Here is a 111,409-nt window from a genome sequence, read left to right as displayed (position 1 = left end):
TACATATATGTAGATTTTCCTTAGTTAGGAGGGATGAATTGTGAAAAACTTGCGTTACATACTTTTTCCTTTTTTATTAGCAGTAGCAGGCAGTGCTATTACATTCGTAATTTGGATAATGTGGCTTATGGAAAGGCTTCCAAACTCAATAAATATACTCATAGCTCTCTCTGTTAGAATTGCTCCAACAATTGGAGGAATAATAAGTTTCTACAGGCTTTGCAAAGAAAGTTGCAAACAAAATTCCCAAGAAAAGTAAGTTTTTTGAATTACTAAGAAAATCTGGTGGGCCCGCGGGGATTTGAACCCCGGACCTCCACCTTGTCAGGGTGGCGTCATAACCAGTCTAGACCACGGGCCCGCCCAAAATTTGTGGTGGACCGGCCGGGATTTGAACCCGGGGCCTCCGCCTTGCCAAGGCGGCGCTCATACCAGGCTGAGCTACCGGCCCACCTTAAGACCATTTACGTATCCTCAAATGAGCTTTAAAAACTTTACGCTCAACTTTTTAAATGACTTCAGAAGTTAAATATGAGGAATACGAAAGAAAAAGTTGGCTCAACGAGTAGCGAAGAGGAAGTATGGGATCGGGGAAGACCTTATTGATTATTATGCTCTTGTTGACACTAACTTAACCTTTGAAGAGAACATTAAGAATATTGCTAAAATCATTGGGAAGGCTGAAAAGGTGAGGAAGGCTAAAGATCAGCTCATAAAGGCGATAATGGAGTTTAAGGAGTATTGGGAAACCTACGGTAAGCGGGATTATGCGGTTGATAAGGCGAAGAAGGCGAGGAAGGTTTTTGACCTTGAGAAGGCAACACTCAAGCAGTTGGAGTTATGGTTGAGACATCCTGAACGCTACGACATTAAGCAAATTGACTACCCAGGTCAAAAGAGAAAGCGGAAGAAAAATTAATAATCATGCACTCTAAACTTTTTAAGGTGTGAAGGATGGCCGTAAAAACAAAGTCAAAGGATGTGTTTGAGGTAAAAATCCCGGTCCCCGAGGGGATGAGCATAAGAGAGTTTAAACGCCTTGCGAGGGAAGCGATAATAGAGTACCTCATTAAGGAAGAGGGACTTAGTGAGGAGGATGTTAAAAAGCTGAAGATAACTATCGAGGTTGAGGAGGAATGAAGGCTGTTATTAGGGTTGAGAACTTTAAGAGTAGGAAGACTAAGAAGGCGAAAGAGTATATTGAGAAGTGGATCCTCGCTAAGGATTTAATCAATCTGGTAAAATCTGGAGAGGTTGATGTGAATGAAATCGAGAAAAAGCCACTCAAGCTCCGTAAATACGAAAAGTTTGATTATTGACACGAGCGCTTTAATCACTTGGGTCAAAAAGGGACAGGTTGAAAAAGCTTGTTAAGTATTCTGGAGCTAAAATCTCGGTGGTTACCCTTTTTGAATTCTTGAGGGGTGTTAAGTCGGAAAGAGGGTTTAAGCGAGCAATGAAGGACTTAACGACTCTCTTTAAAGTTGTCCCGGTTGATGAGTTTACGGCTATCCTCGCTTCCGACTTATACCGTAGGCTGGAGAAAGAAGGAACACCACCAGGGATGACGGGGATATTCTCATAGCCTCAACGGCCATTCATAAGGGATACTACCTCCTCACCTATGACAAAGGCTTTCAGAAGTTCACCAAGTTTGGGTTAAAACTCTATAAAGAGAAAAGAAGTTAGTTGAGAAAGGCGAACATGCCTTTTTCCATTAATTTTCTATATTCTTTTACCGCTCCTTCTAATGCTTGCCTAATGTTTACATAGTTTTGCCATGCTCCCTTCTCATCGTTTCTCGACTGAATGAAGTTAATCATTGTCTTATCGCCTTTCAGCTTGTAGAGTGCTTTATTAAAGAATCAATCTCTGATATTTGAAGCTCTAGTGTTTTTTGTGAGGCTTTCTTTAGAAACTTCATGTTTGAAGTTCTAGATGGCATATCCTTAAATAAGTCTTTGTTTGCCATGCCCTCCTTTTTATCCTCAAGGGACTGAATAAAGTTTGCCATAGTCCTGATTGAAGAACTAGCCTCTAACGTTGCTCACTTTAACGTTTTTGCATAATGACGGGGTTAAAGATACAGGTCATCGAATTGAAAACATTGTAGCTCTTGAACTCCTAAGAAGGAAGTACTATCAAGAACCAAGACTTGAAATCAGATACTGGATGGATTCTAAAGGAGAAGTAGATTTTGTCGTCTTAACTGGATTTGAAGTAAAAGAACTGATCCAGGTAAGCTATAGTATCGATGACATCGAGACAAAGCAGCGAGAAGTAGGGGCACTTTTAAGGGCTTCTAGACTATTAAAGTGTAACAATTTAACGGTTGTAACATGGGATTATGAAGGAACTGAGGTTTACAAAGGAAAAAGAGTTAGATTTGTCCCCTTATGGAAGTGGCTCTTAGGATAACTTAGTAGGACAAAGTAAAAGTATTTTCATTACATTTGAATTTGACTTCTGTTATTTAATTTTAGATAACATATAATAACAACAAAAAATTTAAATATTATGTAATCTCATGATTTTAGAGATGGAATAATTATGAAAAATTAATTAAAAAATTATCAATACTAATGCTTTGTATATTTGTTTTTGGATATTCAGGAAATACAACTGCTATGGAAAGTAGGGAAATCCCTCCGCAGCTAGCTTCGCAGATTGCTCAAACATATGTAAATTGGATTGCTACTAATATTCCCGAGTTTAAAAACTGGAAGAATGCCACTATTGGAGAACCCACTAGGGTGCACATGCCGTAACTGGGGTTGGGTATGTATACTCCCGAAAAACTGGAACTGTGCTCTATATTAAAGTCCATGACGGGAATGATGTGAAATATATAGCCAATGGAAATTGGCAAGATGCAGATCTCATGAAGATAAGAACAACATGAACTTGGTGATGTCAAATGAGAAAAATAATTATTCCTCTTCTACTTATTATTTTGGCAATATTTGGATATGCATACAAAATCCATACATCCCAAATCAACCTTAACATAAGCTTATCTCCACACTGCAATTATTCAAACGGTTCTGAAGCCCTAAGAGTGTTTCTTGAGGGGGCGAGATACCTATACAAAGTGGAAGAGGCACCACTCAACATTGTTTCACCTCATAACTATTTGAAAAAATTCACTGGAAAGGCCAATGAAACTGAGTTCGGACTTTACACTTACTATTCATCCGATTCATGCGAGAAAGAGAAAAACAGAATAACCAATGAACTAGAGCAGAGGGGATTTAGCATATACAAAAATAATGTATTGGTAAAAGATAAGAATGGATATTATATTAGTTGCAAATTCATGGGAGATGCATATATACTTGTTGTTGCTCGAGGAGAGCGTGAGGATGTAATAGATTTTGCAAAGACCGTGACTCCTTTGTACTATGGGCCTTCACCAGAAAAAGTCATCTTTTACACATTGCTTGAGAAAAATATATCAACTATGTTAGAGAAAAATATTCCAATCATGGAAGAAAACTGGACAGCTGAAGTAGGGGTAAAGATAGAGGGCTACATGGCCAAATTTGAAGGAAGCGTGAAGCCAAACCTGAATGTGGCAGTTTATGTTTACCCCAAAGGTTGCGGGAGGGAAGTGTACCTTGAGATTACTAAAGCATTAGCAAAGAGCTGGAAAGACATCACCCCAGTAAATGCGACTGGGAAGATGTTTAAGAAGGATAACACCCGCTTTTATGTTGAGTATTCCCAGGTGATGGGGTTTGATAGGGTAGTAATATTGATATATAACTCTTCAAGAACATGAAATCAACTCCTATCCCATCTTGGATTTGTGCGTTAAAAATTATTTTTATGACAAGGTATTTAAGCTCTAGTTTGGATGGTCTTCAAGAATAACTTTTATTGACCAATATCTTTAGACACTGTCACCATAAATATTACCAAAAATTACAAATATTTTTGGAGGTATAGCTGATAGTGCAAATATTTGTGGTGGTGGTGTTGGGTTTGAGGTGGGTTATTGTTTTGTTACTTGGTTTTGTGGTTTTGGGTTCTTTTGGGAGTGCGGGTAATGATAAGGCCTGTCAGCCAGTAAAATATTGGGTTTTTGAGAATGGCCAGTGGGTTGAGAAGAGTGAGCCTAGAATCTGGTGGTATTGTCAAGAACCCGAGAAAATTAAGAATTTTGAAGGATTCGCATTTAAAGAAAAACCCTACGGATTACTCAAGAAACCAGAATCAATAATATTACATCAGGCTGCAAGAGAGTTAAGCCAACTAGTGGGGATTGACGAGCTTAATGGAGAATCCTCTAGAAACCTCTCATCTTACGGAGGAATGTTCATTGATGAAAAAAGAGGACTAATATTCATTTACATAAAAAACGAAGAAGATAAGCAAAAAATCAAACAAAAACTAGAAAAATACAAAAGAAAAATAAATATAATATTCCTAAAAGGAAAATACAATTTCGCAGATCTAGTGAGATGGAAGCATATGATAGAAAGGCTTAATGTAAGTGTCATTAAGCAACTTGGAATTGTAACGATAGATGCCGATGAAGCTCACAATACGTTGACAATTGGGTTAGCAAACGTAACTCTAGAAACTCTAAAAATACTTGAAAAGGAATTAGAGAAACTGGGAATCCCCAAAGAGGCAGTAAGAGTGGAAGAGGAAGGATACATAAAGCTAACCACAAATAGTGATTTTATTAGACCTCTTATTGGTGGGATTAAACAAAATAGAGAATTGAGAGGCACTGGAACTCTCGGATATGTAGGGTATTACAAAAATATAAAGGGATCAGTTTATTGTTCATATAGAAATTCAGCTGCAGAGCTTTATGGAATAAACTGGGGAAAACCTTCTTCAGGCTCAATTTATAGTCCAATAGACGGAATTGAAAAAGATCTGGGGATTAGTCTTACAGTAACTTATAACTAGCGGAGGGAATAAAAATTGAAGAAAAAAGAAGATCTTCTTGCCATCACCCTTGCTATTATTTTACTGCTTTCCATAATCTACATCCCTATTCTAGGAGTGTATATACTAAATGTAATCGAAGATAGAAGGTATGAGCAGATACCTTGGACGCAGGAATGCTCAAAATTTGTAGAGTATCCCCTTCCACAGGATCCTTCATCCACTGGGAAAAATGCTACTGAAATACTCCTCCTTAGACTTGAGGGAAAATGGATCTTTAACCTCACTGGATGTGCTTATGAAGATGGAGTACTCTTTCTAAAGTTTACTTCTAAGAGAGTGTCTCAGTATAGTGAATCTTCTGGAGTAATTCAGACTCCTCTTGCTTATATTTCCGACCTTCGAGTTGTGTCAAAAGTTAATGCAGAGAAAGTGATAGTATACATCAGGGGAGATACAAACAAGAAAATTACGGTAAGCCCTTAAGACTTTAATTCCAATCATCTGACTATTAAAGGAAGTGGCAAGGAAGACAGATTCAGAGACAAAAGCATGAATTTCAAAGCACCAACATACTATCAGGTGGGCTAATGATGAAACCAATAATCCGCGAGGCTAAACCTCAGGATAAACCATTTATCGAGGAAATAGCCCATCTCACCTGGGACGGTGAGGACTACCTTGCGCGCGTATTCGACGAATGGATTAAGGATGGGAACTTCTATGTTCTCGAGCTTAATGGGAAGGTCATTGGCACTGTTAAGTTGACTCTTCTTCCCAATAGAGTTAGTTGGATGGAAGGACTTAGGGTACATCCCAACTACCACGGTAGGGGATTTGGTAAAATGTTACACAACTTTATTGTAGAGAAGGGAAGAATGATGGCAAGTGAAGGTATAATAGATGCCCTTGAGTTCTCCCCCTACTTCCTTAACAAAAAGATAATAGCCATGGCAGAAAAGAATGGATTCTGGGTTAAAGCGCGGTTCTTCGTTGCCAGCGTAAGGGTTGGCGATTTTAAACCTGAGGAACCAATTAGAATAGAGCCAAAGCTTGAGGACTTAACTTTAGGGATTATTCCAGTTGGATGGAGATTCATAAAAAGGAGTGAGGAAGCATTAGAATGGATAAGAAAAAATGCTGAAGTCTATGAGTACAACGGCCTTAAGTTTATAGGGCCAAAAAAGGAAACAATATTTACACCTCTCGAACCTGGTCCCGCTGTCCTGAAGGCACTTTTACCAGCAATGGCTTGGGTAGCAAGAGAAAAGGATAAAGAAGAATTTAACCTTATGTTGTCCAGCTCAATAAAACCAGTTCTTTCAGTTTTTAGGAGGATAGGAGTCTACATATGGGACGATGCTAAAGAACCGAATGTTCTTGTTTTTAGAAAGAAATTAAAAGATAAAAAGGGTTTAATACCTTTTGTGAATAAGTGGAATTATAACAAAGAATACTAATCCTGCTGGGCCACAAATACCCTTTTTTTCACTTTCTGTAGGTTTTGGTGTCTTTTCTTCTGGAATTTGAGCGGTGGAGGTGATGTGGGGGGAGGTTATTATTGTGATTTTTGGAGAAGTCTGGGTAGGGCTTGTGGTGGTTTTTGAGTAAGTAGGGCTGGAAGGGTTGGTTGTTGTAGTCTTCTTAGTTTGCCCTAAGCTTGGACTTGCCTGAAGGTCACCAGAACAAGCTTCACTAACGATTAGGTGAAGATCCCTTGTTGATGATTTCACATCAAACTCTTCTATTAGAGGAGTATCCATCTGTGGAGGTTTTATAAATTTTAAAGAGATTTCAAGATTTTCAATTTCAAGCTTTGGTCTGTCTGCGTCACAAGGAGGGGTTGATCCATCTTTTCCAAGGGCTAGTGAAACAATGTCCTTCTTCATAAACACATTTCTAAAGTAAAAGAGATACAAATAATCGCCAACCGCTATCCCTCCAAGCTTGTTGTATCCCATTGTATCTCCTAGGAGAACATGCCATCTAAGCTTTCCATTTTTGTCAAAGTTAAGAATCCAAGCGTGCCTTTTATAGTCTTTACCTTCCTGAAATGAAGATCCCGCGTATCCGAGAACGTATATGGAATCTCTGGCTGGTATCAGTTGTATGAATGTCTCACCTGAATTGGGAAACTTCTTAGACCAAAGTAAGCTTCCCTCCCCAGAGAGCTTTATCAAAAAGGGCTCATATAGATCTGGTTTTATTGCTCCAGCCAGATAAATCTCATTTCCATCGATGGCAAGATCTTTGAGATTATAACCGTACGTTGGGACTTTCACGAGTAGCCCCCTTGTTATATTCCCGTTTTCATCTATCCAATAGAGGGTTGGTTCTTTCCAGGCCACAAGTACAAGAACTTTTCTGTCTTCTATAATCTCTATTCCTACTGGTCTCATTGGGGGCTCATAGGCCCCATAGACTTTCGCCCATTCAAGCTTTCCTTCTGGAGATAATTTCATAACTACAAACGCTTCCATCATCGATGAAAACCAACCTATGGTCTCGGCAAGAAGGTATATTCCGTTTTCAGTAATAAGTCCCAACGTACGGTTATAATCTCAAAGAACTAGCGTCAATTGGGATAAGTTCTTTTGTATAGTTTTTGTCCAGTCTATCATTATATTGCCACATCCTATAATATCTTGCCCACAGAATGTTTCCCTCTGGAGTCATCTTAAAGACCACTGTTCCAGAGAATATCGGAGCATCTGGACGTTTCACTCTGAAGAATCCAATAATGTTCCCATCTGGACTTTTCCTAAGAAACACCCTAGGATTGTCTAATTCAAATTGAGGGCCCAATTCAGTTCCATTGAAAGTGAACCTTACTTCCTTTACCCACTTAATTTCTCCTTCTCCGGTTAGGGAATCTAGTGACATTATGTAGAAGAATTGTGAGGAAAAGTCAAACTTGATAAATCCCAGGTAAGTAAATTGTCTTCTCCATTATCAATGGACTTTCAGGGTACATGATATCAGAGTTCTCTATTTTGTAAGTCTTTGCCCATCCTTCAGCTACTGCCATTGGGATAGTTATGAGGAGAATGGCCAAGGGGAGAATAAGCTTCCTTGCCTCCTTCACCTTGATCCCCCTTCAATATGTTTATACTTTGGTCTTTTAATAGATTAAGGTGTCAGAGGATGGGCATGTGGGAATCGAAGTTTCATTTCTGTCAGGCCTGTGACAAAGTGCTGGAGGAGTTATTTTATTTTTCTCTGTTCTTCTAGGTATGATCATGAGTGGGATTAGAGAGAAACTTAAAAAAGAAAATAAGGAAAATAAAACTTTTAAAATCTGGATTTAGTAGTAACCCAACCCATTATTAATCCGGCAGGGAGGAGAACAGCTGTAGCTTCAATAAATACTCTAGAGTATTGAGAATATCCAAGTGTACGTGTTATAAAAGCCAATAGTAATTCTATGCCAGCAACTGTAAATAACACAACATAGAGAGGAATCCTACCTATTAAAATTGCACTTATAGCAAAGGGGATTATCACTAAGCCAAAACCCATAAAAAGACCTTTTACAGTGTTTCTTAGTGGATCATTCCAGAATTCCCCAGTTGTTATTCCTGCATAAGATGTAAAAATCATGAGAAAAACGACAAAGACCATCCCAAGTGCAAGCCCTTTTCTTTTCATGGACATTCACCTTCAAGCTCCATGATATTCACACCCACTTCCCCACTCAAGACAACTTTTTTCGATACAGTCATAACAATTTGCAATTACACAAACAGTACATGCTATACACCCTATTGGGTTTACCAAGCATACAGTTGCTCCTACTCCACATACCGCTCCACACCGCCCAGCGGCAAGGCAACAGTCAATCGCATAATCCCTGTCATAGGAACAACAATATTTAGTACAAAACTCCCTGGGATATGAACAGTCTGAGTTGCTTTTACATTCGTGTCTACAGTTACTTAATGCCGTAAGTTTACCCCCATTTACACTTATTAATCTAGGGACTAGTTTCCCTTGAGAAAGTTCGATTAAGTACCCTCTCACTTTCACCCCCTGAACGGGCTTTGAAAACTCATAAAGTGCTACTACATGTTTCTTGTCTTTTAGGGGAATTCCTATAGCGATCATTGTTATATTTTCCCCATTATATTCAAGGACGTGTTTTACGACTTTAACATTAGAGTAATCTACGTTCCATGGTTTTGCTAACTTCCAGAAGTCTCTACTTGTTACTAGCTTAAAAAATATGTGGACTCTAGACCAATTCTCTTGAACACTGTTAAGATGTTTTACAACCTCAAATGGGTTTACACAGTCTTTTACTTCTGGATATTGTGGATAACCAACTGCATATAATCCATATGTTCCAACTAAGAGAAAAACTATGCCCGTAGCCAATAAGGTACGTCTTTGCATTTGTCCCCCCCATATACTTTGTATAATATTTAACAATTTTATTATATATAACATTTTCGCTTAAAAGAAACACGAATATATCTGTTTATTTTTATTATAACTAAATGAAGTATAATAACTTTTTACATGTTTTATTGGGTTTCCTATGGCACCTGAATGAAATTCTCAAGAAAGCCAAGGGAGCTATTCCGAAGAAAAGGTAAAGTATTCCTCTAAAATTTTTCAATCTTCTCTATCTTCTCCTTGAAATCTGGGAGTCTAATTTATTATTTCACCTCCCCCGAAATAAGAAATGCCTGCGACCATGAGGAATTATAGTATCTTATTTACAGTATCTTTATTCCTAATAGTTTGGGCCACCTTTTCAGATTGTTACTGTAGATAAAACCATTGCTACATAATCTAAATAATAGAGAACCCTGTCTAGTGCTTTACTATCTCAGTAAAGTACATTAGTCTGTTCTCTTTGGTTAGCAACTAGAAATTTTGAGTCTTCCTGAACGTTCCAGCCCATTAAGAATTTTTGCTAGCTCTTTGGCCTTTTCTTAATTATCAAACATAGACTTTTGAGAATTAAGATTAGAATATACCTATTACTCTCACCAAAAATCATTTAAAGTTTTTCATGCAAGTCAAGCCTCGATAGTGGTCTTTATGCGCTGGAGTGAGATCCCCAGGGAAGCCAAGGCTTACATGCTATACCACACCTTTATAGCTCCTGGGCTCATAGTATGGATACTCTTCCCTCTTTACCTCATGAAAACTGGTTATTCAGTACTAGAAGTTGGAGCATTCTTCACGGCAATTAACATAGCATCAATACCCCTCACGTATCTATTTGGTAGGCTATTCAACAACTGGGATATTAAGAAAGGGCTAATAACAATTGATATACTTGATGGCATAGCTTACGTTATGTATGGCCTTGCAAAAGGTGCGATAGCTCCTCTGATGCTCTTTATAGGTAGAATTATAGAGAAGTTATCCTCTCTCTTGTATCCTCTCTATCAAGCCTATGAACAGATAATTTATCCCGAGGATAAGTATGAGGAGATTTTTGCCTGGCATCTTCGCCTTCCAGAAATAGCAACCCTTGTGAGCTTTCCCATAATGGGCTATCTCCTTGGGTATGTGTACAACAAGCCGGAGCACTACCGCTTAACCTTTCTCTTCTTTGGCCTTTTCTCAGTTGTAACTGTCACGTATCTCTGGCTTTTCCTACCTCCAGTAGGCAAGGAAGAGAGGATAAGCTCCGAAGGCTTCAAATTCAAGATCGGTGAGTTCAAGCACCTCATCGCGTTTGAAACTCTCTTAACCCTAGCTTGGGGACTTGCACCAGAATTTATTCTCATAAATTATGTTGTTTTTGTGTTGAAAAAGGATACTGTTAGGATAACTGGGGCATCACCTCCTGAAGCCATTCAGTAACATCACCAGGCGGATCACCAAAACTAGAATGAATTCTGACAAAATTATACCAGAAGGCAAACAGAAAAACAAACCTATGAACCCTCCTCCAGTCTTTACCCCTGAAATTATTCCAGAAACGCTTCGTCCTCTCCTTCAACGTCCTAAACCAGCGCTCAACACTGTTCCTCGGCCCGAAAGTCACATGCAGATAACCCAACCTCAAACTCTTAAAAGCAGACTTATACCAGCTCGCCCTGTCAACCAGAAAGACAGGCTGCCCTTCACACGACTTTAAAACAACTAGAATGAAGTCCCTGGCAATCCACCAGTTTCTAACAGTCGTAATCCAGACTGCTAAAACTTCCTTGCTCTCAACGTCAATTGCAGCCCAGAGGTATCTTTTCTTCCCGTTGATTTTTATTACTGTTTCGTCAACTGCGATGAAGTTTCGCTGTTTTTTGACTGCGAGGATTTTTGGCTTGTAAACTGCTTCTGCGAGTTTTTGGACTGCCTCCCAGACTGTTACGTGACTGATTTTGAGTATTCTGGCGGTTTGCCGGTAACTGAGGCCTCGCAGGTATAATTCTACTCCCCTGATTTTCTTTTCTGGTGGGATTTTGTTGCGACGAAAGGGTTTTAAGGCTGAAACCACCCAGTAAATAATGGTTTCAGACTTCATGTTCCCCCTTCTTTTTCTAAAGTACTGCCAGTAACTTAAACCTGACACCCCACAGCTTATCCTAACAGTATCTGAAAAAGACAATTTTCGAGATAACGCTGATAGTGGTTGCGTGTAGCATAATGAGAATAGCTGGCACCTACGCCAGCGAGCGCGTTCCAAAGAATAAGGGTTTCCACGCGATAGCTTTGGGGATGTTCCTAAACGCCCTCTACGCCTTCGTGATGGCTTTGGCTCCGCCATTCTGGCTTGCCTTGGCTGTTTACGCTATTGGAGACTTTGGGAACGCGTTATGGTTTCCCTTCTATCGCTCTTGGCTTTTCAAGCTCATTCCAAGGGAGAGAACAACTGAATTCCATGCAGCCCTTTCGAGTTATCAGAGAGTTCTTGGACTTATAACCCCAATAACGGCCGGAGCTCTGGCCAGTATACATCCGACACTACCTTATTCGGGAAGTTTAATGGCATTTATATTAGCTGGAGTCTTTCTCTTGTGGATTGCAAAGAAGTAGCTAGCTTACTCTTTTTAACTTTATTTTTAGCTTTTCCACATACCATTTGAAGCCTTCCTCATCAACTATGTGAAACTCAAACGGATGATAGTCCGGCAAACCTGCGAGTTCCTCTATCTTAGCCTCAACTTCAGCCTTCGCCCGTAAGCTTTTTGGAGGGTTAGGAACTTTTATCAGCAGATCAACGTCACTTCCTGCCGTGAACTTCCCCGTCAATACACTTCCAAATACATAGACTTCACAGTTACCAAAAATTTTCTCACAAGCTTTCTTTATTGATGGTAGGTAGAGATGATAGTTTTTTATCATGAGATACTGCTTTCTCCCTCTTTCAATAAGTTCTTTGATCAACTTTTCTCTCGAATTCATCTTCAAGCTCCTCCACAAAGGTCATTACCTGCTTAACAAAGTAGATAATGTCTTCAGCATCCTTCCGAGAATATAGCTTTGGCTCGTATCTGGCGTCAATATATGCATCTTCAAGCTCCCGAAGCATTATTCTATTGGACTTAATGAATTCTGCAACTCTCTCTTCCATCTCAAATACTTTTCCAACACTCATAAGGAGCTCCCTTAGTGAGTGAGTCTTCAACCTTAGATCGGCATATTTAATGAGTATGGCCTTTAGGTATATCTGAAGCCCTTGTTCTGCAAGAAAAATTGCCACCTCATACTTTCCTTACTTGGAAAGCAGTGTCTGCGAGGGAGATATAATCTCTCGAGCGCTGAAAGAGGATTTCGACTTCTTCATAGTGCATTATCCCACCATTTTCATTCTATCCAACAGAGTCTTAACTCTTTCGATATAAAACAGAAAGAAGAGAGAAGTTAATGTCTCAAGATAGCACCAGTGTTGGCAGAGGTGACAAGAGTTGAGTATCTCTTAAGATATCCTGTAAGCTCTTTGACCTTTGGCTTCCACTCTTCTCTTCTTTTTCTTAGCTCCTCCTCATCGACAAGTAAATCAATCCTCTTATTTTTCAAATCAATTCTGATAATGTCTCCATCCTTTACTAGTGCTATTGGCCCTCCTTCAGCAGCTTCAGGAGAGACATGACCAACTGAAAGTCCCCTTGTTGCTCCGGAAAATCTCCCATCCGTCACCAATGCAACATCCTTGTCAAGCCCCATTCCCGCTATTGCAGAAGTTGGAGTCAGCATTTCTCTCATTCCTGGACCTCCTTTGGGCCCTTCGTATCTTATAACAACAACATCTCCCCTCTCAATCTTTCCGGATAGAATTGCTGCTGTTGCTTCCTCTTCGCTATCAAAGACCTTTGCTGGCCCTTCAAACACTTCAACTCCTTCCACGGCGGAAACCTTTATCACAGCACCGTTGGGAGCTAAAGTTCCTCTAAGAATCATTATTCCTCCCCTTGGATGATAGGGATTTGTCACCGGCCTTATTACATCATCTCTTGAGACAAAAGCGCTCTTCAACAATTCTCCCACTGTTTTTAACGATACTGTTAACCTGTCTTCGTGAATAAGCCCCAGTTCACTCAACCTCTTCATAACTCCGAGTATTCCTCCTGCCTCGTAAAGATCAACTACAAAGTGCTTTCCTGCGGGACTCAGCTTTGCCAACGTTGGGGTCTTCTCGCTAATCCTGTCAAAGTCTTCCAAAGATAAATCAACCTTAGCTTCATTTGCAATGGCCATTAGGTGGAGGACCGTGTTTGTTGATCCTCCCAGGGCCATATCCACAGCTATTGCATCTTCGAAGGCTTCCCTAGTAAGGATGTCTCTAGCTTTGACATCTTTCTCCACTAACTTAACTATCTGCATTCCAGTTTCCTTAGCTATCCTTATCCTGTGGGCATAGGGAGCAGGAGCTGTTCCGTTCCAGGGCAGAGAAATTCCCAAAGCCTCTGTGAGGGCATTCATGGTATTGGCTGTAAACATTCCGGCACAGCTTCCACACCCTGGGCATGCAAAGTTCTCTAGAAGCTTTAGCTCCTCATAACTCATTTTTCCAGCCTTTACAGCACCCACTGCCTCGAAGACAGTTTTTACATCCACATATTCTCCCTTAAATCTGCCGGGAAGCATTGGACCACCGGAGACGAATATGGCTGGAATGTTCAACCTTGCTATGGCCATTAGCATTCCTGGAATTATTTTGTCACAAGATGCTATGACCACTATGCCATCAAAGTGGTAGACTCTAGCAACTAGTTCGACGCTGTCCGCTATTAGCTCTCTTGAGGGTAGTGAATATTTCATTCCCAGGTGGTTCATTGCTATTCCATCGCATATTCCTATTGTGTTAAACTCTAGAGGAGTGCCACCTGCCATCCTTATTCCAGCTTTTACCGCCTCAGCAATCTTTCTTAGATGGATATGCCCAGGGATCAGCTCGTTAAATGAATTGGCAACTCCAATTAATGGTCTTTCTAGTTCCTCATCTGTGAAGCCCATGGCCTTAAATAGAGAACGATGGGGAGCTCTTTCAATTCCCTTCTTGATTACATCACTTCTCATTTGTTCTCCCTCCCCTTCATGAGCCAGTACTCCATACTGTCAATTATTGCGTTTAAGCTCGCCTCGATGATGTTTGTTGACACTCCCACAGTGCCCCATGTCCTCCTTCCATCGCTGGTTTGGATGAGGACTCTAACCTTTGCAGCTGTTCCCTTTTCACTTCCAAGAACCCTAACCTTGTAGTCCACCAAACTAATCTTTTTGAGCTCTGGATAGAACTCTGAGAGGGCTTTTCTAAGGGCCAAATCCAGGGCATTTACCGGCCCATTTCCCTCTGCCGCCGTGTGAACCTTTTTATCACCTACTTTAACGACAACGGTTGCCTCTGATATTGGAGAGTGATCTGGGAGAATCTCACTAACGACCATTGCCCTCTCCAGCTCAAAAGTTGGGGTATACTCTCCCTTCACCTTCTTTATTAGAAGCTCCAGTGAAGCTTCAGCGGCTTCAAAGTGATAGCCCAGGAATTCAAGCTCTTTTATCTTCTTAACAACCTCTTGAAGCTTTGGATCATTTTCGTTGATATCTATGCCAAGCTCTTTAGCCTTGTATATCAGATTGCTCCTTCCAGAGAGCTCGGATACTACAACCTTTCTTCTGTTCCCAACTGCCTCTGGGGGAATATGCTCGTACGTTCTTGGATCCTTGAGAACTGCCGAAACGTGAACTCCTCCTTTGTGGGCAAAGGCACTGTCACCAACGTATGGTTGGTTCCTGGGAATTTCCATGTTAGCTAGTTCCGCAACAAAGTGGGCCAACTCCTTCAACTTTTTAAGCCTCTCCCTCCCAACGACTTCAACTCCATACTTTAACTCCAAAGCTGGGATTATCGAGATTAAGTTAGCATTTCCGCATCTCTCTCCATATCCGTTTATAGTACCCTGGATTTGGATTACTCCGGCCTCAAATGCCATTAAGGAATTTGCCACTGCCAACTCAGAATCATTGTGGGCGTGAATTCCTAGGGGAGTCTTTATTTCTTCCTTTACTTTCTCCACTACGCTTTTAACAAAGGAGGGAAGAGATCCTCCGTTTGTGTCAGCCAAGACTATTCTCTCGGCCCCAGCTTCTTCCGCTACCTTTATGGTGGTTATTGCATATTCAGGATTTGCTCTATAACCATCGAAGAAGTGCTCTGCATCGTAGAAAACCCTCATTCCGTGCTCTCTTAAGTATTCTATTGACTCCGCAATCATCTGGAGGTTGTTCTCAAGAGTTGTCTTTAGAGCTCTAGTTACGTGGAGGTCCCAGCTCTTGCCAAAGATTGTGGCTATTGGGGCCTCAGAGTCAACCAAGGCATTTAAGTTTGCATCCTCCTCTGCCCTCACCCTAGGCCTCCTTGTACTTCCAAAAGCCGCTATTTCCGCATTTTCTAAGGGCAAATCTTTCACAGCTCTAAAGTATTCAATGTCCTTTGGATTGGAACCCGGCCATCCTCCTTCTATGTAGTGAATTCCAAATTCATCGAGCTTTTCAGTTATCTTTAGCTTATCCTCAAGGGAAAAGCTTATCCCCTCCATTTGGGAGCCATCTCTAAGTGTTGTATCATATAGCTCAACTCTCCTCTCCCTCATCCCATAACACCTCTAAATTTTTCACAACTTCATTACCAACTTCGCTAGTCTTCAACTCTCCTCCCAAGTCTGGTGTTACTTTGTTTTCTTCTATTGTCTTCGCAACGGCCTTTTCCACAAGTGAGGCTTCCCTGTCCAATCCCAGGTGCTCAAGCATTAGAGCTGCTGTTAAAATCGCAGCTAGTGGATTTGCAATGCCCTTTCCTGCAATGTCTGGGGCAGAACCGTGGACTGGCTCAAACATGGAAACTCCCCTTGGATTGATATTTCCAGAAGCTGCTAATCCTAATCCTCCCACAATCTCTGCTCCCAAGTCAGTGAGAATGTCTCCAAACATGTTTGGAGTTACAACTACTTCGAAGATCTCTGGAGAACGGATCATTTTCATTGCCATAGCATCAACATAGTAGTGGTCAGTCTCTATTTCCTGGTATTCCGAAGCAACTTCCTTAAACACTCTCTGCCAGAGATCGTGAGCATAGGTAAGAACGTTGGCCTTATCTACTAGAGTTACCTTTTTTCTCCCCTTAGTCTTTGCATATTCAAAGGCAAACCTAATGGTTCTCTCGACTCCAAACCTAGTATTTATCATTTCTTGAATAGCGACCTCATGAGGGGTCCCCTTCCTAAGAAAACCACCCGCTCCTGCATATAGGCCCTCAGTGTTTTCCCTTATGAACACCATGTCAATCTTTTCCTTTCCCTTTAGCGGAGTTAGTTTTGGGTGGTATAACTTTACAGGTCTTAAGTTTACGTAAAGGTCTAGGGAAAATCTGAGCTTAAGTAGAATTCCGTGTTCTAGAATTCCCGGCTTTACCCTTGGATCCCCAATTGCTCCAAAGTAAATTGCATCAAAGTGTCTAAACTCCTCAAGAGCCCAGTCTGGAAGGGTTTCTCCAGTTTTCAAGTAATGTTCTGCTCCGAATGGATACTCTTGAAAGTCGAACTTAACGTTGCTCAGCTCCTCTATTTTGCGAAGAACCTTTAGCCCCTCAGCCACTACCTCCTTTCCTATCCCATCACCTGGGATCACAGCTATCTTTATCATTTTGCCAACCTCCTCTTAGCCCATTCAACAAGCCCTCCAGCCTTGATGATTTCCATTATAAATTCGGGAAATGGGTTGGCGTGATATACTTCCCCCTTTGTCAGATTTCTGATTTCTCCAGTTGAGAAGTCTATTTCGATCTCATCTCCAGTCTCTATCCTTTCAACAGCCTCAGGAGCCTCCAAAATTGGTAGCCCAATGTTTATTGCATTCCTATAGAATATCCTAGCGAAAGACTTCGCTATAACTGCAGACACTCCCGCCGCTTTAATTGCCAATGGAGCATGTTCTCTTGAGCTCCCACATCCGAAGTTTTCTCCAGCCACTATTATATCTCCAGGCTTCATCTTGTACCTAAACTCAGGGTCTAGGTCTTCAAGAACATGCTGGGCCAGCTCTTTTGGATCTGATGTGTTCAAGTACCTTGCTGGAATTATAACGTCGGTGTCTATATTGTCCCCATACTTCCAGGCCCTCCCTCTAGCCTTCATTTTACCACCTCCTCTGGAGAGGCAATTCTACCAAGAATAGCCGAAGCTGCAGCTACATAGGGACTTGCCAAGTAAACTTCGCTCTTTGGGTGACCCATTCTTCCAACAAAGTTCCTGTTTGTTGTAGATACAGCTCTCTCACCACTCGCCAGAATACCCATGTGACCTCCTAGGCACGGTCCACAAGTTGGAGGCCCTATAACAGCTCCTGCCTCCAGGAAAATCTCCAAGAGGCCCTCCTTCATTGCCTTGAAATACACAGTCGGTGAACATGGAAGAATGATAAGCCTTACCCAGGGGGCCACTTTCTGGCCTTCTAAAACTTCAGCGGCCATTCTAAGGTCTTCCAACCTACCATTCGTACATGAGCCAATGACAACTTGGTCTATCTTTATGTTCATCTTTGCGGCCTTGCTGATGGGAACCGTGTTTTCGGGTAAGTGTGGAAAGGCAACTTGAGGTTCAATTTTACTAACGTCATACTCAATAACCTTGTAGTACTTTGCATCTTCATCGCTCTTGTAGATCTTGTACTCTCTCTTGGCCCTCCCCTTTACGTACTCTATAGTCTTCTTATCCGGCTCTATTATCCCAGTCTTTGCTCCGGCCTCTATGGCCATATTAGTCATCGTCATCCTCTGTTCCACGGAAAGCTTCTCTATAACTTCTCCCGAAAATTCCATGACTTTGTAGAGGGCTCCATTAACCCCTATGTCTCCGATTGTGTAAAGTATGAGATCCTTACTAGTTACCCAGGGTTGAAGGTCTCCTTCATAAACGAATTTTATCGTTTCGGGAACCCTGAACCACGCCTCTCCTGTTGCCATTGCAACTGCTAAGTCAGTACTACCAACTCCAGTTGCAAAGGCACCCAGGGCTCCATAAGTGCAAGTGTGGGAATCTGCTCCAATAATTAGCTCTCCTGGGAGAACTAATCCTAACTCAGGGAGTAAACAATGCTCGACACCAACGTTTCCTCCCTCAAAGAACCACTTGATTCCCTGTTCTCTGGCAAATTCTCGTGAGAATTTACATTGCTCCGCAGCTTTGATATCTTTATTTGGAGTGAAGTGATCTAAAACTATTGCTATTCTTTCTGGGTCAAAAACCTTCTCCACTCCAATCTTTCTAAACGTTTTTATGGCTAAGGGGGTTGTTACATCATTCCCAAACATGAAGTCCACTTTTGCCAAAACTATCTCTCCAGGTTTTACCTCTTCCTTTCCGGCATGAGTTGCCAAAATTTTTTCAGCTATTGTCATTCCGCCCATAATTTCACCTCCTAATTCTATTTAGAGCAGAAAGATACGCCTGAGCACTTGCCTCAATAATGTCGGTGCTCAAACCTCTTCCAACGTAAATCTCTCCGTTATATTCAACTCTAACTAAAACTTCTCCCAAGGCATCTCTTCCAGAGGTAACAGAAGAAACTCTGTACTCCTTTAATTTGCAATCAATTCCAAGGGCTCTATTTATAGCAGCAAAGAGTGCATCTATGGGGCCATTGCTCGACCAAGCACTCTCAATTTTATCAATACCATCCCCTTGAACCCTCACCGTGGCTGTGGAAATCTTCCCAGAAATTACGTGGAGAACCTCAACGCTATACTTGCCTTTCCCTTTCCCTAGCTCTTCCTGGACTATTGCTTCAATATCGAGCTCAGTTAAGCCCTTCTTCCTGTCGGCTATCTCCTTGAATTTTGCAAACAACCTATTTATCTCCTCTTCACTAAGTCTATATCCCATCTCCTCGAGCTTTTTCCTAAATGCGTGCCTTCCAGAGTGTTTACCTAAAACTATTTTACTTCCCGAGAACCCCAGCTTCCTGGGGTCTATTATCTCATAAGTCGTTCTTTCCTTTAGAACCCCATCCTGATGAATTCCAGATTCATGGGCAAAGGCATTTGCTCCTACCACTGCTTTATTTGGTGGAACTTCAATTCCAGTTAGCCTCGCCACTAGCTTGCTTGTCCTGGCTATCTCCCCTAGATTTATGCCCGTCTCAACATTGTAGAAGTCTTTCCTCACGTCTAATGCCACGACAACTTCTTCTAATGCAGCATTTCCAGCTCTCTCTCCAATTCCATTAACGGTGACTTCAACCTGATCAGCTCCAGCCCTCACTGCTGAGAGGGAGTTTGCAACCGCTAAGCCTAGATCGTTGTGACAGTGAACGCTTATCGTTACGCCATTTAGATTAGTTATGTTGCGCTTGAGATACCTAATCAACTCATAAAATTCTTCAGGAGTTGTATAACCAACGGTATCGGGAACGTTAATTGTTGTTGCTCCCGCATCTATGACTGCCTCGTAGACCTCAACCAAAAAGTTCCAGTCACTTCTCGTGGCATCTTCTGCAGAAAATTCAATGTCATCCGTGTACTTAGTGGCATACTCCACGGCCTCTACGGCCATCTTTTTAACTTCTTCTGGAGTTTTCCTCAGCTTATACTTCATGTGAATTAGTGAGGTTGCTATGAATGTATGTATTCTCTTGCTTTCTGCATCCTTTAGGGCTTCTCCTGCGGCATCTATATCCTTCTTTACGGCCCTAGCTAAAGCCGCAATTGTTGGGCCTCTAACCTCCCTAGCTATTCTCTTTACAGCCTCAAATTCCCCAGGAGAAGATATTGGGAATCCTGCCTCAATGACATCTACATTAAGCCTTGCCAGTTGCTTTGCTATCTCTATCTTTTCTTCTACTGTTAAGCTAACTCCTGGGGTCTGCTCTCCATCCCTTAGTGTAGTGTCGAAAATCTTTATCTTCCTCGCCATCACTTTCCCTCCAAAAAAGTGGAAAGGGGAGAAATCACTTTTCAAGGCCTGACATTCTCCTAATGAACCTTCCAACTTTTTCGATCTCGTGCTCCTCGATCTCTTTCATTAGCTCTTTGAGAACTTCATCAGCCTTATCTGCCTTTGATATCCACTCTTTCGCAAATTCTCCACTCCTCACTCTTTCGGCATATTTCCTCATGTTTTCCTTAACGTGCTCGTCAATGACCTTAGGCCCTACGGTTAGCCCCCCGTACTTTGCCGTATCTGACACTGCCTTTAGCATTCCTGTAAATCCTCTTTCATAGATCAAGTCCATTATCAGCTTTGCCTCATTACATGCTTCAAAGTAGGCTAGCTCTGGAGGATACCCCAGCTCAACTAAAACTTCAAAGCCCTTCTTGATTAATTCTATAAGGCCCCCAACTAAGACAAGCTGCTCTCCTATTAGATCACTCTCAGTTTCGTCCTTGAATGTCGTCTCAATTACCCCAGCTCTTGTTGCCCCTATTGCCTTAGCCATGGCCAAGGCAAGTTCCTTTGCATGCCCAGTGTAGTCTTGATAAACTGCTATAAGGGCTGGAACGCCAAAGCCCTCAAGGAAAACCTCTCTAACTCTCCTCCCTGGGCTTTTTGGAGCAACCATTATCACATCAACGTACTCTGGAGGAACAATCTGCTTATAGTGGATGTTGAAGCCATGGGAGAACCCAAGAGCCTGTCCTTCTCTTAGGTAAGGCGCTATCTTCTCCTTGTAGACCTTCGGCTGAACAAGGTCTGGAATGAGTATGTGGACTATATCAGCCCTCTTAGTTGCCTCCTCTATAGTATAGACCTCAAACCCATCCTTCTGAGCCCTCTTCCAGGAGTTCCCTTCTGGCCTTAGGCCAAGTATAACGTGGACTCCGGAATCCCTCATGTTCTTTGCCTGTGCTTCACCCTGGCTTCCATACCCTATAACAGCCACGGTCTTGTCCTTGAGTATATCCATACTTACCTCGTTGTCATACCAAACCTTTACCACTCTAACCACCTCAATACCTTGTCACAACGTTTGAGATGTGTTGCCCAGGAGGAACCATTGGGAGAACATCATCCTCCGGATGGATTGGGACGTCTATAACCGTGGGAACATCAGAGTTCATTCCTTCCTTCACCGCTTTGAGCAACTCATCCATAGTCTCAGCCTTGTATCCATTGGCTCCATAAGCCTCAGCCAGCTTGACAAAATCAGGATTCTTTTTGAAATAAGTAGCTATGTATCTTCTATTGTAGAACATTCTCTGCCATTGGGCGACCATTCCCAGGGAGGAGTTGTTGAGAATTATCACTATTACTGGAAGATTTTCGTTGACTGCTGTGGCCAATTCTCTTTCGGACATCATAAAGCTCCCATCACCCGCAATATCCACAACTACCTTCTCTGGCTTTGCTACCTTTGCCCCTATGGCCGCTGGGAAGCCAAAGCCCATTGTCCCCAATCCACCCGAAGTCAAGAAAGTCCTAGGCTTTAGTATTGGGAAGAACAACGCTACCCACATTTGATTTTGTCCAACTTCAGTTGCAACTATGGCATCTGGAGGGAGGAGCTTCCTCAACTCCTTCAAAATCTCAGGGGGTCTGAGATAGTCCCCATCAATTGGGACTAGCTCTTCTTTATATTTCTCTTTGAATTCCCTAACTTTCTCTAACCATGGCCAGCTCTCTCTTTTCTTTGCCCTTCTAACAATTTCGTTGTAGATAGCCCTGAGTACTCTCTTGGCATCCCCTATAATCCCTAGGTCCACTTTTACGTTCTTCCCAACTTCCTTCGGGTCAATGTCAATGTGTATTATCTTAGCCTCTGGAGCAAAGTTCTCAAATTCGCTAACTGTCCTATCGCTCCACCTCATTCCTACAGCTATTATCAAATCAGTCTGAGGAAGGAGTTTGTTTGCAGCAATTTTTCCGTGCATTCCAAGATTTCCCACGTAGAGTGGATGATTTTCTGGGACGGCTCCTTTCCCCATGAAGGTGGCCATTATTGGGATTAGCAAGTACTCAGCTATAGCCAAAACTTCATCAGTTGCTCCTGACCAAACAACTCCTCCACCAACAATGATCACAGGTCTCTCAGCTGAGAGAATCATGTCAACAGCTTTCTTTACCTCTTCAGGGCAAGCATCAAGCTTAGGTGGTCTCCAGGGCGTTACCTTTTGGGAAATATCAACGTCAAAATCTACATCTTCAACATCTGTTTGAGCATCCTTAGGAAGGTCAATTAGTGTAGGGCCAGGTCTTCCTAGTGTGGCGATTGTGAATGCCATTTTTACAGCTTCGGGGATCTCCCTCGGTCTTTTCACCTGGTAATTCCACTTTGTTATTGGCTTAGTTATGTTTATGATATCCGTTTCTTGAAACGCCATCTTTCCTACCATGTATGTTGGAACCTGCCCTGTCAATGCTACTATAGGTGATGAGTCCATATATGCCGTAGCTATTCCAGTAACTAGATTTGTGGCCCCTGGGCCTGAGGTAGTTATTGCCACCCCAGGCCTTCCACTTACTCTTGCGTATCCATCTGCAGCATGGGCTGCTCCCTGCTCGTGTCTAGTGGTTATGTGTCTTATGTTGCTATCTAGTAGTTCATCAAACACTGGCATTATACTTCCACCAATTATCCCAAACGTGTGTTGCACGCCTTCTTTTTCGAGGGCCCGGACGAGGGCTTTTGCACCGGACATTTCCATGGAGTTGCACCCCCAAAATTTTTATACAAGCTTAGAAGGGGCCAGAAGTTGCCCCTTTCCCTTCAGAGAAGAATAATAAGCCCAATAATAGCTAGAATAAGGGCATCAAGAAGTAGGAAGTACTTGGATAGTTGGAGTGTTACTATGACCTTCATCATCACCTAAGGGTTCGTTACATATATAAAAAGTTTTCTAAAATTTTGTTGAATTTTTGACATATTAGATAAAAACCTCCGAACTAAAAAAGTTCTAACAGAAAATATTTCGAAACAAAAGAAGGGGAAATTTATAGCAAGATGTCAAACTTTTCAGTACCTATTCATCATATTTCTCAATATGTTGTCATATAGGAAGTCATCACTTACTAGATCAACTATTGTGTAAAACTCCCTCTTCCCTTCACTCTCCTTTTTACCTTCCACTCTTACTACTTTATCTTCCCTTGAATTGACCCACTTTATCATCACTGTCTTACTCTTTCCATCCTTATCTGCCTCTACAACTGCCACACCATATCTTGCTGGAGACCACCAATTGGCTTTGAATTTCACATTCCAACCGCTGGCCTTTAGGAATCTTTCAAACTTATCTACCATCTCCTGGGGGGACTCTCTAGTCTTCACTGTCACTGCTACCCATTGGGCTCCGTTCTCCATCGCCTCTACAACCACCTTCTTCATGGCTTCGAACTCCATACCACCCACCTCCAGCATTTTTGTCGTAGAGACAAAACCACCCCAAAAGATTAGGGGTGCGCGCAATACCAACTTGTCACTTCATAGAAGAAGAATAATAATCAGTATGACAAGTAACTTAACAGTGTAATATTTCATAGTCATTAAATTCTTCCTTATCTTTGTTTTGTTCATATACATCATCGGAAATATTGAAGATACTTGCCCATATAAAAACTTTTCGTTTATGTTCGTTTAGGTTCATATGCACACATCTGTGCCCTAACTTATACATTCAGGTATATAGAATATATAGACGGTAGGTTTTTAGGTAGCGAGGAGACTAGAATTACGAGAAAAATGGAGGAGCTACAGTACTTTCCCTACGAGAGGTTAAGGCCAAATCAGCGAGAATTTATAGAAATTGTGAAAGAAGCTGTAAAAAGAGGGGAAAACCTTATTGTTGAAGCTCCCACTGGATTTGGAAAAACTATAAGCGTTTTAGCTGGAGTCCTTCCCTATGCAATCTCTTTAGGCTATAAAGTTGTGTACCTGGCTAGAACTCATAAGCAGATGGATAGAGTAATAGAGGAGCTCAAAAAAATTAGGGAAAGGAATGAAGTTAGCGGAATTGAATTCAGGAGTAGAAGGGACTTATGTCTTCACTCCTACATCCAAACATTTGTCCAAGATGCCTACACTAGTATGATAGTCTGTAAAACCCTAAGAAAATTGGGAAAGTGCCCATTCTTTGAAAATATAAAAGAGAAAAGAGACAGAGTGGAGGAGATAGTGAGATTTTTCCTGAACTCTCCTCCTTTTCCCCATGAGGTTCTCGAATACAGCGAATTACTTGAGCTCTGCCCCTACGAAATTACGAAGAAAATTGGAGAGAAAGCTAATGTTATTGTAGCGAGCTACCTGTATATGATAAGCCCTCCAATAAGGCAGGCTTTCTTAGAAAACTTAGGTGTGGATTACTCAGATTTGATAGTTATATTTGACGAGGCTCACAACTTACCTGACCAAGCAATTTCTGCACTTAGTGATAGGCTAAGCATAAGGAGCATAGAGAGGGCCATTAAGGAGGCCGAAGAGTACGGAGAAAAGGACATTGAGAATTTCCTCTCAATACTCCTAAGGGGATTGGAGATTCTATACAAAGAAAAGCTGGAAAATTATGAAAGTGAAGAAGTCCCGATAAGGCCAGAAGAAGTGTTTCTTCACGTAGCTTCCGTTTTGGGATGGAGTGGAAGGGAAATCGGCATGATGTTGGAAGATATGATTGAAGTTGGAGATGCAATTAGGGAGGATAGAATAGAGAGAAACCTCCCCCCTAGAAGCTATGTTGGAAGGGTGGGAGAGTTTCTGTGGAATTGGCTTGCCCTTCGAGAGAGGGAAGATTACCTTCACCTCTTTACAAAAGAGAGAGGACTTGCGTTGGAGTTAGTAGCATTAGATCCCTCAGTAGCCCTCGAATTCCTTGAAGAGGTTCACTCTGCAATATTCATGTCCGGAACTCTTAGCCCTTTGGAGGCATTTAGAGATATAATAGGAGTTAAAGCAGAGTTAAAGAAGTTTCCCAGGATGATAAAGAGAGAAAATGCAATAGTTCTTGTGGCGAGAGACGTGTCTACAAGGGGGATAGAGAGAAGCCCATCCCTTTATAGAAGAATTTCGGAATACATATTTGAGGCAGTAAGAAATACCCCAAAAAATGTTGGAGTTTTCACAGCTTCCTATGAAGTTCTTGAAGGAATTCTAAGCACCAATGTCCACATAAAAATTGAAGAAGAGATAGGGAAAAAGGTCTTTATAGAGAAGAGAGATGCACCGTCAAGAGAGAATGACGAAATGATAAGAGCATTCAAAGAAGAATCCAAAGGGAAGGGAGCAGTATTATTTGGCGTTATGGGGGGAAGGAACAGTGAAGGGCAAGACTACTCCGGAGATGAAATGAACGGTGTTGTCTTAGTTGGGATACCCTATGCAAGGCCCACACCTAGAGTCCAGGCCCAAATTAGATACTTTGAGAAGAAATTCCCAGGGAAGGGGAGGTATTATGGGTACGTTTTGCCAGCCCACAGAAAGCTCACCCAAGCTGCGGGGAGAGTTCATAGGTCTGAAGAGGAGAAGGGAAGCATAGTCATTTTAGACTATAGAGTTTTATGGAAAAGTGTTAAGAAAGATCTTCCTGACTGGATGGTTGAGACAATGATTCCTGTAACCCTCCCCACTATGAGAATAAAACTTAGGAGATTTTGGAGGGACAGGTTAAATGAAATGGGACAAAAAATGGAATGATGGGATAATATTGGCATTGGAAACAGCTTTTATCTCATGGTTTACCTACGCTTTCCTCTACCAAAACTATCTTCTCTACAAGTGGCACAGAGGATCGCCCTTACCTTCAAAAATTCCCTTTGTCCTTGCAGGAATTTTCGTAGGCCTGGCATTCTTGGCATGGAAAGGGAGGAATTTACTTAAACCTTTGAGGGAAAATAATGGGGGTGCTTTGGATGAACGAAGTTGAAAGAACATTGGTAATCATAAAGCCCGACGCAGTAGTTAGGGGTCTAATAGGTGAAATTATAAGCAGGTTTGAGAAGAAAGGCCTCAAGATTGTTGGAATGAAGATGATCTGGATAGACAGGGAGTTGGCTGAGAAGCACTATGAGGAGCACAAAGGAAAGCCCTTCTTTGAGGCTCTCATAGATTACATAACGAAAGCTCCAGTAGTTGTTATGGTGGTTGAGGGAAGGTATGCAGTAGAAGTAGTTAGAAAGATGGCTGGAGCTACTGATCCAAAGGACGCAGCACCTGGGACAATTAGGGGAGATTATGGACTTGACATAGGAGATGCAATCTACAACGTGATTCATGCCAGTGATTCAAAGGAAAGTGCGGAGAGGGAAATAAGCCTGTACTTTAAACCTGAAGAAATTTATGAATACTGCAAAGCTGCAGATTGGTTTTACAGGGAAAAGAAGCAGGCTAAATGCTGAACTCTATTATTTTTGCCCTTCCATTATTCTTTAACCACTCAAGGAGCTCCCTCGCAAATTTAAGTTTTTTCATTTTGCTCTCCCATGCGGGGGTGTGATCCCTTAACCACGGCTTGCTCCACTTCCCCACAATCCCAGAGAAATCAAAGCCAACTAGTACTATCTCCTTCGCCCCCATCTCCTCAGCAAGAAACGCTGCCCTATCTCCGTCAGTAAACCCCCCGAAGTTGTAGACTATGTCTAAAGGTTCAGTTTGGCAAGTTCCCAGGACGAGGGGAAATTCCACAACTAACGGTAGCTTATCCATATTGTCCCCGTGAGCATGAACAACCATCACAGCTTTTCTTGAAGCTTCTAGGAGATCTCTTATTCTCCCATCCAAGTCTGTAACTACAACATCTGGAGTTATTCCGTACTCAAGAAGTGCGGAGGTAGCGCCGTCGGCAGCTATCTTGGTGCCGTCCTTAAAATCTCCCTTCTTTAAAGCTTCCTCTAAGTTGGGCCCAGCTCCAAACACATACACTTTTTGCATAATTATGGAATTAAGTTCTTCTTTAATTATGTAATTATCGTTTTCCATAAGTATGTCCCTCAATAGCTCAGCCGCTCTTCTGTCTTCTTCAATGGAGTATCCCATCTCTTTGACTATCCTTTCATAGAATGGCTTCCACTCCTCCCACTTCATACGATAACTGTTAAAACCTTCAATAAAGAAAAATGTTTGGGCCGATGAAGAGCGAGCCCGGCCCTGAGGAGATGATGAAAGCTACCACTTCTGAGGTCATCAACCAAAGAAAGCACCCATTCCTTCCATTTCTTCCTCACTGTAAGATTTTGCCTTGAACTCAGGCATCCTGTCTTTTAACTCATCGTACTCTTCTTTCGTTATTTCTTTCACTTCTTCTGCCTTTACGTGGAAATAAACGCCTGATTTTTCTGAAACATAGGCAATGAGGAATTCATTACTCTCTATTGAGTCAAAGTCAAGAAGTATCAAGTTTCCTCCAGTGAAGTCCCTCTTACACTTAAATGGAACGCTAGCGGCATTTAACATGGCATCCCCAAGGGCTAAGTTGGCCTTTGCTCCATTTATTTCAGTCCAGAATTTTTCCCCTTCAAAGTCTCCTTCAACAATCACAAGCTTTTTCATGCCATCAAATTCAACAACTGGAGCTCCTTTTTTCTTTAGAATTGCAAATAAGTCATCTATTGTCTCAGCATTTCTTAAACTGGCAACAAATCCCTCCACTTTCATTCCTTTTCCACCCTCTTAACCTCGCTAGAGACATTTAAATGCTTTTAGGTTTCCTAGCTAATCTCCTTCTTCATTTCTCCATAGGCAAAAGCACTTCTTTTTGAGATTCTTTTCCAGGTGTGTGGATCGTAAGCTACAAGCCCAAATTTTGGCTCAAAGCCCTTATCCCATTCGTAGTTGTCTATGAATGACCAGTAGAAGTATCCTCTCACATCAAAGCCTCACTCAATAGTTCTTCCTAAGCGAAAGCTTAAAATATTTAATGTATTATAGTAAAATAGAAGATTTACACGATGAAGTAAGCTAGTGAAATACTTGGTGTCCACCCAAAAACAATCCAGAAATGGGACAAGGGAGGAAAAATCAAAACCATTAGAACACCCGGTGGACGAGGAGAATTCCAGAAAGTGAAATAAAAAGACTCCTCGGAATAAGCGAGGAAAAGGTCGGAAGCAGATGGAGGCTCATCGGCTACGGCTTCATAAGGGAGTGACTTTTCTTTCCCGATTTCAATTTTGAAGTCTTGGTGGTTTTTATGAGCGAAAGCCGAAGGCGAGAATGGCTGGTCATTCCGGACACGAACTTTCTCCTCGTCCCAGGCCAGTTCGGCGTTGACATAATCGACGAGCTCCACAGGATTCTCGACGTTAAGTTTAAGGTAGTGGTTCCAAACGTCGTTTTGGACGAGCTGAACATCATAGAAAGGAAGTCGTGGAGAAGGGATCTGATGGCCGTCAAGATGGCGAAGAAGCTGGCAGAACGGTTCGAGACCGTTAAGATCGGCCGCTTCGGTGAGAGGCCAATAGACGACCATATATTAGATTTCGCGGTGAAAAACGAGCGCGTAATCGTCTGCACGAATGACAAGGGGCTTAAGAAGAGGCTCCGCGAGAGGGGCATTCCAGTTGTTCATCTCCGCTCGAAGAAGATTCTGGAACTTGAGGGGATGGTTGAGTAGTTGGGGCTTTTATCGGCTCAATGTTGTGGTGCTTTATCTCGAGCATTGTTCATTTAGTTTCAGCTCCTCCGCAACTTTAAGGTGAAGCTCTAAAGTCTTTTTAATGTTCCTTTTTTTTAGCCCCCCGGACTCACGCATCCCGGCAGGTTGGAACGTAAGCAATATAGCTGCTCCCCGACTAGTTCAGGGATAACCCAAAATTTCATCATTGTCTCCCAGTACTCAACTTGTGGATTATAAATTTAAGCCGATTCCATAATTGTGCATAAACTATAATCCCTTTCCAAGGTAACCACCGGGTCTTAATTATAAATTTAAACTTATTGTTTGGAACCTATTGTTTAAAAAAAAGTTAAATTATAATTAAATTCAAAGTCTGAGTAGAAAAATCTATGGAGGTGGTATCATGGAATATATACCACCTGTAGGAGGAGACATTGGGATTCCAGCAGATACGTTTTTTGGAGTTAATGATGTGTTTGGAGTTAACTGGGGGGCTATATTAAATGCCGTTGGATACGCGTATTTTGCGGCAGTCTGGGTAGCAGTGGCCGCTATATTAGTGGCCATCAAGGTAGCTAAGGAAATCTTTGAGCTTTATGATCCCCGAAAGCTCGGTGTGAAGGGGGTTTAAAGCCTATGGAAACATTACCTCACCTTAATGATCTTTACGTGGCCAGTGAAGGATTACTTCAGATAATTCTAAAAAAAAATTTAAAAGAGCCTCTTAGGGCTGCTCAACTTCCAGGTTTCCTTGAAAAATGGGACAAGTATGTAAAAGCAAGAAGAGCACTTAAATCTTGGCTTGATGGGATAAAAGGTCCCGTATTCGCTGCAATCGACATAACATACAAGTGCAATCTTAAATGTCCATACTGCTATGTATCTGCTCCTTTGAGAAAATCTGCTCCAGAACTGCCAACCGAAATTGTCCTGAGAGCGATTGATGAACTTGCAAAATTGGAAACTCTCGGAATATGTTTGTGCGGTGGAGAACCTGTCCTACACAGAATTCTTTAGAATCATAGAATATGCAAATGATGCAGGCATTCCAGTTAATTTTGTGACTAATGGTACCTTAATCACTGAAGAATTCGTCAAAAAGCTCTCTGAGTTAAATATTGGAAGTGTGCAGGTTTCGTTGGATGGATCAAAACCTGAAATCATGGACAGACTAAGAGGAAATGGAATATTTCACAGAGCAATTAATTCAATAAAAAGACTCATAGACTATGGGATAAATACATCCGTTGCATTTTGTGCAACTCGTATTAACATCCGAGACTTTCCCAATGTAGTTGAGTTGGCATCAAAATTGGGAGTGTTTGAAGTTAGATCTATGTACTTTGTTCCTGAGACTGAGGCACATATTAAATTAGCTCCTTCAGAAAGCCAATACAAAGAGTTATTGCAGTGGATTTACGATAACATAGAGAACTTCACAATAAAAGTTAACTTCGGAGATCCAACAGAGCATATAGTCCTTGGGCCATATCTTAATTCTGTCGTCATAACAATAAGCGCTGAAGGATACATTCTCCCTACCCCCTACCTTAACTTTGCATATGGGCATGTAACTGATGGGATTGAAGCTCTCTGGCCCGAACTTAGGGAGATTTGGAAACAGAATCCAGTCCTATTAACAGTATCCTCATATTTAAAGACGGAGAAAGACTTCGTGAAATTGAATAATGTTGGATTGACTAGAAAAAATGGGAGGAAGTATATAGATTTGAGTAGAATTTCCACGGATCAACAATTAGAACTTTCCAGAAAAATAAGGAGCGTGTTAATATGAAAGAGGAAGAGATCCATGTAGATCCTCAAATTGTGAAAAATATAACAGAGATACTAAAAAACATCAAAAAAATGAAAGTAAAACAAGACAAAAGAGTGAAGTGGAGGAGAGAAAATGACGGACGGATTATAACATTCAATCCAATTACTGGGAAAATATGTGTAATGAATCCAACTCTTGCCGAAATATACGTTATGACCAAAAATCCCAAGGGGTGTACCTTCGAGACTTTAATAAGAACCCTCAAGCAGAGATTCCCCTCTATCGATGAAAAACAGCTGGAGAGTGATATCCTAAGGGCAATGACCTGGCTTTTTATAAATGGATTCGTTTACCTTGAAGATACCAGCAAGAAGAGCAAGAAGATAAATATAGTAGACGTTATTATGGAGATCTCTAATCAAAAGAGGGGGCCGCGCCAATGAAGGCTTCAAGTCTCGTGATGATGATAGTTATAGGTACCTGTCTTTTCTTCGTTGTTGGAGTTCTGATAGTCTTGGATGGGGGCCTTTCGGCTTTGGATCTTCCGCTTTTTGTAGCATTAATAGTACTAGTGCTCTGGATGTTAAAAGTTGTTGTTTCGTGTCCCCTATCTGTTAATGTCCTAGACGAGCATAATATTATAATTAAGACCTTGCTCGGAAACAAGAAGGTAAGGGCCTCTAAAATGGACATTGTCGATGTAAACGCATTCCTCATCGGAAGGACATACGGAGTTGGTATAGACACTAAAAACATCAAAGTTGGAACTTTCAGGACAGTAAGGGGAGATAACGTTTGGGCATGTTGTGTTGGTACAAAAGGAGTACTTATTGAAACAAACAACGGCAAAAAGATACTGGTGGGACTTGGTGAGGTGAGAGGTACAATAAGCCTTCGGGGGCATGTGTATGACAAAGATTAAAACAGTAATATTAAAAGAGTTCTGGACGTATTTTGGAAGCAGAGAGACCCTCTACTCCATTATTCTTCCCGCGGTTTCAATGGTATTTGTGCTGAGCTTTGTAATTGTTACTAGCTCACAGTACATCACGCCTCAATCAAGGGCCCTTGCATACAAACAGATAACTTCCAATCCCCAGCTGTTTGGAATAACAGAAAGCCTGCTTCAAGTTCTGGGGGACGACGCTATAACAATTGCCACCCTCATAGTCCAAATACCAATGGTTATCCAGATATTTTCGTTTATTTCAACATATAACGCTATAGTAGCATCCTTTGCTTTCGAAAGGATAAATAAGACAATGGAAGTGCTTTTTGCTTCTCCCTTAAGTGAGAGTGAGATAATCCTAGGAAAGATCATTGCAAGTATCATCGCTGGAACCCTCACAATGCTATCAGGGATTTTAATTAATGTCGCCTCAATCCAGTATGTTTTCATACAGCATGTGGGAAGACTATGGACGCCTACACTGGGCTATATGTTTTTGACGGTCGCTATGTCAATATCAATGCTTCTTTTTGCTATACCTATTGGCCTCACCCTTAGTGTAAGGGCTAAAGACGCAACTCAGATTAAGCTGGGAGGATTAGTCGGTATTATGCCATTATTGCTCTTTTTATTGGCAAGTAAGGTTCCACCGCAGAAGTTTTTTTCCATTGTGCAGATAATCGGGCTAACCAGCTTGGTAGTTTCAATAATCCTGGTGTGCCTGTCTAGAAGGCTCATAAATCGCTATTCATTCATAATAAACTAAAGGTGGTTCCTATGCTTGAAGTTGAAAATATCTCTGCAGGATATGGGAAGAACAATGTAATAAATGACATAAGCTTTACTGTAAAAAAAGGAGAACTCTATGTGCTACTTGGACCTAATGGTTCAGGAAAAACCACCACTTTTAGAGCTGTCTCAGGTGTCATCCCACTTTCCAAAGGGAGAGTCATTATAGAGGGCATTGACCTGAACAGGGAGCCAGAACTGGCAAAAAGAAAGCTGGGTTATTTGCCAGAGGGTGAGAGGGTATATCCCAATATTAGTGTGTATAAAAACCTCTTATTCTTTGCGAAGATCTACGATGTGGACAGGGGGAAGATTGATGTGGTCTTAAAAGAATTTGGACTTGAAAAATACAAAAATAGTCCAGCGGGTTATCTAAGTAGAGGAATGAGAAAAAAACTTGCGCTTGCCAGGGCACTTCTCCATGACCCAGAAGTTATCATTTTTGATGAGCCCTTCAGCAACTTGGACATGTCCACAGTCTTGAGATTGAGGGACGAAATAAAGAAAATGATTGAGAACGATAAAATTATCCTTTTTTCTACCCATATCTTAAGTGAACTTCAGTATTTCGAGGACGTAAACTGTAAGGTTGCGTTTATCAACGAAGGAAGGATTATATTGGAAAGAGAACTTGAAGAACTCGCTGGAAGCGTCAATAACATCCTAGTGGTGTTTAGAGTAACTGACAAGACGAGAGCAATGGAAGTGCTCACCAATCTGGGGTATGATGTCAGCATTGAACAGTCTGGGGTAGTAGTTAGAGTTTCCAACTACCACAAAGAGGTTCCTGCAATCCTAAAGATTCTACTTACGCATGATATTACCGTGTACGAGGCAAGGCCAAAGGAGTCACCCGTAGAAAGGTTCTATAGAGATTTTGTTGATATTAGCCCTCCAAATATTTAAAACCCCTCTCTTCTCCACCCGGTGGGGGGTTGGAATGTACGCAGAGGAAGAACTGATGGGTGAGATTAGGGAACTCCTCGGTGGCGAGCTCTTTGAGATGTACGAGAGAGCCTTTAGGGAGTACCACTACTACTTCGACACAACTAACTATATCGTCCTCAACGTCTACAACTTCAACGACCACGGATCTATCCACGTTCTTCTGACGACGAGGAGGGCCCTTGAGCTCCTCAGGATACTCAAGAAGTTCGGCATCCAGACGACCGCTGAAAAGCTCGGAAAGCCCTTCCGCTGGAGTAAGTTTATCGTCGCCTTTGGCGCGCTCTTCCACGACATCGGCAACATGATACACAGAAGCCCGCACTACCAGTTCAGCGTCTTCCTGGCCGAGCCGATAATAGAAAAGCTTGTTTCGGAGTTCGAAAAGGAAGACTCACTCCTCCTCAAGGCCCTCACACTGAGCGCCATCTACACCCACGACGAGGCCGTCCCCTGCACGACCATCGAGGGATCGCTGGTAACCATGGCGGATGGATGCGACATGGAGGAGGGAAGGAGTAGGCTCGTCCACAAGAAGGATAAAGTAGACATCCACGCCGGTTTCGGCCCTCGCCATATGAAGAAATTAAAATGTCTGAAGATTCTCAACTTCCTCAGCCATTCTCCCATCTGGAAACTTTATGGAGGGCATGCTTTTGACAATTCTAACTTTATGCATACCACCTAGCATTTTATAGGCAATTGAGTAGGCGTTTATTAGATTCTTTTCGACTTGGAAAGCCTTTTTGGGATCGCATATGAATGTCCGTTTGAGATTACTTTTCTCATCCACTACCCACCGCATCTTCCTGGACTACGGAGTTTATATTTTTTGTTCATTTAATATTAAATCTTCATAAAGTGCGGAAAGAGAAGCGTGTAGCTTAAATCTCTCTACAATTTCTCTCTGGAACTTTTTCAGTGACGCATTGTCAATTTGGAACTCGACATTCTCATACTTAATATCCCAAAGCAATAACCCTTCGGGAGGTGCAGGCGGAACCTTTCTGCTTTTTTCAAACTTTCCATTGAGCATTTCTACAATTCTTTCTTCTGCCAATACCCCCTGGGAACAAAGAACTAGGGCTGAAACTATTCTCCTAACCATCTCCCACAGAAAGCTCTTACCCTCAATCTCCACTACAACAACATTGCATTTCTCCCAGATTTCAATCCTATCTATGCTCCTAATTGTGTCTCTCCCATCCACCCTTGAGAATGCGGAGAAGTCATGAGTTCCCAGGAAGAGAAGGGAGCATTCTTTCATCTTCTTAATATTCATGCCCAGGGAGGGGAGATAGTATCTATAAACTTTGGTATTGGCCCAAAATCTGGGATGGAAGTCCTCAGGAACCTCAGCTATTCCCCAGATCCACACATCAGACATTCTAGAATTTAAAACCATAGGATTCTTTATCCTGTCATCTTCCGTTGATAAGGCAATAACGTTTCCTCTTGCACTAACTCCCCTGTCAGTCCTTGATGCACTTTTGAAATTTTCAAATTCAATGCCAGCATCCTTCAAAGCCCTTAAAATTTCCCCCTCTATGGTCCTTACATTTGGCTGCCTCTGAAAGCCATGAAACTTAGTTCCATCGTAGGCTATTTTAAGGGCAACCCTCATATTTAAAAATGAGTGTGCTCCCTTTATAACTTCACGGGATGAGGAGAGATGAGGGGTAGCGTGAGTAGGATAGTGAGGTTTGATAATGAGGAAGAGTTTATTGACGAGATGCAGGCAGTGTTTGATGTCTTCAGCGAGCTCTCAAGCAGGTATGGAGGAGGAGACGTCATAGAGGGGATAATTCTATGGGACACCATTGGAATTCAAGATGACGAGGGAATTAAGATCTTCAGAGTTGGAGAGTTCCAGATGGTAAGGGGAAGTCTAAACCTTCCAGTTGAGAAGATATTTACCCTGGAGAGATTTTTCGACGAGATGGAGAGCAAGTGGGACGAGTTGAGTGTGGAGGATATTAAGTACTTTGTTGACCTCATGAATGAAAGCCTTGGAGAGGAGAGAGTTTACTACGACGCCTATGATCTAGGCTTAGAAAGGGGAGAAGCGTACATTGTTATAAATCTAAGATCCCTCCAATACCTTGACCATGTAGTTGATGTGGAAGATAGAGAGGCTTTTGAGTGGGCATTGAGCACTTTAATGAAGTACATTTAGGTGATGAAAGTGGACGTGAGAAAAGCTTTGATAGAGCAGTACGGCTACGCTCCAGAAGATATAGTCTTTGAAGTTAGGGGGAAGAGGATATACGCATACAAAAGTTGTGGACTTAAAGAGAAGGGTCATGAAGGAGTATATTTTGGAAAGATAGAGAGCGATGGAATCCGGCTCACCATTGAGGGAGCATTCATAATCGGGCCAAAAGCAACGAAGAACGTTATTGAAGTTGACGATGAAAGGGCGAGAAGGTGGATGAAGGGGGAGGATATAGAAGTTCCTGAGGAGGGAAATAGATGGGTGATACTTAAGTGGAGGAACTTCTGGCTTGGTGGAGGGAAACTGATAAATGGTGTAGTTAAGAATTATGTTCCAAAGGAGAGGAGGCTCAACATCTAGTTAGAAACCTTAGGTTTCGAATAGGCATATAAATTCCCCCTAACGTTTATCTTTCTGATGAAGAAAGAAGCGAAGTATCTCCTCCTAATTGTCCTCATATCCTTTGGATTGAGCTCTCTAATCCTTAGCATCCTGGGATTAGTTAGCTTTATACCTCAGTTCTTCACCTTGGCGATTGTAGATTCGATAAACCCATGCACATTCGTTGTTTACACGATTTTCTTGATAGCCCTCTCCGTTAAGAACATATCAAAGAGGGCAGTATATGTTATTGGGTTATCCTTTATCTTTGCTGTTTACATCGCCTATTACACTCTTGGGGTTGGATTAATGGTGATAACTGGAAAAATCCCAGTGGCCTGGGCGGGATACCTTGCTATAGCCTTTGGAGTGTATGAGATAGTAACTGGAATCTTAGAAAAGTCTAGGACAGTTGGAAAGGGAAAACTTAGAAAGTTGGCATTTTCCACCGAAGCTACAGTAATTGGAGGGATAATTCTTGGACTTACAGTTTCCACAACCCTTCTCCCGTGCTCAATGGGACCCTACATTGTTTACGCAACTATAATATCGAAGATGAAAGCGTTGGCATACGTTTTACTAGGCTTGTATAATCTAGTCTTTGTGTTTCCCCTCTTCGTGATCCTATTTGCAATGGGGAGCTTAAAGGAGAGCAAGGAGTTCTCTCAGGCCATGGTAAGGCACTCAAGGGAGCTTTCGATAGTTGCGGGAATATTGCTTATAGGAATTGGACTTTGGGTATTGGTTTAGTTTCAAGGCTCTCTTTTTGAAAATTGAACACTATCACCACGTTCAAAACCAAAGGTTAATAACACATTTTTTAAAAAATTGTTAAAAATCGTGTTACTATTTGAAAAATTGGTGTGAAAACATGAGTAAACTCAACGAACTTATCAAAAGTAACGATCTCGAGGGGATTCTAGAATATGCAAGAGAATTTCATGGCCACATATGCCCATATTTGGCTCTAGGAATTAGAGCAATGGAGGAGCTCGGCGTTGGAAGATTGGACTTCTCTGGAAGTGTAGATGAGAGGATTTTAGCCATAGTGGAAACCAACAGTTGCTTTACTGATGGCGTCCAGATCACTACTGGGTGCACTCTAGGAAATAACTCCCTTGTATATCTCGATACCGGAAAGACAGCACTTACCTTAGTAAAGAGGGGAAGTTGGGAGGGAGTGAGAGTTTATATTGATGCAGAAAAATTGAGAAGCTATTACCCACCTAATGCGGTAGAACTCTTTAACAAGGTTGTCAAGGAAAGAAAGGGAACTGAGGAGGAAAACAAGAGCTTGCAAAAATATGGGAGGAAACCGGGAGAAAATTCCTTTACTTACCAAAAGAGCTATTTGAAATAAAGAGAGTAAGAGTAAAACCAATTGAACAGGCTCCAATTTTTGATAGCATCAGGTGTTCGAGTTGCAATGAATTAGTCATGGCCCCAAAGGTCATATATATCAATGAAAGGCCCTATTGTAAGACTTGTGCAGAAAAGGAAGTGCCAGCTGTTATTGGTAGGGGAATAGTGTACGTGGGGAGGTTGATATTATGAAAAAATCTCTAATTGCCCTTCTAATAATCTTTATAACGCTGGGCTGTATTAACTCACCATCAACTACTCAAGAAAGCAAAGTAAAGGTTGTTGATGCCCTAGGAAGAGAAGTATTTGTACCTTCCGAAGTCAATAAGATAGTTGCGGCCGGCCCAGGATGCCTAAGATTGATAGTCTACCTGAACGCTACCGAAATGGTCATTGGGATTGAAGACTTCGAGAAGAAGCACTCCTACGGAAGGCCCTATATAATAGCCCATCCAGAACTGAAAGATTTGCCCTCAATAGGCCCAGGTGGCCCTGGAAAGCTTCCAAACCTAGAGGAATTAGTAAAGCTGAAGCCAGATGTGATATTCATAACCTACGTTGATGCAAAGACTGCAGATGATATCCAGACAAAGACTGGAATACCGGTGGTTGTGCTTAGCTATGGAGATCTAAAGAATTTTACTGATGAAAAACTGTTCTACTCCCTTGAATTGGCAGGAAAGATTGTAGGGAAAGAAGAGAGGGCAAGAAAAGTTATTGAATTTATCAAAAGACTCGAAGAGGACTTAAGGGAAAGAACAAAAGATGTAACTCCCAAGAGAGTTTACGTTGGTGGGATTGGATACAGGGGCGCCCACGGAATAGAAAGCACGGATGCAACTTATCCAGCCTTTAACGTTCTTAACGTCATAAATGTTGCCTCTTCCCTAGGAGAGGGCCACAAGTTCATTGACAAGGAAAAGTTATTGGAATGGCAACCAGAGTATATATTTATTGATGAAGGTGGTCTAAGCCTCGTGCTCGAAGACTACAATAAGAACCCAGAATTCTATGAATCCCTTGAAGCCGTTAAAAGCGGAAACGTTTATGGAGTTCTACCTTTCAACTTCTACTCAACTAACATCGGAACTGCAATTGCAGATGCATACTTCATTGGAAAAGTCCTCTATCCAGAGAAGTTTGAAGACGTGGATCCAGTTAAAAAGGCAAATGAAATTTACGAATTCTTGGTAGGAAAACCAGTCTACGAAGAATTGGCCAAACAATTTGGAGGATTTGGTAAATTGAACCTAGAAAATGGGACAGTTCAATAACAAATTCCTACAAACCCATGAGGGGAGAAAAATGTACGAAGAGTACACGAGAAAAAGAATACTTTCAATTTTTCTCCTTACTCTCTTAGTGTTTCTTCTTATGATTGTCTCCCTAATGGTTGGCTCTTACTCCCTCTCCCCTGGAGAAGTTGTGTTAGCTTTAATAGGCAAAGGGCGTGAAGAGGCGATCTTCACTATATGGAACATAAGATTACCAAGAATCGTTGCAGCTGTCTTTGTGGGAGCATCTTTAGCCGTTAGCGGGGCGGTTTTGCAAGGGATATTAAGAAATCCCTTAGCTTCGCCTTTCACAATGGGAGTCTCTCACGGAGCAATGTTTGGGGCTTCTTTGGCAATAGCTCTAGGAGCGGGTTACTCAGAAAGCACGGGAAGAGTGGCTATAATCAACCCCTATGCAGTCGTCATTGCAGCATTTCTAGGAGCTATCGTATCAACTCTTGTGATAGTTCTCCTGGCAAAAATTAGAGGACTTAGCCCACAGGCAATGGTCTTGGCTGGAATAGCAATGAGCTCCCTCTTTACAGCTTTAACAACTCTTATACAATACTTTGCTAACGAAATACAGCTTGCAGCTATGGTTTACTGGAGCTTTGGAGATTTAGGAAGGCCATACTGGAAAGAAAATATTATCTTAATTGCCACTTTTTTCCCGATATTTATGTACTTCCTTCTCAAGAGATGGGACTTAAATGCCTCTTCTGTAGGGGATGAAATTGCAATGTCCGTGGGAGTTGAGATCGAAAAAGTGCGTCTCCTCTCAGCGTTTCTCTCCGCCCTACTGACAGCCGTGACAGTTGCCTTTGTGGGAATAATAGGATTCGTTGGTCTAATTACTCCCCATATCGTGAGGTTAATTTTTGGAGGAGATTATAGATATCTAATCCCACTTTCAACTCTCCTGGGAAGTATAGTCCTACTTTCGGCAGACACCCTAGCGAGAATCATAATTTCCCCCTCCATACTGCCCGTTGGAGTTGTTACTTCCTTTTTGGGAGCTCCACTCTTCTTGTATCTGCTCCTCAAGATGGAGGGAGGAAGATGATAAGGGTGAGAAACCTGTCATTTTCCTACAATGGGAGGGCGATATTAAGAGACATAGCATTTGAGGTTAAAGAAGGAGAGTTTCTCGCAATACTTGGCCCAAACGGAGCCGGAAAATCGACTTTGCTAAGGTGCTTGGCAAAGATACTAAAGTGTGAGGGTGAGATAGAAATATGTGGAAGAAACCTTCACGAATACTCAAGGAGAGAGTTGTCAAAGACAATAGCTTATGTCCCTCAAAGGGTTGAGCCCAACTTTCTGAGAGTATTTGATATGGTTCTCCTGGGTAGAAAGCCTTACATGGGAATTATACCAAGTGAAGAAGACATAAAAGCTGTTGAAAGGGCTCTCAAAACTCTTAAAATTGAACACTTAGCGGGAAGGTTAACAAAAACATTGAGTGGGGGAGAGCTCCAAAAGGTTGCCATAGCTAGAGCTCTAGCCCAAGAATCGTCAATAATATTGCTAGATGAGCCAACAAACAATCTAGATCCAAGGAGTCAAGTTGACCTAATGAACTTGCTGAGGAAGTTGTCCCAGGCGGGGAAAACAATAGTGACAGTTATGCATGACATTAATCTAGCCTTGAGATTTGCAGAAAAGCTTATGTTTATGAAAAATGGGGAAGTTGTTGGAATAGTTGAAACTAAAAAGATAAGTCCAGAAATAATTGAGGAAACGTTCAACGTAAAGGCTGAGATCTTTGAAACCCCTTCAGGTGTCAAGTTCTGCCAATTTTACTAAATCTCTATACCATACACCTTTTTTGGGTTCTCAACATGAATCTTGTAAACATCTTCCTCAGTAAATATCCCCCTTTGGAGGAACTCCTTTGTTCTCTTAGGGACAGTTTTTGGCCCCAAGACAGCCCCAGGCCTTCTTTTATCATCTATGTAGTCAGTCTCCATGAGGAACCTATTTCCCTGCTTTATTGCCTCCTCTATGTTCTTCTTACTAGCTATTATACTTGGGAAAACCCCAACTTCTTTAGCAACATTCACAAGGGGCGGGGAGAAGTGTTTAACTACTTTGTAAGGCTTTATTCCGACTTCTCTAATATATTCTCCAAGTTCTCTAAACTTCTCCTCGTTAAAGCTCTCCGTATGAAGCTGAACTGCACAATCTGCATCTTTGGCTAACTCCATGGCATATTTCATAATCTCTATGCTTACCTCCCATATCTGTTGAGGAACTTCATAGTGAGGCCTTCCAACCTCACCTATTCCCACTGCTTTCCCCTCTAAGCACAACTTCTGGGCATATTCAAGTGCTTTCATTACCTCATTTCTTGCAAATTCAAGCCCTTTATTCCTCGCCAAGTAGTCGAACTCAGCAGGATGAACCCCCACCACAGCATAAGCCTTCACCTGGGTCTCCCTGTTTATCTTCTCCACTAGCTCTATGTGGAAGTCCATGGCCTTCATGAAGTCTTCCGCTTTAAGCCCAGGAAAGCCGTAATCGTGGGCAGTCTTATACACCACAATCAGGTGAGTTCCTCCAGCCCTTTGAAACTGCTTAACTGCCTCCAAAAATAGTCCATGATTTGGGTCAACGTGGAAGTGATTGTCTAGGATTATCATCTCCATCACCTAAGTTTGGTATATCTCAAGTACATCCCCCTTCTTGACCTTTCCAATTTTCCCCTCTATGCTTATCCCAATTCTATCCCCCGCTATTGCAAACTCAACTTTCTCTCTGTTCCTCTCAATTCTAACTATTCCTCCAATTCCAGAGGGGCCCTTAACCTTAAAGCCAACCCCTATCATTCCACTTTCAACAGTTCCAATAATAACGTCCTTCCCCATAATGTTGACCACTTCCTCAACCACCACCTTTCCTGCGGGCTTCTTTGATAATATCTCAATTTTTTCTTCTTCCTTAACCTCTTTTCTCTTTAGAAAGTCAAACAAACCCATAGCTAACCACCTTAAATAAGCTTGCTTAATATTAATGCTCCCACTAATATAATTGCTCCAGAAACTAAATATCCTTTGGGGACCGAGAGAAGGAAAAGTGGTATTGCAACGATTATAAAGGGGATCATGGAGAGAATAAGCATTACTATTCCATCATAAAACTTGAGTACTGGAAGCTCAATTCTCTCATTTCCCATCTTATGCTTAACGTAGAGGATCCCGATGGAAGATGTTAAGAACGGAGATGCCAAGAAGGGAATTAATAAAAGAGCCTCAGTTCCGTTAAATGCACAGCTCAACAAAACTAATATCGCTGAGAATGTCAGGGGGCTTAGAGAAACTGTGAGCATTTTTCCCAGGAGGTATTCTCTCCTCTTAATAGGTAAAGAAGACAGGAAGGGAAAGACTTCTCTGTCCATGGCAAATGCTGGGTCAAGCATGACTAGGCCAAGCACTGAAATCCCCATTATTGAAAAGAGCGTCATCATTACGGGGAATCCCTCTTTAGCTAAATTGTATATAAAGTATATACTCATTAAAAGCGGGGAGAGAAACGTTCCTAAGTATGGATTTTTTCTGAAAATAATTCTGTAGTCTTTCCTAAACATTGCTGTCACTGGATTTGCTACCGTGAGTTTGTACTTAGTTGCTACCTTCCCATAAGTCTTTATTCCCTCCAAAACTTCACCAAGCCTCTTCAGATCGTAAAAGTATAAGGCCAAAAATGGAAGCGTATATAAGGCTAGGAGCACTAAGCTCTTGTAAGGTTCATAAATCGTGCTGGCCGCAAAAGGGAAAGCTATGAAGTACTTTCTGAAGATTGGTGCTATAACCTCAATGTTATCCTCTAAAATTCTCATAAGAGCTTGGACTATAAAGTAAATACCGGCAATGATCAAAAATCCAGCAACTTTTACCAAAGTTTTTACAACACTTCCCTTCCCCACATGGATACCACTGAACTTTATCTGGAGGAAAAGTGCCAAGGAGTGTCCCATTAGTATTGTGGAGCATATCCAAAGTAGCCCTAAGAGTGAGGCTATGGAATTTCCTAATGCTAAAGAAGCTGGGATTAGGAATACAAAAGCTGGAAGATTCTCAATGAGTAGTGTTAGCGAAACTATGAAGTTTAGATTTCCTAGAGGTAGAGGTTTTAGAGGCTCCACAGCTTTACTTGATAACAGATAGGCAGTTGCAAGGGAGGTTGAATATAAGGTTAAGATGAAGGGGATAATAAGATAGGAAGAGAAGAATATCGCCTTCTGTACCTCATTCTCTGAGTAGAGAATTGAAACTGCGACCATTACTCCAAGCCCTAAGTACATGACACTTTGCAAAAACACTCCCCATATTATGTTGGCAGAGTATTTTAGTGAGTTCTTAAGTTTCTTGGGATCGTTCATTACGGAAGAATTCTCCTTTATTATGCTGAAGTGAACTTCCTTATAGATCGTCTTTATTATCTCCCACATCATCATAGAGCCTCCTTTAGGGCTGAAACTATGTGAGCCACTTCCTCCCTCGCCTGTGTGAGCTTGAGGAAAACATCCTCCAATGTCTCCTCTTTGGCCATCTTTTTTAACTCATCAATGCTCCCCTCAGCAATTATATTGCCATTATATATTACACCTACCCTATCACATATCAGCTCAGCAAGAGCCAGCACGTGAGTTGAGAACACTATAACCTTTCCCTCTTTTTTGAACTCTAAGAGAAGTTCCCTGAAAATTCTGGCACTCTTAGGGTCTAAACCGTTCATAGCTTCGTCAAGAATCAAAACCTTGGGATCATGCAAAAGGGAAGAAATTAGGGAAATCTTCTGCTTAGTTCCAAAACTCAAAGTCCCAATAAGCTGGTTCATATACTCTTTTATCCCAAAGGCGTTGACTAGTTTTTCAATCCTTTCTTGAAGTACGTTCTTAGGTATTCTTCTAATGCTTCCGACAAAGCTAAAGAATTCTACAGGAGTTAGACTCTCATACAGGGTCGGTGTTTCGGGAACATAGCCAACAATCTTCTTGACGTCTATAGGGTTCTTAGCAACATTAATTCCCTCAACTACAACTTTTCCCTCCGTGGGAGGTATAATTCCAGAAAGAATCTTCATAGTCGTTGACTTCCCACTTCCGTTGGGACCAAGCAGCCCATAAATTTCCCCATTGTTTACAGTGAACGTTATTCCGTGAAGGACTTCGTTTAAACCAAACCTCTTCTTTAGCCCCTCAACTTCTATCACCATTTCCACCTATCTTTAAAACAATTTTCAAGTTAAAAAAGTTTTTCTCTTGAAGAATGTTAAAGTTTGAGGATGCCAAAGCTAAAACATTGTATTGCCCATATAAATTCTCAAAGGCTTCTACCTTTAGCTTCTCTTCCTCGCTGAACTCCTCCAGGTTGTAAAAGGTTCTGAAAGAACTTTCTAATACTCCATTGGAATAAAAGGAGTTCCTATGATGAGCTCTTAGGGAAAAAATTCTTCTCTAGGAAATTCTATCTATAATCCCAATAATTCCGTAAGCTTCATGAGTTTGTTTCTTAACTCTATATCTAAAGGAGTCAAGTCTGCATTTCCCAGGAGGGGCCAGATGAGGGAATCAATGTGGAGAGGCGGAACACCACTCTCCTGACCTATCTTCATCCAGAACTTTGTCGGCTTCTCTTGAGTTAATTTGGATGTTACAGACTTTATTCTCAAATCTTCAGGAATCGGAATCTCCATTGGGTAGGGAATGAACCTTGAGAACGCTATTCTGGAGGCATAGCCAAACATCTTAACTGTAAAAACTATAGTCTTGCTGTCTTCTCTGCTTCCCATAATCTTTATCAATGCCTTCCAAAGCATTTTCATATTCTTGTAATATCCCTCCAGATCTTTGAGAGTTAAGGTAGATAAAAAGCCCTCAACCTTCCTAATCCTGTTTAACTTTGCCTCTATAAGTCTTCTGTTGTTCTTTGATTTGGGTAAAAACTCACCATAAGCTTTCCAAATAGAATCAACCTCTCTTCCTGAAAAGTACCTAGCAAACTCCCACCACCAGTCCTCTCCTCTCCCAGTTAACTGATAGCTAACTAGAGAATTTGCAATAACCAGCTTTATGAACATCTCTGGATCTTGATGGCGAAAAAGGTATTGGAGAGCGTAAAACTGCCTGTCAACCTTTTCTTCAACTTCTTTGGCCCCCTCAATTCCTATGCCCTTTATAATTTCAACTAACTCTCTCATAGTTATCACCTACTGGCTCACTGACTTTATTAGCCTCTCTAGGAATAGGCTTTCTCCCTTAACCTCAGCTCCTCTGTTCCTGGGAATTCCCAGTTCTATCTTTGCCTTAATTCCTTGTTCATCCAAGAATTCGGCAACTCTGGAGGCAACCCTTTGATACTCTGCCCTTTTTATTAGCCCATAAACCGTTGGCCCCCAACTACTCTGGCCAGCCCCATAAGTTATCTCATTCAAAAATTCAACTATCAGCCTTATATCCTCCCTAAACTCTCCCCCCTGAAAGTCGGAGAAGGACGAGCCTACAAGAGTTTGAATTGTAGAAAGATACCTTCCAAATTCCTCAATGTTTTTCTCAGCCAGAGCTGGAAGCAGGCCAAGGAGTATTCTGTAGGAAATCTCTTTTGCAATAGAAGCACTACCAAAAGGTTTTTCCATTATTTTCTGTTCTTCTTTTTCGTCAAATCCCCTCTTAACCTGTGGAATAACTAGTAGGAACGCCCAATCCTCTGGAAAGTCTTTCCTTACGAGTAGGGGAGGAACGGAGTCTTTAACGCCTCCATCAACTACAAATCCTCCATACTTAAAGGCATAAATTCCAACCCCGCTATTTTTTCCTCTACCTAAGATTTTAGCTACCTCTTCAACCGGAACATCTTTGTGAAGTAGCTTTAAGATTCCCATCGCAATCCCTAGAGTTAGTTGAGTGGTGGAGCCTAAACCAATGTGCCTGGGAATCGATTTTCTGACCTCAATGTAAAAGCCAAAACCTGTGTCATATTCAAAGTTTAACTTTTCTATAGTCTCCTTAATGGTTTCCTTGTCTTCTTTTTCTGCTTCAATCTTTAAGCTATCCGCAGGAGTTATCCTAATTTCATATCCACCCTCTAAGGCAACCCCTAAGCTCCCAAATCTCCTCCCTAAACTTCCTGTTGGATCTATTATTCCCAGATGGAGCCTTCTTGGAGTTATTACTAACATCCTTATCCCCCTAAAAATTTATTTCGGGAAATTAAAAACGTATGGGGTAGGGAAAACTTTATAAGTTGCATCATAAGGATGATATTTCGGGACGGAGCGGGGGTTGCCGAGCCTGGTCAAAGGCGCGGGATTGAGGGTCCCGTCCCGTAGGGGTTCCGGGGTTCAAATCCCCGCCCCCGCACCAGCAATATTTTCTTCCAAATAATTAGTAATTGATATCCAGATCCCTTTCTTGCTCTTTTTAGTTGTGGTTTTCTAGTCAGCCTGATAAATTTTTTCTTGTACATTAGAACTTGACATATTGTATGTTAGCCTGATTCAAGAGGGAATTCAATATAATAAATAAAACACTTGGAAGAAGTAATTAAACAATTTTGTGCATTTTCCTCCCTCCCTGTATATAACTTCTAAATGTGCTCAGGTTTTCCAAGAATATCTCTTTAGCCCTTTCATTGACAAATGGATTTTTCTCTGGCCTTTTAACAACTCCCTCATATGCTGAGAGTAATCCTATCGGGGTTATTTCTATCACCCTCTTAAAGTCTTCGAAATCTCTTTTGTATGGATAGCAGAGCCAGACTTCATCAAATATGCTCCCTTCTATCTTCTCCCCTTTGTACTTCATGTATGGATTTAAAAGGTACATCATGGCCTCTCCTATGGCTTCATATATGTTTGCCTTTTGGATAATCCCCTTATTGGAGCGGTATCCTTTCACTTCTATTCCTATTATATGATTTTCCCTCTCATTTACTGCTATTATATCGGCGTCTGGTGAAAAATAGATAAAAGGATCCCATTCATCTCCACTTAGAGCATTCAACTTCACATCCATTAAAACATAGTCAAAATTTTTTGAGAGAGCTAAGATTAACGCGCGCTTTATTTCCTTCTCTCTTTCTCTAGGTTCGACAATAGTTTTTGGCTTTGTTTTTTCAAGCATGTTTAGTAAATTCCAGCCTTCCCTCAATAGAGCTTTTAGGAATTCAAATATCTCATCTTTATCAGCCAAAGCTAGCAACGTTACACCATTTTCAACGACAGCTATTGTTCCTGCTACATAAATATTTCCTGATCTACTCTTAAATTTAGAAGAAACTGTATCACAATGTAAATCGAGACCCATTTGGAGTAGCTTGTTGCAATTAGACAAAATCAAACTTGAATATGGTTTTAAATGGTTGTCATACACATAGGCTTCAGATATTTCTGCTTTCCTAGAGTACCACTCCGGAACCCAGTGTCTTACTGGTATTTCCTCATAATTTATGTTATGTAATTTCTTTATGTCTTCCAAATAATTTAGTATTTTTTCATGAGTTTCTTTCTCATAACACGGGGCATAATACCTCAGGTGCACTTAATAACACCCAAAATCGCTTTACCTAATCAAAAATTTAAAATTTGCCTTATGAAATTGGGATATGGTCTTTTTAATATTTCATAAAGCTATGATTCCACATATTCACTTTTCTGAGACACACTGGTACCTTTGATTTTTCTCAATTTTCAAAATGTAGCTTCTCAATTAAGAAGCATTGAGAAATCCGAAATTATTATTAAATTCTCTGTGTAAAATCATTACCATGATGCCTGAGGCATTCTTGGAGTTAGGCAGTGAGATGATCTTATGCTCAGAGAAGGAGAAGTGTGAAGGTATAAAGAATTCCAAGGATGAGGGCATTATTCCAAGGGTTCTAATCCTTTCTACACTTCAAGGCGAGCCTTCCAGAGAAAAAGCAAAAATTGGTATTTTTGGAATAAATCCAGGCCCCCACTTACCATTTGAAAGACTTTACTACACAGACATCCTGAAAAAGCATGGATTATTTACTTCAGAATATAGCAAAAGTAACGCCATCAAAGCTTTTAAAGAAATCCATGACACATGGGTCTCAGAATTTATCAAGAACTACCGTAACTATCCTTTCCACTATAAATACTTTGCAAACACACTAGAATTCTTAAAGAAAGCAAAAGACTGTTTTAATTTACGGGAGGAAGTACAATTCTGTTTGGAGAATTAGTATACTGTGAGAGTGAAAATGTTAGAGTCCCACTACCTGCAGAAACCCTACAAAACTGCATAGGGAAGTTTTTAGGTCGCGTACTTGATTTCATAGCGGGGGACTTAATTTTATGTTTGGGGCGAGAGTCCTACGAAATTATGAAAAAGTTGGCTAAAAAGAAAAAAATATACAAGAAGATTTTTCCCGACATAGCTGAAAAGCTGAGAAACAAGAAGATACTTGGAGTATACCACTCCAGTGGAAGTCCTAAGTTCTATTCGTACTTTAGGAATAATAAGAAGTGTGTAACTGAAAAGATCTCTCAACCCTGAGCTTTGTGAAATAATAAAGAACTTCCTAAAGAGTAACAAAAAATATGGGTTTATAAAAGAAGAAGACAGCACTTTAAAAATAGTAGAATAGGAGCTGTATTTCCAGGGAAAAATTACAAAAATTATTTAATTGAGTTCTTTAGTACTTTCTTTGCTTCCCTTAATGTTCTTCTATCAAATTTTCCTTTCCTTGCAAGGTTAACAAACGCTTCAAATGAATCTTTAGGCAAAATACATTCTAGCAAGAAGTATACATTTCTATATATTTCTTTTTGCTGTTCCCATTCAAGTCGGCTTAAATAATTCTTAATTTCTCTTTCCCACTGCTTAAAAATACCATCATTTATGACTTCATGATTAAAGAGCCCATTAATTCTTTTAAATTGAGCTCTACTAATTTTTACACCTTTAACACCTAGTTGATCGAATTTAATGCTTATTCTAATGTTTCCCTTTTTGTTCTTCATTATTTCATAGATCGTACTATAAAACTCATGATGAAAACTTCTAATACATTTGTCCATATCCTCCGGTGTTGTATGAAAACTTGGATGATAATGGACTTTACGATGACACCTTCTACAGAGGGTTACTAAATTATCCAAGGTGTTATTTAGAATATTTCCATCCACATGGTGAACCTCTAAATATCCGTATCCGCACACTGAACATCTATAATTATTTCTTTCAAGAACAACCTTTCGGAGATGTTCAGGAGTACTTGCTTGCTCTTTTTCTATTTCCTCCTCGATTTCCTTCATTATTGCATCCCTAACTTTCTCTTGGATCCTTGATATAACACCAAAAGGACGAGTAAATCCCTGTATAATCTCTCTTCGGATTTTTTCTTCATTACTCTCTACAATTTTTTTGAAACTGAAATCTATAACAACTTCAATAGGATTTTTAGAAAGTTCATCGAGGAAATCCTCGAAAGCTTGTTTAATGCTTTCCATCCTTTCCTTTTGGTGAAGTCGATAATGACATTGTTTGCACAAAACTATCAAATTTTCTAAATTCTTGTTCTCTACATTCCCGTCCTTGTAATGAATATCGAGATAGCTGTGATCACAAATTCTGCATTTATACCCATCTCTCTCCAAAACCTTTTCCGCAGGTGGGGGTGGACACCTTCATTTCCCATGTCTTTTCCCTCAAATTGTTGTTGACTCGTCTACTTATTGTGAGTGGAAGGTTTTAAAGTCTTCTTTTTTTGGTTAAACATTACTCTGTTAAAGTCATTACAGCCAAATCTCGGACAAGGTTAGGCCTTCAACTTGCAGATGCAAGAATTAACGAACTCTTTAATATGATACAGGACAAAACTCTTCGCAGAGACCCTTTATTAATATCAAGGAGGCTAGTCCCCTCCTGGGCAACACTCAACTCCTTTATGTTATATTTTGGTCTAATCCTAGCTAAGGAGGAAGTGAGCATCTCCTGTACTTTGGAAAGCGCTACTTAATAATTTTGATTCTCTTTGCGGCCCCAGGAACTAGGCCTAGGACTTTTGAATCTATAACAACTGCGTCTCCTCCTAATTCCTCAAGAATTTCTATCTTGATATTAGAGACATGCGTAAAAGGCCCTTCCTCTTCCATTTCCTTTTTTAAGAGATTTGAAAGAAAGTTATAAGCCTCTCTGCCAAAAAGGATTATGTCAGGGTTAAAGCCATCCATTTTCAGTTCGTTCATCTTTTCCTCTATCTCACCTAAAATTCTGATCAAGTCTCCCCTGGTGCTCATAGTCTAAGGGAACATAAACAAGAATAAAAATGTTTCTAAAGTCGATCAAGACACTGTCAGGATAAGCAGTGGGACGTTAGGTTTAAGTTTCTGATACCTCTTCAGAAAAGGGGAGAGAAATGAGGACTGAAACCATTATTTACTTACTGGTTTCAGTCTTAAAAACCTTTCGCCGGAACAAAATCCCAGCAAAAAAGAAAACCAGGGCAATAAACCTGTACCTGCACGGACTAAGTTACAGACAGGTAGGAACAATCCTCGAAATCAGCCACACAACAGTCTGGGAAACAGTCCAAAAATTCGCGAAAGCAGTTTACCAGCCGAAAATCCTCGCAGTCAAAAAACAGAGAAACTTCATCGCAATTGACGAGACAGTGATAAAGATCAACGGCCAGAAGAGATTTCTCTGGGCTGCAATCGACGTTGAGAGCAAAGAAATCCTAGCAGTATGGATTACAAGCGTTAGGAACTGGTGGATTGCCAGGGACTTCATTCTAGTTGTTTTGAAATCCTGCGAGGGACAGCCAATTTTCCTGGTTGACAAAGGGCCGTGGTATAAATCAGCGTTTAAATCTCTCGGGCTGGATTATCTGCATGTGACTTTCGGGCCGAGGAACTGTGTTGAGCGCTGGTTTAGGACTGTTAAAGAGAGAACAAAGCGTTTCTGGAATAACTTCAGGGCTAGAGACTGGAGGAGGGTTCACAGGTTTGTTTTTCTGTTTTCATTCTGGTATAATTTTGTTAGAATTCATTCTCGGTTTGGTGGACCGCCTGGTGATGTGACTGAATGGCTTCAGGAGGTGATACCCCAGTTATCCTGACAGTATCGTCGATCAAATTAGGAATAATTATTATATTTTAATAGCTTCTGTTATAGTGATATTCTCGAAAATTTTATAAAATTTATAGTAGCATAATTTAAATGGTGATTATATATGTATTAAAGAAAACAAAAGTATTATGGTGTAGGATTGTGGGTAATAGTTTTATTTGTAATAATAGCTGCTACAGCGACATACTACACAAAGATGTGCTATGGCTATTGTAGGGAGTGCCCAATCTTGTGTAGTACAGGTGGAGGTATAATGTCCGACTGTGGGCCACAGACAAAAGCAACTATTTCAGGAGTTGAGATCAAATGCCTCTGTGAATGTATGCCAGATAATCCTACAGATCCAGCGCTTCCAACTGCGATAGGAGGTGATTTCGTGTGGTAAGATCTAAAAAACTATTTTTTGCCCTAGCCTTGGTTTCGGCAATACCCTTAGCTCTTTCATTTTCTATTTTAGTTAGTTATTTGTTGGCAATCTTCATTTTGACTACAAATAAAATACCACCCGGGCAGGGCATTCTATTTAATGCAATAAATGAGCCATATTATGTCTCAGTAAAGGTAACTCCAATAACAAGAATCCTATGTTATCTTTTGGGGGTTGTGAGCTCAATAAAAATCCTTAGAAGATTTAGGAGGTAATGAAAGTGAGAATAGTGGAAATATTAAGATACCATATTTTGGTATCTATAAAAAACTATAATTATCTCGCTGGGATGATCTCTCTTATACCATTAACAATCTTCTTAAAAGGTAAGATTATCGAAGACATAATAGTTTTTGCCTTGTTAGGTGCAATTCCACTTCTCTTTTCAAATTCCTTTGATCCTAAGAAAACTGGAGTGATCCTCAAATATAGACCCGACACTGATCTCATTGTGCTATTTGTCTCAGTAGTTATAAATCTCCCCTCCATCCTTAGTTGCTCCTATCTTTACCCAGGTTTTTTGCCCTCCAATATTATTGTATTTGCCGCTTTATCTATACTTCCACTGTCTGTTTCATTTAAAATTAAGTGCATAGCCACAATTCTTGGTCTCCTAGCAATTAGTGGTAGAAAGATGACTCTGATAGGTTATATCATCCTCGTAATTGCATACTTGGTAGCCTCTGTTCTAAAAGATAGGCTGATAAGAGTTTATCTAGTTAGAAACATCTATATTTCTACCCTTTCCTTTGAAATTAGGGGAATCGCTATTATTCTCTCTATAGTTTTCACACTTATGGCCCAGCACCTGAGAATGCAAGGAGTGAAATTTGGGTGTGGAGTTGGAGCATTTAAAGCCTTGTTACCATTACATATCATTGTAGATAAGCAAAAATTCTATATTATAGAGAGGATTGCAAGTACGCTAGTTACTATATGCATAACTGCCCCTATGATTTGGCCTTTATTCCTGGTTGGTGATAGTTATGTTGATTCTTATATAGCCTATCTCCACTATCTAAAACCAGAGAACTATTTAAGAAGACTAATAAAGGAAATTCTACTCTTCTTGATTTCGCTAATTGTTCCGTTGACATTTTATTCCTTGGCAATTCTTGAAAGGGAGTATTTAGGGACACTATATATCTTATTTTTCATGTTAGCGATAAGTAGAGTTGTATTATCAATAACATTGCCAAGTTTTGAAAGAAACAGCTTCCTATTTCTGTATCTAATTATCCTGGGTGCTCCATTTATTATAAGGAAAATTATTCCTATGTGGGTAATTCCCTTGTTAATTCTTATCTCTCCACTTGCATATTTTGTGAGGATAAAGCTAGAAAGGGTGATAAGAAATGTCTAGGCAATTTTTAAATTTCATAAAAATGGTAAGCATATATGTAGGATTTCTTGTAGCTCTAGTACTTTGGATTAGTTTTCTTATAGGTAAAATAACAGGGGAATTCACTAATTGCTATATGAAATCTATAGTGAAAAATGTAGTGTTGCCACTAGTTGGAGCGGTATATGTTCATGAAGTTCTTCAATATCTTCCCCTAATGACACCTGTAAAAGTAACTATAGATTTCAAGAAATTAATGTTTGTGTGGGAACCGACAGTGGAAGTTAGTTCAATTAGAAAGTTGTGTGGCTGGATTCTTGGATTCATAGCTCCCTTCATTATAGGAATAATATTGGTTAGCAAAGGAAATGGTATTGCTGCAATCCCCCTCCTTTTAGTATCTATTTCTGGAATAATAGGAATTTGGGAGGGATGGGAATGAAACTTGAGATTAGAGATCTTAGTGTTGGTTATGATAAACCAGTTCTCGAAAGAATAACAATGACCATAGAGAAAGGTAATGTCGTGAACTTCCACGGTCCAAATGGGATAGGAAAAACCACACTTTTAAAAACAATATCAACATATTTGAAACCCCTCAAGGGAGAAATAATTTATAATGGAGTCCCTATAACAAAAGTTAAGGGCAAAATATTTTTCCTTCCTGAAGAAATAATCGTGCCCAGGAAAATAAGTGTTGAGGATTATTTAAAAGCAGTGGCCAGTCTTTATGGAGTTAAAGTTAATAAAAATGAAATTATGGATGCACTTGAATCCGTGGAGGTCTTGGATTTAAAGAAGAAGCTGGGAGAGCTTTCCCAGGGAACAATTAGAAGAGTTCAATTGGCATCCACCTTGCTAGTGAATGCCGAGATTTATGTTCTTGACGATCCAGTTGTTGCCATTGATGAGGACTCAAAACATAAAGTCCTAAAGTCTATCCTCGAAATTCTCAAAGAGAAGGGCATTGTTATCATCTCCTCAAGAGAAGAGCTCTCCTATTGTGATGTGAATGAGAATCTCCACAAGTACTCAACAAAAATAGATAAAAAGGATTAAAGTCTAACCACGTGGACTGAGCAAGATATGCATGGATCATAAGCCCTAACAACCATCTCAGCCAGTATCTTTAACCTTTCTGGATCGTCATTGTAGTGCTTTTCTGCCATCATTCTTACATGTTCTTCCATCATTGCCAAGTTGAATGCTGTAGGTGTTATTATGTCGGCATAAGAAACCCTTCCATTCTCAACTTTGAGGGCATAGACTAAGATTCCCCTTGGAGCCTCAGTCGTTGAGACACCAAAGCCGTCCTTTATCTCAACTTCATCCCTGGGCTTAATTGGCCACTTGGCGAGAGCCTCGTCGAGCAGATCTATTGCCCTCTCTATAAAGTAAACTATTTCGAGGGCCTGGGCTAAGTTATTTGCAAACGGATTTGTTCCCTTTAATAGGTCTTTGTTTGCCTCATACAGCTCCTTGGCCTTGCCGTATAGGAGGTCAGCATTGTTAATAACTCTAGATATAGCCCCAACCATGAAGGGTCTGCCCTTGTAGTGACTGTGCTTTGCAAAACTGTGTTCAACGACGAACTCCTTTATATAATCTCTGTACTTTTCACTTGGGAACTCCTCCCCATCACTTGCCTTTATGTAATCTCCATAAATTCCATAAGCATCTCCCCTCGGCTTCACGGCCAAGTGTGTTATTGGCCCTTCAACTTCGCTGTACTGCTCAAGCTTTGCAAATAACTCAAAAGTATACTCGGCAAGTGGTAGGGCTTCCCTAAGCTCGGCTTTCATTTTCTCAAGGACACTCTTCTCAGGGAGCTTTCCGAATCCGCCCAAAACCGCATTTTCTTGGTGTATGGCTCTTGACCCTAGAATGTCCATCATCCAGGTGCCAAGGTTCTTCAGCTTAAGGGCTATCTCTATCTCCCTCTTGTATTCATTCACCATCTTAAGTGGGCTCGAGTAGCCCCTGTAGTCGGGAAGAACTAGAAGATATAGGTGAAGGGCATGACTCTCTATCATGTCTCCGATGTATAGTACTTCTCTAAGGGCCTGTATCTCTTCCCTTGGGACAAAACCGACGGCCTTTTCTGCAGCCTCTAATGCGGTTAACTTGTGGGCGGCTGAACAGAATGAGCATATTCTCGGGTAAATGGCCAGAGCTTCCTCAAGCTTCTTCCCAATAGTTATGGCCTCAAAGAATCTGGGCCCTTCAATTATGTTTAGCTTGACCTCCTTGACTCCATCATCCCCAATTATTATCTCCACACCACCCTTCCCCTCAACTCTTGCTATATGATCAATGGTGATTGGAAGATAGAGGTTCTTCATTGTTCACCACCTGAGAATATTTTTTCAACCATTTTCTCAACCCTCTCATCATGTCCATTGAACATTTTCATTCTCTCAATTATCTCCTCTTTTGTCATCCCCTTCTCCTTGAACACCTTAGCTAGAGAGTCGAACCAAGCTACATCGTACCCTATTGCCCCTCTGCATCCTATACACGCAACTCCAAATCCTGGACATCTCGCGTTACATCCTGCCCTTGTTACTGGACCTAGACAGGGTTCTCCTTTCTCAAGAAGGATACATGGATGTCCATTGAGCCTACATTCTAGACAAACTGGATAATCTATATCCTCTGGCCATGAACCAATCAAGAATGTTCCCAGGGCGTAGAGGAAGTCCTTCTTCTCTGGTGGGCAACCGTAGATGTTGTAGTCAACTTTTATGTATTTTGAAACTGGTTCAGCCTTCTTCGGTTGGAACTTGACTTTTGCGTCTCCATAAACCTTCTTCCAGAGCTCTTCTAATGGCTTTTCACTCCAGCTCTGAACTCCTCCTTGAACAGCACAAGCTCCAACCGCAACGACGATCTTTGCATTCTCCCTAATTTTTTTCACGAGTTCAACTTCTTCCTCAGTTGAAACGCTTCCTTCTATAAAAGCTATGTCGACCTTTTCATCCTCAATGCTATCTCTATCAATCATGAACCAGCAAACTATTTCAGCATTTGGGATAAGTTGTAATAACTCGTCCATCATAGCTAGCTGCAATTGACAGCCGTAGCACGAGGTTAATGCGTAAAATCCAATCCTAACTTTTCCCATTTTCCTCACCTCAGTCCAGCAGTCCTGGGGTTGAAACTATGTCGAAGTACGTGAAGACTGGTCCATCTTTACAGATGTACTTCCAGCTCGTGCTCGTTCCGACGTTGCAGTGGCCGCACTTCCCGATTCCACATTTCATTCTTCTCTCCAATGTCACGAAGATGTTCTCTGGGCGATAACCGTAGTTGATGAGGGCCTCAAACACTGACTTATACATTCTAGGAGGCCCACAGATTGCAACTGCAGTGTTCTTTGGATTTGTGTTGGCCTCAACGATGAACTGCTGTGGCCTACCCTTTAGGCCCGGCCAGTTTGGATCCCTAGTGACGCTCTGGATGATTTTCACGTTTTCAGCCTCAGCTAGGTCTTTCATTGCCTCCAGCTCCTTGTAGAAGAGGAGATCCTTCCCATAACGTGCGGTGTTTATGAAGGTAATGTTTCCATACTTCCACCTGTTGTCCATTGCATAGAGAAAGACGCTCCTAAGAGGTGCAGTTCCAAGGCCAGCAGCTATTAATAGTAGATCCATTCCTTCCCACTCATCCACTGGGAATCCATTACCGTAAGGCCCTCTCACAAGAACAGTATCGCCAGGCTTTAGTCTATGGACAACAGTTGTGACCCTTCCTGCCTTTCTTATACAGAGCTCAAAGAATCCTTTCCTCATTGGAGAAGAGCATATACTTATGGGAACCTCTCCAACTCCAGGTATCGTCAGCTGGACAAACTGTCCAGGTTTGAACGTCCACTTCTCTGCCAACTCGGGATCCTCAAATCTAAAGAGGAAAAGCTTTTCCGTTTCCGTCAAGGAGTAAACCTTTAGAACTTTGACTCTATGAAGGGCATACGGATTATCATTTGGCATCATAATCTCTTTTGGCAACATCATACTCCATCACCTCTAATGTTAGAGGAATATGCAAATCCTCTCTTTGGAATCTCCTCACTAACCGTTGGGGGACATTTGTTCTCCTCAAGTCCTAAAATCCTTCTAAGATTGCCTACAAAACTTATATTGGCTGGACAGAATGCAGTACACCTTCCACAACCGACACAGTAGCTTAATCCAAGCTTTTCGTTATATGCGTTCTTACAGAGGTATCTGTTCCTAAAGCGATCCTTCTTTGTGGGCCTGAAGTTGTGGCCCCCAGCAACTAAGCCATGACTTCTGAACTGACAAGAATCCCATCTTCTTTCCCTGTATCCAGTAACTCCATCTAGGTTTACAATATCCTGAACTTCATAGCATCTACACGTTGGGCATGTGGTGTTACATATTCCACAAGCCAAGCACTTATCTGCCTCCTCATCCCACATTGGATGTTCCATTTCCAACTCGAGAAGATACCTCAAGTTGCCCCAGTCTTCGTGGTATTTGAATGCTTGCTGTCTCCTCTTTTCAAAATCTCTAAATGCACAGATATCCTTGTCCGTTACCTCTTCAAAGAGCTTTATGTTCTTGTCAACAAGCCTGTGCCCAGTTGGAGTGCCAACCCTTACCAACCATCCATCGGGCAGTTCATGGAAGAACAAGTCAAAACCATCATCAGCGAAGTCTGTTTCTCTTAAGTTACAGAAGCAATATTCATCTGGCATACAGCTTATTCCAATGATTATCCCCTTCTCTCTCCTCACCTTGTAGTACTTGTCGGGGAACTCATCAAGGTATACCGTGTCTAGGATCTTTAGGCCATATATGTCACACGCGTGGACTCCAAATATAATAAATGGTTCAACTTCCTCTATTACCTCCCTGTATTCTGGTTTTGAAATGTCGAACTCAAAGAGCTTTTCCCTCGGCTTGAAGAAGAACTTCTTAGGTGGCATTATTGTCCTGTTGTAGTGGAATTCTATCTTTCTAACATCATCAATCTCCCTGAAGTCATAGAACTTGTCCGAAATTTTTACTGGAGCGTAAAGCTTCCCCCAGTCTTTAAGTCTTTCCAAAAACTCGTAAGTGTTTTCCTTGGGTAACTTAACATACCTCACACAAACCACCTCCCAATGAGCATAATTGACCAATACTCCTCAAATTTTCGTTAGTGAACATTTTTGTTTCCCAGTCTAAAGTTGGTGAGGGAGATAAAAAAGCCTTTTTAAACCCGAAAATTGAAAACCAAAGGTTAAAAACCCCTAAATTTTTGGAAATTAGACTTTGATGAACAAGTTGAAGTAGGATAGAATATAGTTATACAACAGTATAATAAAAAGAGAAGAAGATCACTCAATAAAGATCGCAGGCTTCAAGGGCATTGCCTGCTTCTTCTTTCCACCCTTATCTTCACTTGGGTTTATTATGATCTCAATTCCAAGCTCTTTCTCTATAAAGTCCTTTGCTTCCCTCAGAACTTTCTCTTCATCAATTCTCTTAACTTCAAAGGCTCTATCCTTTATTAGCCTTTCCACGATCTTTGCAATTTCCTTTCCACGCTTTCTCAGCTCTTGATCCTTCATTAATTCTGACATTGCCGCCTTGAAGTCCCTCTTCTCTGCCACAACTTCCACTACCTTCCACTTCCAATCTTCAGCGGTGTATATGTATGCCCTCCTAGCATTTTCTATCTTGGCCACTTCAATTATCTCCTTTATATCCTCCATAACGCTCTTTACGTACTCCTCTTCGGCCTCTATAGTCTCGTTCCACCACTCTTCAACTGGATCTGGCCACTTTGCTAGGCTGACGAACCCTTCCCCACCAAGCTTCTCCCAGAGCTCTTCACAGATGTGTGGAGTAAATGGGGCCATCAACCTAACCCATATATCCGCAAGAGTTCTGAGCACGTACCTCTTAGCTTCATCGTCCCTTCCTTCTGTCCTTCTTAGATACCATCTCAAGTCATTCATTATGGTGTAGAAGGCCCACTGAACAGCTGTCCTCGTCCTGAACTCTTCAAGAGCATCGGTTGTTCCTTTTATGGCCTTGTTCAATCTGTGGAGCATCCACTTGTCTATATCCTTAAGCTCAACGTTCTCCCTAGCTTCATACTCAGCAAACTGACTTATTAGCTCGTAAAATCTTTCAATCTGTTTTCTTAGCCTTCCTACCTCCTTCCTCCTCCAGTCGAAGTCGCTGTCATGCTCGGCTAAACTCATTATGTAAAGCCTAACTACATCTGCTCCATTTTCCTCAATTGCATCTATGAAGTTGAGCACATTACCCTTGCTCTTGCTCATCTTTTGCCCCTCTAGGGTTCCAAAGCCATTCACTGCTATTCCCTTTGGCCAGTGCTTCTCGGGGAATATTGCCACATGGTTGAATATGAAGAACGTTAGGTGGTTGGGAATTAGATCCTTAGCTGAGCAACGCCAGTCAAGTGGATACCAGTATTCGAACTCCTCCTTCATCTCATGAATAATCTCTGCTGAGATTCCTGTCTTCTCCTCTAGTTCCTTCTCTTTCTTTTCGTCAAACTCCTCAAGGAATATGTAGTCGAAGAATTCTGGCGTTAGCTTTTCTGGATCTAGCTTTCCTTCCTCTCTGAGCTTGTTTATGTGCCTGCTGATGGTGTAATATGCCATATAGATAGTTGAATCGCTTAGACTCTCAATTACCCAATCAGGATCCCAGGGTAGAGGAGTTCCAAGACCAACTTTTCTTGCACATGCCTTCTTGTCCAACCACTCTATTATGGCCTCAAACTGAGCCCTTCTGCTTTCTGGAAGAATTTTCATTCTCTTCAGAGCTTCCCTCGCCTTTTCTTTCCATTCAGGATTTCCATAGTCAATGAACCACTGGTCATGAATTATCTTTATCACTGCCCTGTTTCCAAACCTTGAAATGACGTTCTTCTCGGCGAACTCGTACATTATCTCCCCAATTCCCTTCTCCATTAGATCCTTAGCTATCAACTCCTTTACCTCAGAAACTGGCTTTCCTTCATATGGAGGTATCTTGAATATTCCCTTGTGATACTCAGCCCTGTAAATTGTCTTAGTAGCTTGCTCCAGCTTATCCTTATCCTTCTGACTCTTCACTCCCAGCTTTTGAACCTCTTCAACCGCTGGGAATTCCCCATAACCCTCCAATTTTATTAGGGAAATGTAGGTTATGTTCTCAACTATCCTGGGGTCTATATCATATTTTAGCAGAATGTCGGTTTGCTTCTTTAGATCTTCCAATGCTACATGATCAAATGGAGCATGAGCAGGAACGCTCATCACTACACCAGTGGCATTATCAGGATCGACAAACTCTGCTGGCAGAATTATGACTTCATCCCCTGTTACTGGATTTCTAACGAACTTTCCAATTAGCTTTTCTCCTTTAAATTCCTCAACAACTTCAATTTCTCTATCTTGGAACGAAAGCTTGTAGGCTGCCTCTTTGCTGATTATCCAAGTTTCAACTTTATCTCCCTTCTTCACCTTCGCCTTGACGTAAGTGGCCTCAGGGTTTAGCCACATGTTCGTTACTCCATAGACAGTCTCAGGCCTCAGAGTTGCCGCGGGAAGATAAACTGTTTCTTCTCCTTCTTTTAGCTCGAATTTTATCAGAATGTACTCAAGAATTGGAACGTCTTCTCCATCCATTAGGTCGTGATCACCCAGCGGTGTCCCCACTACTGGATCCCATCTCACTCTATGAGTTCCTTTTACAATGTATCCCTTCTCCTTCAGCTTCCAGAACTGCCACTCGATGAACTTGCTGAACGGTGGGAAGAGGGAGGTTGTGTAGAATTCCCTACTCCAATCCACACTGAAGCCTGCCCTTATGAAAGTCTCTTTTGCTGCTTTCATGAAGTACTTTACAATGTTCACTGGATCCTCAAATGTCCATAGTATATCTTCTGGAACCTTGTATACATCCCTGTATATCCAAATTGTTTGGGGATCCCTGTTCTTTATCCTTTCAGCGATTCCAACTATTGGAGAACCTGTAATGTGCCATGCCATTGGGAATAGGACGTTGTATCCCTGCATCCTCTTGAACCTAGCTATCACATCTGGAATCGTATAAGTCCTTGCGTGGCCCACGTGTAGGTGTCCTGACAGGTAGGGGAATGCCACTGTAATGTAGAACTTCTTCTCCTTTGGCTTATCCTTTATGTTTGGTTCGAAAATCTTAGCCTCAAGCCACCTTTTCTGCCACTTCTCCTCAATAGCCTTGAAGTTTAGCTCAGGCATGGCTAAAACCTCCTTTCAATTGTGCAATAGAAGAGCTAGAATAACAAGTAGGCAAGTCAGAGGACATCAAAGATACAGAGGAGAAGGTACTCCCTCCTCATTGGCATCGCTTCTTGTAAGGATCTTGGGTATTTAAAAGTTTTGATTACCCTTATAATATTGAAAGAAGAAAAATTTATATATTAGTTTAGAATATGGAGTAACGCCTAACATAAGTAACTTAGGTGAATTAACTATGAGGAAATATATCATCGTTGGAATCCTAGTTCTATTTTTATCATCAACAACTGCATACTCCACCCTTGGAACATTGCTAGGATATGTTGATGGGTATAAGGTATTCTATTCAAAGTATTATAAGGTGACAGTTGTTGATTCCGAGGGAAGGGTAGTTTGGTCAATACCATTACGGTATTATTCCTCAGCTGCCATAGGAAAAGATTTCCTAATAGTCGCCAATGTAGATGAGGACATGTATAAGGTTAACGTAACGATTTACTTACCAAAAACTAACGAAACATTCCAATACTCCTTCCCCATTGATCGACCAAAAACGATAATAAAAGTCGTTGCAAATGGAAGTTATGCAGTTGTCGGTGTATCCTACACGTGGATGCTCTATTATTTTAAGAGGGAAAAGCTCCTTTGGGAGGGTTCACTCTCAATTGAATGCGGCTATGAGGACTATCCCTACTTTACTTTACACCTAAGCAGGAATGGCTTTGGCTATGCAATATCAAGCGATGGCTGTGCTGTCACCTACTTTAGTCCCAATATGTGGGGAGCTTTTTTACCTAACAAGAATTATTGCCTAAGCTTCGTTGAAGGGCCACCAAAGAATCTTAGCCAGGTTCTCGGCGCTGAAATTCTTACTAAATGCTTAGTCCTTAAGATGAAGTACAAGGGGAAAGAAAAGGGAATCTACTTCTACAGGTTTGGGACATATAATGTGGACAACTTTACATTTAAAGCTGAATACACAGAAAACACACTAGCAAATTCTGAGTATCTTCTAGCTTTTTACAAGGATTATATTGCTCTCTTTAACTGCTCTGGAGAAGTCCTCCGTATCAAAGGAACCTTTAACGAAGTATATCTTGCAGGAGAGGGCTTTGCTCTCGTTAAATATAGAGAGAATGAAGTTTATATTACCCTCTTAACGGTAGAAGAGAAGCCCGAAGTCAGGTTCATTAGAGCTGTCCTTTGGAAATGATAGGATGGGAAAAATTAAGAGCCCCCCTTTAGCATTAAGGAGAGGAGGAGTAATACTAAAACAAATCCAGAACCACAAATCTTGGTTAAATTGCTTGATGTACTAGGAATATTTGTTCCTGTTCTAGTTTTATTGCAGGTAATCTTTTGTAGGGGTTCTATAGGTAGTTTTACGATGGTTCCATTCTCAATCCCAAAGATTAGTGGAACATCACGTATACTCATGCTAATGGAAACGGTAATGACACTCTCATTGACGAGTACAACTCCATTCTTCGCTTTAAAAGCTGTCAATGAAGAGTTTACCACTCCGAGACTTCTTCCATGAACTTTTGAGGTGGGAGGCTCAAGGAGTTTGATCAATGTGTCATTGCAATTTTTGAGTGAAGTTCCGTTAGGATAAGTTATGTCAATGCATTTTGAAACCAATTCAAAGCAATCGTCTTTAAACCGGTAGATTTTCTCCACTCGAACATTCCTCATAAGGGGAAAGCTTCTGGACTTGCCATTAACTGTGAAGGTGACGTTTTTGTATGTTTCCCTATACGTGGAAATTCGCACGGCGTAGAGGGTGTCATTTAGGAATCCTGCTGGCATTGTCCAGTCAAGTGGAGGGCCGAATCCACCCACGAGGAATGCCTTCCTACCATCAGTAAGGATTAGGTAGGAATTCACAGTGTCAACCCTCTCAACCCACTCACCAGCAATCATTTCGCAAATGTAGCTCCAATGAGAGACCTCCACTAAAATCCAACCATCCACCTGGGAAACAGAACTAACACTGTAAACCTCGTGCGGAGAACAATCCGCAGAAACTGCCGGAAAGAAAAGGATAAGAAATGAGATAGGGACTAAAAGGAGCATGAGCTCCTTGGCCATTATCTTCACCTGCTCGTTTAGGGATTGTATCTCTTCTTATATTGTCTTTTGATAGATAGCTGAGACTAAAATTGAGGAAAATGAGAAGGGTAAAAATAAAAATCACCATTTTGGAAATTTTGATTTCACTTTCTTCCTATTTTTGAAAAGATCAGAGGTGGTATTAAAAACAAGAGCATGACAACTCCTGGTCCGCAGATTTTGTGTTTTCTTCTTGGTGTGGAGGAAGTAGTAGTTTCATTGATTATTGTTGGAGTCGGCTTGCATAGTGTAACGTTAACGATCTTAACATCCTCTGGAAACCAGAAGCCATTTAATCCATCCGTTGTATTTATGTAAAGGAGCGTTACCCTCCTCACTTGATCACCCTTTTTGAGAAGGAAGTACACTGGGAAGTTTGAAGAGTTGGGGACAAAGTGATGCCACTTCTCTATGTCTATCCACCGTCTAACCTCCGACCAATTGTAAACGCTGGCATTCTCGGCGATGAAGAAATCGGCGAAAACAGGGTCTTCACGGAATTCCTCGGGGATAACAATCTCCCACCCGTTAATAGTCTTATTCTCAGTTTTAGTTGTCACGGTAACGTTCACCAACTCCACGCAAAAGTCCTCACTCAAACGATAAACAGGATTTAAGTCAATACTTTTAAAGGATCCTTCTGGGTATGCACGAGATGTTAGGTTAACGTACCAAGAGCCATTTAAGTAGAAGATATCATGAAAGAATGGGGGGTAAATAGTCATGTTCGTCATGTTTTTGGGTAACATTTCTCTCAGGGCTGGAGTAAAGTTGAGGAGGTAAAGATTGGAACCATCGTAGTAGAGAAGGTACTCGTAGGCATCATATACTTCAGCCCAGCAGGAAGTCATGCCACAGGCTATGTTATAGTTCTCAACCCCTATATGAATTAGAGCACTTGTACCGTTGGAGTATATATGATACCAGACTTCATAGAGGAAACCCCCTTGCTTTACAGAGTAAACTGCAGAAGCCATTGGAGCAGAGAAAATAAGAAGGGCAAGGATAGGAATCACCAACCTGGGCATTTTGACTTCACCTTGTCAACTACTTTAAAGTCAGTGCCAAAGTAGTATGCTCTGGTTGAGAAGGCACTAGTGCTAACTTTCATGATTGCCTTATAGTAATCGCAGGCACGATCAATGCATTTCTCTTCAGTTTCTGGAGTGGGTTCTACATCACATCCAACCTTTTCGTGGAAAGAATCATTCTGCCACCATCCTTGGACGCTTTTACAATACGCACAATTACTTTTCTCTCCAATTATACTATTATCAGCTTCCATCTCGATTGACAACCCCTCATCTTTCATCCACTCTACACGGCGAACAAGCTCTTGGAAGGTGTAGTCACTACCATCACTTAGCTTGGTAGTCTGATAATAATGAGGCTGAACAAAGACATTGTCAAAGTACTTAGCAAGAGTGGGGATAGCACAAAAAGTCTTCACCTGCTCCATAGTCCTATTTCCAATCGTTGGAATCCAAATTAATTCGAGCCCATGACTGTGAATATAATCACTCATCTCTTGAATGAACTCTTCAGTGACATGTGCTTCATCATAAGATGTGGTCTGGAGGCAGCTTTCGTAGCTCCAGTAGAAGCCGAGTCTGTTATCATCATCAACCCCGAGAACTCCGTCAATCCATTCCCTCCAGTAAGAGTTTTTGAAGCCATTGGCAGGGTTATCCCTAAGCCCACCACTACCATAGGAGAATGGTATTGTAATGTAATAATCTATTGAGGTGATGTGAGTCCTAATCCACAATGCTAGGTAACGAGCATCCTCAAACCCATTCCCAGTGTAATTGATCCCCCTTCCCTCCCCACCTAGGAAGACTACCCTATCAAAACCCCTCTCCCTAAACAAGTGAACCTCATCATAATACGTTCCTGGACTCCTCCCATCAAGAGTCATCCTAGACTCATAACCACCCAGAGTATCATTCCACCTTATCCACCACAAGGCAATCCTCGACACGAAAATCACCAAGTTTAACTAACTCCTATAGTACATAAAAACCTTACGGATAAATAAAACGAATCCAGACAAGTAGAAGAACAACATTTAACACTGAAATAACAAATTACAACCACACATTAGAACATATTCTATAAAATCCTGCATATTAAAGAAAAGGGAAAACAAGAACTATTAACTCTCTTTCAGCTTTAGTTAGCCTTCTTCCCTTTCCCCCATCAACTACAACGTCATCCTCTATCCTCACTCCTCCCAAGCCTGGAACGTAAATTCCAGGTTCTATCGTGAATGTCATCCCATCTCTAAGGATAACTTCGCCATCTGAGCCTATGTACGGCTCTTCATGAACGTCGAGACCGAAGCCATGACCAGCTCTGTGAATGAATTATTCACCGTAGCCGGCCTTGGAGATAACTTCCCTCGCCCTGGAGCCAACATCTTTCGCTTTTATTCCCTCCCTGACTGCTTTAAAAGCACTTTCCTGGGCACATTAAATACCTCGTAGATCTTAACTAACCTTTCATCGAGTTCCCTAAGCCTATGGTTCTCGTTATATCCGAGCAGTAACCTTTCCATCTCACACCGTAACCCAGGATAAGGATGTTTCCCTTCTGATCTTCCTCTCGCCTGGTTCATGGTGGGATTAGTAACATTTTCGCCAAAAGATACTATATGCTGTGCTATTCCATAGGAGTTGAGGAAATAGAAACTAGGGGCAATAATTCCTTATGAGAATGTTCAACTTAGGCTAAATACGAAATATAACAACATAATGTACTCGCTAACGAGCTTGGTATAATTTTGACATCTTTCTCAATACAATATTATTTTCACTCATTGTCAAAAATTTATAGATTCAAATGTCTAAACATTAAACAAAATCCAAATCAGTATTAGAAAAGTTTATAAAACTTTGAAGAATTATTATAATTGCCCCTTCACAAATAAATGGGGGGGGCAAATGAATAATAGAAGTATTTTTGTTCTCGTTTTAGTGTTGATGACATTAGCAACGGCCTTCGTAACAGCAAAGACTACAGAAGAATCCACAGATAATGCAATACAGGCGACTTTGCCTCCCTATTGTGTATACTTCGACTCTGATTATGACACTGATGCTCTTTATGGCCCTGTCACTAATACACCAATAGCTGGAGTATATGCTTATGTCAGCGGGGAATTAAAAAAAGCCCCCTGTTCCAATAAGACTAAAATAGAATTGAAATATGTCAAGCACACACGATGGAGGGGATATCCCCGGGGCTATAGTACCAGTCTTTATGGGTTATCTTCCAGGCCAGGATATTAATGCTGCATGGACAGATTCATATGGTGCTGGTTTAGGACGGTATTGGCATGCCCATGCAATTATTGGAGTTAGGAATTAGGAGGTGAGTACTAGTTGAAAAAGTACCTAGTCCTATTTACGTTCTTCCTTTTATTTTTCTCTGAACCACTAACTGCGATTCCTTATTGGATTAAAGAGGGAGTATATATAACCTATGTATCTCGCCCTTTGGAGCCTCCCGATCCCGAAGATATCCTTAATAAACACGGATATGGTACTATGACAATTGTGTATAATAGATCGGGACAACTCTTCTTAATAACAACATATGGCAATGGACAAGTAAACTTCACAATAAGTTCAATAAGCTCTAATCTAACAAAGGTAAAGATAAAGATCTCTGGAGAATATGTTGTCGTTAGATATTATTACCCTTCAAACTCCACACCCAATTTCACACCATTTTGGAATGAAGATGACGTAATTGCCATGGAAAGTGGCCCTCTAATGTTCTCAAAAGGATATTCTGTTATGAAAGTAGCCCTTTGGAATTTGACGCTTTGGGGAGAATACTACATAGACACAAACACAGGCGATGTGTACGATTTAAGCGGAAAATATTATGGTAAAACAATTCTCTGGAACGATCCTAACAATCCAATGAAAATAAACGAAACAATTTGTTTTGATTTTGAGGGAAAGCCTATAAAGGTTGCAAATGTCACTATCTCTAATCTTTCTGTTCTGACCTATTATAGAGTATTTAAGCCTCCAGCTATTATGATTAAGACAACCTCGGGTATAGAAAAAGTTCCTCCAGATTTAAAGACTGTAGGAAGGAATATGATGACTTACGACGGCTCCTCAGGAATTCTTTTGAGCATGCTGGGTTTTCATGTTCCAGATGCAAAAGCCGCAGGGTTCCCAGTACTATATGGGTTCGATGAGAAAATGTATGAACTTAGCAAGAGATCCAAAGATGATAAACTTATGATAGCAGGTGGTCTAGTTCTTTACGATACGAACGCTAATTTCCTACAACTTAAAAGGATCCCATACTCTCCACCTACAACTCCCTTGGCTTATCTCTATATTATATCTGGATTGTTTGTAATTATTTTCATCCTAATAAAACTAGCTAGGGAGGGGAGGTCATGAGTAGAATTAAAACTCTTTTTATGTGGGAATTAAATGATCCACTCAAGGTAGACATATTGCTCGCGGGTATGTTGCTAAATACTTCAATACTTCATCGCTCGTACTTAATTGTAATGTCCTCTCTAACTATTTCTATTGGTACCTCAACGCTAATGGATAACCCTGGGAATAGTCCAACTACCTTAGTAATCGAGGGCGTTCTTAGAAACTTCAGCTTCTGGATGAGCTCCCTGTTATTTCTCATACTTCTTGGAGTTATAACATTCAGACTAGATAGGGATTCTGGATATGCAAATTCCCTATACTCTCTCCCCTACTCAAAGCTTGAGATCTTCCTTGTAAAATTTTTCACAATTATCATTTTCTCTGCATTTTTAGTGTTTTTGCCGTTCTTCTCAGTTATAGTTCTTTCAAACTTTACTATAATTGACTATCTCCCCTCTATTTTATTCTCCGATATGATAAAGTTCCGCTTAATCATGGCCATCTATACACTCCTTTACTCTCTTTCGATTATTACTCTTTTGTCTCTTCTTTCTCCAAATGTATTTGTTGGCTTCATAGTGAGTTTTCTTTCTATCTTTATTCCAATCTTTCTCAATATTGCAAATATTCCCCCAGCTCTCTTCATACTTTCATACTATGGAAGTGTCTCACCATTTGATCAGAAGCTATTAATTTCTGGAATGGTTGTACCTGCTATTCTTCTATCCCTCTCAGGACTTCTAATAGATAGGAGGGATGTCAAATGAGGATTTTTATTGGACTTCTAACATATTTCTTACTTCTTCCCTCTGTCATGATGCTACTTTATTACGGATACTCAGCCGAGCTGCATTCTTCAGGACCCTACTCATTACCCCCAACAGAACGTGGAAAGGGATATTTTCTAACGTTCTCAACACCAACACAATCGCTGGCTGAAGTTGAATGTCGTGGGGGGCTTGGAAACCTAAAAATATTTGATAGATTTAGTGGGGAGCCAATTTATTCCGCAAAAATTTCAGGACAGCTTTTAGAAGAACTCATAATTCCGCATGAAGGGTCTTACTATATGGCTTACTTTGGTAATGGTTCTATTTCTTGTATTTTAAGGTTCAAGGAGAATCATCCAACAAGGAGCGTGCAAAATGCTACATACTTTGTAGGAATAGTATCGGCATTCGGTCTCATACTCTATCTCTGGAGGGGGTGGAAAAATGATAGTCGCTAAAAACCTTGTAAAACGCTTTGGAAACATATATGCCCTCAAGGGTATAACCACAGAGATTCCCGAGGGAACTACTCTTATCCTAGGCCCTAATGGAGGGGGAAAGTCTACCTTTCTAAAGCTCGCTACAGGAATATATAGACCCACCAAGGGAAAAATAAGGGTTCTTGGAGAGAACCCATGGAAAAGCAAAAAGATAAAAAAGTATATCGGTGCCTCCTATGATCCTCCCTCTTTTCCTAAGCTGATTACGGGTAGAGAATGGTTGATGTTCTTTGCCTCTGCTAAGGGATACGGAGAGGAAGAAGTTGAAAGGGTAGCAAAGTTATTTAAAATAGATTTTCTTGATAAGAGGATAGGAGGATACTCCTCTGGAATGCTAAAGAAGTTAAGTGTGGCACAGGCTTTTATAGGAGAACCAAAACTCATATTCCTAGATGAACCTCTAGCCAACCTTGACTTTAAGAACATCGCTGGATTTATCAAAATTATGAGAAAAATTAAACAGAATAATGAGTCGAATTTCGTGATAATCAGTCACATTTGGGAGCCTCTGCTTTTCCTCGCTGATTGGATCTTGGTTATTGCTGACGGAGAAATAGTGCTCGAAGGCGATGTACAGGAAGTCCAGGAAGACGTTAAAAGTCTCTTTAAAGTAGATGTGGATATTAATGAAGAGCAGGATGAACACGCTTAATTCCTGTAATGCTTAGAAACCCATCTTCTAACATTCACAAACTTGCACTCGATAAGTGGAAGGCTACTAGGACATTTGTGATCTCCTATACGTGGAATTAGAGGGTACTCCCATTCCATCAGTGAATATAAATTCACGATACCAACTCTCTCCTCAATCCCACTCATGCAACCACAAGATTAACTTTGTACTGCTAACCCGATACTCCAAGACGCTCAAAATCTTCCAAGTCCCAAGCGAGCCATCCTTCCTCTTTTATTTTATCTTTTCCTTTGACGTTTTTAGCTACAAGCCCATAATGCTTTCCCCACTCATCCAACCCAACAAGTTTAACCTTCCTCTTCAAATCCTTTAAAATTCCTCTCGCTTCCCTCTCACTCAAATCCTTCCACTTCACCTCTATAAAGAGAGCCTTCTTCTCACGCTCATTCAAGGCAACAAGATCTATTTCTTCCCCTTTGTGCCACCACCTTCCAATCTTGGTGAACCTAAAGTTAGTCAGCTTCGTGAAGACCTCAGGTTTTCTCAAGAGGCGTTCAAAGACTCCTCCCATGTATTCCTTGAAATCCTCCTTGGAGCGCTCCCAGATCTCTTTACCCAGCCCGGTCTCAAGATAGCTCTTGTTCGGGAGAACGTAGCGGAACCAGAATGCGAGATAGTTATCCGTTATCGAGTACTTGCCCCGCTTTAAGGCTTCCTTCCTTGAGGCCGTAACTGGCACCTCCCGCTCCACAATTCTAAGTTTTTCAAGGACATTAAGGTACTTGGACACGAGACTCTTATCAAGGCCCGTGGCGTTCACAATTTCACCAAACCTGCTCCTTCCGCTTGCAATTGCCTGGAGTATTATGAAATAATTCGCCGGCTCCCGCATCTCTTCCTTTAGGAGTATCTCGGCCTCCTCATAGAGGAAAGCCCCCTTAGAGAGAACCTTCTCCACGACGTTCTCGTCGAAGCTCTTCTCTGGATCAAATTGGAGGAGATATGCGGGAATTCCTCCGAGGACGCCGTAAACTTTCACAATATCCTCGGTAGAGTAGCTCGGGAAGAACTCCCTCAAGCTCCAGAATGGGAGCTCGTCGACCATCCATTGGCCAGTCCTCCTTCCATAGAGTGGACTTTTGTAGCCGAGAACTTCGGTTTCCATAGAAGAGACGCTCGATCCGCAGAGGATCAGCAGCAGATCGCTCTTCGAAAGCTCCATATCCCATGCCCTCTGGATAAGAGACAAAACAGGCTTATAATGCTCGATTAGATAGGGAAACTCGTCAATAATGAGAACCACCCTCCTTCCCCGAACTCTCTTTGAAAATTCGATGAGGAGCTCATCTATATCACTGAACTCTATCCTCGAAAACAGTCTATCTCCAAGAAAGTCTCCCATCATTCTCTGAAGTTCACGAAGGTTGTCTCGGTAGGGTTTCTCGCTTGCCAAAAAATAAACATGCTCTTTATTCCTCGCAAAGTGTAGGAGAAGCTCTGTTTTTCCTATTCTCCTTCTTCCATAGATTATCAGAAGTTCCGCGTCTCCCGAGGCGTACCTTTCCTCAAGGAAGGCCAGCTCCCTCTCCCTGTTCACGAACTTTTGTCTACTCATGAGTATAATACTTGTGCTTCAACTATTTAAGAATTCCGGTTATTGCGCTGGTGAGATAAAACACTTCAATTGTCCCCCAGAAGGTCGTCCTCTGGATGTCTTCTAGATCCCAAGCGAGCCTCTTATTTTGTCTTTTCCTTTGACGTTTTGGCAACGAGTCCAGCTACCAAGTCAATCTCCTCGTTTTTATACCACCACCTCCCAATCCTAGTGAACCTAAATGGAAGCCTTCCACTCTTGTTCAACGTCAAAAGGAATTCTTTGGCTACATCTTCAAAGACTTCTGCAGTGTAGTAGTCTATGTCATCCATTACGGTATCAACTAGAAGCTCCCCGTTTCCGCTTTCGATCAGGTCGGCATTTGAGTAAACGTAGTGGAACCAAAAGGCGAAGTAGTTATCCGGTATATAGTAAATTCCTGGGTTCGTCAAGCTCCTCCCAAAGGATAAAGAGTGCATCGCCATAGAGTAAGGAGTCAACTCGGAAGTAACTCTTAAGGTTCTCCTCAAGACTCTTTTCATCACTTAACTCAAAATGGTATGTCGATGTGCCTCCTAAAATCCCATAAACCCTTAAAAAATCTTCAAGCGAGTATTTTGGAAGAAATTCACGTGCGTTGAAGAAATCAAGAGATTTAAGCTCGAGCTGAGCTGTTTTTCTACCGTAGAGCGGACTTGCCCAAGGTTTTCCCTTTCGCCTGTCTCCCTCGCAAGCAGATAAAGGCCGCCATACCTCCTCAAGAACTCAAGTATGAGAGCAGTTTTCCCACCCTTCTCCTACCATAGATCACGATGAACTGGGCTTTTCCATCTTCTTTTCTGTCTATGAACAATTGTTTACTCACCGGTAATTTACTTGTGAGTAAATCGATGCGTGACTTAAGGTTCTTTTAACTCCGCAATGCTTAAAAACTCACCTTCCAACATCCACCGACTTGGCGGGGTAAACCCGCGGGATGTCCCCGGATGGGGGAACCACAAACTAGGGAGGGAGAGCAATGGGAATGTATAAGTATATTAGGGAAGCTTGGAAGAGCCCAAAGAAGAGCTATGTAGGAGAATTATTGAAGCAGAGAATGATAAAGTGGAGAAGAGAGCCTGTAGTTGTTAGGATCGAGAGGCCAACGAGACTTGATAGGGCTAGGGCCTTGGGATACCAGGCAAAGCAGGGTTACGTTATCGTTAGAGTTAGGGTTAGAAAGGGTGGAAGGAAAAGGCCCAGGTGGAAGGGTGGAAGGAAGCCAAGCAAGATGGGTCAAGTTAAGTACTCACCAAAGAAGTCCTTGCAATGGATTGCTGAAGAAAAAGCTGCAAGAAAGTTCCCCAACCTTGAGGTTCTCAATAGCTATTGGGTTGGAGAAGATGGAATGTACAAGTGGTTTGAAGTAATTATGGTTGACCCACACCACCCAGTTATCAAGTCCGATCCTAAGATAGCATGGATAGCCCTCAAGCACCACAAGGGTAGAGTATTCAGAGGTCTCACATCAGCTGGAAAGAAGGGTAGAGGACTTAGAAACAAGGGTAAGGGTGCAGAGAAGGTTAGGCCAAGCATTAGAGCTAACGAGGGTAAGGGTAAGTAGGCTTAGTTGCAAAAACTCCGAGTGCTTTTTCTACCCTTTTAACATTTGTAAACCCTACTTTTCTAAGCCTTTCCATAACTCCCCTCTGAAGGTCTTTTTCCCTATACTTTTTGCCCGGGTTTCCAACGTAGTGGAATAGCCTTCCCCCAGGTTTTAGAACCCTGTATAATTCCTCGTAAAATTCCTCGCTGTACAATTCCCCAGCGAGAGAGAACCTGGGCGGATCGTGGATAATTACGTGAAAGCTTTCATCTTCAAATTCTTTAATTACAAAGAAGGCATCTCCCTGGATTATCTTTATGTTTTTGTTTGTGAACAACTCCCTACTCCAGGGGTTTATTCTCGCAAGTTCGATGACGTTCGGATCCTTCTCTATTGTTATAACTTCAGCTCCCCTCCTAGCTGATTCTATAGCGGTATACCCTAGACCCATGCAAGTATCCAATACCTTTTCTCCCCTCCTGGGATTTACCGTGTTCACCTTATTCATTGTATCTTCTAGGGGATTCGTGTCCTTTGTCCTATGCATCCTTATGCCGTTAATCTCTATTGTTGGAGGAATTGTAGGAACGAGTTTGTAAAAGTGTTCTCCCGCTATTGCAGCTTTATAAACTTGGCCATTCTTAACGAAGTACACTGTACCTTCATCTTCAGAAATCTTTTCCACTATTCTAACTTCTACCTTTGAATTATCTGGGAATAAAACAAAGTCCCCTTGAAGGTAAAGTTTTTCCTTTTTGTTACTCCTCATGAGGTCTAAGTTAACCTCAACTTCCTCCTTACCCTCTCTTTTGGCTTTCAGAATTTCCCTCGCCTCTCTGAAAGTTAGGAAGTACATCATCCAACAACTCTATCAAATACCCTCTTAAAGTTGTCGAATGCTATGGCCTTGACTTCTTTTTCACTGAAGTTCTCCTTCAATCTCTCAATTAAATCAGGTATCCTTCTCTCATTTTCTAGCCCCACCACGCTCTTTCCGCTCCACTCTGGGAGATAATATACGAAATCAAACCCAAATCCAACGTGCTTGTAACCTACCAGGTCAACTACATGCTCTACGTGGGCGATGAACTTTTCAAGTGTTGGATTGTCTTTATCTACGAAGGCTGCAACGGCTGTAATTCCAACAACACCATCTCTCTCAGCTATGGCCTTTATTTGCTCATCAGTTAAGTTCCTTGGATTATCGCAGAGTGATTTTGCGTTTGAGTGCGAAGCTATAACTGGAAATCCAGTAATGTCAAGAACGTCCCAGAATCCAGCTTCATTAAGGTGACTTACGTCTATTAAGATCCCCAACTCTTCACATTTCCCAATGACTTCAGCTCCAAAGTTCGTTATTCCTCCATTTGTCCTCTCGAAAACACCGTCTCCAATCTGATTTCTTAAGCTCCAAGTTAATGTCAGCACTCTTAATCCCAGGGAGTAAAATATCTCTAGGATATCAAGACTTTCTATTGGTTCTCCTCCCTCAAGGCCGAGCCAAAGTGCCACCTTATCATTTTTAATAGCTTCCTCCATCTCTTTTATGCTTCTCACTATTTCAAATCTCTGGCTCTCTGCAACGTCTGAGTACAATCTATTGATGGCTTCAAGGGAATACCTCAATATAATAGGTCTCTTATCTGGCTTGCTCCAAATGCTCATAACTCTCGCTGAGATTCCAGTAAAGAACTCATCAAATTTTTCTTCTAAAACTCTTGTTTTTCCGTTTTTCCTTTCTTCATAAATGTATGTGGGTAAATCTGAGTGTGCATCAAATACTCCAATGCTCATGTTATTCACCAAAAGTGTTTTATTCCTTAGCACATAAAAAGACTTATGGACACAAGGGGGGAAAACTATGAGCACTGTGGCCGAGAGAATACCTACTGGAGTTAAAGGGCTTGACGAACTTATTGAGGGAGGACTAATTCCCGGGAGGGTGTACCTTATTACAGGGCCCCCCGGAAGTGGAAAAACAACGTTTGGCATGCAATTTCTTTTGGAAGGGGCTAGAAGAGGAGAAAAAGGAGCATACATTTCACTCATTCATAAGCCCGAAGAAGTTGCTAAAGATATAGCGAGATTTAACCCTTCAATATATGCCTACGTAAACACCTGGAAGATTATTTTATATGACCTTGGCCCTGTTCTGTGGAGAGAGAGCACTAAGGTTCCCACTTGGAGGAGCGTTTTGACTAGAATAAAAGATATTGTAGAGAACGAATACATCACGCGGCTTGTGATAGATCCCCTAACAGCAATAGACTTTCCACACCAAGATCCGATTGAAAAGAGGGTTGAACTTGCAAAGTTCATTAGAAGTCTGGAGGATCTAGGAGTTACCGCATACTTGATAGCTGAGATGACAGATCTAGATAGATATTCAGAGGAGCACTATTTAGTTAGTGGTATTATTATGCTCCACTACTTCATGCATGAGGGTAGGATGATTAGGGCAATTCAGATCTTTAAGATGAGGGGAACAAAACACGACCCTAACCTAAAATTACTTGAGTTTACAGACCATGGGTTGGTGGTATACAACAAATCTCCGTTCGAGGTCGAATGATATGGACAAGCCTGAAGAAATTTTAAATGAAAAAGATATAATCAAACGAGCCTACAAGTTTGGATTTTATGTTGGATTACATGGCCATACAGACTGGTTTGGTTGGGTAGCTGAAGTTAAAAAGAAGATATACGAGGAGGCAAAGCACCTAGGAGTTTACGAGGAAGTTAAAAAAGCTTATATAAAAGGAAAAAAAGCCGGAAGAGTGGAAAGAGAAAAGAGAATCCATTTAGGTCTAATGAAGCAAACAACTTCTGAAATCCCTGAAAAAATTAAAATAGTTTCAATCGAAAGAAATAGAGGATCTATCGCCTCTTTGAACTTCCCCAAGATTGAGGATATGCCTAAAACCATAAAAAAGCCGAGATTTTTCAGACTGCCCAAAATTCTCAGAGGGGGAGAAGAATAATGTTTATGAAATTCACATATCACTTCCACGCCTATCAGCCTGGAGACATTATATACATCCACGATGGCTCTGGATGGGATCCAATAAAGTATTCAGAGAGATTAAGTCCAGTTGCCCTAAAAATTAGAGAGGAAGAAGTAAAAGGGAGGAATTGGACGAGAGCAATGATTAAAGCTTACGAATACGTTGACGACACTCTAAAAATGCTTGACGAGGGTTCTGTTAGTGTAGATATAGAGCCGTTCACACTGTATATGGTTCTCAAATATAAGCCAAAAATTTACGGAGAAATAGTCGAAACCCTAGAAACCTATGTTGAGCCCGTAGTTACAGTTCCCTTTCACCCAATAATGCCCCACCTGGGAACTTTTGAGCAGGAAGTATTGGCTAGAGTATCCTTTGACTTCTATAGGCCTTTCATAGCCAGGAGAGATATTGTTGGGTATTGGCTACCTGAGAACGTTATAACAAAAGAAACGGCAAAGATAATCACAAGTTCTACAGATAAAGAAGTTGTATTCCTGTTAGATGAGAGACAATTTATTGGAGTTAACATACCCCAAGCAAAGTTTTCATGTAACAAGTACCTCTGTAATGGGAAGAGCGCATATGTTTTTGGGCGAGTTCATACAATTAGCGATGCCTTTGCTTTCAACACTCTTGATGTCGACGGGTTAATTCAGGCAGTGGCAAAGGGGTGCATTGACGTCTTCAAAGAAAAAGAGGGGATAGAGTATCTAGTCTTTCTTTCCAGCGATTTGGAGAGTTTAGTTGCGAATCCTCAGCAACTGGATAGATTTCTCTCATGGATTGAAGGATTGAAAAAGAATGGGATTGAGATTGTAAATTCAGTAGAATTCGTGAGAAGAAAGAAGAGTGGGGAATACAAGGCTCTCCCAGGGGAGTGTAGCGACAGTTTTAGAATAAATGTAAAGGATTACTCAAGCTGGAGCGATTACTTTGATTTAAGTTTAGATGGAAGAACTAGCGACATGAGGTGGACGGGAATAAGGAGAGAAGATAACGTTGTAATAAACAGAATATACAAGGGCAAAAAAGTTTCCCAACTTTGGAAATATGCCTTTACAAAACTGTTTAGGGAGCTCAATAGGGCAGTGAGATTTGGTGTAATTGACCTTTTGAAGATGCAAGGAGTAGAGAATATAAATGCAATCAAGGAGTTTTTGGTGAGGTATGCGAGGATATTCTTTAGGGAACACTACGAATACTTTGAACTAGACACAAGCGTTGACTACGTTATGGAGCCTATTAAGGAGGCAGATCCATCAATAGCCCTAAAGCTTGGGAGGATTTATTACATAATGCTCCTCGCTAACCATTCTTGTCCCAGGTTCTGGGAGAACATAGATACAAGGGTAACATTCGGAAACGTTGTGGCTATAAGCAAGGCCCTAATAGATCTCATGGAGCTATACATGGAGGAGAATGAAGAGAGGGCAAACTACATCTTCCTCGAATACATGAAGCTCTTGGCGTTTCCTCAACTGTATTATGATTATGATCTCTTTAATTTAAAGGGATTGGAAGGGTGGGAGACTACAGAGAAGGCTTGGTTTGAGAGTTTAGCCAGCGAGGTTCCCAATAGCAAGTACAACGTCGTGACTAGGGCTGCATTGTATGCTGGAAAGAAAGATCTTCCAAAGGACATGAGGGGAGTTATAGAAGTCCTCTACGACCTAAATGAGGCCGTTGCAGATACGGGCCACATACCTGGAGAGATGCATGGAAAATGGGAAAACATGGAGTGGTGCGAGCATAAAGGGAAAGAATAGTCAGGGAATTAACCTCTTTCTGTCCCTGGGGAATAGAATTACCTCCCTTATATTTCCTATATTCAGCATTCTCATTATTAACCTCTCAGCTCCAAGTCCAAATCCACCATGAGGGGGCATTCCATATTTGAAGGCTTTCAAGTAAAACTCAAAGCTTTCTGGGTTTAGTCCCTTCTCTTTTATCTGCTCTAGCAACACCTCATATCTGTGCTCTCTCTGCCCTCCTGAACTTATCTCTATTCCCCTGTATTCGAGATCAAAAGCCCTACATATCTCTGGCTTTTCATCATATTTCATAATATAGAAAGGCTTCGCCTCGCTTGGGTATTTGTAGATGAAGTAAAGCTCTACCCCTTCATTTTCGCTCATGTACTTCCCAAGTAATTTCTCTCCCTCGGTATCTATGTCTTCCCCCCATGGAATTTCTTTTCCTAAGTCAGACAAAATTTCAAGGGCTTTATCGTATGTTACCCTAGGAAATGGTTGCTTCGGTTCTTCAAGCTCGAATTCAAGAATCTTTAGCTCCCTCTCATTGTGCTCTCTCACATAGTTGATTGCATAAACAACTAAGTTTTCAAGAACATCCATTACTTCCTCTTCATTTTCAATGAACGCTATCTCTGCATCTATACTCCAAGCCTCGTTTAGATGTCTGGTCGTATTGTGCTCCTCAGCCCTAAAGATGGGAGCTGTTTCAAAAACTTTATCCAGCCCAGTGGCCATCATGATCTGCTTGTACAGCTGAGGTGATTGAGCAAGGAATGCATCGTTCTCAAAATACTTAATTGGGAATAATTCCGTTCCACCTTCAGTGGCCGTTGCTATAATTTTTGGAGTGTGTATTTCTATAAATCCTTCATTATAGAAGAACTCTCTTATTGCCCTGAACACATTAGACCTTATTTTGAAGATTGCCATTACCTTTGGATTTCTAAGATCAATAAACCTATTGTCAAGCCTGGTATCAAGCTCGGCTTTTACTTTCCCTGTTGGATCTAAGGGAAGGGGAGTCTGGGTTCTGTTAAGTATCTCAAACTTCTCTGGAATTATCTCAAATCCAAGCTTTGCTTTTGGAGTGAAGTTCACGATGCCTTCAACAACTACTACATCCTCACTGTTAAGCTTTGGAATAAGTTTGAATATCTCCTCACTGACTTTCTTTTTTGGTGCAGTTATTTGAACAATCCCTTCTCTGTCCCTAATCCACACAAATTTTATTCCACCGAGGTCTTTTACTTCTTGAACCCATCCTGCAACTTTTACTCTTTTACCATTAAGCTCCTCAGTAATCTCGTTAGAATAATGTGTTCTTAACATCTTAACCCCCAAACAAAAGATGGCAAGTTGTTTTTAAATTTTAAGAAAAAAGAGAAGAAATCAGAAGAGCCATTGGTTCTCTATACATTCGTCACAAGGTGGCTTTTCACCAGCAATTGCCTTGAACTTCTTGTATATACACTCTGGGAGGCCAAGTGGACACCTCTCAGGGGTTAGTTCTGGCCTGACTTTTGTCGGATCTAGCTTTATTCTTATGTAAGCTTCATACTCCTCAACTTTCTTCCATGGTAAGATCTTTGCTCCATAGATTACAAGATTGTCGTTAATCCTTGCATAATCCCCAACCACTGCATTCTCCTTTATGATTACATTCTTCCCAACAACAACTCCCTCTCCCAGGATTGTATCCTTGAGCTCTGCTCTCTCCTTTATTATGTCGCTTCCCAGGAGGATAGACCTCTTTATATAAGCCTTATCTTCAATGATGGTGTTTGGCCCAATGTAAGTGTAGGCCTTAATCTTAACTCCGTGGCCAATCTTTGCATTGTTATCAATGTAAACTGGGCCCTGGACTTCGACATCCTCTGGAATTTCAACATTTTCTCCCAAGATCATGTAGCCATTTTCCCTTGAAAGCTGATCGAGAGCAATCTGGTGGGCATAGAATAGGTCTTCAGGCGTTCCAAGATCAATCCAGTAGTATTCCTTTGGCATCCTGTATCCGTAGACTAGTCCTTGGCTGACGAACTTTGGAAGGATCTCCCTCTCAAAGTAAACCTCCTTGTTTTTGGGAATCTCCTTGAGGACTTCCTTGTTAACCATGTATATTCCAGCATCAACCAAGTTGGTCTTGGGTTTCCTTGGCTTCTCCTCGAAGTCAATAATCTTTCCTTCTTCATCTACGATGACCACACCAAACCTCTCTGGGTCATAAACCTTCGTTAGGGCGACTGTTATGAGACCGTCGTTCTCTTTGTGAGCCTTAATCAGTTCTGAATAATCAAAGTTCGTAAACACATCGCCATATATTACTAGGAAGTCGTCGCTCACGTAATCCTCAACGTTCTTTAATGCTCCACCAGTTTCCAAAGGCATTGGGTCATTTACGAATCTAATGTCCTTAGGATAATCAACCATCCTCTCTTGAATGAACTCTCTTATTTCTCCTCTCATATAGTGAACGGAGAGTATTATCTCATCTATCTCGCTGACTTTTTCTAGGGCTTCAAGAATGTACTGAAGATTTGGCTTCCCGAGTACAGGAACCATAGGTTTTGGCCTTGTTGATGAAATAGGCCTTAATCTAGTTCCAAAACCTCCAGCAAGAATAACAGCTTTCATGATATCACCATTTGTAATTTAGCTCTTCTTTTTTATAAAATTTTACTCAAATGTGGTTAATTTTTGCTCAAAATTATTGTCATAATAACAAATCTTTACGAAAAAGATATATTGTGGTAAATTTAACTTTCCTCCATGTCAAAAGTCATGGAGCTCTACAAGAAATATCTTGTTGAAAGAGACCCACAACAAAAATTAAAATTTGCAAAGGAAATTCTAGATAACTTGTTAACCCTACAGCTAAATCCCCCTATTTGGGAAACAATAAGGAAGTCAACTGGACTAAAGGAGCACGAAATGAAAGAAATTCTTAATTATTTGGAGGAAAAGGGAGAAATTGAAATAAAGCGGGCAAAAGATGGAAAAAAGCTATATGCATCAACAATAAGAAGCATGAAAAGAAAATCCAAGGAAATACCCCTAGATATGTGGATCAGTAGGCACTAGAAGTACTGTCTAGCTAACCTAGGATTGTACTCCAAGATTATCTTCCCATCTTTGAATACCCTAATTACTCCACTTTCAGAAAGCGTTATTGCAATGGCCTTTGTCACTTTTGTGATTGCTGCCGAAGCTAAATGTCTACTTCCTAATCCTTGAGGAATGTCTATCTCCAATTTTTTCGGATCAACATCCAAATACCTGCCAGCCGCAACTACCCTACCTGTAGAGGATATTATAAAGGCCCCATCAAGAAATGAGAACTCCTTTATTATTGGCTTAACTTTGGGATTCATAATGTTAATCTTATGGCCTTTGAAGGGATTTGGTACCAATTGGTGGGAATGCTTCATAACCTCTTTCGTGTCACCAATAACAAATATCGTCCCTACAGGTCTCCCTTCTCTCCCCTCTATGCTTAATTCAATGGCTATCTCCAACACCCTTTGAACTATCCCCTCATACCTATCAAAGAAGCCCTCCACAGCTTGAAAGTTTTCCTTAACAACTTTAACTCCAATGCTGTTCTCTGTAATGTATACAAATTTTTCTCCGCTCTCTATCATACCTTTTCCCTTCAGAAAAGCTGCAACTAAATTCAGTAGATTTTCTAGTCCTATTGACATTGGAAGTGGGAGCTTTTGAATTTTTTTACCTTCTTTAACGTCCAATTCCCTACCAACTATTATTATTAAGCCTGGGAATTCTATATCAATGTTTTCAGAGGGAGGATACACTAAAACTATAACCTTAGCCCCTATATTCTTTGCTAGCTCTACCCCACTTTTCAAAATTGCATTAAATAGCTCCACAAACTAGCACCAAATTAACAAGACTGGGATAAGTTTATAAACATTTAGTAATGGTATTAAAAACAGTTAAAAACAGTTACAATTTTTCCAACATTTTGGGGGGATTAGTTTGAAAATTATTGTAGCAATAACTGGCGCAAGTGGGGCTATATACGGGATTAGGTTATATGAAACTCTAAAAAACCTAGGGCACGAAGTAATATTGTTGGCAAGTGAAACAGGTAAAAAAGTTGCAAAACTTGAAACAGGGATTGATATTAAGCCAGATTATGGAGAAAATGACCTCTTCGCTCCCATAGCTTCAGGTTCCTACCCATTTGACGCCGTTGTAATAGCTCCATGCTCAATGAAAACACTATCTGCAATAGCAAATGGGTATTCAAACAACTTAATCACAAGAGTCGCCGATGTTGCACTTAAGGAAAGAAGAAAGCTTGTCCTTCTTATAAGGGAAACCCCCCTCAACTTAATACATATCCAAAACATGTTGAAAATCTCCCAAGCTGGGGGCATAGTAATGCCAGCTTCTCCAGCATTTTACACAAATCCAAAGACAATAGACGACATGATAAGCTTTATAATTGGAAAAATTTTAGATATTTTGGGGATTCCTCACAATCTTTATCCAAGATGGGGGGGTTGAAAAATGAGTGAAATTCACCTTGACGATTTAGATAGGAACATACTAAGGTTATTAAAAAAGGATGCAAGATTAACTATATCTGAGCTAAGTGAACAACTGAAAAAGCCAGAATCAACAATTCACTTTAGAATTAAAAAATTACAGGAAAGGGGAGTAATTGAGAGATATACGATAATCCTGGGAGAACAATTAAAACCTAAGCACTTGGCTTTAATAGTTCTTGAGGTTGGTAAGCCCGTAATTGAAGATTTCCTCGAGAGATATATCTCCTACATAAGCTCAACACTCTCCGCCCTGCCAGGAGTTCTCTTCGTGGCAAAGAGTGGTGAGGACAAGATAATAGCATTAGTTGGAAAAAACAACAAAGATGAGCTTGTAAAGTTCATAGAGGAAAACATAACATCAATTCCAAACTTAAAGCATATTCAAATATTCCCAATAACTGAGATCAAAAAGGGAGAGGACTTAACTGGTTTCCTTGCTGAGGTGTAGGCTATTATGGAAGTTGAAATAAAGTTTAAGATTAAGTTAGAGGATTTTCTGCACACTCTTAACACTTTCAATCCTGAATTCGTAAGATATGAGGAGCAGGAAGATGTTTATTTTGAAGTTCCAAGACCAAAGTTGCTTCGTATTAGAGGAGTTCACAATCTAAAAAAGTACTATTTAACATTTAAAGAAATATTAGACGAGAACAATGAGGAGTTCTACGAGGTAGAATTTGAAATTGGAGATTTTGAAAAAGCTGTTGAGGTTTTTAAAAGGCTTGGGTTTAAAATACAAGCCACCATTAAGAAGAAAAGGTGGGTGTACAAGCTTAACGGAGTCACTCTAGAAGTGAATAGAGTTGAAGGGATTGGAGATTTTGTCGACATTGAGGTAATAAGCGACAGTCCTGAAGAAGCCAAGGAAAAAATATGGGAAGTTGCAAAAATGTTGGGATTAAAAGAGGAAGATGTAGAGCCAAGACTCTACCTTGAGCTAATCAACGAGTTATCTGGACGCTCTTCATGAGCTCAAGAGGTTCTGGATGCCTCTCAAAGTACTTCCTTATTGGCTCTAGCAAGTCTATGAGATATTCTGCAACCGCGTTCTTCAGGTCCAACGGATGAAGCTTCCCCTCTGCAAAGTCCCTCTTTAGCTCTTCAAATGTAGTATAAGTTACATCTCCCCCGTACTTCGCAGGTCTGTGAATTGTGAATTCAGTTGGTTCCTCCCTAAATACTAGATATTCAACCCAATCCAAAACGGGGTTGTACTTAACTTCTCTTGCTGGACAGAAGGCCTTTCTTAGCTTCTCCCTAATCTCTTCAGGACTGTCGTGGATGAAAACTGCTGAGTAAGGCTTACTTTTACTCATCTTCATCTCAGCTTTTATCTCCTTAAACTCCTCTTCGCTTTCAATGGGCCACTTTGGAGGCTCCTGAAGTCCCAGGAGGAGATGGTGGTGAACTGCTACAGGCTTTAGCTTTTCTCCATTGTGAATTATGGGATGATAGCGAAGCTTTTCAGCGACTTCAATAGCTATTACGTGAGCTTTTCTCTGATCCATTCCTGCGTGAGCGATTGTAACTCCTTGATAGAATATATCTGCCACCTGCATCATTGGATAAATTAGTTTGGCGAAGTCTATTGCTTCACCCATCTTTCTTCCCATTATTGTTATTGACCTCAAAACTCTGCTAAGGGTTACGTTCTTTGATATGTCAATTACGGTCTGCCAGTAATCACCCTTTTCAAGTATCTCGCTTGCGAGAACAAATTCAACTTTTTCCGGTTTTCCTCCCATTACTTCGATGCTTTTCTCCATTCCAACTTTGAAGTACTTGAGGGCCACCTCTTGGATGGTCTCTAAATCTCCTCCGAGCTTGTCATTTATCCAACTGTGCCAGTCTGCCAAGAAGACCCTAGTCTTAATGCCCGCCTTTTGGAAGTCTGCAATCTTAGCCCCAGCCATTAGACCAGTTCCAAGGTGAATGTAACCACTGATCTCAAAGCCTATGTAGTGCTGAAGGGGGGCTCCTATTTCAAACAGATGCCTAAGGTTTTCAACTGTCAGTACTTCCTCAGTTGGCTTTTTGAGCACCAATTTTATTCTCTCTTCAATGTCCATCCAGCCCACCATCCTAATAAAGTCATGCAACTCTTAAGAAATTTCTGGAGGTATATAAAGGTGGTTGGAAAAATTATTGGACTAATGATACTCATAATTTTGTTTATGATAAGAGGACTGTTATTTTTGTCTCAGATATTCCAAAAAAGTATGACACTTTTAGTTAAACACAAAGTCGATATTCCCGAAAACAAAAAGAAAAGCTTGGAAAATGCTTTTGTAATTTTAAGATATGTTATTTTAGGAATATTTTTTGTATTATCTCCAACAATCATCGGTAAGTTCACTCTCCCTCTCGCATTTCTAAGTGGCAGTAGCTTAGGAAAAACTATCTTATATAGACGATGGTCTTTATTATCAAAAAAATAAAGAGAAGGGCATTATTCTTAAGTATCTGAATGTGGGAACGCTCATAATTGTTCTGGTGGAGGTAATTACATTAAGCGTTCTCTCAATAATTGGGAAGCTAATGTCAACGTTTGTTTTTGGAGGAAATACAATTTACTTCTTCCTGGGTGGAATTGGATTTGGTATTGTTACATCCACTCTAATTGCCATTAACAATAAATATTATCTTCAAAAATACCCTAAGCCTTAGGCTTCAAAAAATTAAAGGGCTAAGAAAGCTTGGCCTTTTCAATTGCTTCCTTAACTAGTCCCCTCGCCTTCTTCATCAGCTCTTCAGCTTTTTCTTTTGTATGAGCTTCAAGGGTTATCCTCATTATTGGCTCAGTTCCGCTCGGCCTAAAGAGTATCCACCACTCCTCATTTTCAATTCTTATTCCATCAATGTCAATTAAATTCTTGTATTCAAAGTTTTGAAGAGCCAGCTTTTCAATTATACGCATGACCTTCTGCTTTAGCTCATTTGGACAGGGAATTTTCTCCCTAAGCGTCACATACCTGGGAACTTCTTTTGCAAGCTCGCTTATTGGGCCTAATTTGTCAATCATCTCAACCACTAACGCTCCAGCAAAGATGCCATCAGGAGTTAAGTTCCACTGAGGGATTATCCAAGTACCACTTGGCTCCCCTCCAAATACACCTCCATGTTTGCTGAGCTCATATGCAACAGCAACATCGCCAACCTTTGTTCTAATAACTTCTCCACCCCTGGGCTTTAGGTAATCATCGAGGGCAAATCCTGCGTCAACGGTTGTCACAACTTTGCCCTTTCCGTACTTTTCAATCATATATCCCGCTATCAGCGAAAGCATGACCTCATAATCTACGAAGTTCCCTTGGTCATCCACCACACCAATTCTATCTGCATCTCCATCGTGAGCTATTCCAACATCAGCCCCAACTTCCCTAACTACTTTAGACAGCATATCTAAGCTCTTTCTATTTGGCTCAAGTTCTCTAACAAAGAAGCCCGTTGGGTGTGAATTTAGACTAATTACCTTGTTCCCTAGCTCTCTCTGAAGATAGGGGCTTACTATTGATCCAGCCCCATTTCCGCTATCAACTACCACTGTATATGAATTCTCTAAGTTTATCTGCTCAACTGCATTCTTAATGTATTCCTTTTTAGGATCAGCTTTAATAACTTCCCCTATCTCCATCCAACTTACTCTCTTAAAGGTTTCTTCTTCGATTATTCTCTCAAGCTCGCTCTCTTTATCTGGAGTGTACGCCATTCCGTTTCTGTCCCAAACCTTGATACCGTTGTAGTTTGGAGGGTTGTGCGAGGCCGTAATTGTGACTCCCGCATCTGCATTGTAAAGCTTAATCGCAAATCCCGTTAGAGGAGTAGGAGCAAGTCCTATATCCACAACCTCGATTCCAGTTGCCAAAAGGCCACTTACAAGGGCATGCTTTATCATTTCACTGCTCGTTCTAGTATCAATCCCAACAACAACTCTCCCCTCTCCAAGATAAGTTCCCAGGGCCAGTCCTACCTTTAGAGCCAGCTCGGGTGTAAGTTTTTCGTTAACCACTTCCCTAATTCCGCTCGTTCCAAAGTATTTTCCCATTGCTATACCCCCATTAGGCTGTTTTTCATCCTTACGAGGATTTTTGCTCTTTCAAGTGAGACGGGATTGTTAATTTTGCCATTTTCTTTTACCCAGGTTCCAACTATGAAACCGTCGGCATACTTAAAAAGTGTTCTGAAATTCCTTGGATTAACTCCAGAGCCTACCAAAACTGGAATACTGCTTACCCTTTTTGCCAAGATTAAATCCTCCAAGCTAATGCTCTCCCCCGTTCTTCTTCCCGTAACTATAATTCCATCTGCCAATCCCCTCTCCACAGTATCTTTTACTGCATCTTCAAAGTTTGTGAAGTGGACCGCATGCTTTACGTGCACATCTGCAAGGGTTAAGATGTCCCCTCCTATTATCCTTTTGACGTTCCATAGCTCCCTTGCACACCCCTCAATTATTCCTTGATCCGTAAAAGCAACTCCAGTTAGAACATTAACTCTGATAAAGCTCCCTCCCACCGCATGCGCAATTGAGTAGGCAACTATACAGTCATTTCTTAATGCATTTATTCCCAGGGGAAGAGAGACCTCTTTCTTTACGGCTTTCGCTACTACTGTAAATGCTGGAATAACCTCCCTGGGAAGAGTCTTTGAGAAGGGAGAATCTCCAAAGTTCTCCACTATTATTCCGTCGAACCCAGCCTCTTCATAAGTTTTGGCATCCCTGATAGCCCATTCTATTACCTCCTCAAAATCTCCCCCATATCTAGGAGAACCTGGGAGAGGCTTTAAATGGACAACCCCTATCAATGGTTTCTTACTAAAATCCAAGTCCTTCATGGTCACTCCCAACACTTATAACTCCAAGTTAGGTTAAGGTTTTCGGTGAGATTCATGATAGATGCTCACGCTCACATCGAGTTCTTCAAGAAAAATCAGGAAGAGATAATAGAGGAGGCAAAAAGAAAGCTTAGGGGAGTAGTTGACTCCATAACGGAGTACAGAAAGACTCACGTGTGGAAAAGCTGGGAGTTGTTGAAGGATTATTTTGACTTCATATTCCCCACCCTGGGGTATCATCCCAACGAAGCTAGGAGGGGGAACTGGGAAAAGGTAAGAAAAGTGGAGGATTTTATACTTAAACACCAGAAGGAAATATTTGGAATCGGGGAGATAGGCCTTGACTACTATCACGCAAAGACCAAAGCTGAGAGAGATGCTCAGAGAGAAATCTTTGTTCACTTCTTAGAGCTGGCAAAAGAGCTGAACCTTCCAGTTGTAATTCATGCCCGAGAAGCGGAGAAAGAGGCATTGGAAATCATAAACAGGTATGACATCCCCTCTTACTTTCACTCTTACACAGGTTCAGTTGAAGTGGCTAGGGAAATCGTTGATGGCGGGCACATACTAGGAATAAGCACAGGCATAGTCTTTATCCCAGAAGTCCGAGAAGTGGCCAAAAACATTGAGATAGAGTATTTGGTTGTTGAGACAGACGCTCCATACATGAGTCCTTACAAGGGGATTAGGAATAAACCAATATTTGTCGAAGTTGCCATAGAGGAATTGGCAAAAATTAAAGGAATGGATAAGACAGAAGTTGAGGCAGTTACAGAGGTAAATACAATAAAGTTCTTTTCTCTTCCGCTATAATGTTTTTTTCAAACCTCTAAATTTTTATTTTCGGACAAAATCTTTTTATACCTCCCCTTTGTAAATTAGGTCGACCTAATATTTTGAGGGGGTGCTAAAATTGAGTGACTTCATTCCACTCACAATGCTGAGGGAGGGCGAGACAGGAGTTGTAGTTGACATCCAGAGTGGAGTTAATGCTAGAGGCAAATTGCTCTCAATGGGTATAACCCCAGGTGTTAGGGTTAGAATGATAAAAAGTAGAAAGCCTGGACCTGTAATCATTGGGATAGGTTCATCAAAAATAGCTCTTGGCTGGGGAATTGCAAGTAAGATTATTGTAAGGAGGGAGTAATCGTGCTAAAAACTGTGGCCTTAGTTGGGAACCCAAACGTTGGAAAGACAACAATTTTTAACGCACTAACCGGGTTGAGACAACATGTAGGCAACTGGCCTGGAGTTACTGTAGAAAAGAAAGAGGGAATTATGGAATATAGGGAGAAGGAATTTCTCGTTGTAGACCTCCCTGGGATTTACTCTCTTACCGCCCATAGCATTGATGAGTTGATAGCACGAAACTTTATTTTAGATGGAAATGCTGATGTCATTGTTGACATAGTAGACTCGACATGTCTTATGCGAAACTTGTTCTTAACCTTAGAGCTGTTTGAAATGGAAGTTAAGAATATCATCCTAGTCTTGAACAAATTTGATCTACTCAAAAAGAAAGGGGCTAAAATTGACATAAAAAAGATGAGAAAAGAGCTTGGAGTCCCTGTTATTCCTACAAATGCAAAAAAAGGAGAGGGAGTTGAAGAACTTAAAAGAATGATTGCCCTAATGGCTGAAGGGAAAGTTACTACTAATCCGATAATTCCCAGGTACGATGAGGATATTGAGAGGGAAATTAAGCACATCTCCGAGTTATTGAGAGGGACTCCTTTAGCAGAGAAATACCCCATTCGATGGCTTGCCCTTAAGTTGTTGCAGAGGGATGAAGAAGTAATTAAGTTGGTTCTCAAATACTTGGGACAGGAAAAAATGGATGAAATACCGAAGCATATCAGCGAGCTAGAAGAGAAGTACAAGAGACCTCTGGATATAGTGATAGCAAGTCAAAAGTACGAATTCTTAGAGCAACTCCTGAGAAAGTTCGTAGTTCATGAACCAGAAGTTAAGGAAAATCTGGCTAATCAACTCGACAGGTTATTGACTCATCCAGTTTATGGAATGATATCCCTCCTAATCACCTTCTACTTGGTATTCAAGTTCGTCTTTACCTTCGGCTTTCCCCTCCAGGAGTTGTTGGATACGGCATTTTCACAATTAGGAGAAAGCATTGCTCCATACATTGGGAATGAAGCCCTAAGGGGGTTAATCGTAGATGGAATTATCGGAGGAGTTGGCACTGTAGTAAGCTTCTTCCCCTTAGTATTCCTGCTCTTCGTGGCAATGTCTATCTTGGAAGATGTAGGGTATTTGGCAAGAATTGCGGCAATGATGGAAAGGTTTATGAGAATTTTTAGACTCCCAGGAAAAGCAGTTATACCAATGGTGCTAGCTTTTGGTTGTAATGTCCCTGCAATCATGGCTACAAGAACAATAGAGAACGAAAAGGAAAGAATAATAACTCTGTTAATCAATCCCCTAGTTCCCTGTGTTGCTAGAATGACCGTAATAACGTTCCTAGCAGGAACATTCTTCCCAGACAGGGCTCCCCTCGTGGCAATAGCTATCTACGCAATAGCAATAGGTTTAGCTTTGTTATCCTCTCTGCTCCTGGGCAAGTTCATTGTAAAAGGAGAAGAAAGTCCGTTCATAATTGAGTTGCCAGAATATTTGATTCCTTCATGGAGAGTAGTATTAGTCCACTCCTGGGAAAGGAGCAAAGAATTTCTTAAGAAGGCGGCCACAGTAATCCTATTCGGCTCAATCCTTATCTGGTATCTATCGAGCTATCCAGAGCCCGTTGGGAATGGAATTAGTTATGCAGAAAGATTAGGAAAGATCTTTGAACCATTGATGAAGTTAATGGGCCTTGATTGGAAGGCAGCTGTTGCCTTGCTCTTCGGAATAATTGCCAAGGAGAATACCATTGTAGCTTACTCAATAATATATGGAGTTAGCGAAGAGAGCTTAGCAGGAACTCTGGCAGGGATTATGACTCCCCTTCAAGCCTTTGTGCTGGCTTTAGTAACTACCCTCTACATGCCCTGTATAGCTACATTAGCAGCTATAAGAGCAGAGGGAGGAACAAAGTGGATGATAATGGCAGCTCTGTATAATTTACTCTTAGCTACAGTCATTGGAATAGCAGTTTATCAAATCGGAGGAATCATTTATGGGTAAATTAGAGAGACTTTTGGAGTTAATAAAAGAGGGAAAATCATTGGATGATATTATGAAAGAACTTAGAGTTTCGAGAGAGGAGGTAAAAGGGATGTTAGAAATCTTAAAGGCCTTAGATTACATTGAGGAAGTAGAGGCAGAGAGCTGCAACAATTGTCCATTAAAAGAGGTGTGTGGAGGAGGATGTGTAAGGATAGGAATAAAAGCCTACGTTCCAAAATTCAAATCTTAACTTTGCCCCTCTTTTTTACAAACTCTTGCAGATCTATCCTCTGCTCCAACCACTCTCTGACAAATCCGGTAAATACTATCGGGACTTTTCTCAGCTCTTCTACATTTCTAGCTCCAACGAGAAACATTGCGTTCTTGATTTCTTCAACGTATCCTTTGATGACTTTGATCACCCCTTCTACATCCCCTTTTGCGGCAGGTTTCAGAACAGGTAACGCTATTCCAACAAGAGAAGCTCCCATGGCTAGAGCTTTTGCCATTGTAATTCCATCCCTCATACCACCACTGGCTATTATTGGGAGGTTAGTTGAAAACCTAACTTCAGCTAAGCTTATGGCCGTTTTTATCCCCCAATCCCAAAATCTTAGAGCCAACCTCTTTCCCAACTCATCTTTGGCCCTATAATATTCCACTCCACTCCAGCTTGTCCCCCCAACACCGCTAATATCTATTGCACTAACTCCAATGCTCTCCAGCTTTATTGCAACCTCCTTCGAAACTCCAGCTCCTGTCTCCTTCGCTATTACAGGATAATCTATTGAAGAAGTTATCTCGGCCAAAGCTTCAAGAACGCCTGAAAATGTCGTATCCCCCTCTGGCTGAACGCTCTCCTGAAGTGGATTCATGTGGATTGCTATGGCATCCGCATCTATCTTTTCTATTGCATAAAGAACTTCCTTCACCCCATACTTCCTCTTTGCATTCCTCCCAAACTGAGGTGCCCCTAAATTTCCAACTAAGAAGACATTCGGGGCCACATCTCTCACATAATAACTTTCCCAAGTTTCTGGCTTCTCTATCATGGCCCTTTGACTTCCCACCCCAAGAGGAATATTTAGCTCTTCAGCCGCTTGGGCAAGTGTTCTGTTGATTTTCCACGCTACTTCTCCTTTTCTTGTTCCACCAGTCATCCCAGTAATCATTATTGGATAATCAAACTTCCTTCCTAGGAATTTTACTGAAAGATCAATCTCATCCTTATCAATCTCTGGAAGGCTCATATGGACGAAGTGAACATCTTCAAAGCCATTAGTTGCGTGGGCCTCAACATTTCTCTTGAGGCAGTGCTCTATGTGCTCAAACTTTCTAAGAACAGTGCGAGTCCCTTCATCCATTTGATTCCCTCCCTAAGAAGAATTTGGTGGACCGGGCGGGATTTGAACCCGCGGCCTCCGCCTTGCGAGGGCGGCGCTCTTCCAGGCTGAGCTACCGGCCCACCCTCGATGTTAGTGGATAATCGTATTTTTATAAAGCTTGCGGGGTTCGCTAGATAAATTAGAATTTCGTTTTGAGACAAATAGAGGATGCCAAGAATCGTCACTTCTATGGCCACATTTCATAAAAGCCAGCTTTCCACACGATTACGTTCTACTTAAACTTTTGGCTTTTTCGTTGGATTTTCTAATAGGGGTCTCTCTAACCTCCTATTTAAGACTTTCTCTGAAAACCCGTAACACTGCACTCCATTTATAAACCCAACACAAAAATAGAAAAGGAATGAAAAAAGGTTAACACGTCAGAATAAACCTCAAAACCCTAGAAGACAAAATCCCAACAATCGAAAACACTCTCACCAAATTTAAATTCTCAAATCTAATTAAAAACAAAAACAAACACAAAATAGGAGAGTCTAACCATTCAAACCCCAAGCAAAACTTTTTATTAACCGATTAAAGCCCCCACACAAAATGCATACAAACGACAAAAAATTACCACTAAAAGGGTAAACAAAAAAAAACAAAAAACCACACAAAAAACACAAAAAGACTTAAACAACCCAAAACCCCTCAAAATCAAAAAACAAGGACGAAAAAACAATATAAAAATGAAAAAATAAAAATAAGCCATATTTTATTACATGGTGTTACGCTCACTTAATAAGATCCCCCATGCAAAGCTACTAGCTTAGAGTTTAGACAAAAATTTTAATAAAACATTAAACTGCCTTAAACCGTGATGAGAAATGGTAGCGGTAAGATCATTTGGAGAAGCAATTGATTTTCTTGTGAAGTATAAGAAGTTACTGTTGTTGACAATTATTCCAGCATTGATCTCAGGCGTTGCAAGTCCCTTTGTAGAGGAGTACCCTGAAACTCAAAGATTTAGCGATATTATTATCGAAAGATATGGGGCTATTTCTCCGGAGATAAATTGGAAGTTGTATATTCCAGTTGTTATCTTGGTGGTGACAATACTTTCGGGTATAGAATTTGGAATCATTGACTTTGCAATTAAAGCAAAGAGAGGAAAAGTGGATAAATTCTCATTAAAGGAAATCGCCATTTATGGCCTAAGGAACGCTGGATGGGGACTTCTCCTAACAATAATTTCCTCCTTATATTTGCTAGCCCTTGTAATTGGAGGAAGCATTCCCTTTATAATTCTCCTGCTTGTTTTCGATATAGTTGATTTCCTAGAGCCACTTGTTCCAATTGTAGAGCTATTATTTGTTATATGGGTCTTAATCTTAACATTATTCTCGCTTTCAGTCTCTGGCCTAGTTTTTCCAAGGTTTGTCGACACAAGGTCTCTTAGAGAGGCATTAAGGGTCATTAAATACGGAAGAAGATACAAGGCTTCAATGATTGGATTTGGAGCTCTTCTTGGTCTTTCATCTTTTGCATTACTAATGGCCGTTGGTATAGTAGAGATGAGCGTGTACATGTTTTCTATGAATACAGTAGCAAGACTATTAGCCTCTCTCCTCACGGTACCACTCATAGCCTTGTTGTCGTTATTTGTAATTATTGCAGAGACAATATTCTATGAGAATGTCAGGGCAGATTACGAAGAGAGAAGAGCTCTTTTTTATACCTTATATTCAAATCTAACAAATTTGGAGGATGTCCAATGAGCAAGAAAAAGTTCGTCATCGTATCTATCTTAACAATCCTTTTAGTACAGGCAATATATTTTGTAGAAAAGTATCATACCTCTGAGGACAAGTCAACTTCAAATACCTCATCTACACCACCCCAAACAACACTTTCCACTACCAAGGTTCTCAAGATTAGATACCCTGATGACGGTGAGTGGCCAGGAGCTCCTATTGATAAGGATGGTGATGGGAACCCAGAATTCTACATTGAAATAAACCCATGGAACATTCTTAATGCTACTGGATTTGCTGAGATGACGTACAATTTAACCAGCGGCGTCCTTCACTACGTCCAACAACTTGACAACATTGTCTTGAGGGATAGAAGTAATTGGGTGCATGGATACCCCGAAATATTCTATGGAAACAAGCCATGGAATGCAAACTACGCAACTGATGGCCCAATACCATTACCCAGTAAAGTTTCAAACCTAACAGACTTCTATCTAACAATCTCCTATAAACTTGAGCCCAAGAACGGCCTGCCAATTAACTTCGCAATAGAATCCTGGTTAACGAGAGAAGCTTGGAGAACAACAGGAATTAACAGCGATGAGCAAGAAGTAATGATATGGATTTACTATGACGGATTACAACCGGCTGGCTCCAAAGTTAAGGAGATTGTAGTCCCAATAATAGTTAACGGAACACCAGTAAATGCTACATTTGAAGTATGGAAGGCAAACATTGGTTGGGAGTATGTTGCATTTAGAATAAAGACCCCAATCAAAGAGGGAACAGTGACAATTCCATACGGAGCATTTATAAGTGTTGCAGCCAACATTTCAAGCTTACCAAATTACACAGAACTTTACTTAGAGGACGTGGAGATTGGAACTGAGTTTGGAACGCCAAGCACTACCTCCGCCCACCTAGAGTGGTGGATCACAAACATAACACTAACTCCTCTAGATAGACCTCTTATTTCCTAAATTTCGGCAACCTGGGAATTATCAAGTTTAAGAAAAGGTGGAGTTGCTAAAGAATTCAAAGAAAATTTGAAAAGTAACTTTTATTGTGATCTCACGATAACCTTCATTTTTGACCTTAGGTTATTCTTTTTAAGGGATAAATCAACTGGCGGGCCGGCCGGGATTTGAACCCGGGACCTCCGCCTCCGGAGGGCGGCGTTCTCTCCTGGCTAAACTACCGGCCCACCCAACTCTCATATTCCAGACACCTTAAAAAGGATTACCTCCTATTATAGCTGGTGGTATAATGCCCAGGATAGCCATAGTTGGGGGTTCTGGAGTTTATGATTTCCCAGCAGAGAACAAGAGAGAAGAGACCGTCAAGACTCCCTATGGAGAAGTCAAAATTACCGTTGGAGTTGTGGGAGATGAGGAAGTAGCTTTCTTGGCTAGACATGGGAAAGGACATTCAATTCCACCCCATAAAATAAACTACAGGGCAAACATTTGGGCTTTATATGAGCTTGGAGTTGAGAGGATAATAGCTACTTCAGCCGTTGGCTCAATGAATCCAGAGATGAAGCCGGGAGATTTTGTAATACTAGATCAGATTATTGACTTCACAGTGTCAAGACCAAGAACATTCTATGATGGAGAGGAAAGCCCACATGAAAGGAAATTCGTTGCCCATGTAGACTTTACTGAACCCTACTGCCCAGAGATAAGGAAGGCATTAATCACGGCGGCCAGAAACCTTGGATTGCCTTATCACCCAAGAGGGACCTATGTATGTACGGAAGGGCCGAGATTTGAGACTGCAGCTGAGATTAGAGCCTACAGAATCCTCGGAGGGGACGTTGTTGGAATGACCCAATGTCCCGAGGCTATATTGGCGAGAGAGCTGGAAATGTGCTACGCCACAGTTGCTATTGTAACGAACTATGCAGCGGGAATGAGTGGGAAAAAGCTCACTCACTCTGAAGTTGTTGAGTTAATGCAAAAGAAGAGCGAAGATATCGTAAAGCTAATTCTCGCAGCTATTCCTCTAATACCAAAGGAGAGGAGGTGTGGGTGCAAAGATGCTCTGAAGGGTGCCACTGGCTAGCCCTCCCTTTTTATTATTATGACGAATTTCAAACGGATTAACAACCCAAAGAGTTACATCCGAGAAGTTTTATACACATTCATGTCTAAAAAAGCTTAAAAGGTTGTATCACTTTGACAAAACAAAGGCAATTGGAGGGTAGGAGATGGGGTGGATTGAAAGGTATTTTGAGTTCGAAAAATATGGTACTGATTTGAAGACAGAAGTGTTGGCAGGAATTACAACCTTCATGACCATGGCCTACATAATCTTCGTAAATCCAATAATTCTCAGCAACGCAATGGGGCCAGAGGCCTTCGACTCTCTAGTTGCAGCAACTTCACTCGCGGCAGGTTTAACAACAATCCTAATGGGTATATACGCAAAGAAGCCCTTCGCCCTCGCTCCTGGGATGGGGCTTAACGCATACTTTGCATTTACAGTGGCCCCAAAGTATGGATGGAAGGTCGCTCTTGCAGCTGTATTCGTTGAGGGTATTATCTTCATAATTCTAAGTATTACAAAGGTCAGAAGCGCGATAATCCATGCAATCCCACTGAGTCAAAAGTACGCTGTTGGGGCTGGAATCGGACTGTTCTTGACGTTTATAGGACTTAACAACGTTGGATTGCTAACCGCTTTAACAGGAGACAATGGATTGCTCATTAAGACATCACTAAATGCTTCCGTCTTGGCCAAACCAGAAGGACTATTATTCCTGTTTGGGCTCTTCCTAACGGCGATCCTCTTATCCTTGAGAATCAAGGGAGCCCTGCTAATTTCCATCTTGGCAACGAGCATAATTGGATGGATAACAGGGGTTGCCCCCAGGCCAGAGGGAGTATTCTCAATGCCAACACTAAGCTATACATTCCTCCAGCTTGACCTTAAGGGATTGCTTAACGCTGGAGCACTTGGAGCTGTATTCGCATTCTTCATGGTAGACTTCTTCGACACCCTGGGAACAGTTACGGGTCTTAGTGCCAAGGCTGGATTCCTAACAAAGGAGGGTAAGATTCCAGATGCTGAAAAGGTTCTCCTCACAGATGCCATTGGTACAACTTTTGGTGCAATTTTGGGAACTTCCACTGTAACAACATACATCGAGAGCGCAGCCGGTATTGAGGAAGGAGGTAGAACAGGATTTACAGCAGTGATTACGGGACTTCTGTTCCTAATCATTGGACTCTTCATAGCTCCAGTGGCCAAGGCAATTCCAGCCTTCGCAACAGCACCTGCCTTAGTTATAGTAGGTTACTACATGATTTCAGCATTCAAGGAAGTTGACTTTAGCGACCCAACAGAGGCAATTCCAGCCTTCCTAGTCCTCATAACGATTCCATTCACATACTCAATTGCCGACGGTATTGGAGTTGGATTCATAAGCTACACGTTACTAAAGGTCTTCACAGGAAGGTGGAAAGAAGTCCACCCACTAATGTATGCACTAGCGGTGGTATTCATAGGCTACTTCGCCTACTTAGCCACAGCTTGATCCTTTTCTCTAACTTTTTTTAAGAACTGCTTTAACGCATAGGGACATTCTTGCTGAATATAGCTTATGAATTCTCTAATCCTATGTACTGTAACCTCACTAACGTAGTGCTCAAATTGGCACGCATCTCTCTCAGCTATTTCGGGTGGAATGCCTAAAATGTTTATGAAAAACTCCGTCAAAAGCTGATGCTTCGAGTATGTTTTCTTTGCAACTTCCAGACCTTTTTCAGTGAGAAGAATGTGCTCGTGCTCCTCATATTTTACAAACCCCTTATCCCTAAGCTTTTTTAATGCCTCAACAACGGTCGGGGGTTTTACCCTCATCATCTTGGCTATGTCCTTTACCCTTATTACACCCTTGTTCTTTTGAAGGATATACATGGTTTCCAGATATTCTTCCTCCCTCTTTGATGGCAACTTTTATCACCAAGTTAGAGTTGTCTAACAAATATTTAAAGTTTAATTGAGAGGGATTCTCTCGACTTCAATCCTATCCCAGGTAGGGTATTCCTCAACTATGTAAAACTTTACATCCCCCTCTATCGCTTCCGCCAATTCCTCGGCAACTTCTACGGGCATTTCAATCCTCTTTTTCTCCCAATTTATGTACAACCACTCCTTCGGGACTTCCGCTTCCTCTACCAAGAATTTATAAAGCTCTTCAAGATCTTCGTATTCAGCAATTCCAAACCTAAGCGTTCCGTCTTCAGTAATTTCCATGTAAGGTTTAGCAACGTTCTTTGCCATTCTCCTGAGTCTATTCCTTAGCTGAACAGCATCTTTAAGCTTAGCGGTGCAGAGATGATAGTAGAGGGAAGTATTTTTCTCTCCCCACTCTAGAATTTCCAATCCCAACTCGAGAGATCCTTTTATTGCAAAGCTATTCTCCCCAGCTAATTTGAACCCCCTATTTAGGATATTGCTAAGGTTAGTCTCACTGTACTCTAACTCATTTATGTTCAAGAATTTCCCGCCAAACTTGTCAAGAATTTCGGCAAACCACTTTATCCTATCTCCAAACCCAGGAACTGCTGGAACTTCTCCACCAACATCCCAATCAAAGTCAAAGGCATTCTTTAAGTTTTCAATCTCCCTATTTAGAAACTTTGAAGAGGGCTCAAACAGATCAGGGTGAAACCTTATCTCATCAAGTCCAGCATCATATAGCATTGACAACGCCCTCTTATCTGCAAGAATTCCTGTGGTGTATAGATGAATATGAAACTTCTTCCCGAATTCTTCCTTAAGGGTTCTTATGTATTCAACAGTCCTATTCAACCTCGCCAAGGGATCTCCCCCAGTAACTCCAGCTCCCCTGGCCTCTTGTATCTTTGCCTCCTCTATTATATCTTCAATTTTTCTTATCGGCCTCTCATTTGCATAGGCAACATCTTTTCTCCTCCATGGGCTTAGGGGGCAATAGAAGCAATTCCTGGGGCAAACCCCAGTAACAAAGAGTACAAGTTTCTCTCCTCTAACACAATATTGACAACCCTTCGGGAGTTCCCCCACAACGTAAGAGTAGTAGGAGGTTTCCTTCATTCTCTCACCCTCAGCCAGCCATCCTCTAATCACCACTCATTTAACAGCTCTCTCATCATAGGGAAATTTTCTCTATAACCTTTGGAATTTCCGTTGGTTCTAAGGCCGTCTCAACTATATAACCCTTTTCTATAAGTATCTTGGAAAATAAATCCTGCCTTCTCCAACCATCGAGTGTCATATCGCCATAAAACATTAACTCTGGCAGGAGAATTAATCCAAAATCAACCTCCGGTAACCTTTCCACTTCTCTCAAGACATCTCTCCCCGTCAAAAGACCCGCAGTCCCTATGTTCCCTCCAAAGAACTCATTCTTTACCATTACAACCTTTATCCTGGGAAATAGTCTTTTCATCTCTGGATAGGCCAGCTCTCCAGTAAAGATGTATGTTGGAAACTCTGGCTCTATGTTGAATGGCTCAAGTCCAGTAGTGAACTCTCCCAGGAGGGCTAGGAATATTGGTGGGATAACTACTTTTATCCCCAGCTCCTTATCTTTTTCTAGAGCTACCTCCTTGACATATGAAAGTTCCTCCTTGGTTAGGGGTCTAATCTCAAACCTATTGTATTTGGTAACCCCGACCGGGAAAAGTCTAACCTCGTGGACTCCCATTGAGTCAAGGTCTTCAATTATCTCTCCAATATCATCCACGTTGAATCCTGGGGTCAAGATTATGTCAGCTATAGTCCTGAAATGCTTCGCAACAAGGGGGAGGAGATCAATCAATTTTCCTGCGTGTCTATTTCTCATCAACTTAATTCTCACATCTTTTTTAGTTGTGTGGACAGAAATCTGGATTTCATCAAGTCCAGCTTCATAAAGGCTCTTAATTCTGTTTTCATCAAACTTTACATTGCCCGAGGTATCTGTAACTCTAATCCATAAATCGTAGTGCTTTCTCGCATACCTAATTCTTTCCTCCAACGTTGGATCGTTGAGGGTGTCATGCCTCGCAACTCTATATATCATTTCTGGAGGATTTTGAAGAAGATAGCAGAACAAACAGCCATTCCCACACGGACCTGCCTTAGAGGAGGGAGGAATAACAAGTAAATCCTCTCTCTCATCAACTCCATCGAGTTCATACTTCGTAATCTTTCTAAGCTTGAAGTCTTCCGTCAGCTCATACATCGAAAGTGGAAGAGGGCAGTGGGTATTTAAGCTTATGGCTTTTATTTTTATTTAAACTTTGTACCTTCACCGCAAAATACTAAAGATTAGATAGACAGTTTGTTTAAAAATTATCAATAAGATAAAAAAACTATTCTGTAGCACACGCGTTATTATCACTTCATATTAATAGTAAAATTTATAAAATTTACAAGGTATAATATGGACATAATATACTCAGTGATAGTAGATGATCAATAAAAAGCATCTATAGAAGATAGGGGAGCACTCATGAAGAAAAACATGATTGGATTTGGAATTCTACTATTCCTTTTTATTTTCATGGCCTATAAAGCTCTTGAAAGTCCCGAACCCCAGAAAGTTATTGCCAAGGAATATTTCATCTCTACTTATCGGGGCTATGTAGCTGGGTACGTTGATGAAGTTGTTGCCCTCCACGCATACCTGATAACTCCAGGGGATCAAGATTTTAGAGGGACTATTGGAGTCAGAAATCTCCCTTCCTGCCTTGATTTTAAAGATATAGGAGTTAGCAAATTCAGCTATCCAGGAGCAACGGTGTTTGACATCATAGTAACATTAAGGCTCAAAGAGCCTGGCCACTGCGTTATGGATAAAGCCTATGTAATAATTTGGAGGAACAACGCCACAAAGAAAGCTCCTCTCGGAACAATTGAGTTCGACATCTTGGAGCCTTCAGAAGGAAAAACATTAGACATTCCAGCTTATGTCGAGGCTGTTGTTGGTCCAACCCCAGGAGTTCCAAGACTTATGTATACAATTTCAAATCCCTTCAATGAGACCGTAGATATAGTGAACGTGAGTTTTAGAGTTCCAGGAATTAAGATTATTGACTCTGGGCCACGGGAAATACCTCCCAAAGGAATAGTTAACTTCACGGTAACTCTAACGAACATATCCAAGCCAAATGATTTGTACGTTATTAAGCCACTCATAGTTTACAGGGTTAGAGAAAAGAGATATTCGATGCCTGCTCCACCCTGCTATCGGATAACTATCCCTGAGAACCTTAAACCCTAATTAATTTCTTTTCCTAAAGTTTAAATCGATCTATCCCAATTCCTCAGTGTATGGTAGTCTGGAAGGATGGAAAGTTGGGCCTTCCCATACCTGAAGCTGTCAAAATAATTCCAGAATTAAATAATTATGTAATTAATGGAAAACTTGACTTCTCAAATAGGCAGGCCAGGATACTCTACAACAAGGCGATAGCAAAAGCTCTCTTTGGTTTGGATATAGAATATCACCCAAAAGGCTTAGTTACAACCCCAATTTCTCGGTACATATTCCTAAAAACATTCCTAAGGGGAGGAGAAGTTGCTCTCGAAATAGGGACTGGACACACTGCAATGATGGCCCTTATGGCCGAAAAATTCTTCAACTGCAAGGTCACTGCTACTGAAGTTGATGAAGAGTTCTTTGAATATGCTAGGAGGAATATAGAGAGAAACAATTCCAATGTAAGGCTTGTAAAGAGCAATGGAGGGATAATCAAAGGAGTTGTTGAAGGAACTTTTGACGTTATATTTTCGGCACCTCCCTACTATGATAAGCCCCTGGGAAGAGTTTTGACCGAAAGGGAGGCAATTGGTGGAGGAAAATATGGGGAAGAATTCTCAGTGAAGCTACTTGAAGAAGCTTTTGATCATCTAAACCCAGGTGGAAAAGTTGCCCTGTATCTCCCAGATAAGGAAAAACTGCTCAATGTCATAAAAGAGAGGGGAATCAAGCTTGGATATTCTGTGAAGGACATAAAGTTTAAAGTTGGGACGAGATGGAGGCACAGCTTAATTTTCTTTAAGGGGATCTCTGTCTAAGATTATGTATTCTGCCCTAAACCCTCTCTCCAGCTTCCCTAAATCTTCAGCTAAGGTAACTTGGGCAGAACCATGAGTGTAGAGATGCAGGGCCTCCTCTCTGCTAACCCTTTCTCCTGGGTCAACAACGTACCTATTCACTGCCGCATCAATGCTTACCCATGGATCAGCCGGTTCTATTGGAGAGTCTGTGCTAAACCCAAGCTTGGTAATGCTAGAGAGGGTCTTCAGTCTGTAAGCCCACTTTGCCCTCTCTTCCCCTACCCTGTTTACTATCCACCAGTCGCTCACTATGAAGTGAGGCTGAGCTGAAATCCTGACTTTTAGCTCCTTTATCCTCTCCAACTGATCATCCCTAACTAAGGAAGCATGTTCGATCCTTCCTGAAAATTCTGCCTCTTCAAAGGCATCCAGTGCCACATCAACGGCTTTATCTCCTATAGCATGGACTGCAACGTCCAACCCTAAAGGCTTAGCCCTCTCGATGACCTCAACTATTTCATCTTTATTCATTACGAGCTCTCCAGAAGTTGTTGGATTATCAGTGTAAGGTTCACTCAGCAATGCTGTTCTAGCACCTAAACTGCCATCAACGAAGAGCTTAACTCCCCATATTCTCAGCCTTCTTCCCTCGAATTTTCCCAGGTTCAGCTCCTCAAGCTTATCCAGCAACTCGGGGCTTAGGTACGCAAAAACGTTCATCTTTAGTCTTCCTTCCCTCTCGAGCTCAAAGAGCGCCTTTAGAGCCTTTTCTCCCACGCTCATGAACCCTACAGAGTGAACACCCAAGCTAAGAAGGTGCTCCTGAGCGCTCTCTATGTAGTGCTTGTAATCCTTAACAGTCAGTATTTTCTCGTTTATTATCTTCCTACTCTCTTCTAGGGCCCTCTCCCTAACTATTCCAGTTGATTCGTCAAAATCTTTGGATGGCTTCAAGTTCAAGAGGTCAATCATCTTTGAGTTCATAACCGCCACATGAAAGCACCTTCTGTAGAGAAATACGGGCCTGTCTATAACATCTAGGTCTTCTCTCGTTGGCCATCTTCCAAGCTCATCTTGATCCCAGCCAAACCCAAATATTATTCTTCCTCTTCCCTTCTTCACCCTTTCAACTAACTCTTCCATTGACTTAACTCCCCTTAAATCTACCATTTCCAAGCTCATTCCAAGCTCGTCCAAATGGAGATGAGAATCAAAGAATGCTGGCATGACGAACTTTCCCTTCAAGTCTATTATTTCTCCTCCAGCCAATTCCGCAATTCTGAGAGCAGTTGATGAGTCCCCTGCATAAAGGACTCTTTCGTTTGAAATAACTAATCCAGAAACCTTCTTCACTGGGGAAAAGGATGTGTATATTGTTCCATTTATGAGGGCCTTCATGCAATCACCTATATGTTTTACACCCATGAAATTTTTAACTTTCGTGAATAGAGTAGACTGGTGGTTAAACGTGAAGAAGTTGCTTATGGGTAATGAAGCCATAGCTTACGGAGCTTTGGAGGCTGGAGTTTCTTTTGCTACTGGTTATCCTGGGACTCCTTCTACGGAGGTTATAGAGACTATAGCGAGATTGAAGCCAGAAGTTTTTGCGGAGTGGGCTCCAAATGAGAAGGTTGCTTTAGAAGAGGCCGCTGGAGTGTCTTACGCTGGACTGAGGAGTCTAGTTACCATGAAGTGTGTTGGACTAAACGTTGCGGCAGATCCCCTGATGAGCTTGGCATATTCAGGAGTTGAGGGAGGGCTTGTAATTCTAGTTGCCGACGATCCTGGGCCCCATACAAGTCAAACAGAGCAAGATGACAGATACTATGGAAAGCTTGCCTTACTACCAGTTCTTGAGCCTTATGATCCCCAGGAGGCTCATGATTTAATAATATACGCTTACGAACTCAGCGAGAAGTACAAGGTTCCAATAATATTTAGAACAACCACTAGGGTTAACCACACCACGGCAGACGTTGAAGTTGGTGAGTTTAAGGAGCTTAAGAGAGAACCGAAGTTCAAGAAGGACATAGAGAGGTACGTTAGAGCAAGCATGGAGGGGAATAGGAAGAGACACAAGTGGCTCAACGAGACTTTGAAGAGAATAGAGGAGGAGTTCAACACATTGAGGTTCAACTGGATTGAGGGAGAGGGAAGAGTTGGAATAATAGTCGAGGGAGCTCCATATAACTACGTTAAGGAGGTAGTTCCTCAGATAGAAGAAGATTTCAAGATACTAAAGTTATCAACTCCTCACCCACTTCCCAGGAAGCTCGTTGTTGAGTTCCTTAGGAGCGTTGACGTTGCCTTAGTCGTTGAGGAAGGAGCACCTTTCTTGGAGGAGGAGATCAAGGTAGTTGCATATGAAGAAGGCCTCAACGTTCCAATATATGGAAAGAGAACCGGACATCTACCGTTGGAGGGAGAGCTAACGCCAAGACTCGTCAGAAACGCTATTCTAAAGCTTTTGGGAAAGGAAAGGGAAGAGGTCAAGTTGCCCAAGGAAGTGGAAGAGGCAAAAGCTTTGGCTCCAAAGAGGCCTCCAGTAATGTGCCCAGGCTGTCCCCACAGGGGGACTTATAGGGCCCTTCTAGATGCCCTAAGAGAATTAGGATATGGAAAGTTCGATATCCCAATTCATGGAGACATTGGCTGTTATGCGCTATCCCTGCTCCCACCCCTAGAGGCAATATGGACAGAATTCGTTATGGGGGCTAGTATAAGCTTGGCCAACGGACAAAGCGTAGCTATGGGTAAGAAGATAGTTGCCACAATAGGGGATTCAACGTTCTTCCACAATGGAATCCAACCATTAATTGATGCAGTGTACAAGGACTTAGACGTCCTGGTGATAATCCTAGACAACAGAACAACTGCTATGACAGGTCATCAGCCGCACCCTGGGACTGGAGGAAGTGAAACTGGAAGGAAGTTCAGGGAGATAGACATAGAGTCTGTAGTTAGAGGAATAGGGGTTAAGTACGTTAAAACTGTCGATCCATACAATCTAAAGGAGACAAAAGAGGCAATAAAGGAGGCTATGAAGGTTAAAGGACCTGCAGTTATTATAGCGAAGAGGGAATGTGTGATACCAGTCATAAGAAGAGGGGAGATCGGAGAAATACCAGTGGTTGTGGAGGACAGGTGTACTGGATGTAAGGCCTGTATACTTTTAACTGGATGTCCAGCGCTTGTTTATGAGCCAGAAAAGAAGAAGGTCAGGATTGACCCCTTGATATGTACAGGGTGTGGAGTGTGCAACCAGCTCTGTCCATTTGATGCAATTAAGTTCCCAAGCGAGCTTTGATCTCTATTTTTATTATATCCCCCACCTCAAAATTTCCACCAATCAGCTTAACTCTCTCTTCGTTGCAGTAAACCCCAATCCCTCTAACTTTAACACCGTTGGCAAGTACTTCAAAGTTAGGTTTAAATATTCCAACTCCATTTTCGAGTATCTCTTGAGCTTTTACATCAATTCCAAACAGCTTCCCTTCTCTTCCAGAGAAAATTGCCCCATAGCGGTAGTGAGGAAGACCTCCCTCTATATTTCCCAGCGGAGTCATTCCTTTTCCCTTCGTTTCAAGGGGCTTAAGCCAGAGATAATGCCCTTTCCTCTCCACCACTTCAAATGTATTTCCTTTAACAATTGGAACAAGAGGCTTAACCTCTGGAAATAGAGGAAAAGCTCCCCTGGCTCTATACCTATCGTTGCAATCTCTAACCTCAAAGTGGGCATGCTTGTCGCTCCAAGGAGAGAAAAAGCCTGAAAGCCTTAACTTTCCAATTTCATCCCCTAGGAAAACTTTCTCGCCAATCTTAACGCTAGGATCAACGTGGAGAACCTTTAGGCAGAATTCACCCAACTTAAAAACCATAAGGTAGTCGTGATCAACTGGGATATATCTCGGAGTTCTAATTTTTCTCACCTCGATGAGCTTCCCCTCCTCAAATGGGAAAAGGGCCCTGTCTTCAAAATAGACATCAACAGCTGTTCCAATCCTATGCCCTATGTATGGAGTGTTGAAAAAGGAGTACCTAACGTTTGGAATAGTAATCCACAGCCCATTAACCCTTGCAATTTTCATTCACCTCACCTCAATGAACTCCCAGCCTCTCCTGTGAACTTCTACCCCCTCTGCCTTTATGTTTGAGCGCTTTATGAGGTCTATTAGATCTTTGATAAAGCGCCAGAATTTATCCTCATCGACCATTATTTTGTAGCTCTCGGGGAAATTCTCCATCAGTAATTCCTTAAACTCCCTGCCAGCCGCCTTTAGGTTTAATATCTCAAAGAAGTAGTAGTCAGTAAAGCTCCTTGTTTCCCTAATTATTTCTTCAACGTCCGTGATCCCTGGGATTATTGGGCTTACGAATGCATAATTCTTTATTCCCTCGTCTTTTAGCGTTTTTAGGGCGTTTACTCTTGCCCTTTGGACCGGAGCAAATGGCTCTATTAGACGTTTTTCCCTCCCCTCAAAGCTGTTTATTGTTAGCCCGACCTCTATCTTCTCAAACATCTTGAAAACATCTATATCTCTAATGACTAGAGGAGACTTCGTTAGGACGCTGAGCTTGTTCCTCTTATTCATTGCTTCGAGCGTTCTTCTCGTGAGTTTTAGCTCCTTCTCTATTGGCTGATATGGATCAGAAATGCTGGACATGAAAACCTCTCCATAAACTCTCTTCCTTGCAAGCTCAGGAGCATTTACCTTTATCTCAACCCAGCCTCCCCACTCTCCATAGGGTTTCCACTTGCAGATAAACTTTGCGTAGCAGTATTTGCATGCAAATTGGCAACCTACGTATTGATTTACCACCCAATCGACCCCAGGAATTTTGCTTTTTGTGTAGATGCTTTTGGCCCTCACATTAATAATTTTCATGTGGTATCACCACTTATATTTGGGAGGAGTGAAAGTTACGGCCAAATGTAACACTGAACTGCTAACGAACAGCTAACTAGACCGATAGTTCCCTAATGCATAAAAACTAAGGGAGTTATATAACCTTGATGGCCGAGTGATTTTTTAAACCCTCTTTTGCTCCTTTTATCATACATCCACTTTAAAAAGGGCTATAGAGGAGAAGTTCGGGAGCCTTAATGAGCTCCAGATGAGGGCTTTTGAGGAGAACGGCACCGATGGAGGGTTTTCTTTGTGGCTTTTTCCAGCTTTTTCATCTCTGATGCCATTCTCTCTGCAAGACTCTCTCGTTCTTCTTCTGTCATCTCAAAGATGGACTTTTCGAAAGAATAGTAAACACTTAATCTTTTTGACCCTCTTGTAGTTCCATAAGGTTCTTCCCATTTGATGTCTTCTGGAGATATCCCCCCCATTGCTTCAGCTATTTCTTTAATATGTTGCTGGAGACACCTTTGTATTCGTTTGTTTTCTTCTGGAGACGGCTTTCCGATATAGATGCTAAGCTAACTGCAAATTTGTAATCCCATATGCGCTATTCATACGCAACATCGAAAACTCCACTTCCAAACACGAGTTTATGTTCTGGTCGTGGTCTAAGATTTCTACCGTATTTATCCAAAACTCTTCTCCAGATATCCAAGTAAGCTTCTTGTCTTGGCCCTAATCTGCTAACGGCGCTCTTACTAATTTTTCTCCACTGGTTGGGCATTACAACAACATCAAAGTTAACTGCATATGGCGAATTTTCGATCTTTACCGCCTTCACTTCAAGCCCAAAGAACCCAATATCTTGACCAGTATTCTCGTTGAGCCAGTTTAGCGCCTGTTTATGCTCTTCTGAGAAATTTTCGGCTATCCACACTATAACCTTTGCATCCAAGCCCGATGCATAAGTAAGAATTTACCAAGGTGATCATGGTTTGTTTTTTCAAATTGGTTTTCAATAATCACGACATCTCCCCTGTTTGCATCTCTTGCGACTATGTCCGCAAAATAACATCCAATCTGGTATTCCCTTTCAATGTCTTCGAGTTCTACTCCTATTTTCTCTTCAAGAATTTCAATGTTCTCAACAAGCCAATTGCTGAACTCTTCCTCCCGAGAAAAGACTTTCCTAATGGGGAACACATCCAAACGGGCAATTTCTGCCCTCCTATTACCGTTGTTAGAATGTGTTTTTTAAGTTATAACACTATCGCATTAATTTTAGGATTAAATTCACTTGATAATTTTCTCCTCCCATCAACGAGCCTCGCTATCCTCTCGGCAAGCTTCAACTCCTCTGGTGTGTTCACGTTTAAAGCCAAAAGAGGATTTCTTAGCTCAACGAATTCTTCTCCCTCATAGAAAACTCCATTAATTCCTACAATTGCGTATCCTCTGTAAGTTGCAACTCCAAGGTCTTTTGACACGATGTTTAAAGGCAAACCTCCAGTGATGCTGGTTTTTTCTTTTCAAGCTCGCTCCTTATAAGGGCAATATCACGCGCCTTTACGAAAGGCAGATCTGCTGAGACTCTTACAAATGGCTCAAACTCCTTCAAGAGCCACTGAACGTCTTCAATATAGCGTGTTGACGAAGGGAATCCTCTCCCGGAGGCGTAGTTCCCTGGTTTTTGGTGTGTTCTTCGAGAGAGCAACAAGGGTTTCATCTATCTTTGAGCTCTCATTGTTTATCTGCTATTTTCAATACTGGTTTTTCTTTATCCCATTCTGGTAGACTTTCCACCCGCTAAGATGATTATCATTGCTATCACAAAAAGAGGATTTTTACATAATTCAAAGCTTTTGTGAAATCCGTGTCCATAGTGACTACTGTAAGATCAAAAACGTTTGCAACAGCACACTGGTAGGCATCGTCGAAATCAAGATTGAGGGTCTTATGTATCCTAATGAGTTCTGGATAGCCCTCTACTGGTAAAGAGAGAATCTCCACATTTGGAAGAACATCTTCTATGAATTCTTCAAAAACCTCTGGTTTTCTTAATTTGAAAAGTATCACTCCAATTGAGTGCAGAGAAAAATCTGTCATATAAAGTCTATCAATATTCTCAGAAAGAAATTTCTTTGCCTCCTCTTTCTTCTTTTGACCAAGAAGGATCTCCAAGAAAACATTTGTATCCACAAGAAACATCAAGTCCTCCACTCCAAAGCCTTGTGTTGAAGTTCAACTGAGGAAAGCTCCGACTTAACTTTGCCTTCCCATGAAAACGTGAATCCCTTTCTTTTTTTCTCACGATATTTTTTAAGAAGGAACTCTGCATAATCAAAAACCTCCTTTTTAAGCTCAGGAGGAAGTTTGGAGAGAACCTTCTCGATCTCTTGCATATTCTCACCGAATAGAATTTGGTTCAGAAAACTTTTAAACTTATGCGTCAGTTTCATTCCAATAGCATAAATACAAAAGCCATAAGTAAAAGTGTTTCGGCTCTTGTTATCTCCGCTACTGCTCCAATGAGGTCCCCATTTAAACCTCCGAAATTGTCTATACTAACCTTCATGACGTATGCACTAACCAAAAGTCCAACAACTGAAAATGGCCTCTGGGTTATAAAATCCTATAGGGAAGATGAGGACTGAACATAACAAGGTGCCAACAGTTAATTGCCTTTAGTTCATCTTTTCCATAAAGTACCATCCTAATCCTGATCCAAGTGGTTTTTTGGTGGCTAAAGCAAGGAGCATTGCATACTTTGAGTTCAGCTCAGCTAGAAATATTGCATAAAATGGGAGATAGTTTAGAGAGTATATCTGAACAAAAAGTACCATTACAACAGCAAAAATTCCAGCTATACACGTGTTCAGATCTTTCATGGTTTTAATCTTCTTTTTTCTGTCTCCTTTAGCCATAACTCCATCGGCCCAGTCGGCTAGTCCATCCAAGTGGAGCAGGCCTATTATGGAGTAAAGCGAGAGAATTGCTAAGATGTTTTTCATAGGAAGGTCAAGGTATAAAATCAAAGTGGGCAGAGAGGAGGTAAGGGTAGCAAGCAGAGGAAAGGCCCATATTTCATTCCTAGCTTTTTCGAAGTTTCCCCTTATTGGGACTCTTGTCATGAAGGGGATGATGTTTCTCATGCAACCACCTGGCTAATTAATCCAATTGCAAGAAAGCTTAAAAAGTCTGCCCCATGTACGAATACTGCCAGGATAAGCAGTAGGGGCGATTTAAATCACTAATACTACTTGAGAAAATCAGAAAAAGTTGAGAGGAATATAAAGGCTGAAATCATTGTTTACTAGGTGGGTTCAGTCTTAATCTTTTTTCATCTTTTTTATGGAATCTTAACTTAAGATAGTCTAACTCTAACGTCCTACTGATTATCCTGGACAATATCGGAGTATCAACAGTAAAATTTATAATTATTGCACAAAAGATATCCCAGGCTCCCCATTAAACCAATTGTACATCCCCAAGTTGGAGGGGAAAGAATGGAAGCAATAGCAGTTGAAGATCTCACCAAGAGCTATGGAGAAATCAAAGCCCTCGATTCTTTAACTTTTTCAGTGCAGGAAGGAAACATTCTCGGGATTATTGGACCGAACGGTGCGGGAAAAACAACCTTAATAAGAATTCTCAGTTTACTGCTTAAACCGGACAAGGGCAGAATACTCCTGTACGGTCATGAGGTTAATTCCCGCAAAAGCGAAATTAAAAACTTCTTTGCGCTTCTGCCCCAAGAGGCAAAGGCCCATTTTTACACCCTCACGCCTTTCGAGTACATTTACCACTACCTCAGGATGCGTGGATTTTCAAGGAAAGATGCCAAGATTCGGGCTGGAAAGGCTGTGGAGGAGTTTGGCATTGACTATGCCGATAAGATAATGTCAACGCTTTCGGGTGGCATGGTGAGGAAAACTCTGCTCGCCATGATTTTGTCGGCTGATGCTAAAATCTACTATCTGGATGAGCCTACTGTGGGGCTCGACGTTGAAAATCGCCTGAAGTTGTGGGAAATATTGAGAGAAAAAAGCAAGAACTCCACCGTAGTAATAACAAGCCACTATTTGAACGAAATTTCCAGCGTATGCGACAACGTGCTTCTCCTTAAAAAAGGAAGGGTGGTTGCTTTTGGTAAACCCGAGAAAATTGCACGGCAGTATCTATCACAGTTCCATTCGAAGATAGTTGTTTTTGGGGAGTTTACCAAGGAGGACTATACAACAAGGAGGGCAGGGAAGAACACTTTCGTCTATGCCAAGTCAAAATCAGAGGAAAGAGAGGTGATTGAGGAGCTAAAAGATACTGGAATCCCTTTTAAAAGAGAGGAACTGACCATAGAAGATATATTCCTTGTGGGGAATTTGAGATGAACCTCTGGGCAATAATTGAGTATTATGGGAACGCATTAATGAAGAGCAAAAGCTCAATCTTAAGTTTTGCCATACAACCACTTTCGTTTATTTTTATCGTCTATGTGATTAGTGAGGGCAGATTTCTTTCATCCGCCATTGCAGGAGCCATCGTCAGCTTCATCGTCGGGGTTGGGATGGCAGATCTTCCAATAGAGCTGGTGGGGATGAAAGTTCGTTCAAAATTTTACGATATAATGATGTCTTTACCTGGAAACTCAGCAGAGAAGATGCTCGGAATATCGATAGGCATGAGTTTGCCGGCTACGCCCTACTTGGCAATACTCATTCTCACCCTCCTTGCAAAGTTTGGGCTTTCTCACATAAAATATGTAGCCTTCGGTGTGGTTTCTCTGTGGATATGGAGCACGACCATTGGAATGTACATGGGTGTCAAAATGAGGGAACCCCTTACGGTTATGAGGCTGTCAACGGTTTTAACAACCATACTAACGGTTTTTCTTCCGGTTTATTACCCCATAACTCTCGCACCCGAGAAACTACGCTATGTTCTCCTCCTTATACCCACCGTCAGTGCTTCCCACCTGATAGCATATGACCATCCGCAATATGAGAATTTGTCTATGGCATCATTGGTGTTCTGGCTGGTTTTGTGCTTGGTATTGATTCTTACCATCGAGTTCAGGGAAGATTAGATTGTTATTCCTCTTCCTTCGTTGGGAGTCCCGGATGAAGTGAGCTCGAAAACTATTGTCATGCATCCTGCAATGAATCCCCAATTGCATCGTCCAGGAAAGGAGGGAGCTCCTTTAAAATCCCGGGCTTTTTTTGTGTCATAGTAAAAGAAGTTAAAGAGGGCTATCTTTCCCCCTATATACTCAGCTATGTTAATCCCGATGAGCTCATCAGCAACTAGGTTTACCGGATCAACTTCAACTTTAAAGCTCTCCTCCAAGAGCAGAGCAGCTGTCAAAAGTGCTTGGATATTTATATCGTTTAGATAGCTCCCCATGAGTTGCTCAATGCCATCTTCTTACCCTATGTGATTGAGTTCAACATGAAAAGCGACTACGCAAGGAAGAAATACATTGAGATAGCAAAGGAAATTGGGTTCAACACCGCTGAGATGGCGAAAAAAGCTTATGCAGATCCCCCGGTGAGCTTCAATCCCGTGGAGCCCAGCGTTGAAGATCTATAAAAAAGCCCCGCTTAACAGTTCTTCCTAAGCGAAAGCTTAAAATATTTTTGTGAATAAATATGAATGCATTATAGTGGAAGAGATGCTCTACATGATAAAGTAAGCTAGTGAAGTACTTGGTGTCTCAAAAACAATCCAGAAATGGGGCAGGGAAGGAAAAATCATAACCGTTAGAACACCTGAGCGGGGTTGAGCGTGATGATTTGCCCCCAATGAACCCGGAGGGGGGCTGAACGTGATGAAACCCAAGTCCGTCGTGAGGGT

122 protein-coding genes, 5 tRNA genes and 11 pseudogenes are annotated in these 111,409 nt (G+C 41.3%); 69 read left to right on the top strand and 69 right to left on the bottom strand.

The genetic code is table 11. The features are described 5' to 3' along the window. Window positions 1-283 precede the first annotated feature (283 nt). Both ACMFNG_RS07465 and ACMFNG_RS07460 read right to left on the bottom strand, forming a co-directional pair. A tRNA-Val gene (locus ACMFNG_RS07465) sits at window positions 284-361 on the bottom strand. A gap of 12 nt (window positions 362-373) precedes the next feature. Further along, window positions 374-451 (bottom strand) — tRNA-Ala (locus tag ACMFNG_RS07460). A gap of 102 nt (window positions 452-553) precedes the next feature. Between ACMFNG_RS07460 and ACMFNG_RS07455 the strand changes: the two genes are divergently transcribed. From ACMFNG_RS07455 to ACMFNG_RS07440, 4 genes are read left to right on the top strand one after another with little or no spacing between them, the layout of a single operon-like run. Beyond that, the gene (locus ACMFNG_RS07455; RefSeq protein WP_014835294.1) at window positions 554-919 is read left to right on the top strand and encodes a hypothetical protein; all 366 of its coding nucleotides are present in this window, start codon (window positions 554-556) and stop codon (window positions 917-919) included. Window positions 920-954: 35 nt separating this feature from the next. After that, a complete protein-coding gene (locus ACMFNG_RS07450; protein WP_011012096.1) occupies window positions 955-1,140 on the top strand; it encodes a hypothetical protein in 186 nt (61 codons plus the stop codon). After that, a complete protein-coding gene (locus ACMFNG_RS07445; RefSeq protein WP_014835293.1) occupies window positions 1,137-1,319 on the top strand; it encodes a hypothetical protein in 183 nt (60 codons plus the stop codon). Before ACMFNG_RS07450 ends, ACMFNG_RS07445 begins: the two co-directional genes overlap by 4 nt. A 38-nt stretch (window positions 1,320-1,357) precedes the next feature. Then, window positions 1,358-1,585: a type II toxin-antitoxin system VapC family toxin gene (locus tag ACMFNG_RS07440; protein WP_011012095.1), complete on the top strand. Its 228-nt coding sequence runs from the start codon at window positions 1,358-1,360 to the stop codon at window positions 1,583-1,585. A 100-nt stretch (window positions 1,586-1,685) separates the two neighbouring features. Here ACMFNG_RS07440 and ACMFNG_RS07435 read toward each other — a convergent pair whose 3' ends face one another. Further along, window positions 1,686-1,823, bottom strand: a complete 138-nt coding sequence (locus ACMFNG_RS07435) for a hypothetical protein (protein ID WP_170230894.1) — start codon at window positions 1,821-1,823, stop codon at window positions 1,686-1,688. A 238-nt stretch (window positions 1,824-2,061) separates the two neighbouring features. Here ACMFNG_RS07435 and ACMFNG_RS07430 point away from each other — a divergent pair, with 238 nt between their 5' ends. The 5 genes from ACMFNG_RS07430 to ACMFNG_RS07410 all read left to right on the top strand — a co-directional run bounded on the left by ACMFNG_RS07430 (window position 2,062) and on the right by ACMFNG_RS07410 (window position 6,362). Continuing rightward, entirely contained in the window at window positions 2,062-2,418 is a 357-nt protein-coding gene (locus tag ACMFNG_RS07430) for a DUF4143 domain-containing protein (protein ID WP_223209016.1), read from the top strand. Window positions 2,419-2,953: 535 nt separating this feature from the next. Then, window positions 2,954-3,781 (top strand): hypothetical protein, encoded by an 828-nt coding sequence (locus ACMFNG_RS07425; protein ID WP_430515132.1) that lies wholly within the window; start codon window positions 2,954-2,956, stop codon window positions 3,779-3,781. Between the two features lie 194 nt (window positions 3,782-3,975). Next, entirely contained in the window at window positions 3,976-4,923 is a 948-nt protein-coding gene (locus tag ACMFNG_RS07420; protein WP_394295152.1) for a hypothetical protein, read from the top strand. 15 nt (window positions 4,924-4,938) lie between these two features. Beyond that, a complete protein-coding gene (locus ACMFNG_RS07415) occupies window positions 4,939-5,388 on the top strand; it encodes a hypothetical protein (RefSeq protein WP_014835290.1) in 450 nt (149 codons plus the stop codon). A gap of 107 nt (window positions 5,389-5,495) precedes the next feature. Beyond that, the gene (locus ACMFNG_RS07410; RefSeq protein WP_014835289.1) at window positions 5,496-6,362 is read left to right on the top strand and encodes a GNAT family N-acetyltransferase; all 867 of its coding nucleotides are present in this window, start codon (window positions 5,496-5,498) and stop codon (window positions 6,360-6,362) included. Here the strand turns inward: ACMFNG_RS07410 and ACMFNG_RS07405 are convergent. The 5 genes from ACMFNG_RS07405 to ACMFNG_RS07385 all read right to left on the bottom strand — a co-directional run bounded on the left by ACMFNG_RS07405 (window position 6,318) and on the right by ACMFNG_RS07385 (window position 9,294). Then, window positions 6,318-7,385 carry a CGP-CTERM sorting domain-containing protein gene (locus ACMFNG_RS07405; RefSeq protein ID WP_014835288.1) on the bottom strand — a complete coding sequence of 356 codons (1,068 nt, stop codon included), beginning with the start codon at window positions 7,383-7,385 and terminating at the stop codon, window positions 6,318-6,320. The two genes, ACMFNG_RS07410 and ACMFNG_RS07405, sit on opposite strands and share 45 nt — an antisense overlap. Window positions 7,386-7,455: 70 nt before the next feature. Beyond that, window positions 7,456-7,785: a hypothetical protein gene (locus ACMFNG_RS07400; protein WP_011012087.1), complete on the bottom strand. Its 330-nt coding sequence runs from the start codon at window positions 7,783-7,785 to the stop codon at window positions 7,456-7,458. A gap of 25 nt (window positions 7,786-7,810) precedes the next feature. Continuing rightward, window positions 7,811-7,987 carry a hypothetical protein gene (locus ACMFNG_RS07395; RefSeq protein WP_011012086.1) on the bottom strand — a complete coding sequence of 59 codons (177 nt, stop codon included), beginning with the start codon at window positions 7,985-7,987 and terminating at the stop codon, window positions 7,811-7,813. Window positions 7,988-8,193: 206 nt separating this feature from the next. Further along, entirely contained in the window at window positions 8,194-8,550 is a 357-nt protein-coding gene (locus ACMFNG_RS07390) for a hypothetical protein (RefSeq protein ID WP_011012085.1), read from the bottom strand. Between the two features lie 12 nt (window positions 8,551-8,562). Further along, window positions 8,563-9,294, bottom strand: coding sequence for a hypothetical protein (locus tag ACMFNG_RS07385; protein ID WP_014835287.1), 732 nt, complete (start codon window positions 9,292-9,294; stop codon window positions 8,563-8,565). A gap of 654 nt (window positions 9,295-9,948) precedes the next feature. Between ACMFNG_RS07385 and ACMFNG_RS07380 the strand changes: the two are divergent. Further along, window positions 9,949-10,692: pseudogene (locus tag ACMFNG_RS07380) on the top strand (MFS transporter); the annotation flags it as partial. Here ACMFNG_RS07380 and ACMFNG_RS07375 read toward each other — a convergent pair. Continuing rightward, entirely contained in the window at window positions 10,682-11,383 is a 702-nt protein-coding gene (locus ACMFNG_RS07375) for an IS6-like element ISPfu1 family transposase (RefSeq protein WP_430515106.1), read from the bottom strand. The pseudogene ACMFNG_RS07380 and the gene ACMFNG_RS07375 overlap by 11 nt on opposite strands. Window positions 11,384-11,454: 71 nt before the next feature. Between ACMFNG_RS07375 and ACMFNG_RS07370 the strand changes: the two are divergent. Continuing rightward, a pseudogene (locus ACMFNG_RS07370) lies at window positions 11,455-11,895 on the top strand (MFS transporter); the annotation flags it as partial. On the opposite strand, the gene ACMFNG_RS07365 reads toward ACMFNG_RS07370, so the two are convergent. The 11 genes from ACMFNG_RS07365 to ACMFNG_RS07315 form a co-directional block, all read right to left on the bottom strand. Further along, on the bottom strand, window positions 11,896-12,264 hold the full coding sequence (locus tag ACMFNG_RS07365; protein ID WP_011012080.1) for a nucleotidyltransferase domain-containing protein: 369 nt from the start codon (window positions 12,262-12,264) through the stop codon (window positions 11,896-11,898). Continuing rightward, window positions 12,227-12,562 (bottom strand): HEPN domain-containing protein, encoded by a 336-nt coding sequence (locus ACMFNG_RS07360; protein WP_011012079.1) that lies wholly within the window; start codon window positions 12,560-12,562, stop codon window positions 12,227-12,229. Before ACMFNG_RS07360 ends, ACMFNG_RS07365 begins: the two co-directional genes overlap by 38 nt. Before the next feature lie 161 nt (window positions 12,563-12,723). Further along, complete coding sequence (gene ilvD, locus ACMFNG_RS07355) at window positions 12,724-14,379, bottom strand: dihydroxy-acid dehydratase (protein WP_011012078.1); 1,656 nt, start codon at window positions 14,377-14,379, stop codon at window positions 12,724-12,726. Continuing rightward, the gene (cimA, locus tag ACMFNG_RS07350; RefSeq protein ID WP_011012077.1) at window positions 14,376-15,953 is read right to left on the bottom strand and encodes a citramalate synthase; all 1,578 of its coding nucleotides are present in this window, start codon (window positions 15,951-15,953) and stop codon (window positions 14,376-14,378) included. The genes ilvD and cimA overlap by 4 nt, the downstream gene beginning before the upstream one ends. Next, a complete protein-coding gene (locus ACMFNG_RS07345; protein WP_011012076.1) occupies window positions 15,934-17,001 on the bottom strand; it encodes a 3-isopropylmalate dehydrogenase in 1,068 nt (355 codons plus the stop codon). Before ACMFNG_RS07345 ends, cimA begins: the two co-directional genes overlap by 20 nt. After that, the gene (gene leuD, locus ACMFNG_RS07340) at window positions 16,998-17,492 is read right to left on the bottom strand and encodes a 3-isopropylmalate dehydratase small subunit (protein ID WP_011012075.1); all 495 of its coding nucleotides are present in this window, start codon (window positions 17,490-17,492) and stop codon (window positions 16,998-17,000) included. Before leuD ends, ACMFNG_RS07345 begins: the two co-directional genes overlap by 4 nt. Further along, window positions 17,489-18,763, bottom strand: a complete 1,275-nt coding sequence (gene leuC, locus ACMFNG_RS07335; RefSeq protein WP_011012074.1) for a 3-isopropylmalate dehydratase large subunit — start codon at window positions 18,761-18,763, stop codon at window positions 17,489-17,491. The genes leuD and leuC overlap by 4 nt, the downstream gene beginning before the upstream one ends. A gap of 4 nt (window positions 18,764-18,767) precedes the next feature. After that, window positions 18,768-20,267 (bottom strand): 2-isopropylmalate synthase, encoded by a 1,500-nt coding sequence (locus ACMFNG_RS07330; RefSeq protein WP_011012073.1) that lies wholly within the window; start codon window positions 20,265-20,267, stop codon window positions 18,768-18,770. A gap of 34 nt (window positions 20,268-20,301) precedes the next feature. Beyond that, complete coding sequence (gene ilvC / locus ACMFNG_RS07325) at window positions 20,302-21,300, bottom strand: ketol-acid reductoisomerase (protein ID WP_011012072.1); 999 nt, start codon at window positions 21,298-21,300, stop codon at window positions 20,302-20,304. Window position 21,301: 1 nt separating this feature from the next. Beyond that, complete coding sequence (ilvB, locus tag ACMFNG_RS07320; RefSeq protein ID WP_011012071.1) at window positions 21,302-22,996, bottom strand: biosynthetic-type acetolactate synthase large subunit; 1,695 nt, start codon at window positions 22,994-22,996, stop codon at window positions 21,302-21,304. A 308-nt stretch (window positions 22,997-23,304) separates the two neighbouring features. Then, the gene (locus ACMFNG_RS07315; protein ID WP_011012070.1) at window positions 23,305-23,691 is read right to left on the bottom strand and encodes a hypothetical protein; all 387 of its coding nucleotides are present in this window, start codon (window positions 23,689-23,691) and stop codon (window positions 23,305-23,307) included. Between the two features lie 339 nt (window positions 23,692-24,030). On the opposite strand from ACMFNG_RS07315, the gene ACMFNG_RS07310 reads away from it, so the two are divergent. The 3 genes from ACMFNG_RS07310 to ndk are packed head-to-tail and all read left to right on the top strand — an operon-like array spanning window position 24,031 to window position 26,675. Then, a complete protein-coding gene (locus tag ACMFNG_RS07310; protein WP_014835281.1) occupies window positions 24,031-25,974 on the top strand; it encodes a helicase C-terminal domain-containing protein in 1,944 nt (647 codons plus the stop codon). Beyond that, window positions 25,949-26,203, top strand: a complete 255-nt coding sequence (locus ACMFNG_RS07305; RefSeq protein WP_011012068.1) for a hypothetical protein — start codon at window positions 25,949-25,951, stop codon at window positions 26,201-26,203. The genes ACMFNG_RS07310 and ACMFNG_RS07305 overlap by 26 nt, the downstream gene beginning before the upstream one ends. Next, the gene (ndk, locus tag ACMFNG_RS07300; RefSeq protein WP_011012067.1) at window positions 26,190-26,675 is read left to right on the top strand and encodes a nucleoside-diphosphate kinase; all 486 of its coding nucleotides are present in this window, start codon (window positions 26,190-26,192) and stop codon (window positions 26,673-26,675) included. The genes ACMFNG_RS07305 and ndk overlap by 14 nt, the downstream gene beginning before the upstream one ends. Here ndk and mptE read toward each other — a convergent pair. The 3 genes from mptE to ACMFNG_RS07285 form a co-directional block, all read right to left on the bottom strand. Continuing rightward, entirely contained in the window at window positions 26,665-27,360 is a 696-nt protein-coding gene (gene mptE / locus ACMFNG_RS07295) for a 6-hydroxymethyl-7,8-dihydropterin pyrophosphokinase (protein WP_011012066.1), read from the bottom strand. The genes ndk and mptE overlap by 11 nt on opposite strands. Window positions 27,361-27,459: 99 nt before the next feature. Next, window positions 27,460-27,930, bottom strand: a complete 471-nt coding sequence (locus ACMFNG_RS07290; protein WP_011012065.1) for a hypothetical protein — start codon at window positions 27,928-27,930, stop codon at window positions 27,460-27,462. 53 nt (window positions 27,931-27,983) lie between these two features. After that, entirely contained in the window at window positions 27,984-28,142 is a 159-nt protein-coding gene (locus ACMFNG_RS07285; protein ID WP_011012064.1) for a family 1 glycosylhydrolase, read from the bottom strand. A 99-nt stretch (window positions 28,143-28,241) separates the two neighbouring features. On the opposite strand from ACMFNG_RS07285, the pseudogene ACMFNG_RS07280 reads away from it, so the two are divergent. The 9 genes and pseudogenes from ACMFNG_RS07280 to ACMFNG_RS07240 all read left to right on the top strand — a co-directional run. Beyond that, window positions 28,242-28,375: pseudogene (locus tag ACMFNG_RS07280) on the top strand (MerR family transcriptional regulator); the annotation flags it as partial. 90 nt (window positions 28,376-28,465) lie between these two features. After that, entirely contained in the window at window positions 28,466-28,888 is a 423-nt protein-coding gene (locus tag ACMFNG_RS07275; protein ID WP_014835280.1) for a PIN domain-containing protein, read from the top strand. A gap of 406 nt (window positions 28,889-29,294) precedes the next feature. Next, window positions 29,295-29,522 (top strand): hypothetical protein, encoded by a 228-nt coding sequence (locus ACMFNG_RS07270; RefSeq protein WP_011012062.1) that lies wholly within the window; start codon window positions 29,295-29,297, stop codon window positions 29,520-29,522. A 5-nt stretch (window positions 29,523-29,527) separates the two neighbouring features. Continuing rightward, window positions 29,528-30,686: pseudogene (locus tag ACMFNG_RS07265) on the top strand (radical SAM protein). Continuing rightward, entirely contained in the window at window positions 30,683-31,111 is a 429-nt protein-coding gene (locus ACMFNG_RS07260) for a hypothetical protein (RefSeq protein WP_011012060.1), read from the top strand. Before ACMFNG_RS07265 ends, ACMFNG_RS07260 begins: the two are co-directional and overlap by 4 nt. Continuing rightward, entirely contained in the window at window positions 31,108-31,590 is a 483-nt protein-coding gene (locus tag ACMFNG_RS07255; RefSeq protein WP_430515131.1) for a hypothetical protein, read from the top strand. Before ACMFNG_RS07260 ends, ACMFNG_RS07255 begins: the two co-directional genes overlap by 4 nt. Further along, complete coding sequence (locus tag ACMFNG_RS07250) at window positions 31,577-32,383, top strand: ABC transporter permease (RefSeq protein ID WP_011012058.1); 807 nt, start codon at window positions 31,577-31,579, stop codon at window positions 32,381-32,383. The genes ACMFNG_RS07255 and ACMFNG_RS07250 overlap by 14 nt, the downstream gene beginning before the upstream one ends. Before the next feature lie 11 nt (window positions 32,384-32,394). Then, a complete protein-coding gene (locus ACMFNG_RS07245) occupies window positions 32,395-33,312 on the top strand; it encodes an ABC transporter ATP-binding protein (RefSeq protein WP_014835279.1) in 918 nt (305 codons plus the stop codon). Window positions 33,313-33,346: 34 nt separating this feature from the next. Then, window positions 33,347-33,929, top strand: a pseudogene (locus ACMFNG_RS07240) (HD domain-containing protein); the annotation flags it as partial. Window positions 33,930-34,174: 245 nt separating this feature from the next. Here the strand turns inward: ACMFNG_RS07240 and truA are convergent. After that, a complete protein-coding gene (gene truA / locus ACMFNG_RS07235) occupies window positions 34,175-34,975 on the bottom strand; it encodes a tRNA pseudouridine(38-40) synthase TruA (protein WP_011012054.1) in 801 nt (266 codons plus the stop codon). A gap of 48 nt (window positions 34,976-35,023) precedes the next feature. Here truA and ACMFNG_RS07230 point away from each other — a divergent pair, with 48 nt between their 5' ends. From ACMFNG_RS07230 to ACMFNG_RS07200, 7 genes and pseudogenes are all read left to right on the top strand, one after another. Continuing rightward, complete coding sequence (locus ACMFNG_RS07230; RefSeq protein ID WP_011012053.1) at window positions 35,024-35,527, top strand: hypothetical protein; 504 nt, start codon at window positions 35,024-35,026, stop codon at window positions 35,525-35,527. A gap of 9 nt (window positions 35,528-35,536) precedes the next feature. Next, window positions 35,537-35,926: a methyltransferase RsmF C-terminal domain-like protein gene (locus tag ACMFNG_RS07225; RefSeq protein ID WP_011012052.1), complete on the top strand. Its 390-nt coding sequence runs from the start codon at window positions 35,537-35,539 to the stop codon at window positions 35,924-35,926. Window positions 35,927-35,983: 57 nt separating this feature from the next. After that, window positions 35,984-36,697: a cytochrome c biogenesis CcdA family protein gene (locus ACMFNG_RS07220; protein ID WP_011012051.1), complete on the top strand. Its 714-nt coding sequence runs from the start codon at window positions 35,984-35,986 to the stop codon at window positions 36,695-36,697. A gap of 121 nt (window positions 36,698-36,818) precedes the next feature. Continuing rightward, window positions 36,819-37,501, top strand: a pseudogene (locus tag ACMFNG_RS07215) (FmdE family protein). After that, window positions 37,498-38,583: an iron ABC transporter substrate-binding protein gene (locus ACMFNG_RS07210; protein ID WP_011012047.1), complete on the top strand. Its 1,086-nt coding sequence runs from the start codon at window positions 37,498-37,500 to the stop codon at window positions 38,581-38,583. The pseudogene ACMFNG_RS07215 and the gene ACMFNG_RS07210 overlap by 4 nt, the downstream one beginning before the upstream one ends. A gap of 31 nt (window positions 38,584-38,614) precedes the next feature. Then, the gene (locus ACMFNG_RS07205) at window positions 38,615-39,646 is read left to right on the top strand and encodes a FecCD family ABC transporter permease (RefSeq protein WP_014835276.1); all 1,032 of its coding nucleotides are present in this window, start codon (window positions 38,615-38,617) and stop codon (window positions 39,644-39,646) included. After that, complete coding sequence (locus ACMFNG_RS07200) at window positions 39,643-40,389, top strand: ABC transporter ATP-binding protein (RefSeq protein WP_011012045.1); 747 nt, start codon at window positions 39,643-39,645, stop codon at window positions 40,387-40,389. Before ACMFNG_RS07205 ends, ACMFNG_RS07200 begins: the two co-directional genes overlap by 4 nt. On the opposite strand, the gene ACMFNG_RS07195 is transcribed toward ACMFNG_RS07200, so the two are convergent. From ACMFNG_RS07195 to ACMFNG_RS07170, 6 genes are all read right to left on the bottom strand, one after another. Further along, a complete protein-coding gene (locus tag ACMFNG_RS07195; RefSeq protein WP_014835275.1) occupies window positions 40,386-41,225 on the bottom strand; it encodes a TatD family hydrolase in 840 nt (279 codons plus the stop codon). The genes ACMFNG_RS07200 and ACMFNG_RS07195 overlap by 4 nt on opposite strands. A 9-nt stretch (window positions 41,226-41,234) precedes the next feature. Further along, on the bottom strand, window positions 41,235-41,561 hold the full coding sequence (gene pbp11, locus ACMFNG_RS07190) for a tRNA-binding protein Pbp11 (protein WP_011012043.1): 327 nt from the start codon (window positions 41,559-41,561) through the stop codon (window positions 41,235-41,237). A gap of 11 nt (window positions 41,562-41,572) precedes the next feature. Then, a complete protein-coding gene (locus tag ACMFNG_RS07185; protein ID WP_143522505.1) occupies window positions 41,573-43,039 on the bottom strand; it encodes a hypothetical protein in 1,467 nt (488 codons plus the stop codon). Next, the gene (locus tag ACMFNG_RS07180; protein WP_014835273.1) at window positions 43,036-43,797 is read right to left on the bottom strand and encodes an ABC transporter ATP-binding protein; all 762 of its coding nucleotides are present in this window, start codon (window positions 43,795-43,797) and stop codon (window positions 43,036-43,038) included. Before ACMFNG_RS07180 ends, ACMFNG_RS07185 begins: the two co-directional genes overlap by 4 nt. 258 nt (window positions 43,798-44,055) lie before the next feature. Then, window positions 44,056-44,784, bottom strand: coding sequence for an N-glycosylase/DNA lyase (locus ACMFNG_RS07175; protein ID WP_014835272.1), 729 nt, complete (start codon window positions 44,782-44,784; stop codon window positions 44,056-44,058). Window positions 44,785-44,793: 9 nt separating this feature from the next. Continuing rightward, complete coding sequence (locus ACMFNG_RS07170; protein ID WP_011012039.1) at window positions 44,794-45,762, bottom strand: beta-ribofuranosylaminobenzene 5'-phosphate synthase family protein; 969 nt, start codon at window positions 45,760-45,762, stop codon at window positions 44,794-44,796. Window positions 45,763-45,858: 96 nt separating this feature from the next. Between ACMFNG_RS07170 and ACMFNG_RS07165 the strand changes: the two genes are divergently transcribed. Then, window positions 45,859-45,946: transfer RNA gene (locus ACMFNG_RS07165), tRNA-Leu, on the top strand. A 180-nt stretch (window positions 45,947-46,126) separates the two neighbouring features. Here ACMFNG_RS07165 and ACMFNG_RS07160 read toward each other — a convergent pair. Beyond that, on the bottom strand, window positions 46,127-47,122 hold the full coding sequence (locus ACMFNG_RS07160) for a hypothetical protein (protein ID WP_011012038.1): 996 nt from the start codon (window positions 47,120-47,122) through the stop codon (window positions 46,127-46,129). A 226-nt stretch (window positions 47,123-47,348) separates the two neighbouring features. Between ACMFNG_RS07160 and ACMFNG_RS07155 the strand changes: the two genes are divergently transcribed. Together ACMFNG_RS07155 and ACMFNG_RS07150 are read left to right on the top strand one after the other, a co-directional pair. After that, window positions 47,349-47,789, top strand: a complete 441-nt coding sequence (locus ACMFNG_RS07155; RefSeq protein WP_014835271.1) for a hypothetical protein — start codon at window positions 47,349-47,351, stop codon at window positions 47,787-47,789. Window positions 47,790-47,929: 140 nt separating this feature from the next. Next, entirely contained in the window at window positions 47,930-48,103 is a 174-nt protein-coding gene (locus ACMFNG_RS07150) for a hypothetical protein (protein ID WP_014835270.1), read from the top strand. A gap of 122 nt (window positions 48,104-48,225) precedes the next feature. On the opposite strand, the gene ACMFNG_RS07145 is transcribed toward ACMFNG_RS07150, so the two are convergent. Both ACMFNG_RS07145 and ACMFNG_RS07140 read right to left on the bottom strand, forming a co-directional pair. Continuing rightward, window positions 48,226-49,059: an HNH endonuclease gene (locus ACMFNG_RS07145; protein ID WP_014835269.1), complete on the bottom strand. Its 834-nt coding sequence runs from the start codon at window positions 49,057-49,059 to the stop codon at window positions 48,226-48,228. A 501-nt stretch (window positions 49,060-49,560) separates the two neighbouring features. Next, window positions 49,561-49,848 carry a family 4A encapsulin nanocompartment shell protein gene (locus ACMFNG_RS07140; RefSeq protein ID WP_011012034.1) on the bottom strand — a complete coding sequence of 96 codons (288 nt, stop codon included), beginning with the start codon at window positions 49,846-49,848 and terminating at the stop codon, window positions 49,561-49,563. Window positions 49,849-49,967: 119 nt separating this feature from the next. On the opposite strand from ACMFNG_RS07140, the gene ACMFNG_RS07135 reads away from it, so the two are divergent. The 5 genes from ACMFNG_RS07135 (at window position 49,968) to ACMFNG_RS07115 (ending at window position 53,508) form a co-directional block, all read left to right on the top strand. Then, window positions 49,968-50,669 (top strand): IS6-like element ISPfu5 family transposase, encoded by a 702-nt coding sequence (locus ACMFNG_RS07135; protein ID WP_011011653.1) that lies wholly within the window; start codon window positions 49,968-49,970, stop codon window positions 50,667-50,669. 389 nt (window positions 50,670-51,058) lie between these two features. Then, on the top strand, window positions 51,059-51,322 hold the full coding sequence (locus tag ACMFNG_RS07130; protein ID WP_011012033.1) for a hypothetical protein: 264 nt from the start codon (window positions 51,059-51,061) through the stop codon (window positions 51,320-51,322). Between the two features lie 74 nt (window positions 51,323-51,396). Continuing rightward, complete coding sequence (locus tag ACMFNG_RS07125; RefSeq protein ID WP_430515130.1) at window positions 51,397-52,470, top strand: hypothetical protein; 1,074 nt, start codon at window positions 51,397-51,399, stop codon at window positions 52,468-52,470. Continuing rightward, window positions 52,463-52,891, top strand: coding sequence for a hypothetical protein (locus ACMFNG_RS07120; RefSeq protein WP_011012031.1), 429 nt, complete (start codon window positions 52,463-52,465; stop codon window positions 52,889-52,891). Before ACMFNG_RS07125 ends, ACMFNG_RS07120 begins: the two co-directional genes overlap by 8 nt. After that, complete coding sequence (locus ACMFNG_RS07115) at window positions 52,888-53,508, top strand: ABC transporter ATP-binding protein (protein WP_011012030.1); 621 nt, start codon at window positions 52,888-52,890, stop codon at window positions 53,506-53,508. The genes ACMFNG_RS07120 and ACMFNG_RS07115 overlap by 4 nt, the downstream gene beginning before the upstream one ends. Here the strand turns inward: ACMFNG_RS07115 and hydA are convergent. The 5 genes from hydA to leuS form a co-directional block, all read right to left on the bottom strand. Next, the gene (gene hydA / locus ACMFNG_RS07110; protein WP_011012029.1) at window positions 53,505-54,791 is read right to left on the bottom strand and encodes an NADPH-dependent hydrogenase/sulfhydrogenase 1 subunit alpha; all 1,287 of its coding nucleotides are present in this window, start codon (window positions 54,789-54,791) and stop codon (window positions 53,505-53,507) included. The genes ACMFNG_RS07115 and hydA overlap by 4 nt on opposite strands. Continuing rightward, a complete protein-coding gene (gene hydD / locus ACMFNG_RS07105) occupies window positions 54,788-55,573 on the bottom strand; it encodes an NADPH-dependent hydrogenase/sulfhydrogenase 1 subunit delta (protein WP_011012028.1) in 786 nt (261 codons plus the stop codon). Before hydD ends, hydA begins: the two co-directional genes overlap by 4 nt. Window positions 55,574-55,583: 10 nt before the next feature. Next, a complete protein-coding gene (gene hydG / locus ACMFNG_RS07100; protein WP_011012027.1) occupies window positions 55,584-56,462 on the bottom strand; it encodes an NADPH-dependent hydrogenase/sulfhydrogenase 1 subunit gamma in 879 nt (292 codons plus the stop codon). After that, complete coding sequence (hydB, locus tag ACMFNG_RS07095; protein ID WP_011012026.1) at window positions 56,459-57,562, bottom strand: NADPH-dependent hydrogenase/sulfhydrogenase 1 subunit beta; 1,104 nt, start codon at window positions 57,560-57,562, stop codon at window positions 56,459-56,461. The genes hydG and hydB overlap by 4 nt, the downstream gene beginning before the upstream one ends. A 231-nt stretch (window positions 57,563-57,793) precedes the next feature. Further along, window positions 57,794-60,697 carry a leucine--tRNA ligase gene (gene leuS / locus ACMFNG_RS07090; protein ID WP_011012025.1) on the bottom strand — a complete coding sequence of 968 codons (2,904 nt, stop codon included), beginning with the start codon at window positions 60,695-60,697 and terminating at the stop codon, window positions 57,794-57,796. Window positions 60,698-60,932: 235 nt separating this feature from the next. Between leuS and ACMFNG_RS07085 the strand changes: the two genes are divergently transcribed. Beyond that, window positions 60,933-61,910, top strand: coding sequence for a hypothetical protein (locus ACMFNG_RS07085; protein ID WP_011012024.1), 978 nt, complete (start codon window positions 60,933-60,935; stop codon window positions 61,908-61,910). A gap of 14 nt (window positions 61,911-61,924) precedes the next feature. Here ACMFNG_RS07085 and ACMFNG_RS07080 read toward each other — a convergent pair whose 3' ends face one another. The 4 genes and pseudogenes from ACMFNG_RS07080 to ACMFNG_RS07065 form a co-directional block, all read right to left on the bottom strand. Continuing rightward, a complete protein-coding gene (locus ACMFNG_RS07080; protein ID WP_011012023.1) occupies window positions 61,925-62,788 on the bottom strand; it encodes a hypothetical protein in 864 nt (287 codons plus the stop codon). A gap of 125 nt (window positions 62,789-62,913) precedes the next feature. Then, window positions 62,914-63,837, bottom strand: coding sequence for a hypothetical protein (locus tag ACMFNG_RS07075; protein WP_011012022.1), 924 nt, complete (start codon window positions 63,835-63,837; stop codon window positions 62,914-62,916). Further along, the gene (locus ACMFNG_RS07070) at window positions 63,822-64,802 is read right to left on the bottom strand and encodes a DUF4855 domain-containing protein (RefSeq protein WP_011012021.1); all 981 of its coding nucleotides are present in this window, start codon (window positions 64,800-64,802) and stop codon (window positions 63,822-63,824) included. Before ACMFNG_RS07070 ends, ACMFNG_RS07075 begins: the two co-directional genes overlap by 16 nt. Before the next feature lie 136 nt (window positions 64,803-64,938). Beyond that, a pseudogene (locus ACMFNG_RS07065) lies at window positions 64,939-65,462 on the bottom strand (M24 family metallopeptidase); the annotation flags it as partial. A gap of 554 nt (window positions 65,463-66,016) precedes the next feature. Between ACMFNG_RS07065 and ACMFNG_RS07060 the strand changes: the two are divergent. The 5 genes from ACMFNG_RS07060 to ACMFNG_RS07040 are packed head-to-tail and all read left to right on the top strand — an operon-like array spanning window position 66,017 to window position 69,143. Continuing rightward, complete coding sequence (locus ACMFNG_RS07060) at window positions 66,017-66,178, top strand: hypothetical protein (protein WP_288073015.1); 162 nt, start codon at window positions 66,017-66,019, stop codon at window positions 66,176-66,178. A 14-nt stretch (window positions 66,179-66,192) separates the two neighbouring features. Then, window positions 66,193-67,236, top strand: a complete 1,044-nt coding sequence (locus ACMFNG_RS07055; RefSeq protein ID WP_014835262.1) for a hypothetical protein — start codon at window positions 66,193-66,195, stop codon at window positions 67,234-67,236. Then, window positions 67,233-67,988, top strand: coding sequence for an ABC transporter permease (locus ACMFNG_RS07050; RefSeq protein ID WP_430515129.1), 756 nt, complete (start codon window positions 67,233-67,235; stop codon window positions 67,986-67,988). The genes ACMFNG_RS07055 and ACMFNG_RS07050 overlap by 4 nt, the downstream gene beginning before the upstream one ends. Beyond that, window positions 67,985-68,449, top strand: coding sequence for a hypothetical protein (locus tag ACMFNG_RS07045; RefSeq protein ID WP_011012016.1), 465 nt, complete (start codon window positions 67,985-67,987; stop codon window positions 68,447-68,449). The genes ACMFNG_RS07050 and ACMFNG_RS07045 overlap by 4 nt, the downstream gene beginning before the upstream one ends. Beyond that, a complete protein-coding gene (locus ACMFNG_RS07040) occupies window positions 68,436-69,143 on the top strand; it encodes an ABC transporter ATP-binding protein (RefSeq protein ID WP_011012015.1) in 708 nt (235 codons plus the stop codon). Before ACMFNG_RS07045 ends, ACMFNG_RS07040 begins: the two co-directional genes overlap by 14 nt. A gap of 193 nt (window positions 69,144-69,336) precedes the next feature. On the opposite strand, the gene ACMFNG_RS07035 is transcribed toward ACMFNG_RS07040, so the two are convergent. After that, window positions 69,337-70,740 (bottom strand): ATP-binding protein, encoded by a 1,404-nt coding sequence (locus tag ACMFNG_RS07035; protein WP_011012014.1) that lies wholly within the window; start codon window positions 70,738-70,740, stop codon window positions 69,337-69,339. A gap of 122 nt (window positions 70,741-70,862) precedes the next feature. Next, a complete protein-coding gene (locus tag ACMFNG_RS07030; protein ID WP_014835261.1) occupies window positions 70,863-71,261 on the bottom strand; it encodes a DUF234 domain-containing protein in 399 nt (132 codons plus the stop codon). A 476-nt stretch (window positions 71,262-71,737) separates the two neighbouring features. Here ACMFNG_RS07030 and ACMFNG_RS07025 point away from each other — a divergent pair, with 476 nt between their 5' ends. Then, a complete protein-coding gene (locus tag ACMFNG_RS07025) occupies window positions 71,738-72,322 on the top strand; it encodes a 50S ribosomal protein L15e (RefSeq protein WP_011012009.1) in 585 nt (194 codons plus the stop codon). On the opposite strand, the gene ACMFNG_RS07020 is transcribed toward ACMFNG_RS07025, so the two are convergent. Both ACMFNG_RS07020 and ACMFNG_RS07015 read right to left on the bottom strand, forming a co-directional pair. After that, window positions 72,300-73,163 carry a class I SAM-dependent methyltransferase gene (locus ACMFNG_RS07020; RefSeq protein WP_011012008.1) on the bottom strand — a complete coding sequence of 288 codons (864 nt, stop codon included), beginning with the start codon at window positions 73,161-73,163 and terminating at the stop codon, window positions 72,300-72,302. The two genes, ACMFNG_RS07025 and ACMFNG_RS07020, sit on opposite strands and share 23 nt — an antisense overlap. Continuing rightward, window positions 73,160-74,098, bottom strand: coding sequence for a dipeptidase (locus ACMFNG_RS07015; protein WP_014835258.1), 939 nt, complete (start codon window positions 74,096-74,098; stop codon window positions 73,160-73,162). Before ACMFNG_RS07015 ends, ACMFNG_RS07020 begins: the two co-directional genes overlap by 4 nt. 67 nt (window positions 74,099-74,165) lie before the next feature. On the opposite strand from ACMFNG_RS07015, the gene ACMFNG_RS07010 reads away from it, so the two are divergent. Genes ACMFNG_RS07010 through ACMFNG_RS07000 form a run of 3 tightly spaced genes read left to right on the top strand, consistent with a single transcriptional unit; the run spans window position 74,166 to window position 77,078 of the window. Next, window positions 74,166-74,876, top strand: a complete 711-nt coding sequence (locus tag ACMFNG_RS07010; RefSeq protein ID WP_014835257.1) for an RAD55 family ATPase — start codon at window positions 74,166-74,168, stop codon at window positions 74,874-74,876. Between the two features lies 1 nt (window position 74,877). Continuing rightward, window positions 74,878-75,285, top strand: coding sequence for a hypothetical protein (locus ACMFNG_RS07005; protein WP_011012004.1), 408 nt, complete (start codon window positions 74,878-74,880; stop codon window positions 75,283-75,285). Continuing rightward, window positions 75,285-77,078, top strand: a complete 1,794-nt coding sequence (locus ACMFNG_RS07000) for a glycoside hydrolase (RefSeq protein ID WP_011012003.1) — start codon at window positions 75,285-75,287, stop codon at window positions 77,076-77,078. The genes ACMFNG_RS07005 and ACMFNG_RS07000 overlap by 1 nt, the downstream gene beginning before the upstream one ends. Here ACMFNG_RS07000 and aspS read toward each other — a convergent pair whose 3' ends face one another. Together aspS and ACMFNG_RS06990 are read right to left on the bottom strand one after the other, a co-directional pair. Then, window positions 77,079-78,395 (bottom strand): aspartate--tRNA(Asn) ligase, encoded by a 1,317-nt coding sequence (gene aspS / locus ACMFNG_RS06995; protein WP_011012002.1) that lies wholly within the window; start codon window positions 78,393-78,395, stop codon window positions 77,079-77,081. A 60-nt stretch (window positions 78,396-78,455) separates the two neighbouring features. Next, window positions 78,456-79,697, bottom strand: coding sequence for a sugar phosphate nucleotidyltransferase (locus tag ACMFNG_RS06990; protein ID WP_011012001.1), 1,242 nt, complete (start codon window positions 79,695-79,697; stop codon window positions 78,456-78,458). A 135-nt stretch (window positions 79,698-79,832) separates the two neighbouring features. Between ACMFNG_RS06990 and ACMFNG_RS06985 the strand changes: the two genes are divergently transcribed. Next, window positions 79,833-80,144 carry a hypothetical protein gene (locus tag ACMFNG_RS06985; RefSeq protein ID WP_011012000.1) on the top strand — a complete coding sequence of 104 codons (312 nt, stop codon included), beginning with the start codon at window positions 79,833-79,835 and terminating at the stop codon, window positions 80,142-80,144. Here the strand turns inward: ACMFNG_RS06985 and ACMFNG_RS06980 are convergent. Then, window positions 80,141-80,950, bottom strand: a complete 810-nt coding sequence (locus ACMFNG_RS06980; RefSeq protein WP_011011999.1) for a DNA integrity scanning protein DisA nucleotide-binding domain protein — start codon at window positions 80,948-80,950, stop codon at window positions 80,141-80,143. The two genes, ACMFNG_RS06985 and ACMFNG_RS06980, sit on opposite strands and share 4 nt — an antisense overlap. Window positions 80,951-81,059: 109 nt before the next feature. On the opposite strand from ACMFNG_RS06980, the gene ACMFNG_RS06975 reads away from it, so the two are divergent. From ACMFNG_RS06975 to cyaB, 3 genes are read left to right on the top strand one after another with little or no spacing between them, the layout of a single operon-like run. Continuing rightward, window positions 81,060-81,593 carry a UbiX family flavin prenyltransferase gene (locus tag ACMFNG_RS06975; RefSeq protein ID WP_011011998.1) on the top strand — a complete coding sequence of 178 codons (534 nt, stop codon included), beginning with the start codon at window positions 81,060-81,062 and terminating at the stop codon, window positions 81,591-81,593. Window positions 81,594-81,596: 3 nt separating this feature from the next. Next, the gene (locus ACMFNG_RS06970; protein ID WP_011011997.1) at window positions 81,597-82,085 is read left to right on the top strand and encodes an Lrp/AsnC family transcriptional regulator; all 489 of its coding nucleotides are present in this window, start codon (window positions 81,597-81,599) and stop codon (window positions 82,083-82,085) included. A 6-nt stretch (window positions 82,086-82,091) separates the two neighbouring features. Next, window positions 82,092-82,607: a class IV adenylate cyclase gene (gene cyaB / locus ACMFNG_RS06965; protein ID WP_011011996.1), complete on the top strand. Its 516-nt coding sequence runs from the start codon at window positions 82,092-82,094 to the stop codon at window positions 82,605-82,607. Here the strand turns inward: cyaB and ACMFNG_RS06960 are convergent. Then, a complete protein-coding gene (locus ACMFNG_RS06960) occupies window positions 82,579-83,706 on the bottom strand; it encodes a tyrosine--tRNA ligase (protein WP_011011995.1) in 1,128 nt (375 codons plus the stop codon). The genes cyaB and ACMFNG_RS06960 overlap by 29 nt on opposite strands. A 60-nt stretch (window positions 83,707-83,766) precedes the next feature. On the opposite strand from ACMFNG_RS06960, the gene ACMFNG_RS06955 reads away from it, so the two are divergent. Both ACMFNG_RS06955 and ACMFNG_RS06950 read left to right on the top strand, forming a co-directional pair. After that, window positions 83,767-84,075: a hypothetical protein gene (locus ACMFNG_RS06955; protein ID WP_014835256.1), complete on the top strand. Its 309-nt coding sequence runs from the start codon at window positions 83,767-83,769 to the stop codon at window positions 84,073-84,075. Window positions 84,076-84,106: 31 nt separating this feature from the next. Beyond that, window positions 84,107-84,304 (top strand): hypothetical protein, encoded by a 198-nt coding sequence (locus ACMFNG_RS06950; RefSeq protein ID WP_011011994.1) that lies wholly within the window; start codon window positions 84,107-84,109, stop codon window positions 84,302-84,304. Window positions 84,305-84,323: 19 nt separating this feature from the next. On the opposite strand, the gene glmM is transcribed toward ACMFNG_RS06950, so the two are convergent. Together glmM and ACMFNG_RS06940 are read right to left on the bottom strand one after the other, a co-directional pair. Further along, entirely contained in the window at window positions 84,324-85,682 is a 1,359-nt protein-coding gene (gene glmM, locus ACMFNG_RS06945; RefSeq protein ID WP_011011993.1) for a phosphoglucosamine mutase, read from the bottom strand. Between the two features lie 2 nt (window positions 85,683-85,684). Beyond that, the gene (locus tag ACMFNG_RS06940; RefSeq protein ID WP_014835255.1) at window positions 85,685-86,473 is read right to left on the bottom strand and encodes a BtpA/SgcQ family protein; all 789 of its coding nucleotides are present in this window, start codon (window positions 86,471-86,473) and stop codon (window positions 85,685-85,687) included. A gap of 54 nt (window positions 86,474-86,527) precedes the next feature. Here ACMFNG_RS06940 and ACMFNG_RS06935 point away from each other — a divergent pair, with 54 nt between their 5' ends. The 4 genes from ACMFNG_RS06935 to ACMFNG_RS06920 all read left to right on the top strand — a co-directional run bounded on the left by ACMFNG_RS06935 (window position 86,528) and on the right by ACMFNG_RS06920 (window position 89,846). Next, on the top strand, window positions 86,528-87,286 hold the full coding sequence (locus ACMFNG_RS06935) for a YchF/TatD family DNA exonuclease (protein WP_011011991.1): 759 nt from the start codon (window positions 86,528-86,530) through the stop codon (window positions 87,284-87,286). Window positions 87,287-87,386: 100 nt separating this feature from the next. Further along, entirely contained in the window at window positions 87,387-87,620 is a 234-nt protein-coding gene (locus tag ACMFNG_RS06930) for a FeoA family protein (RefSeq protein WP_014835254.1), read from the top strand. A 2-nt stretch (window positions 87,621-87,622) separates the two neighbouring features. Then, the gene (gene feoB / locus ACMFNG_RS06925) at window positions 87,623-89,614 is read left to right on the top strand and encodes a ferrous iron transport protein B (protein ID WP_430515128.1); all 1,992 of its coding nucleotides are present in this window, start codon (window positions 87,623-87,625) and stop codon (window positions 89,612-89,614) included. Next, window positions 89,607-89,846: a DNA-binding protein gene (locus ACMFNG_RS06920; RefSeq protein WP_011011988.1), complete on the top strand. Its 240-nt coding sequence runs from the start codon at window positions 89,607-89,609 to the stop codon at window positions 89,844-89,846. The genes feoB and ACMFNG_RS06920 overlap by 8 nt, the downstream gene beginning before the upstream one ends. On the opposite strand, the gene fni is transcribed toward ACMFNG_RS06920, so the two are convergent. Both fni and ACMFNG_RS06910 read right to left on the bottom strand, forming a co-directional pair. Further along, window positions 89,836-90,960 carry a type 2 isopentenyl-diphosphate Delta-isomerase gene (fni, locus tag ACMFNG_RS06915; RefSeq protein ID WP_014835253.1) on the bottom strand — a complete coding sequence of 375 codons (1,125 nt, stop codon included), beginning with the start codon at window positions 90,958-90,960 and terminating at the stop codon, window positions 89,836-89,838. The genes ACMFNG_RS06920 and fni overlap by 11 nt on opposite strands. 24 nt (window positions 90,961-90,984) lie before the next feature. Next, a tRNA-Ala gene (locus tag ACMFNG_RS06910) sits at window positions 90,985-91,061 on the bottom strand. A 747-nt stretch (window positions 91,062-91,808) separates the two neighbouring features. On the opposite strand from ACMFNG_RS06910, the gene ACMFNG_RS06905 reads away from it, so the two are divergent. Both ACMFNG_RS06905 and ACMFNG_RS06900 read left to right on the top strand, forming a co-directional pair. Then, the gene (locus ACMFNG_RS06905; RefSeq protein ID WP_011011986.1) at window positions 91,809-92,699 is read left to right on the top strand and encodes a hypothetical protein; all 891 of its coding nucleotides are present in this window, start codon (window positions 91,809-91,811) and stop codon (window positions 92,697-92,699) included. Further along, on the top strand, window positions 92,696-93,655 hold the full coding sequence (locus ACMFNG_RS06900; RefSeq protein WP_430515127.1) for a GH12 family glycosyl hydrolase domain-containing protein: 960 nt from the start codon (window positions 92,696-92,698) through the stop codon (window positions 93,653-93,655). Before ACMFNG_RS06905 ends, ACMFNG_RS06900 begins: the two co-directional genes overlap by 4 nt. A 146-nt stretch (window positions 93,656-93,801) precedes the next feature. Here ACMFNG_RS06900 and ACMFNG_RS06895 read toward each other — a convergent pair. Then, a tRNA-Arg gene (locus ACMFNG_RS06895) sits at window positions 93,802-93,879 on the bottom strand. Between the two features lie 62 nt (window positions 93,880-93,941). Here ACMFNG_RS06895 and mtnP point away from each other — a divergent pair. Both mtnP and ACMFNG_RS06885 read left to right on the top strand, forming a co-directional pair. Further along, the gene (mtnP, locus tag ACMFNG_RS06890) at window positions 93,942-94,739 is read left to right on the top strand and encodes an S-methyl-5'-thioadenosine phosphorylase (protein ID WP_011011984.1); all 798 of its coding nucleotides are present in this window, start codon (window positions 93,942-93,944) and stop codon (window positions 94,737-94,739) included. A gap of 145 nt (window positions 94,740-94,884) precedes the next feature. Then, complete coding sequence (locus ACMFNG_RS06885) at window positions 94,885-96,213, top strand: NCS2 family permease (protein ID WP_011011983.1); 1,329 nt, start codon at window positions 94,885-94,887, stop codon at window positions 96,211-96,213. Here the strand turns inward: ACMFNG_RS06885 and ACMFNG_RS06880 are convergent. The 3 genes from ACMFNG_RS06880 to ACMFNG_RS06870 all read right to left on the bottom strand — a co-directional run bounded on the left by ACMFNG_RS06880 (window position 96,195) and on the right by ACMFNG_RS06870 (window position 98,889). Continuing rightward, entirely contained in the window at window positions 96,195-96,596 is a 402-nt protein-coding gene (locus ACMFNG_RS06880; RefSeq protein WP_011011982.1) for a metal-dependent transcriptional regulator, read from the bottom strand. The two genes, ACMFNG_RS06885 and ACMFNG_RS06880, sit on opposite strands and share 19 nt — an antisense overlap. A 78-nt stretch (window positions 96,597-96,674) precedes the next feature. Next, entirely contained in the window at window positions 96,675-97,757 is a 1,083-nt protein-coding gene (locus ACMFNG_RS06875) for a radical SAM protein (protein ID WP_048059047.1), read from the bottom strand. 55 nt (window positions 97,758-97,812) lie between these two features. Further along, the gene (locus ACMFNG_RS06870) at window positions 97,813-98,889 is read right to left on the bottom strand and encodes a DUF512 domain-containing protein (RefSeq protein ID WP_011011980.1); all 1,077 of its coding nucleotides are present in this window, start codon (window positions 98,887-98,889) and stop codon (window positions 97,813-97,815) included. A gap of 270 nt (window positions 98,890-99,159) precedes the next feature. Here ACMFNG_RS06870 and ACMFNG_RS06865 point away from each other — a divergent pair, with 270 nt between their 5' ends. Further along, window positions 99,160-99,930, top strand: coding sequence for a hypothetical protein (locus ACMFNG_RS06865; protein WP_011011979.1), 771 nt, complete (start codon window positions 99,160-99,162; stop codon window positions 99,928-99,930). Window positions 99,931-99,980: 50 nt separating this feature from the next. Then, entirely contained in the window at window positions 99,981-100,727 is a 747-nt protein-coding gene (locus ACMFNG_RS06860; protein WP_011011978.1) for a methyltransferase domain-containing protein, read from the top strand. Here ACMFNG_RS06860 and ACMFNG_RS06855 read toward each other — a convergent pair. Next, the gene (locus ACMFNG_RS06855; RefSeq protein ID WP_014835250.1) at window positions 100,698-102,107 is read right to left on the bottom strand and encodes an amidohydrolase; all 1,410 of its coding nucleotides are present in this window, start codon (window positions 102,105-102,107) and stop codon (window positions 100,698-100,700) included. The genes ACMFNG_RS06860 and ACMFNG_RS06855 overlap by 30 nt on opposite strands. 25 nt (window positions 102,108-102,132) lie before the next feature. On the opposite strand from ACMFNG_RS06855, the gene iorA reads away from it, so the two are divergent. Then, window positions 102,133-104,016 carry an indolepyruvate ferredoxin oxidoreductase subunit alpha gene (gene iorA, locus ACMFNG_RS06850; protein ID WP_011011976.1) on the top strand — a complete coding sequence of 628 codons (1,884 nt, stop codon included), beginning with the start codon at window positions 102,133-102,135 and terminating at the stop codon, window positions 104,014-104,016. On the opposite strand, the gene ACMFNG_RS06845 is transcribed toward iorA, so the two are convergent. The 9 genes and pseudogenes from ACMFNG_RS06845 to cobS form a co-directional block, all read right to left on the bottom strand. Next, window positions 103,994-104,797 carry a hypothetical protein gene (locus ACMFNG_RS06845; RefSeq protein WP_011011975.1) on the bottom strand — a complete coding sequence of 268 codons (804 nt, stop codon included), beginning with the start codon at window positions 104,795-104,797 and terminating at the stop codon, window positions 103,994-103,996. The genes iorA and ACMFNG_RS06845 overlap by 23 nt on opposite strands. Continuing rightward, window positions 104,798-105,595, bottom strand: coding sequence for an SPL family radical SAM protein (locus ACMFNG_RS06840; protein WP_011011974.1), 798 nt, complete (start codon window positions 105,593-105,595; stop codon window positions 104,798-104,800). Window positions 105,596-105,810: 215 nt separating this feature from the next. Continuing rightward, complete coding sequence (locus ACMFNG_RS06835) at window positions 105,811-106,125, bottom strand: DUF4268 domain-containing protein (RefSeq protein ID WP_081420786.1); 315 nt, start codon at window positions 106,123-106,125, stop codon at window positions 105,811-105,813. A gap of 41 nt (window positions 106,126-106,166) precedes the next feature. Beyond that, window positions 106,167-106,514 carry a hypothetical protein gene (locus tag ACMFNG_RS06830; protein ID WP_211356673.1) on the bottom strand — a complete coding sequence of 116 codons (348 nt, stop codon included), beginning with the start codon at window positions 106,512-106,514 and terminating at the stop codon, window positions 106,167-106,169. Further along, window positions 106,496-106,768 (bottom strand): hypothetical protein, encoded by a 273-nt coding sequence (locus ACMFNG_RS06825; protein WP_011011971.1) that lies wholly within the window; start codon window positions 106,766-106,768, stop codon window positions 106,496-106,498. Before ACMFNG_RS06825 ends, ACMFNG_RS06830 begins: the two co-directional genes overlap by 19 nt. 50 nt (window positions 106,769-106,818) lie before the next feature. After that, window positions 106,819-107,381: pseudogene (locus ACMFNG_RS06820) on the bottom strand (GTP--adenosylcobinamide-phosphate guanylyltransferase). Window positions 107,382-107,386: 5 nt separating this feature from the next. Continuing rightward, entirely contained in the window at window positions 107,387-107,767 is a 381-nt protein-coding gene (locus ACMFNG_RS06815) for a type II toxin-antitoxin system VapC family toxin (protein ID WP_011011968.1), read from the bottom strand. Then, a complete protein-coding gene (locus ACMFNG_RS06810; protein WP_014835248.1) occupies window positions 107,767-107,961 on the bottom strand; it encodes a DUF2281 domain-containing protein in 195 nt (64 codons plus the stop codon). Before ACMFNG_RS06810 ends, ACMFNG_RS06815 begins: the two co-directional genes overlap by 1 nt. A 53-nt stretch (window positions 107,962-108,014) precedes the next feature. Further along, a pseudogene (cobS, locus tag ACMFNG_RS06805) lies at window positions 108,015-108,711 on the bottom strand (adenosylcobinamide-GDP ribazoletransferase). A gap of 354 nt (window positions 108,712-109,065) precedes the next feature. Here cobS and ACMFNG_RS06800 point away from each other — a divergent pair. Beyond that, entirely contained in the window at window positions 109,066-109,947 is an 882-nt protein-coding gene (locus ACMFNG_RS06800) for an ABC transporter ATP-binding protein (RefSeq protein WP_011011964.1), read from the top strand. Continuing rightward, window positions 109,944-110,642 carry a hypothetical protein gene (locus tag ACMFNG_RS06795; RefSeq protein WP_011011963.1) on the top strand — a complete coding sequence of 233 codons (699 nt, stop codon included), beginning with the start codon at window positions 109,944-109,946 and terminating at the stop codon, window positions 110,640-110,642. The genes ACMFNG_RS06800 and ACMFNG_RS06795 overlap by 4 nt, the downstream gene beginning before the upstream one ends. On the opposite strand, the pseudogene ACMFNG_RS06790 reads toward ACMFNG_RS06795, so the two are convergent. Continuing rightward, window positions 110,639-110,962, bottom strand: a pseudogene (locus ACMFNG_RS06790) (phosphatidylglycerophosphatase A); the annotation flags it as partial. The gene ACMFNG_RS06795 and the pseudogene ACMFNG_RS06790 sit on opposite strands and share 4 nt — an antisense overlap. On the opposite strand from ACMFNG_RS06790, the gene ACMFNG_RS06785 reads away from it, so the two are divergent. Together ACMFNG_RS06785 and ACMFNG_RS06780 are read left to right on the top strand one after the other, a co-directional pair. Further along, entirely contained in the window at window positions 110,963-111,145 is a 183-nt protein-coding gene (locus ACMFNG_RS06785) for a hypothetical protein (protein WP_143522503.1), read from the top strand. Between the two features lie 67 nt (window positions 111,146-111,212). Beyond that, a pseudogene (locus tag ACMFNG_RS06780) lies at window positions 111,213-111,326 on the top strand (IS607 family transposase); the annotation flags it as partial. Between the last annotated feature and the right edge of the window lie 83 nt (window positions 111,327-111,409).

It is taken from the genome of Pyrococcus woesei, assembly GCF_050496105.1.
GTDB classification, from domain to species: Archaea; Methanobacteriota_B; Thermococci; order Thermococcales; family Thermococcaceae; genus Pyrococcus; species Pyrococcus furiosus.
Note: the sequence above shows the minus strand (reverse complement) of the source record. Positions and strands in the feature narration are given on the sequence as shown.

Bases quoted from the DNA above. Each gene is read 5' to 3' on its own strand.
- ACMFNG_RS07315 (WP_011012070.1), bottom strand. From the start codon at position 23,691: ATGGAGTTCGAAGCCATGAAGAAGGTGGTTGTAGAGGCGATGGAGAAC.
- hydG (WP_011012027.1), bottom strand. From the start codon at position 56,462: ATGATGTTGCCAAAAGAGATTATGATGCCAAATGATAATCCGTATGCC.
- ACMFNG_RS07410 (WP_014835289.1), top strand. From the start codon at position 5,496: ATGAAACCAATAATCCGCGAGGCTAAACCTCAGGATAAACCATTTATC.
- ACMFNG_RS06840 (WP_011011974.1), bottom strand. From the start codon at position 105,595: ATGAAAATTATTAATGTGAGGGCCAAAAGCATCTACACAAAAAGCAAA.
- ACMFNG_RS07330 (WP_011012073.1), bottom strand. From the start codon at position 20,267: ATGGCGAGGAAGATAAAGATTTTCGACACTACACTAAGGGATGGAGAG.
- mtnP (WP_011011984.1), top strand. From the start codon at position 93,942: ATGCCCAGGATAGCCATAGTTGGGGGTTCTGGAGTTTATGATTTCCCA.
- ACMFNG_RS06865 (WP_011011979.1), top strand. From the start codon at position 99,160: ATGAAGAAAAACATGATTGGATTTGGAATTCTACTATTCCTTTTTATT.
- ACMFNG_RS06815 (WP_011011968.1), bottom strand. From the start codon at position 107,767: ATGTTTCTTGTGGATACAAATGTTTTCTTGGAGATCCTTCTTGGTCAA.
- ACMFNG_RS07135 (WP_011011653.1), top strand. From the start codon at position 49,968: ATGAGGACTGAAACCATTATTTACTTACTGGTTTCAGTCTTAAAAACC.
- ACMFNG_RS07040 (WP_011012015.1), top strand. From the start codon at position 68,436: ATGATAGTCGCTAAAAACCTTGTAAAACGCTTTGGAAACATATATGCC.
- ACMFNG_RS07155 (WP_014835271.1), top strand. From the start codon at position 47,349: ATGATGCCTGAGGCATTCTTGGAGTTAGGCAGTGAGATGATCTTATGC.
- ilvB (WP_011012071.1), bottom strand. From the start codon at position 22,996: ATGGAAATGTCCGGTGCAAAAGCCCTCGTCCGGGCCCTCGAAAAAGAA.
- cyaB (WP_011011996.1), top strand. From the start codon at position 82,092: ATGGAAGTTGAAATAAAGTTTAAGATTAAGTTAGAGGATTTTCTGCAC.
- ACMFNG_RS07080 (WP_011012023.1), bottom strand. From the start codon at position 62,788: ATGGCCAAGGAGCTCATGCTCCTTTTAGTCCCTATCTCATTTCTTATC.
- ACMFNG_RS07120 (WP_011012031.1), top strand. From the start codon at position 52,463: ATGTCTAGGCAATTTTTAAATTTCATAAAAATGGTAAGCATATATGTA.
- ACMFNG_RS07450 (WP_011012096.1), top strand. From the start codon at position 955: ATGGCCGTAAAAACAAAGTCAAAGGATGTGTTTGAGGTAAAAATCCCG.
- fni (WP_014835253.1), bottom strand. From the start codon at position 90,960: ATGGATGAAGGGACTCGCACTGTTCTTAGAAAGTTTGAGCACATAGAG.
- ACMFNG_RS06920 (WP_011011988.1), top strand. From the start codon at position 89,607: ATGGGTAAATTAGAGAGACTTTTGGAGTTAATAAAAGAGGGAAAATCA.
- ACMFNG_RS07085 (WP_011012024.1), top strand. From the start codon at position 60,933: ATGAGGAAATATATCATCGTTGGAATCCTAGTTCTATTTTTATCATCA.
- ACMFNG_RS07275 (WP_014835280.1), top strand. From the start codon at position 28,466: ATGAGCGAAAGCCGAAGGCGAGAATGGCTGGTCATTCCGGACACGAAC.
- ACMFNG_RS06855 (WP_014835250.1), bottom strand. From the start codon at position 102,107: ATGAAGGCCCTCATAAATGGAACAATATACACATCCTTTTCCCCAGTG.
- hydA (WP_011012029.1), bottom strand. From the start codon at position 54,791: ATGAAGAACCTCTATCTTCCAATCACCATTGATCATATAGCAAGAGTT.
- ACMFNG_RS07045 (WP_011012016.1), top strand. From the start codon at position 67,985: ATGAGGATTTTTATTGGACTTCTAACATATTTCTTACTTCTTCCCTCT.
- mptE (WP_011012066.1), bottom strand. From the start codon at position 27,360: ATGAAGTGGGAGGAGTGGAAGCCATTCTATGAAAGGATAGTCAAAGAG.
- ACMFNG_RS06960 (WP_011011995.1), bottom strand. From the start codon at position 83,706: ATGGACATTGAAGAGAGAATAAAATTGGTGCTCAAAAAGCCAACTGAG.
- leuD (WP_011012075.1), bottom strand. From the start codon at position 17,492: ATGAAGGCTAGAGGGAGGGCCTGGAAGTATGGGGACAATATAGACACC.
- leuC (WP_011012074.1), bottom strand. From the start codon at position 18,763: ATGGGCGGAATGACAATAGCTGAAAAAATTTTGGCAACTCATGCCGGA.
- ACMFNG_RS07270 (WP_011012062.1), top strand. From the start codon at position 29,295: ATGGAATATATACCACCTGTAGGAGGAGACATTGGGATTCCAGCAGAT.
- ACMFNG_RS07000 (WP_011012003.1), top strand. From the start codon at position 75,285: ATGTTTATGAAATTCACATATCACTTCCACGCCTATCAGCCTGGAGAC.
- ACMFNG_RS06795 (WP_011011963.1), top strand. From the start codon at position 109,944: ATGAACCTCTGGGCAATAATTGAGTATTATGGGAACGCATTAATGAAG.
- ACMFNG_RS07075 (WP_011012022.1), bottom strand. From the start codon at position 63,837: ATGCCCAGGTTGGTGATTCCTATCCTTGCCCTTCTTATTTTCTCTGCT.
- cimA (WP_011012077.1), bottom strand. From the start codon at position 15,953: ATGAGGGAGAGGAGAGTTGAGCTATATGATACAACACTTAGAGATGGC.
- ACMFNG_RS07245 (WP_014835279.1), top strand. From the start codon at position 32,395: ATGCTTGAAGTTGAAAATATCTCTGCAGGATATGGGAAGAACAATGTA.
- ACMFNG_RS07290 (WP_011012065.1), bottom strand. From the start codon at position 27,930: ATGAAAGTGGAGGGATTTGTTGCCAGTTTAAGAAATGCTGAGACAATA.
- ACMFNG_RS07170 (WP_011012039.1), bottom strand. From the start codon at position 45,762: ATGTTAGTAATAACTCCAAGAAGGCTCCATCTGGGAATAATAGATCCA.
- ACMFNG_RS06870 (WP_011011980.1), bottom strand. From the start codon at position 98,889: ATGTATGAGCTGACGGAAGACTTCAAGCTTAGAAAGATTACGAAGTAT.
- ACMFNG_RS07025 (WP_011012009.1), top strand. From the start codon at position 71,738: ATGGGAATGTATAAGTATATTAGGGAAGCTTGGAAGAGCCCAAAGAAG.
- ACMFNG_RS07220 (WP_011012051.1), top strand. From the start codon at position 35,984: ATGAAGAAAGAAGCGAAGTATCTCCTCCTAATTGTCCTCATATCCTTT.
- ACMFNG_RS07230 (WP_011012053.1), top strand. From the start codon at position 35,024: ATGAGGGGTAGCGTGAGTAGGATAGTGAGGTTTGATAATGAGGAAGAG.
- ACMFNG_RS07205 (WP_014835276.1), top strand. From the start codon at position 38,615: ATGTACGAAGAGTACACGAGAAAAAGAATACTTTCAATTTTTCTCCTT.
- ACMFNG_RS06875 (WP_048059047.1), bottom strand. From the start codon at position 97,757: ATGAAGGAAACCTCCTACTACTCTTACGTTGTGGGGGAACTCCCGAAG.
- ilvD (WP_011012078.1), bottom strand. From the start codon at position 14,379: ATGAGAAGTGATGTAATCAAGAAGGGAATTGAAAGAGCTCCCCATCGT.
- ACMFNG_RS06940 (WP_014835255.1), bottom strand. From the start codon at position 86,473: ATGAAGGACTTGGATTTTAGTAAGAAACCATTGATAGGGGTTGTCCAT.
- pbp11 (WP_011012043.1), bottom strand. From the start codon at position 41,561: ATGGGTTTGTTTGACTTTCTAAAGAGAAAAGAGGTTAAGGAAGAAGAA.
- ACMFNG_RS07405 (WP_014835288.1), bottom strand. From the start codon at position 7,385: ATGATGGAAGCGTTTGTAGTTATGAAATTATCTCCAGAAGGAAAGCTT.
- ACMFNG_RS07445 (WP_014835293.1), top strand. From the start codon at position 1,137: ATGAAGGCTGTTATTAGGGTTGAGAACTTTAAGAGTAGGAAGACTAAG.
- ACMFNG_RS07365 (WP_011012080.1), bottom strand. From the start codon at position 12,264: ATGAATTCGAGAGAAAAGTTGATCAAAGAACTTATTGAAAGAGGGAGA.
- ACMFNG_RS06860 (WP_011011978.1), top strand. From the start codon at position 99,981: ATGGTAGTCTGGAAGGATGGAAAGTTGGGCCTTCCCATACCTGAAGCT.
- ACMFNG_RS07385 (WP_014835287.1), bottom strand. From the start codon at position 9,294: ATGCAAAGACGTACCTTATTGGCTACGGGCATAGTTTTTCTCTTAGTT.
- ACMFNG_RS07150 (WP_014835270.1), top strand. From the start codon at position 47,930: ATGAAAAAGTTGGCTAAAAAGAAAAAAATATACAAGAAGATTTTTCCC.
- leuS (WP_011012025.1), bottom strand. From the start codon at position 60,697: ATGCCTGAGCTAAACTTCAAGGCTATTGAGGAGAAGTGGCAGAAAAGG.
- aspS (WP_011012002.1), bottom strand. From the start codon at position 78,395: ATGTTAAGAACACATTATTCTAACGAGATTACTGAGGAGCTTAATGGT.
- ACMFNG_RS07145 (WP_014835269.1), bottom strand. From the start codon at position 49,059: ATGGAAAGCATTAAACAAGCTTTCGAGGATTTCCTCGATGAACTTTCT.
- ACMFNG_RS06990 (WP_011012001.1), bottom strand. From the start codon at position 79,697: ATGAAAGCTGTTATTCTTGCTGGAGGTTTTGGAACTAGATTAAGGCCT.
- ACMFNG_RS07390 (WP_011012085.1), bottom strand. From the start codon at position 8,550: ATGAAAAGAAAAGGGCTTGCACTTGGGATGGTCTTTGTCGTTTTTCTC.
- ACMFNG_RS07345 (WP_011012076.1), bottom strand. From the start codon at position 17,001: ATGATAAAGATAGCTGTGATCCCAGGTGATGGGATAGGAAAGGAGGTA.
- ACMFNG_RS06885 (WP_011011983.1), top strand. From the start codon at position 94,885: ATGGGGTGGATTGAAAGGTATTTTGAGTTCGAAAAATATGGTACTGAT.
- ACMFNG_RS07305 (WP_011012068.1), top strand. From the start codon at position 25,949: ATGAAATGGGACAAAAAATGGAATGATGGGATAATATTGGCATTGGAA.
- ACMFNG_RS07035 (WP_011012014.1), bottom strand. From the start codon at position 70,740: ATGAGTAGACAAAAGTTCGTGAACAGGGAGAGGGAGCTGGCCTTCCTT.
- ACMFNG_RS07260 (WP_011012060.1), top strand. From the start codon at position 30,683: ATGAAAGAGGAAGAGATCCATGTAGATCCTCAAATTGTGAAAAATATA.
- glmM (WP_011011993.1), bottom strand. From the start codon at position 85,682: ATGGGAAAATACTTTGGAACGAGCGGAATTAGGGAAGTGGTTAACGAA.
- ACMFNG_RS07005 (WP_011012004.1), top strand. From the start codon at position 74,878: ATGGACAAGCCTGAAGAAATTTTAAATGAAAAAGATATAATCAAACGA.
- ACMFNG_RS07210 (WP_011012047.1), top strand. From the start codon at position 37,498: ATGAAAAAATCTCTAATTGCCCTTCTAATAATCTTTATAACGCTGGGC.
- ACMFNG_RS06970 (WP_011011997.1), top strand. From the start codon at position 81,597: ATGAGTGAAATTCACCTTGACGATTTAGATAGGAACATACTAAGGTTA.
- ACMFNG_RS07140 (WP_011012034.1), bottom strand. From the start codon at position 49,848: ATGAGCACCAGGGGAGACTTGATCAGAATTTTAGGTGAGATAGAGGAA.
- ACMFNG_RS07050 (WP_430515129.1), top strand. From the start codon at position 67,233: ATGAGTAGAATTAAAACTCTTTTTATGTGGGAATTAAATGATCCACTC.
- ACMFNG_RS07015 (WP_014835258.1), bottom strand. From the start codon at position 74,098: ATGAGCATTGGAGTATTTGATGCACACTCAGATTTACCCACATACATT.
- ACMFNG_RS07060 (WP_288073015.1), top strand. From the start codon at position 66,017: ATGTCAAGCACACACGATGGAGGGGATATCCCCGGGGCTATAGTACCA.
- ACMFNG_RS07250 (WP_011012058.1), top strand. From the start codon at position 31,577: ATGACAAAGATTAAAACAGTAATATTAAAAGAGTTCTGGACGTATTTT.
- ACMFNG_RS07115 (WP_011012030.1), top strand. From the start codon at position 52,888: ATGAAACTTGAGATTAGAGATCTTAGTGTTGGTTATGATAAACCAGTT.
- ACMFNG_RS06900 (WP_430515127.1), top strand. From the start codon at position 92,696: ATGAGCAAGAAAAAGTTCGTCATCGTATCTATCTTAACAATCCTTTTA.
- ACMFNG_RS06905 (WP_011011986.1), top strand. From the start codon at position 91,809: ATGGTAGCGGTAAGATCATTTGGAGAAGCAATTGATTTTCTTGTGAAG.
- ACMFNG_RS07375 (WP_430515106.1), bottom strand. From the start codon at position 11,383: ATGAAGTCTGAAACCATTATTTACTGGGTGGTTTCAGCCTTAAAACCC.
- ACMFNG_RS06800 (WP_011011964.1), top strand. From the start codon at position 109,066: ATGGAAGCAATAGCAGTTGAAGATCTCACCAAGAGCTATGGAGAAATC.
- hydD (WP_011012028.1), bottom strand. From the start codon at position 55,573: ATGGGAAAAGTTAGGATTGGATTTTACGCATTAACCTCGTGCTACGGC.
- ACMFNG_RS07010 (WP_014835257.1), top strand. From the start codon at position 74,166: ATGAGCACTGTGGCCGAGAGAATACCTACTGGAGTTAAAGGGCTTGAC.
- ACMFNG_RS06880 (WP_011011982.1), bottom strand. From the start codon at position 96,596: ATGTATATCCTTCAAAAGAACAAGGGTGTAATAAGGGTAAAGGACATA.
- ACMFNG_RS07435 (WP_170230894.1), bottom strand. From the start codon at position 1,823: ATGATTAACTTCATTCAGTCGAGAAACGATGAGAAGGGAGCATGGCAA.
- ACMFNG_RS06935 (WP_011011991.1), top strand. From the start codon at position 86,528: ATGATAGATGCTCACGCTCACATCGAGTTCTTCAAGAAAAATCAGGAA.
- ACMFNG_RS07400 (WP_011012087.1), bottom strand. From the start codon at position 7,785: ATGTCACTAGATTCCCTAACCGGAGAAGGAGAAATTAAGTGGGTAAAG.
- ACMFNG_RS06810 (WP_014835248.1), bottom strand. From the start codon at position 107,961: ATGCAAGAGATCGAGAAGGTTCTCTCCAAACTTCCTCCTGAGCTTAAA.
- ACMFNG_RS07030 (WP_014835261.1), bottom strand. From the start codon at position 71,261: ATGAAAAGAGTCTTGAGGAGAACCTTAAGAGTTACTTCCGAGTTGACT.
- ACMFNG_RS07125 (WP_430515130.1), top strand. From the start codon at position 51,397: ATGATCTCTCTTATACCATTAACAATCTTCTTAAAAGGTAAGATTATC.
- ndk (WP_011012067.1), top strand. From the start codon at position 26,190: ATGAACGAAGTTGAAAGAACATTGGTAATCATAAAGCCCGACGCAGTA.
- ACMFNG_RS07255 (WP_430515131.1), top strand. From the start codon at position 31,108: ATGAAGGCTTCAAGTCTCGTGATGATGATAGTTATAGGTACCTGTCTT.
- ACMFNG_RS07200 (WP_011012045.1), top strand. From the start codon at position 39,643: ATGATAAGGGTGAGAAACCTGTCATTTTCCTACAATGGGAGGGCGATA.
- ACMFNG_RS07175 (WP_014835272.1), bottom strand. From the start codon at position 44,784: ATGAGAGAGTTAGTTGAAATTATAAAGGGCATAGGAATTGAGGGGGCC.
- iorA (WP_011011976.1), top strand. From the start codon at position 102,133: ATGAAATTTTTAACTTTCGTGAATAGAGTAGACTGGTGGTTAAACGTG.
- truA (WP_011012054.1), bottom strand. From the start codon at position 34,975: ATGAGGGTTGCCCTTAAAATAGCCTACGATGGAACTAAGTTTCATGGC.
- ACMFNG_RS07195 (WP_014835275.1), bottom strand. From the start codon at position 41,225: ATGATAATCCTAGACAATCACTTCCACGTTGACCCAAATCATGGACTA.
- ACMFNG_RS06845 (WP_011011975.1), bottom strand. From the start codon at position 104,797: ATGAAAATTGCAAGGGTTAATGGGCTGTGGATTACTATTCCAAACGTT.
- ACMFNG_RS07020 (WP_011012008.1), bottom strand. From the start codon at position 73,163: ATGATGTACTTCCTAACTTTCAGAGAGGCGAGGGAAATTCTGAAAGCC.
- ACMFNG_RS07185 (WP_143522505.1), bottom strand. From the start codon at position 43,039: ATGATGATGTGGGAGATAATAAAGACGATCTATAAGGAAGTTCACTTC.
- ACMFNG_RS07310 (WP_014835281.1), top strand. From the start codon at position 24,031: ATGGAGGAGCTACAGTACTTTCCCTACGAGAGGTTAAGGCCAAATCAG.
- ACMFNG_RS06985 (WP_011012000.1), top strand. From the start codon at position 79,833: ATGTCAAAAGTCATGGAGCTCTACAAGAAATATCTTGTTGAAAGAGAC.